This window comes from Arthrobacter sp. NPDC055138, assembly GCF_053607305.1.
Genome location: NZ_JBSGTH010000001.1, coordinates 155,389 through 270,174, shown reverse-complemented (window position 1 = coordinate 270,174; position 114,786 = coordinate 155,389). Strand labels below are relative to the sequence as shown.

102 protein-coding genes, 3 tRNA genes and 1 pseudogene (1 of these 106 only partly in view) are annotated in these 114,786 nt (G+C 65.7%); 49 read left to right on the top strand and 57 right to left on the bottom strand.

Features of this window, described 5'->3' with window-relative positions; all coding sequences use genetic code 11:
- Together ACWF5H_RS01300 and ACWF5H_RS01295 are read left to right on the top strand one after the other, a co-directional pair.
- Positions 1–1,206, top strand: the 3' portion of a protein-coding gene (locus ACWF5H_RS01300; RefSeq protein ID WP_452035307.1) for an acetyl-CoA hydrolase/transferase family protein. The gene continues 306 nt to the left of window position 1, outside the view; 1,206 of the gene's 1,512 nt are visible here — the last part of the coding sequence; its start codon lies beyond the left edge, outside the window; its stop codon occupies positions 1,204–1,206.
- 185 nt (positions 1,207–1,391) lie between these two features.
- Positions 1,392–2,582, top strand: a complete 1,191-nt coding sequence (locus ACWF5H_RS01295) for a diguanylate cyclase (RefSeq protein WP_452034312.1) — start codon at positions 1,392–1,394, stop codon at positions 2,580–2,582.
- A gap of 30 nt (positions 2,583–2,612) precedes the next feature.
- Here the strand turns inward: ACWF5H_RS01295 and ACWF5H_RS01290 are convergent, their stop codons facing one another.
- Together ACWF5H_RS01290 and ACWF5H_RS01285 are read right to left on the bottom strand one after the other, a co-directional pair.
- On the bottom strand, positions 2,613–3,434 hold the full coding sequence (locus ACWF5H_RS01290) for an oxidoreductase (protein ID WP_452034311.1): 822 nt from the start codon (positions 3,432–3,434) through the stop codon (positions 2,613–2,615).
- 12 nt (positions 3,435–3,446) lie between these two features.
- Positions 3,447–4,526 carry a hypothetical protein gene (locus tag ACWF5H_RS01285; RefSeq protein WP_452034310.1) on the bottom strand — a complete coding sequence of 360 codons (1,080 nt, stop codon included), beginning with the start codon at positions 4,524–4,526 and terminating at the stop codon, positions 3,447–3,449.
- 288 nt (positions 4,527–4,814) lie between these two features.
- On the opposite strand from ACWF5H_RS01285, the gene ACWF5H_RS01280 reads away from it, so the two are divergent.
- The gene (locus ACWF5H_RS01280; RefSeq protein WP_452034309.1) at positions 4,815–5,570 is read left to right on the top strand and encodes a hypothetical protein; all 756 of its coding nucleotides are present in this window, start codon (positions 4,815–4,817) and stop codon (positions 5,568–5,570) included.
- On the opposite strand, the gene ACWF5H_RS01275 is transcribed toward ACWF5H_RS01280, so the two are convergent.
- The gene (locus ACWF5H_RS01275; RefSeq protein WP_452034308.1) at positions 5,521–7,995 is read right to left on the bottom strand and encodes a hypothetical protein; all 2,475 of its coding nucleotides are present in this window, start codon (positions 7,993–7,995) and stop codon (positions 5,521–5,523) included. The two genes, ACWF5H_RS01280 and ACWF5H_RS01275, sit on opposite strands and share 50 nt — an antisense overlap.
- A 7-nt stretch (positions 7,996–8,002) precedes the next feature.
- On the bottom strand, positions 8,003–8,755 hold the full coding sequence (locus ACWF5H_RS01270; RefSeq protein WP_452034307.1) for a peptidoglycan-binding protein: 753 nt from the start codon (positions 8,753–8,755) through the stop codon (positions 8,003–8,005).
- Between the two features lie 410 nt (positions 8,756–9,165).
- Between ACWF5H_RS01270 and ACWF5H_RS01265 the strand changes: the two genes are divergently transcribed.
- Positions 9,166–9,759, top strand: coding sequence for a hypothetical protein (locus tag ACWF5H_RS01265; RefSeq protein ID WP_452034306.1), 594 nt, complete (start codon positions 9,166–9,168; stop codon positions 9,757–9,759).
- Between the two features lie 9 nt (positions 9,760–9,768).
- Here the strand turns inward: ACWF5H_RS01265 and dnaB are convergent, their stop codons facing one another.
- Positions 9,769–11,136: a replicative DNA helicase gene (gene dnaB, locus ACWF5H_RS01260; protein WP_353917371.1), complete on the bottom strand. Its 1,368-nt coding sequence runs from the start codon at positions 11,134–11,136 to the stop codon at positions 9,769–9,771.
- 488 nt (positions 11,137–11,624) lie between these two features.
- On the opposite strand from dnaB, the gene ACWF5H_RS01255 reads away from it, so the two are divergent.
- On the top strand, positions 11,625–12,335 hold the full coding sequence (locus ACWF5H_RS01255) for a hypothetical protein (protein ID WP_452034305.1): 711 nt from the start codon (positions 11,625–11,627) through the stop codon (positions 12,333–12,335).
- Positions 12,336–12,402: 67 nt separating this feature from the next.
- On the top strand, positions 12,403–12,834 hold the full coding sequence (locus ACWF5H_RS01250; protein WP_452034303.1) for a DUF1801 domain-containing protein: 432 nt from the start codon (positions 12,403–12,405) through the stop codon (positions 12,832–12,834).
- A gap of 69 nt (positions 12,835–12,903) precedes the next feature.
- Here ACWF5H_RS01250 and ACWF5H_RS01245 read toward each other — a convergent pair whose 3' ends face one another.
- From ACWF5H_RS01245 to ACWF5H_RS01200, 10 genes are all read right to left on the bottom strand, one after another.
- Positions 12,904–13,743 carry a PhzF family phenazine biosynthesis protein gene (locus ACWF5H_RS01245; RefSeq protein WP_452034302.1) on the bottom strand — a complete coding sequence of 280 codons (840 nt, stop codon included), beginning with the start codon at positions 13,741–13,743 and terminating at the stop codon, positions 12,904–12,906.
- A gap of 87 nt (positions 13,744–13,830) precedes the next feature.
- Positions 13,831–14,280, bottom strand: coding sequence for a 50S ribosomal protein L9 (rplI, locus tag ACWF5H_RS01240; RefSeq protein ID WP_127514034.1), 450 nt, complete (start codon positions 14,278–14,280; stop codon positions 13,831–13,833).
- A 27-nt stretch (positions 14,281–14,307) separates the two neighbouring features.
- Complete coding sequence (rpsR, locus tag ACWF5H_RS01235) at positions 14,308–14,547, bottom strand: 30S ribosomal protein S18 (protein WP_136787674.1); 240 nt, start codon at positions 14,545–14,547, stop codon at positions 14,308–14,310.
- A 59-nt stretch (positions 14,548–14,606) separates the two neighbouring features.
- Positions 14,607–15,185, bottom strand: coding sequence for a single-stranded DNA-binding protein (locus ACWF5H_RS01230; protein ID WP_364648890.1), 579 nt, complete (start codon positions 15,183–15,185; stop codon positions 14,607–14,609).
- A gap of 95 nt (positions 15,186–15,280) precedes the next feature.
- Complete coding sequence (rpsF, locus tag ACWF5H_RS01225; RefSeq protein ID WP_127514040.1) at positions 15,281–15,586, bottom strand: 30S ribosomal protein S6; 306 nt, start codon at positions 15,584–15,586, stop codon at positions 15,281–15,283.
- Between the two features lie 273 nt (positions 15,587–15,859).
- Entirely contained in the window at positions 15,860–16,579 is a 720-nt protein-coding gene (locus tag ACWF5H_RS01220) for a response regulator (RefSeq protein WP_452034300.1), read from the bottom strand.
- A complete protein-coding gene (locus tag ACWF5H_RS01215; RefSeq protein WP_452034299.1) occupies positions 16,572–17,840 on the bottom strand; it encodes a sensor histidine kinase in 1,269 nt (422 codons plus the stop codon). Before ACWF5H_RS01215 ends, ACWF5H_RS01220 begins: the two co-directional genes overlap by 8 nt.
- A 21-nt stretch (positions 17,841–17,861) precedes the next feature.
- Positions 17,862–18,710 (bottom strand): ABC transporter permease, encoded by an 849-nt coding sequence (locus ACWF5H_RS01210; protein WP_452034298.1) that lies wholly within the window; start codon positions 18,708–18,710, stop codon positions 17,862–17,864.
- A gap of 2 nt (positions 18,711–18,712) precedes the next feature.
- Positions 18,713–19,699, bottom strand: a complete 987-nt coding sequence (locus tag ACWF5H_RS01205) for an ABC transporter ATP-binding protein (RefSeq protein ID WP_452034297.1) — start codon at positions 19,697–19,699, stop codon at positions 18,713–18,715.
- Positions 19,700–19,925: 226 nt separating this feature from the next.
- Entirely contained in the window at positions 19,926–20,585 is a 660-nt protein-coding gene (locus ACWF5H_RS01200) for a GntR family transcriptional regulator (protein WP_452034296.1), read from the bottom strand.
- A gap of 101 nt (positions 20,586–20,686) precedes the next feature.
- Between ACWF5H_RS01200 and ACWF5H_RS01195 the strand changes: the two genes are divergently transcribed.
- Both ACWF5H_RS01195 and ACWF5H_RS01190 read left to right on the top strand, forming a co-directional pair.
- Entirely contained in the window at positions 20,687–22,000 is a 1,314-nt protein-coding gene (locus tag ACWF5H_RS01195; RefSeq protein WP_452034295.1) for an MFS transporter, read from the top strand.
- 23 nt (positions 22,001–22,023) lie between these two features.
- Positions 22,024–23,229 carry an alpha-hydroxy acid oxidase gene (locus ACWF5H_RS01190; protein WP_452034294.1) on the top strand — a complete coding sequence of 402 codons (1,206 nt, stop codon included), beginning with the start codon at positions 22,024–22,026 and terminating at the stop codon, positions 23,227–23,229.
- Positions 23,230–23,294: 65 nt separating this feature from the next.
- On the opposite strand, the gene ACWF5H_RS01185 is transcribed toward ACWF5H_RS01190, so the two are convergent.
- Together ACWF5H_RS01185 and ACWF5H_RS01180 are read right to left on the bottom strand one after the other, a co-directional pair.
- Positions 23,295–23,954 (bottom strand): nucleoside/nucleotide kinase family protein, encoded by a 660-nt coding sequence (locus tag ACWF5H_RS01185; RefSeq protein WP_452034293.1) that lies wholly within the window; start codon positions 23,952–23,954, stop codon positions 23,295–23,297.
- Positions 23,951–24,202, bottom strand: a complete 252-nt coding sequence (locus tag ACWF5H_RS01180; protein WP_452034292.1) for a hypothetical protein — start codon at positions 24,200–24,202, stop codon at positions 23,951–23,953. Before ACWF5H_RS01180 ends, ACWF5H_RS01185 begins: the two co-directional genes overlap by 4 nt.
- A 203-nt stretch (positions 24,203–24,405) precedes the next feature.
- Between ACWF5H_RS01180 and ACWF5H_RS01175 the strand changes: the two genes are divergently transcribed.
- A complete protein-coding gene (locus tag ACWF5H_RS01175; RefSeq protein ID WP_452034291.1) occupies positions 24,406–25,017 on the top strand; it encodes a hypothetical protein in 612 nt (203 codons plus the stop codon).
- 45 nt (positions 25,018–25,062) lie between these two features.
- On the opposite strand, the gene ACWF5H_RS01170 is transcribed toward ACWF5H_RS01175, so the two are convergent.
- The 3 genes from ACWF5H_RS01170 to ACWF5H_RS01160 all read right to left on the bottom strand — a co-directional run bounded on the left by ACWF5H_RS01170 (position 25,063) and on the right by ACWF5H_RS01160 (position 28,948).
- Positions 25,063–25,881: a class I SAM-dependent methyltransferase gene (locus tag ACWF5H_RS01170; protein WP_364648859.1), complete on the bottom strand. Its 819-nt coding sequence runs from the start codon at positions 25,879–25,881 to the stop codon at positions 25,063–25,065.
- 129 nt (positions 25,882–26,010) lie between these two features.
- Positions 26,011–27,168: an MFS transporter gene (locus tag ACWF5H_RS01165; protein ID WP_452035305.1), complete on the bottom strand. Its 1,158-nt coding sequence runs from the start codon at positions 27,166–27,168 to the stop codon at positions 26,011–26,013.
- Between the two features lie 97 nt (positions 27,169–27,265).
- Positions 27,266–28,948: an ABC-F family ATP-binding cassette domain-containing protein gene (locus ACWF5H_RS01160; protein ID WP_452034289.1), complete on the bottom strand. Its 1,683-nt coding sequence runs from the start codon at positions 28,946–28,948 to the stop codon at positions 27,266–27,268.
- A gap of 386 nt (positions 28,949–29,334) precedes the next feature.
- Between ACWF5H_RS01160 and ACWF5H_RS01155 the strand changes: the two genes are divergently transcribed.
- On the top strand, positions 29,335–30,261 hold the full coding sequence (locus tag ACWF5H_RS01155) for a ketopantoate reductase family protein (RefSeq protein WP_452034287.1): 927 nt from the start codon (positions 29,335–29,337) through the stop codon (positions 30,259–30,261).
- Between the two features lie 27 nt (positions 30,262–30,288).
- On the opposite strand, the gene ACWF5H_RS01150 is transcribed toward ACWF5H_RS01155, so the two are convergent.
- The 7 genes from ACWF5H_RS01150 to ACWF5H_RS01120 all read right to left on the bottom strand — a co-directional run bounded on the left by ACWF5H_RS01150 (position 30,289) and on the right by ACWF5H_RS01120 (position 39,212).
- Positions 30,289–31,404 (bottom strand): zinc-binding dehydrogenase, encoded by a 1,116-nt coding sequence (locus ACWF5H_RS01150; RefSeq protein WP_452034285.1) that lies wholly within the window; start codon positions 31,402–31,404, stop codon positions 30,289–30,291.
- 79 nt (positions 31,405–31,483) lie between these two features.
- A complete protein-coding gene (locus ACWF5H_RS01145; RefSeq protein WP_452034283.1) occupies positions 31,484–34,354 on the bottom strand; it encodes an AAA family ATPase in 2,871 nt (956 codons plus the stop codon).
- A gap of 39 nt (positions 34,355–34,393) precedes the next feature.
- Entirely contained in the window at positions 34,394–35,218 is an 825-nt protein-coding gene (locus tag ACWF5H_RS01140; RefSeq protein WP_452034281.1) for a fumarylacetoacetate hydrolase family protein, read from the bottom strand.
- Between the two features lie 106 nt (positions 35,219–35,324).
- Positions 35,325–36,320 carry a cation diffusion facilitator family transporter gene (locus ACWF5H_RS01135; protein WP_452034279.1) on the bottom strand — a complete coding sequence of 332 codons (996 nt, stop codon included), beginning with the start codon at positions 36,318–36,320 and terminating at the stop codon, positions 35,325–35,327.
- Positions 36,317–36,799 carry a transporter substrate-binding domain-containing protein gene (locus tag ACWF5H_RS01130; RefSeq protein WP_452034277.1) on the bottom strand — a complete coding sequence of 161 codons (483 nt, stop codon included), beginning with the start codon at positions 36,797–36,799 and terminating at the stop codon, positions 36,317–36,319. Before ACWF5H_RS01130 ends, ACWF5H_RS01135 begins: the two co-directional genes overlap by 4 nt.
- Positions 36,800–37,026: 227 nt before the next feature.
- The gene (locus ACWF5H_RS01125) at positions 37,027–37,686 is read right to left on the bottom strand and encodes a response regulator (protein WP_452034276.1); all 660 of its coding nucleotides are present in this window, start codon (positions 37,684–37,686) and stop codon (positions 37,027–37,029) included.
- Positions 37,683–39,212, bottom strand: coding sequence for a histidine kinase (locus ACWF5H_RS01120; protein WP_452034274.1), 1,530 nt, complete (start codon positions 39,210–39,212; stop codon positions 37,683–37,685). Before ACWF5H_RS01120 ends, ACWF5H_RS01125 begins: the two co-directional genes overlap by 4 nt.
- A 175-nt stretch (positions 39,213–39,387) precedes the next feature.
- Between ACWF5H_RS01120 and ACWF5H_RS01115 the strand changes: the two genes are divergently transcribed.
- From ACWF5H_RS01115 to ACWF5H_RS01105, 3 genes are all read left to right on the top strand, one after another.
- Entirely contained in the window at positions 39,388–40,494 is a 1,107-nt protein-coding gene (locus ACWF5H_RS01115) for an ABC transporter permease (protein ID WP_452035303.1), read from the top strand.
- 125 nt (positions 40,495–40,619) lie between these two features.
- Entirely contained in the window at positions 40,620–41,318 is a 699-nt protein-coding gene (locus tag ACWF5H_RS01110; protein ID WP_452034272.1) for an ABC transporter ATP-binding protein, read from the top strand.
- Positions 41,319–41,547: 229 nt separating this feature from the next.
- On the top strand, positions 41,548–43,350 hold the full coding sequence (locus ACWF5H_RS01105) for a DUF222 domain-containing protein (RefSeq protein WP_452034270.1): 1,803 nt from the start codon (positions 41,548–41,550) through the stop codon (positions 43,348–43,350).
- Positions 43,351–43,499: 149 nt separating this feature from the next.
- On the opposite strand, the gene ACWF5H_RS01100 is transcribed toward ACWF5H_RS01105, so the two are convergent.
- The 3 genes from ACWF5H_RS01100 to ACWF5H_RS01090 are packed head-to-tail and all read right to left on the bottom strand — an operon-like array spanning position 43,500 to position 47,588.
- Positions 43,500–44,519: a PHP domain-containing protein gene (locus ACWF5H_RS01100; RefSeq protein ID WP_452034268.1), complete on the bottom strand. Its 1,020-nt coding sequence runs from the start codon at positions 44,517–44,519 to the stop codon at positions 43,500–43,502.
- 40 nt (positions 44,520–44,559) lie between these two features.
- Positions 44,560–45,999 carry a phytoene desaturase family protein gene (locus tag ACWF5H_RS01095; RefSeq protein WP_452034266.1) on the bottom strand — a complete coding sequence of 480 codons (1,440 nt, stop codon included), beginning with the start codon at positions 45,997–45,999 and terminating at the stop codon, positions 44,560–44,562.
- A complete protein-coding gene (locus ACWF5H_RS01090; RefSeq protein ID WP_452034264.1) occupies positions 45,996–47,588 on the bottom strand; it encodes a glycosyltransferase family 87 protein in 1,593 nt (530 codons plus the stop codon). Before ACWF5H_RS01090 ends, ACWF5H_RS01095 begins: the two co-directional genes overlap by 4 nt.
- A 140-nt stretch (positions 47,589–47,728) precedes the next feature.
- Here ACWF5H_RS01090 and ACWF5H_RS01085 point away from each other — a divergent pair.
- The 10 genes and pseudogenes from ACWF5H_RS01085 to ACWF5H_RS01040 form a co-directional block, all read left to right on the top strand.
- A pseudogene (locus ACWF5H_RS01085) lies at positions 47,729–48,781 on the top strand (cytidylyltransferase domain-containing protein); the annotation flags it as partial.
- Between the two features lie 174 nt (positions 48,782–48,955).
- On the top strand, positions 48,956–49,873 hold the full coding sequence (locus tag ACWF5H_RS01080) for an N-acetylneuraminate synthase family protein (RefSeq protein ID WP_452035301.1): 918 nt from the start codon (positions 48,956–48,958) through the stop codon (positions 49,871–49,873).
- 9 nt (positions 49,874–49,882) lie between these two features.
- On the top strand, positions 49,883–50,854 hold the full coding sequence (locus ACWF5H_RS01075) for a glycosyltransferase family 2 protein (protein ID WP_452034262.1): 972 nt from the start codon (positions 49,883–49,885) through the stop codon (positions 50,852–50,854).
- On the top strand, positions 50,851–52,206 hold the full coding sequence (locus ACWF5H_RS01070; RefSeq protein ID WP_452034261.1) for a polysialyltransferase family glycosyltransferase: 1,356 nt from the start codon (positions 50,851–50,853) through the stop codon (positions 52,204–52,206). The genes ACWF5H_RS01075 and ACWF5H_RS01070 overlap by 4 nt, the downstream gene beginning before the upstream one ends.
- 10 nt (positions 52,207–52,216) lie before the next feature.
- A complete protein-coding gene (locus ACWF5H_RS01065) occupies positions 52,217–53,329 on the top strand; it encodes a hypothetical protein (RefSeq protein ID WP_452034259.1) in 1,113 nt (370 codons plus the stop codon).
- A complete protein-coding gene (locus ACWF5H_RS01060) occupies positions 53,326–54,573 on the top strand; it encodes a DUF6716 putative glycosyltransferase (protein ID WP_452034258.1) in 1,248 nt (415 codons plus the stop codon). The genes ACWF5H_RS01065 and ACWF5H_RS01060 overlap by 4 nt, the downstream gene beginning before the upstream one ends.
- A 69-nt stretch (positions 54,574–54,642) precedes the next feature.
- Positions 54,643–55,074: a hypothetical protein gene (locus ACWF5H_RS01055; RefSeq protein ID WP_452034256.1), complete on the top strand. Its 432-nt coding sequence runs from the start codon at positions 54,643–54,645 to the stop codon at positions 55,072–55,074.
- Positions 55,075–55,155: 81 nt separating this feature from the next.
- Entirely contained in the window at positions 55,156–55,833 is a 678-nt protein-coding gene (locus ACWF5H_RS01050) for a DUF6766 family protein (protein WP_452034254.1), read from the top strand.
- Positions 55,834–55,968: 135 nt separating this feature from the next.
- Complete coding sequence (locus ACWF5H_RS01045) at positions 55,969–57,054, top strand: inositol-3-phosphate synthase (RefSeq protein WP_452034253.1); 1,086 nt, start codon at positions 55,969–55,971, stop codon at positions 57,052–57,054.
- Positions 57,055–57,142: 88 nt separating this feature from the next.
- Positions 57,143–58,243, top strand: a complete 1,101-nt coding sequence (locus ACWF5H_RS01040; RefSeq protein WP_452034251.1) for an acyltransferase — start codon at positions 57,143–57,145, stop codon at positions 58,241–58,243.
- Between the two features lie 50 nt (positions 58,244–58,293).
- Here the strand turns inward: ACWF5H_RS01040 and ACWF5H_RS01035 are convergent, their stop codons facing one another.
- From ACWF5H_RS01035 to ACWF5H_RS01015, 5 genes are all read right to left on the bottom strand, one after another.
- Positions 58,294–59,982, bottom strand: coding sequence for a formate--tetrahydrofolate ligase (locus tag ACWF5H_RS01035; RefSeq protein ID WP_452034250.1), 1,689 nt, complete (start codon positions 59,980–59,982; stop codon positions 58,294–58,296).
- A 200-nt stretch (positions 59,983–60,182) separates the two neighbouring features.
- On the bottom strand, positions 60,183–60,443 hold the full coding sequence (locus ACWF5H_RS01030; protein ID WP_241914112.1) for a GlsB/YeaQ/YmgE family stress response membrane protein: 261 nt from the start codon (positions 60,441–60,443) through the stop codon (positions 60,183–60,185).
- A gap of 313 nt (positions 60,444–60,756) precedes the next feature.
- Positions 60,757–61,293, bottom strand: coding sequence for a hypothetical protein (locus tag ACWF5H_RS01025; protein ID WP_452034249.1), 537 nt, complete (start codon positions 61,291–61,293; stop codon positions 60,757–60,759).
- Positions 61,294–61,715: 422 nt separating this feature from the next.
- The gene (locus tag ACWF5H_RS01020; RefSeq protein ID WP_452035299.1) at positions 61,716–62,348 is read right to left on the bottom strand and encodes a histidine phosphatase family protein; all 633 of its coding nucleotides are present in this window, start codon (positions 62,346–62,348) and stop codon (positions 61,716–61,718) included.
- Positions 62,349–62,386: 38 nt separating this feature from the next.
- Positions 62,387–63,823 carry a CCA tRNA nucleotidyltransferase gene (locus ACWF5H_RS01015; RefSeq protein WP_452034248.1) on the bottom strand — a complete coding sequence of 479 codons (1,437 nt, stop codon included), beginning with the start codon at positions 63,821–63,823 and terminating at the stop codon, positions 62,387–62,389.
- A gap of 174 nt (positions 63,824–63,997) precedes the next feature.
- On the opposite strand from ACWF5H_RS01015, the gene ACWF5H_RS01010 reads away from it, so the two are divergent.
- From ACWF5H_RS01010 to ACWF5H_RS00985, 6 genes are all read left to right on the top strand, one after another.
- Entirely contained in the window at positions 63,998–64,522 is a 525-nt protein-coding gene (locus ACWF5H_RS01010) for an NUDIX hydrolase (protein ID WP_241914109.1), read from the top strand.
- A gap of 56 nt (positions 64,523–64,578) precedes the next feature.
- Positions 64,579–66,273, top strand: coding sequence for a murein biosynthesis integral membrane protein MurJ (gene murJ / locus ACWF5H_RS01005; protein ID WP_364652447.1), 1,695 nt, complete (start codon positions 64,579–64,581; stop codon positions 66,271–66,273).
- 89 nt (positions 66,274–66,362) lie between these two features.
- Positions 66,363–67,883, top strand: a complete 1,521-nt coding sequence (locus tag ACWF5H_RS01000) for an ABC transporter substrate-binding protein (RefSeq protein WP_452034246.1) — start codon at positions 66,363–66,365, stop codon at positions 67,881–67,883.
- 138 nt (positions 67,884–68,021) lie between these two features.
- Positions 68,022–69,005, top strand: a complete 984-nt coding sequence (gene trxB / locus ACWF5H_RS00995; protein ID WP_452034244.1) for a thioredoxin-disulfide reductase — start codon at positions 68,022–68,024, stop codon at positions 69,003–69,005.
- Positions 69,006–69,031: 26 nt separating this feature from the next.
- A complete protein-coding gene (gene trxA / locus ACWF5H_RS00990; protein ID WP_364652444.1) occupies positions 69,032–69,358 on the top strand; it encodes a thioredoxin in 327 nt (108 codons plus the stop codon).
- 4 nt (positions 69,359–69,362) lie between these two features.
- Positions 69,363–70,550 carry a peptidoglycan-binding protein gene (locus tag ACWF5H_RS00985; protein ID WP_452034242.1) on the top strand — a complete coding sequence of 396 codons (1,188 nt, stop codon included), beginning with the start codon at positions 69,363–69,365 and terminating at the stop codon, positions 70,548–70,550.
- Between the two features lie 2,478 nt (positions 70,551–73,028).
- Here ACWF5H_RS00985 and ACWF5H_RS00980 read toward each other — a convergent pair.
- The 8 genes from ACWF5H_RS00980 to rpmH form a co-directional block, all read right to left on the bottom strand.
- Positions 73,029–74,315, bottom strand: a complete 1,287-nt coding sequence (locus tag ACWF5H_RS00980) for a ParB/RepB/Spo0J family partition protein (protein ID WP_452034241.1) — start codon at positions 74,313–74,315, stop codon at positions 73,029–73,031.
- An 80-nt stretch (positions 74,316–74,395) separates the two neighbouring features.
- Entirely contained in the window at positions 74,396–75,478 is a 1,083-nt protein-coding gene (locus ACWF5H_RS00975; protein ID WP_452034239.1) for a ParA family protein, read from the bottom strand.
- A 106-nt stretch (positions 75,479–75,584) separates the two neighbouring features.
- On the bottom strand, positions 75,585–76,220 hold the full coding sequence (gene rsmG, locus ACWF5H_RS00970) for a 16S rRNA (guanine(527)-N(7))-methyltransferase RsmG (protein WP_452035297.1): 636 nt from the start codon (positions 76,218–76,220) through the stop codon (positions 75,585–75,587).
- 40 nt (positions 76,221–76,260) lie between these two features.
- The gene (locus ACWF5H_RS00965; protein ID WP_364651835.1) at positions 76,261–76,827 is read right to left on the bottom strand and encodes a Jag family protein; all 567 of its coding nucleotides are present in this window, start codon (positions 76,825–76,827) and stop codon (positions 76,261–76,263) included.
- A complete protein-coding gene (yidC, locus tag ACWF5H_RS00960) occupies positions 76,824–77,789 on the bottom strand; it encodes a membrane protein insertase YidC (protein ID WP_452034237.1) in 966 nt (321 codons plus the stop codon). Before yidC ends, ACWF5H_RS00965 begins: the two co-directional genes overlap by 4 nt.
- A 14-nt stretch (positions 77,790–77,803) precedes the next feature.
- A complete protein-coding gene (gene yidD, locus ACWF5H_RS00955) occupies positions 77,804–78,202 on the bottom strand; it encodes a membrane protein insertion efficiency factor YidD (RefSeq protein ID WP_452034236.1) in 399 nt (132 codons plus the stop codon).
- The gene (gene rnpA, locus ACWF5H_RS00950) at positions 78,199–78,594 is read right to left on the bottom strand and encodes a ribonuclease P protein component (RefSeq protein ID WP_364651831.1); all 396 of its coding nucleotides are present in this window, start codon (positions 78,592–78,594) and stop codon (positions 78,199–78,201) included. Before rnpA ends, yidD begins: the two co-directional genes overlap by 4 nt.
- Before the next feature lie 72 nt (positions 78,595–78,666).
- On the bottom strand, positions 78,667–78,804 hold the full coding sequence (gene rpmH, locus ACWF5H_RS00945) for a 50S ribosomal protein L34 (protein WP_127513203.1): 138 nt from the start codon (positions 78,802–78,804) through the stop codon (positions 78,667–78,669).
- Positions 78,805–79,230: 426 nt separating this feature from the next.
- Between rpmH and dnaA the strand changes: the two genes are divergently transcribed.
- The 12 genes from dnaA (at position 79,231) to ACWF5H_RS00885 (ending at position 92,147) form a co-directional block, all read left to right on the top strand.
- Complete coding sequence (gene dnaA / locus ACWF5H_RS00940) at positions 79,231–80,646, top strand: chromosomal replication initiator protein DnaA (RefSeq protein ID WP_452034235.1); 1,416 nt, start codon at positions 79,231–79,233, stop codon at positions 80,644–80,646.
- 510 nt (positions 80,647–81,156) lie between these two features.
- Complete coding sequence (gene dnaN / locus ACWF5H_RS00935) at positions 81,157–82,281, top strand: DNA polymerase III subunit beta (RefSeq protein ID WP_452034234.1); 1,125 nt, start codon at positions 81,157–81,159, stop codon at positions 82,279–82,281.
- 44 nt (positions 82,282–82,325) lie between these two features.
- On the top strand, positions 82,326–83,237 hold the full coding sequence (gene gnd / locus ACWF5H_RS00930; RefSeq protein ID WP_452034233.1) for a phosphogluconate dehydrogenase (NAD(+)-dependent, decarboxylating): 912 nt from the start codon (positions 82,326–82,328) through the stop codon (positions 83,235–83,237).
- A 10-nt stretch (positions 83,238–83,247) separates the two neighbouring features.
- Positions 83,248–84,444 carry a DNA replication/repair protein RecF gene (gene recF / locus ACWF5H_RS00925; RefSeq protein WP_452034232.1) on the top strand — a complete coding sequence of 399 codons (1,197 nt, stop codon included), beginning with the start codon at positions 83,248–83,250 and terminating at the stop codon, positions 84,442–84,444.
- Between the two features lie 34 nt (positions 84,445–84,478).
- Positions 84,479–85,060: a DUF721 domain-containing protein gene (locus ACWF5H_RS00920; RefSeq protein ID WP_452034231.1), complete on the top strand. Its 582-nt coding sequence runs from the start codon at positions 84,479–84,481 to the stop codon at positions 85,058–85,060.
- Between the two features lie 271 nt (positions 85,061–85,331).
- Positions 85,332–87,398 carry a DNA topoisomerase (ATP-hydrolyzing) subunit B gene (gene gyrB, locus ACWF5H_RS00915; protein ID WP_452034230.1) on the top strand — a complete coding sequence of 689 codons (2,067 nt, stop codon included), beginning with the start codon at positions 85,332–85,334 and terminating at the stop codon, positions 87,396–87,398.
- An 80-nt stretch (positions 87,399–87,478) separates the two neighbouring features.
- Positions 87,479–90,175 carry a DNA gyrase subunit A gene (gyrA, locus tag ACWF5H_RS00910; protein WP_452034228.1) on the top strand — a complete coding sequence of 899 codons (2,697 nt, stop codon included), beginning with the start codon at positions 87,479–87,481 and terminating at the stop codon, positions 90,173–90,175.
- Positions 90,172–90,735: a DUF3566 domain-containing protein gene (locus ACWF5H_RS00905; RefSeq protein ID WP_127513197.1), complete on the top strand. Its 564-nt coding sequence runs from the start codon at positions 90,172–90,174 to the stop codon at positions 90,733–90,735. Before gyrA ends, ACWF5H_RS00905 begins: the two co-directional genes overlap by 4 nt.
- A 60-nt stretch (positions 90,736–90,795) precedes the next feature.
- Positions 90,796–90,869, top strand: a tRNA-Ile gene (locus tag ACWF5H_RS00900).
- A gap of 36 nt (positions 90,870–90,905) precedes the next feature.
- The gene (locus ACWF5H_RS00895; RefSeq protein ID WP_353915299.1) at positions 90,906–91,022 is read left to right on the top strand and encodes a DLW-39 family protein; all 117 of its coding nucleotides are present in this window, start codon (positions 90,906–90,908) and stop codon (positions 91,020–91,022) included.
- Positions 91,023–91,060: 38 nt separating this feature from the next.
- Positions 91,061–91,133: transfer RNA gene (locus tag ACWF5H_RS00890), tRNA-Ala, on the top strand.
- A gap of 108 nt (positions 91,134–91,241) precedes the next feature.
- Positions 91,242–92,147: a DMT family transporter gene (locus ACWF5H_RS00885; protein WP_452035295.1), complete on the top strand. Its 906-nt coding sequence runs from the start codon at positions 91,242–91,244 to the stop codon at positions 92,145–92,147.
- A gap of 4 nt (positions 92,148–92,151) precedes the next feature.
- Here ACWF5H_RS00885 and ACWF5H_RS00880 read toward each other — a convergent pair whose 3' ends face one another.
- Both ACWF5H_RS00880 and ACWF5H_RS00875 read right to left on the bottom strand, forming a co-directional pair.
- Positions 92,152–92,991: a glycosyltransferase gene (locus ACWF5H_RS00880; RefSeq protein ID WP_452034227.1), complete on the bottom strand. Its 840-nt coding sequence runs from the start codon at positions 92,989–92,991 to the stop codon at positions 92,152–92,154.
- A gap of 127 nt (positions 92,992–93,118) precedes the next feature.
- A complete protein-coding gene (locus tag ACWF5H_RS00875; protein WP_452034225.1) occupies positions 93,119–94,129 on the bottom strand; it encodes a hypothetical protein in 1,011 nt (336 codons plus the stop codon).
- A gap of 119 nt (positions 94,130–94,248) precedes the next feature.
- Here ACWF5H_RS00875 and ACWF5H_RS00870 point away from each other — a divergent pair, with 119 nt between their 5' ends.
- The 3 genes from ACWF5H_RS00870 to ACWF5H_RS00860 all read left to right on the top strand — a co-directional run bounded on the left by ACWF5H_RS00870 (position 94,249) and on the right by ACWF5H_RS00860 (position 97,492).
- A complete protein-coding gene (locus ACWF5H_RS00870) occupies positions 94,249–94,791 on the top strand; it encodes a peptidylprolyl isomerase (RefSeq protein ID WP_127513194.1) in 543 nt (180 codons plus the stop codon).
- A gap of 63 nt (positions 94,792–94,854) precedes the next feature.
- Positions 94,855–95,712, top strand: a complete 858-nt coding sequence (locus tag ACWF5H_RS00865; protein ID WP_452034224.1) for a rhomboid family intramembrane serine protease — start codon at positions 94,855–94,857, stop codon at positions 95,710–95,712.
- 604 nt (positions 95,713–96,316) lie between these two features.
- Positions 96,317–97,492 (top strand): NAD(P)-dependent malic enzyme, encoded by a 1,176-nt coding sequence (locus tag ACWF5H_RS00860; protein WP_364651811.1) that lies wholly within the window; start codon positions 96,317–96,319, stop codon positions 97,490–97,492.
- A 98-nt stretch (positions 97,493–97,590) separates the two neighbouring features.
- On the opposite strand, the gene ACWF5H_RS00855 is transcribed toward ACWF5H_RS00860, so the two are convergent.
- Entirely contained in the window at positions 97,591–98,586 is a 996-nt protein-coding gene (locus ACWF5H_RS00855; RefSeq protein ID WP_452034222.1) for a magnesium and cobalt transport protein CorA, read from the bottom strand.
- Positions 98,587–98,589: 3 nt separating this feature from the next.
- Complete coding sequence (locus ACWF5H_RS00850; RefSeq protein WP_127513190.1) at positions 98,590–98,841, bottom strand: cell division protein CrgA; 252 nt, start codon at positions 98,839–98,841, stop codon at positions 98,590–98,592.
- A 266-nt stretch (positions 98,842–99,107) separates the two neighbouring features.
- Here ACWF5H_RS00850 and ACWF5H_RS00845 point away from each other — a divergent pair, with 266 nt between their 5' ends.
- Positions 99,108–99,752: an aminodeoxychorismate/anthranilate synthase component II gene (locus tag ACWF5H_RS00845; protein ID WP_452034221.1), complete on the top strand. Its 645-nt coding sequence runs from the start codon at positions 99,108–99,110 to the stop codon at positions 99,750–99,752.
- A 47-nt stretch (positions 99,753–99,799) separates the two neighbouring features.
- Here the strand turns inward: ACWF5H_RS00845 and pknB are convergent, their stop codons facing one another.
- From pknB to ACWF5H_RS00810, 7 genes are read right to left on the bottom strand one after another with little or no spacing between them, the layout of a single operon-like run.
- Positions 99,800–101,734 carry a Stk1 family PASTA domain-containing Ser/Thr kinase gene (gene pknB, locus ACWF5H_RS00840; protein ID WP_452034219.1) on the bottom strand — a complete coding sequence of 645 codons (1,935 nt, stop codon included), beginning with the start codon at positions 101,732–101,734 and terminating at the stop codon, positions 99,800–99,802.
- 19 nt (positions 101,735–101,753) lie between these two features.
- Complete coding sequence (locus tag ACWF5H_RS00835; protein WP_452034218.1) at positions 101,754–103,526, bottom strand: protein kinase domain-containing protein; 1,773 nt, start codon at positions 103,524–103,526, stop codon at positions 101,754–101,756.
- Positions 103,523–104,971: a peptidoglycan D,D-transpeptidase FtsI family protein gene (locus tag ACWF5H_RS00830; protein WP_364651802.1), complete on the bottom strand. Its 1,449-nt coding sequence runs from the start codon at positions 104,969–104,971 to the stop codon at positions 103,523–103,525. Before ACWF5H_RS00830 ends, ACWF5H_RS00835 begins: the two co-directional genes overlap by 4 nt.
- Positions 104,968–106,386 (bottom strand): FtsW/RodA/SpoVE family cell cycle protein, encoded by a 1,419-nt coding sequence (locus ACWF5H_RS00825; protein WP_452034217.1) that lies wholly within the window; start codon positions 106,384–106,386, stop codon positions 104,968–104,970. The genes ACWF5H_RS00830 and ACWF5H_RS00825 overlap by 4 nt, the downstream gene beginning before the upstream one ends.
- A gap of 3 nt (positions 106,387–106,389) precedes the next feature.
- Positions 106,390–107,937, bottom strand: coding sequence for a protein phosphatase 2C domain-containing protein (locus ACWF5H_RS00820; RefSeq protein ID WP_452034216.1), 1,548 nt, complete (start codon positions 107,935–107,937; stop codon positions 106,390–106,392).
- Between the two features lie 2 nt (positions 107,938–107,939).
- Complete coding sequence (locus ACWF5H_RS00815; protein ID WP_127513184.1) at positions 107,940–108,419, bottom strand: FHA domain-containing protein FhaB/FipA; 480 nt, start codon at positions 108,417–108,419, stop codon at positions 107,940–107,942.
- Positions 108,419–109,156 (bottom strand): FhaA domain-containing protein, encoded by a 738-nt coding sequence (locus ACWF5H_RS00810; RefSeq protein WP_452034215.1) that lies wholly within the window; start codon positions 109,154–109,156, stop codon positions 108,419–108,421. The genes ACWF5H_RS00815 and ACWF5H_RS00810 overlap by 1 nt, the downstream gene beginning before the upstream one ends.
- A 359-nt stretch (positions 109,157–109,515) precedes the next feature.
- On the opposite strand from ACWF5H_RS00810, the gene ACWF5H_RS00805 reads away from it, so the two are divergent.
- A tRNA-Leu gene (locus tag ACWF5H_RS00805) sits at positions 109,516–109,598 on the top strand.
- Between the two features lie 153 nt (positions 109,599–109,751).
- Here ACWF5H_RS00805 and ACWF5H_RS00800 read toward each other — a convergent pair.
- The 3 genes from ACWF5H_RS00800 to ACWF5H_RS00790 form a co-directional block, all read right to left on the bottom strand.
- The gene (locus ACWF5H_RS00800) at positions 109,752–110,396 is read right to left on the bottom strand and encodes a response regulator (RefSeq protein ID WP_452034214.1); all 645 of its coding nucleotides are present in this window, start codon (positions 110,394–110,396) and stop codon (positions 109,752–109,754) included.
- Positions 110,393–111,775, bottom strand: coding sequence for a sensor histidine kinase (locus ACWF5H_RS00795; protein ID WP_452034212.1), 1,383 nt, complete (start codon positions 111,773–111,775; stop codon positions 110,393–110,395). The genes ACWF5H_RS00800 and ACWF5H_RS00795 overlap by 4 nt, the downstream gene beginning before the upstream one ends.
- 107 nt (positions 111,776–111,882) lie before the next feature.
- Positions 111,883–112,257, bottom strand: coding sequence for a DUF5997 family protein (locus ACWF5H_RS00790; protein ID WP_452034211.1), 375 nt, complete (start codon positions 112,255–112,257; stop codon positions 111,883–111,885).
- 36 nt (positions 112,258–112,293) lie between these two features.
- Between ACWF5H_RS00790 and ACWF5H_RS00785 the strand changes: the two genes are divergently transcribed.
- The 3 genes from ACWF5H_RS00785 to ACWF5H_RS00775 are packed head-to-tail and all read left to right on the top strand — an operon-like array spanning position 112,294 to position 114,769.
- Complete coding sequence (locus tag ACWF5H_RS00785) at positions 112,294–113,097, top strand: LysR family substrate-binding domain-containing protein (protein ID WP_452034209.1); 804 nt, start codon at positions 112,294–112,296, stop codon at positions 113,095–113,097.
- Between the two features lie 51 nt (positions 113,098–113,148).
- Positions 113,149–113,928, top strand: a complete 780-nt coding sequence (locus tag ACWF5H_RS00780; protein WP_452034208.1) for an inositol monophosphatase family protein — start codon at positions 113,149–113,151, stop codon at positions 113,926–113,928.
- 43 nt (positions 113,929–113,971) lie between these two features.
- The gene (locus ACWF5H_RS00775) at positions 113,972–114,769 is read left to right on the top strand and encodes an enoyl-CoA hydratase/isomerase family protein (RefSeq protein WP_452034206.1); all 798 of its coding nucleotides are present in this window, start codon (positions 113,972–113,974) and stop codon (positions 114,767–114,769) included.
- Positions 114,770–114,786: the final 17 nt, after the last annotated feature.

The following is a 114,786-nucleotide window of genomic DNA, read 5'->3' as shown; positions in this document are numbered from 1 at the left end:
AACGCCGGTGAACTGGACTACATAGACATCCACCTCAGCCACGTCGCCCAGCACACCTGGTACGGGTTCTTCGGCGACGTGGACCTCGCCGTCGTCGAGGTGGTCGGCATTCTTGAGGACGGCCGGCTCATTCCGTCGTCCTCAGTCGGCAACAACAAGACCTGGCTGGAACAAGCCGACAAGGTCATTGTGGAGGTCAACAGCGGGCAGCCGGCCGAGCTGGAGGGCATGCACGACGTCTACTACGGCACCGCGCTGCCGCCGAACCGGAAACCGATCCAGCTGCTGCATCCGGACGACCGGATCGGTGAACCGTATCTGCAGGTGGACCCGGACAAGATCGTCGCCATCGTGCAAACGGACGCCCCCGACCGCAACTCCCCGTTCAATCCGCCGGACGAGACCTCGCAGCAAATTGCCGGCCACCTGCTGGACTTTCTGGACCAGGAGGTCCAGCGCGGCCGGCTGACGGACAAGCTGCTGCCGCTGCAGTCCGGCGTCGGGAACATCCCCAATGCGGTGCTCGAAGGCCTGGCCGCCGGCGGCTACCGCGGCCTGTCCGCCTACACCGAGGTCATCCAGGACGGCATGCTGAAGCTGATCAAGGACGGCGTGCTGCGGATGGCGTCGGCCACGTCCTTCTCGCTGAGCCAGCCCGGGGTGAAGGAGTTCAACGACAACGTCGACTACTACCGCGAGCGCATCATCCTGCGCACCCAGGAGATCTCCAACCACCCGGAACTGATCCGTCGGCTGGGCTGCATTGCGCTCAACGGCATGATCGAGGCGGACATCTACGGCAACGTCAACTCCACCCACATCGCCGGCACCAAGGTGATGAACGGCATCGGCGGCTCCGGCGACTTCGCCCGGAACGGCTACCTGTCCGTGTTCATGTCGCCGAGCACGGCCAAGGGCGGGAAGATCTCCAGCATCGTGCCGATGGCCAGCCATGTGGACCACACCGAGCACGACACCATGATCGTGGTGACCGAACACGGCCTGGCCGACCTGCGCGGCCTGGCCCCGAAGCAGCGTGCCCGCAAGATCATCGAAACCTGCGCGCATCCGGACTACCGGCCGATGCTGCAGGACTATTTCGACCGGGCCTGCCGCGACAGCTTCGGCAAGCACACCCCGCACCTGCTGGGTGAGGCATTGTCCTGGCACCAGCGCTTCCTGGAGACCGGCAGCATGCGCCCCTGAGCCCGGTCAGCCGACATGTCTGAGGACCTCCTGGCGTTACGCCAGGAGGTGCCGGTCCGGCAGCTGGTTAAAGGTATGCTTTTCGCCGGATGTCCTCGCACGCCAGTGCCTGTTGCTGCAGCTGACGACGCCATTGAAGCCGCCGACGGTACGCCGGCGATTCCGGCAGACGAGGGGACACGACCTTGCAGCTGGACACCGTAACCCTCAGGGTGGCCTTCGGCGTGATGTCGCTGGCGCTGCTGATGCTGTTTTACCTGGTCACCTACCGCCGGACCCGCGCCGCCTACAGCGCCTGGTGGTGCGCCGCCTTGGTCCTGTTCCTCGTCGGCGCCGCTGCGTACCTGCTGAACGGAACCGCCGCGCAGTGGTGGGCCAACCCGCTGGGAAACGTCCTGGGAGTGTCCGGCGCGTGGAGCGTCTGGGCTGCCGCCCGCTCCCTCCGTTCCCTCAAGCCCGTTCCGTGGCTGCTGATCCCGGCGCTGGCCGTGACTGCCGGCACCGCCGCGATCGACAATCCTGCCGCGAACATCTGGGCCGGCGGTCCTGCCTATCTGGGGTTCGTTGCGTTGTTCCTCGGGCTGTCCTCGGCGGAATTGTTCCTGCTGCGGCGGGCCTCCAAGCGTCTGCGAACCTCGCTCGCCCTGACTTCCGCGCTGGTCGGGTTCTTCTACTTCTGCCGGCTGGTCGCCTTCCTCGCAGTCGGCGCCGATGGTGCAATCTTCCGGAGCGTCTTCGGTTCAGCGCCCACCACGCTGCTCACCCTGACGCTGCTGACGGTGGTTTCCTTCAGCATGGCGGCCTTCAGTGCCGAGCAGACAGCCATGGTTTTGCGCGAGCGTGCGATGCACGACGGACTGACCGGACTGTTGAACCGCAGTGCTTTCCTGGAGCTGGCGGCCGAGAGAATCCGCGCGCTCCACCGGGCCGGGGCGTCCGGAACACTGGTGCTGGCCGACCTGGACCACTTCAAACGGATCAACGACACTCACGGCCATGCCAGCGGCGACGCGGCCCTGCGCGCCTTCGCCGCAGCCTGTATCGGCACGGTACGCTCCACCGACTTTGTGGCCCGCTACGGGGGCGAGGAATTCATCCTCTTGCTGTCCGGGGCAGACGCAGAGCAGGCTGAGGACCTGACCCAACTAATCAGCGCAAACCTGCGCCGAACGGCTTCCCCTGAACTTGTGCTGCCGACCGTCAGCTATGGAATCGCGCCGATCGGGGAACTCGGGGCCGATGCCTTGGCCGACCTCATCGCGGCCGCAGACGCGGCCCTGTATGAGGCAAAGTCCCAAGGCCGGGACCGAGCCGTCCTCGCCGTCGAGCACGGCCACCGGAACGGGCTCCTGCCGGCGCACGACGACACCACCTGACAGGCTCGACGCGCAGAACCCCGGCAGGCCTCAGCGCTGGTACACCCGGGCAAGCACGGCGTCGAAGACCCGGTCCGGCAACAGCCGGCGAGCGCTCATGATGGTGCGCGCACCGCGGCCCACCGGATACCGGCTCCGCGTGCGCCGTGCGGCTGCGACGCGGGCTATCCGCCGGCCAACCACCTCCGGGCGCGTTGCCGTCTGCCCCGCATAGGCCGCGGAAACGGTCCGGGCAACGCTCTCGGCCTGCTGCTCGTAGGCCGTCCCCTCCGAGCTTTGCAGCAGGCTGTCCACCGCGATCGCGCTCCACTCGGTCAGAATGGGCCCGGGCTGGATGATCACCACGTCAATGCCAAACGGCTTGAGCTCCACGCGGAGACTGTCGGACAGGCCTTCCACCGCAAACTTGGCCGCGTGGTACCAGCCCGCGAGCGGCTCGTAGAAGACGCCGCCGATCGATGACACGTTGATGATGCGGCCGCCGCCCTGCGCGCGCATCGCCGGCGCAGCCAGTTGGATGAGCCGCCCCATCCCGAACACGTTCACCTCGAACTGCTGCCGGGCATCGGCGAGCGGCACATCCTCGACCGACCCGTAGGACGCGTAGCCGGCGTTGTTGACCAGCACGTCCAGCCGGCCCCGTTCGGACAGGATCCGCTCCACCCCGCCGACCATCGACGCGTCGTCGGTCAGGTCCATGCCGAGGACACGGACCCCGTGCTCTTCCAGCGGACGCATCCGCTCCAGCCGGCGCGCCGCCGCGTAGACCGTGAAGCCCCGGCGCGCCAGTTCGCGGCAGGTATGTTCGCCTATCCCCGAGGATGCCCCCGTCACCAGTGCCACTTTGTCCATCACGGCTTCCCCTCACTTCTCCAACGCGACGACGACGGCGGTGCTCGCCTCGCGCGGCAGGTTCCGGGCTGCGCCGTCAGGCCCGAAGAGCCGCTGGCAGCCATCGAGTTCTGCTGTCAACGGTGCGCCGACGTCCAGCCCGTCGGCGACCGGCCACAACACCGCGAACTCCGCCGCCTCATCGTCGCATGTGGCATCAATAGCGTCAGCCGCGGCCGCTTTCAAAATGGCATCCTTGGCCGAGCCACCGAGGCTTCCACCACCCGAGAACCTTCCCGACACGATCTTGACGCTTTCTACGTGCGGATCCTGCTCCGCACCAGCAGGAGGACCATCCTCTTCGTTCAGTGCCGGGCCCGTTCGGTACTGGCAAATCCGCAATGTGTCGGCTTCATCCGCACTGGGCAGCAGACCCGGGGAGCCTGCTACGCCCTCGCCATCGTGGGCAGCACCGGGACCGGGCAGATCCCCCATCGGCGGTTCAACGGCAATTCCCGTCAAAGGCGCTATGCTCCATTCCGCCGGGCAGTTCGCCTCCAGCGCCGCCCGCGGTTGGATGAGTTCCAGCTTGTGCTGCGTGGACTCCACCACCTCCATGCCGCCAAGGACCTCGCGGACTCCGGGCTTCGTCTTCCCGCAGGAATTCGTCGGCCATGCCGCGCGCATGGCCTGGCCCTCGACATCCACCAGCCAGAGATCGGGAACCAGTTCCATGTCCGCCGTGCAGGCCTGGTTCGCCCTCGGCTGGTCGCTCGGCTGGGCCAAGGCGTCCACCAGCGCGATCAGGTCCCCGGCAAGGCGCTCCTCCGTGACCGCCGACCACAGACCTTCCTCGTCTTCGAGAGTGGCCAACATGAAGGCGTCGCAACGGATCGCTTCGACCGCAACAAACCCTTCCGGCACCCCGCCGGCAGCGGGCAGCGGCGCCACGCCCGGCTCCCCTTGCTCAACCGCTCGGCCGGCTGCCGTGCAGTCAATGGCATCAACTAACTCGGCCGGTTCGCGCTGTGCCTGGCCGTCATCGCCCGGCAGCTGCCCGCATGCCGTCAGGACGCCCAGCGTCAGCGCTGCCGCACCAGCGACCCTGAACACGCGATCTCCCGTTCGCCACTCCTGCTTCACCGCGCCCCCGATCACCGTTGATGCCGTCAGTGTAGCCAGTCCAGGCGGACGAACAGCCAATGTCGCTTCCGCCCGGACAGCCGTCATCTTAACCGCCGTTGTGGGGATCCGCGCCCCTTGCGGTCTTCTCGACAACTGGTGACGTCCGGAGCACACTGTTGGGATCATGGGGCTTGATGCCGTTGTCTTGTCCGGTCCCGTGTTCCGGCTCCTCTCAGGGCAGTAGACGCGGCCGGCACCGTCAGGAGGTGGATCCCGATGGATCAAGCAGAGGGCGTCGTCCGTCCCACTCCGGAAAGTGAGCCGGACTTGCCCATCCGTTTGCCGTTGCGGCTGGCTGCAATCCTGCTTTTTGCCGGCGTGCTGGTCTCGCTGCTGGCCGGGCTTTTCCACCCTGACAACGCCAGCGCCAACGATCATGCAGCCGCGTTCTCCGAGTATGCGGACAGTGCTGCGTGGACCGGGATCCATCTGGGTCAGTTCGTGGGGATGGCCATTCTGATAGCCGGGCTGCTGGTCCTGTTCGCGGCCCTGGACCTCCATCGCGGCGCCGCAGCCTGGCTGGCGAGGTTTGCCGCCGTCGCCGCCGTGGCAGCGCTGGCGCTTTATGCGGTCCTCCAAGCCGTGGACGGCGTCGCCCTAAAACATGCCGTGGACGCGTGGGCCGCGGCACCGGAGGCGGAGAAGGCTGCCCGCTTCGATGTCGCGGAAGGCATCCGTTGGCTGGAATGGGGGGTCAGGAGCTACCAGAGCCTGCTGCTGGGAACCTCGTTTGTGCTGTTTTCCGTGGCGATCATCTGGAGCGGCAAAGTGTCCAGGTTCGTGGGTTCCTTCCTGGGCCTGACCGGATTTGCCTACCTGGTGCAGAGCTGGGTCATTGGCACCGAAGGTTTTTCCCCGGCCAACGCCGTGCCGACCCTGGCGGGGATAGCGACGAGCATCGTCTGGAGTATCTGGCTTCTGGTCAGCGGGTGGCGGCGTCGGCCCCGGTCGGCACCGGCGTCGGTTCCTTAGCCGGAGCGGGTTCAGGAGTCGGCTCCGGCACGGGTGCGGGCTGCAGAGTGCTGGGCGTTATCGGGGCTGGTTGCGGCTCGCTATCGGTCTCCGTTGGGGGTGGTGTTGCATCCGCTGACGAGTCCGGGTTAGGGCTGCCTGTCTCTGGCGCAACGGTGGTTGATTCGCCCGGCGGTTGAGGCTTCCGGTCCGTGCCCTGCTCGGAGGTCGGCTGAGTATTCGTGTCCACGTCGGTGTCTGCGCCGGCGCGGCTGTCACTCAGCGCGGCGTCCTGCTCGATGACGCCGAGAATTCGCGTCTTGTAGTTGTTGAGCCGGGCTTGGATTTCGCTTAAGGGAATGTCTTCGAGGGACCGCCCGTAGGCTGCTATCTCTTCCCACAGGGTTTCCAATTTGGCCATCCCTGCGTCGCTGAGCGGACCGTCGAGGGTAAGGACAAGCTGGCTGGCTAGAGCGTAGGTGAGGCATTCGATGCAGTTGTAGTTGGCCGCGGCCGAGAGGTTTTGAGGGACCACGACGTCCGCCTGGCCGAGGACCAGGACAACTTGGAAGCCGACGGCGACCGCGGTGCAGCCCCGGCAGGAGGCGAACGCGTACGCCTCGTTCGTGGCCTCTACCGGTCCGCCCTGGGCCCAGACCAGGGCGAAGGCTACGTCATAGACAACGGATCCATCCTCGACGTTGACAGCCAGGGCCTGGTTTCCGTCTTCCTTCGGCGCCAGTGGTCGGTCGAAGGGGAAGACCCAGGCCGGCCGCGTGTCCCCGGCGCCAGTATCAGCATCGGCGCGGACGCCGCCGTCGTTCGTGGGATGTTCGCTGGTATCCGCGGTGGAGGCCCCGCGGGGAACCAGGACCATCGCCAGTTGGGGATTCTCCGGTCCAGGCAGGTCCGTTCCCGACGGCCACGCCGTCACCGCCTCACCGCCGCGGCCCTCGGTAAGCCCTGCTGATGAAACCGGGGCGAAGGATGCTGCCGCATCGAACAAGGTTCCGCGTTCGTAGGGCTGCACCGGGCGGTACGCCCCGTCATCGGGCCACCAGGCCCAGGCCAGGCCGGCGAGGACTGCGACGACGACGGCAATGGCGGTGGCCCGCCGAAGCGGCCGGCCACGGGTTTTCGCCCAGACCGCGGTGCCGAGTTGGCGGGCCATGCGCAGCAGGATGTAGGCGATGCCGAGAATGGGCAATGCGACGGCGGCGATGGCCAGGACACGCACGGCCATGCCAACGAGGTCTCCGTCCGAACTGGCGTCCGCCAGCAGCCTTTGTTGTTCCATCATGCTGGCCCAGGCCGTCCCCACCACGCGGGGAAGCGAGATCACCATCATGAAGAGGCAGAACAGGAGCAGCGGAACCGTGACCAGGACCCACGTGGTCACGACAGCCCTCGCCCAGGGTTTAAGCATCTTTGGTTCGGGGTCCGACCACCGCCAGGGCAGCAGCCCTAGCAGGGTGGGCTTGATCCGTTGAAAAAGGTCGGGGACGCCGGTTGCGTCGGCGAGGATGTGGTAGCCGTCGAAACGGACCAGGGGCAGCAGTTGGCGCACCATTTGCAGTATCTGGGTCACCACAACCAGCAGCAGCGCATCGAAGCCGGTGAGCAGCCAGACGCACATGGTGCCCACCACGACTATGGCGTTGAAGTACAAGCCGCCAAGGTCCGTGCGGATCCGGCCGCCGCGACCCAACCGGTAGGAGTCCGTCACGTCGGTGTAGAAGGCGGGCCAGATGAGGTACAGGCCTACGCCCATGGCGCCCGGGGTGGCGCCGCCGCGGCGGGCCGCGGCGGCGTGGCCGAACTCGTGGAAGCCGGCCGAGAGGATGGTCAGGGCGAAAACCAGCAGCAGCAGGCCGGGGTTGGCGAAGGCTTCGTGCGTTGCCGAGCCCAGACCCTTGACCATGAGCACCCACCAGCACGCCACGAGGAAGGCCGCCGTAATGGGCACGACGATCAACGGGTGGAACAGTGCTGCGAACGGCGCGGTCAGTTTCCGGGTCCGCGCGGGATCCGTGACCGTGTAGCGGAAGCGCATGCCCAGCAGCGGTCTCGCTTTTTTGACCTCGGGTTCTGAGCCGTCCGCGAGCCGCAGCAGCCCCAGCGGCAGCAACTGCTTTTCAATAAAGGTCCGCACATTTCCGGCAGTAATCAGCCGGCCCGACTTAGCACTTGCATGTTCGGCGATTTGGCCGAGGCTGCGACAGCCGTCCACGCCCTCCAGCACCGCGTACAGCAGTGGAGTGAGCTGGAGGGTTTGCCCGTCTGCGCGCCGGGCCAGCGCGGGCGGCTCCCGGTAGCCGGAACCCTGTGCCGTTCCGAGGAGTTGCACGCCGTCGGCCAGCGCCGGAACGTCGATCGAAGGCGTGGCTGATCGGCCGCCTGGCAGCGGGCCGCCAAGGGCTGGCGGCCCGCTCGGACTCGTGGTCATGCGGGGACTATTGTTCGAGGTCGGACTGCTGGCCGGCGTTGGCCTCGGCGGCACCGTCTATCTGTTGGTTGATGATGGCGTCCTGCTGCGACACCGCGGTCGCCTGGCTGTCTATCGAGCCGATGTTTGCGGCAACTGCTGCGTCAATCGGCGCAGCGACGTTCGCGTTCGCGGCCACGGCACCGTTAATCGGGGCGGCAATATCGGCGTCCGCGGCAAGGTCAACGTTGATGTTGAGCAGGTTCCCGTCGAGGCTCGAGCCGAGGCCCTCCGTGACCGATCCAGTGTCGGGCAGTGTGCCGTCCGGCAGCAGCGCCGGATCGGTGGCCTCCTGCCCGGTGATGCCCTGCTGCGGCAGGCCGGAATCGCCCGCCGCCGCGTCCGTGCCGGCAGCCGCGGAGCCAGCGGTTGTCTCTGCACCGTCCACGGTGTCGTTGCCCTGGTCGATGGTGCTGTCCTGTGCAGACTCGGCGGTCGCGTCGGCAGCGATGCCCTGGTCGATGATGACTCCCTGATCGGACAAGGCCTGTGCGGTGGAGCCGTCGGAGAGGATGTTGGCCGAGACGGCAGCATCGATGGGGGCCGCAACGTTGGCGTTCGCTGCTACGGCCAGGTCGATCGGCGCGGCGGCGTCGATGGCCAGATCCAGGTCCGCATTCAAATCCAGAATGGAGGCGACTTCCTTGTCCGGCAGCGCCGTCCCGGATTGGGCTTCAAGTTCCTCCGGCGACAGCGGCGTGGATCCTGTTTCGTTGCTCATCAGAAATCTCCGTTTCCGGCGCAAGGCGCCATCCATTCCGACCAGTGGCCGAAATATGCCGATTCTTGTTAAAGCCGCGCGGCGCCGGGCTTCTGGTGGTCAGAGTTCCTGTTCGCCGCATAGATGAAAAGCATACTGATGAATCCTTCCATCGGGAAGGACCGCTGACTGCCGTGCTTACTAGTGTCCGGGGAAAGCGGTGCGGATCCGGCTGCCCGACGCCGCAGCCTGTCCAGTTGATAGACCCTCGGTAGCGCCGTGACCATGCCATCTGGGTCCGCGGGTTAGGCTTCACCTATCTCGTGATCGGAAGTTATTGCTTCGCAATGTCCGAATACGGCGGAGCTCACAGTTCCGCGGATAGCGTGGGAAAACGTTCATACAAGACGGGCAGGGACACGATGGGCCGTTTGGCCGCACTAACAGTTGCTGCTGTCCTCATGCTGCCTTTAACTGGCTGCGGAAGCGGTCCGAGGCCCGAGGCTTCTGCGACGGATACTCAGGCAAAAGCAACCGCGGCTGTCACCGAACCCGAAGCCTTTCCTGCATCTTCAAGCGCTGCCCCGACTTCCGGTCCCCCGCTGGAGTCTCTGGTCGACGATTTGGGCTTCGTCAGCCTCGAGGACATACCGGTCTTCTACCTTGCGGCGGTCGAGAGCTTTCCCCACGCCCTTCCCGCGGGCACGGACTGGCCTGCAGGTATTCCCAGCGGCTACAGCGACCCTCACGGACGTTATGAAGCCGACTCACTGGGCGAGGGCATAGCGTCCACGTACTGGCGCTGCGCTTGGGAAGGCGAGTTCCTTGACGCCCACGAAGGTAGTGACCGGGGCCGGCAGGCAGCCGCCCTGGCAATGCTCGATATCTGGGTTTCCGATCCCTACTTCGCGGAATACTTCGAAGACCCAGAACAGATCTGGAAAAGCCATGTACTTGACCCTGCCAAAAACGGTGAGCTTCGACGGATGAAGTCCGAGTACCGGAACTGTCCCACGCCGGGCTAACCCCTACTACTAGCCGTGCTCGACGGCCATGTTGGCGAAGCGGGAGTAGTGGCCCTGGAAACCCACCACAATGGTCTTGGTCGGGCCGTTACGATGCTTGGCCACGATCACGTCGGCTTCGCCCGCACGCGGGGATTCCTTGTCGTAGATGTCCTCGCGGTGGAGCAGGATGACCATGTCCGCGTCCTGCTCGATCGAGCCGGATTCACGCAGGTCCGAGACCATCGGCTTCTTGTCGGTACGCTGCTCAGAGCCACGGTTCAGCTGCGACAGCGCGATCACCGGGACTTCGAGTTCCTTGGCCAGCAGCTTGAGCGCACGGGAGAACTCGGAGACTTCCTGCTGGCGCGACTCGACGCGCTTGCCGGAGGACATTAGCTGGAGGTAGTCGAGCACCACCAGCTTCAGGTCATGGCGCTGCTTGAGTCGCCGGCACTTGGCACGGATCTCCATCAGCGACATGTTCGGGCTGTCATCGATAAACAGCGGGGCGTCGTTCATCCGGCCCATGGTGGTGGCGATTTTGCCCCACTGCTCATCCTTGATGGTTCCCTTGCGCAGGTCCTGCAGCCCGATGGTGGCTTCCGCGGAGAGGAGGCGCATGGCGATCTCGTTCCGGCCCATTTCCAGCGAGAAGAAGACCGTGGTCATGTTGTTCTTGATGGCTGCGGAACGGGCAAAATCCAGAGCGAAGGTGGATTTACCGACTGCGGGGCGTGCCGCGATGACGATCATCTGGCCGCCGTGCAGGCCCTGGGTGAGTTCGTCGAGTTCATAGAATCCGGTGGGGACACCGGTCATGCCTTCGCCGCGGTGGCCGGCGGACTCGATTTCATCGACGGTGCCTTCGATGATGTCCTTCAACGGGACATAGTCCTCGGCGGTGCGCCGTTCCGCGACCTTGTAAATCTCCGCCTGCGCCTCGTTGACGATCGCGTCGACTTCGCCGTCGTGTGAGTAGCCCAGCTGGACGATCTTGGTGCCGGCGTCGACGAGGCGGCGGAGCACTGCGCGTTCGCGGACGATCTCCGCATAGAAGCCCGCGTTGGCAGCTGTAGGCACGGACTGGATCAGCGTGTGCAGGTAAGCCGGTCCGCCAATACGGGAGATTTCGCCCCGTTTGGTCAACAGGTCGGAAACGGTGACGGCGTCAGCCGGTTCGCCGCGGCCGTACAGGTCGATGATGGCTTCGTAGATGCTCTCGTGGGCAGGGCGGTAGAAGTCCACGCCCCGGAGCACCTCGACGCAGTCGGCGATGGCATCCTTGGAAAGCATCATGCCGCCCAGCACCGACTGCTCGGCCACGAGGTCCTGCGGCGGCGTGCGTCCGAATTCGGAATCCCGACCTGTTGCCGAATCCGCGTGCGCTAACGACACCGCTGCCTGCTTTCTTTGTTCCTCGAACGGGTACCGAATCCCTTCTTGTCCAGAACTATCAGGCGGTTCGGACATTCGTTCGAACTGCCGGAAGGGCGCGCTGGACTACAGCCCGGGCGTGGACTTCTGAGTGGGATACTCCGCAACGGTAGCCCCCTTCCCCGCTTCCACCAAGCGACTTATCCACCACCCCTGTGGATAAAATGTGGATACGTAGGCGTGTCTTGTGCACAGGCTGTGCGTAGAGCTGTGGATATTAAACTTAACTCACCAGTAACATGCCTCTGACCTGCGCAAACGTTATCCGCGGACTGTGGATTAAAAGAAATTGGTCGTTGATTTTCTCCGGTTTTTCCCTGTTGACAGAACGGAAATTGCAGCGTAGGCAAAAGTTATCCACTGGTTATCCACAGTGTGAATTACACCGGTGTTATACGCCGGAGGCCGCGCCGGGAAGCCGCTTCCAGTGCGGGACGTAGGATTCAAGTATGGAATTTGTGGTGCCGCTGCTGATCGTCGTACTGGTCATCGCGATCGGACTGGTCATCATGCGTCTCGCGGCGAGGAACAAGCCCGGCGCCAGCCGAGTGCGCAGGTCGCCGGGCCCATCCACACCGGCAACGACCAGGGAAGCTGCTGCCGAAGCCAGCGCCCGGCTGAACCAGCAGCAACACACAGCGATCTATGCGCTCATCGCGCAAGGGCAGGCATTCGCCGCCATCCGCGAGTATCGGAATGCCACCGGAGCAGGACTCCGCGAGGCCGCCGGCGCCGTCGCGCAGATGTCGGCGTACCCGCAGCCCTACAAGGCCTCCCCCGATGAGTCCCCGACAGTCCGGCCCGAGGACAAGGCATTGCGGGAGCCAGCGCCGGAGCAGCCGCGGGAGGACACGGAAGCCCAACAGGCGGCCCCCGCACAGGCACCGGACCCGGCAGAGGAGGCTCAGCCGCAGGAGCCCGCCCCAGCCCCGCGGACAGCCCCCAGGGGATACCGCTACCGGGCCATCGTGTCCAAAGGCGACACCATCAGGGAGATCGCCAGCACGCGCCTGAACGATGACGTGTTTGACCGGATCCGCACCGCGGCTCTCGGTGGCGACCGGGAAGACGCCGTGCGCTTGCTCCTGGACCATTCGGAAGCGACCGAGGCGGACGCGCGCGAGTTTGTGGATCTGATTGGACCGGAAGAAGAGTCCTGACCACAGGGCCGGGCGACGCGTTGGCGGATGCTGGCGACCCCTCCGGCTTTCTGCGACACTTCAACCCATGGCCGAGAACAAAACCGCACCGACCGACGTTCCCGTCGAGGAGTTCCTCGCATCAGTGGAACATCCGGTCCGGCGGCAGGACGGCGAAACCGTCGTGGAGTTGATGCGGGAGATCACCGGCCAGGAACCGGTCATGTGGGGGCCGTCGATCATTGGTTTCGGCAGCTACCACTACAAGTACGCAAGCGGACACGAAGGGGACGCTGCCGCCGTCGGCTTCTCCCCCAGGAAGGGGAACCTGGCCCTGTACGGACTGACCTACGCGCCGGAGTCCGCGCCGCTGCTGGAACGTCTGGGCAAGCACAAGACCAGTGTCGCCTGCCTGTACGTCAACAAGCTGGCGGACATCGACCTTGACGTGCTCAGGGAGTTGATTGCGCTTGGCTACCGCACCATCACGACGGCGGATCCGGAAACCTTCCAGAGCTAGCCTGGCGCAGGTTAGCTCCCCGTTGGCGGACGCCGGTCTGTACCGGCCAACTGGTCGCCCGGGCCGGTCTTAGAGGTCGATGGTGCCGGTGATCAACGTCTGCACGTCCCCGCCGATCCAGATCTCGTCCCCGTCCGCATCAACATACAGCCGGGCGTCCCTGCCCAGCGCCGTTCCCTGCCGGACCGTGTAGCTGGCCGGAGCCGCGTCTTCGCCGATCAGCCACTGGGCCAGCGCGGCGTTCAGGCTGCCGGTGGCCGGATCTTCCGTCGGCAGCTCTTCGAAGCCCATCAGTCCGCGGACCTCGAAGTCGATGCCGGTCCCCCCGGGGTGGGCGCCGACCAGGCCGACGCCGAACGGGGACAGCGCCGCATAGTCCGCCACCACGTCCAGAACGGCCTGTGCGTCCCGCAACTGCAGGGCCTGCCAGTGCGGGCCGTTGTCGGCCCACTGGTGCCGCAGCACGTCGCCGCGGGCCAGCCCAAGGGCCGCGCAGATCTTGGCGACATTCTCCTCCGGTAGCGGCCCGGAGCGCCGCCGCGGCGGGGCAGCAAAAGCCAGCCGTCCGCCGTCGTTCTTCACCTTCACCAGGCCTGCGGCGCATTCCTGCACAATCACGCCGTCAGCTTGTGGCTGCCCGCCGTCCGCGAGCCAGACCGCGGCCGTGCCCAGGGTCGGGTGTCCGGCGAAAGGCAGCTCGCCGCTGGGCGTGAAGATCCTGACCCGGTAGTCGGCTTCCGGGCTGTCCGGCGGCAACAAGAAGGTGGTCTCGGACAGGTTGGTCCAGTTGGCGAAGCGCTGCATCTGCTCGCCATCCAGCGTCTCGGCCGCCGAGACCACGGCCAGCGGATTGCCCGTGCACGGTCCCGTAGCGAAGACGTCCACCTGGCTGAACTGATGTGTGCTCATGGGTTACAGCGTACCGGTGCTAATACGCGTTTAAATGCAGCATGCCGGGCCCGCAACGGACCCGGCATGCTGCGTAATCTGAGGCTGTTAGCCTGCTACGACCTTCAGGTCGATGACTGCGGAGACCTCTTCGTGCAGACGCACGGTCGCCTGGTAGTTGCCTACCGACTTGATGTGCTCGGTCAGTTCGACCTTGCGCTTGTCGATGGCGCCGAGGCCGGCGGCCTCAACGGCGGAAGCAACGTCGGCCTGCTTGACCGTGCCGAACAGACGGCCCGATTCCCCGGCCTTGACGGTCAGGGTGACCGGCTTGCCGGACAGCTTGGCTGCGAGCTGCTGTGCGTCTTCCAGGGATGCGATCTCGCGAGCGGCGCGGGCAGCCTTGATGGACTGCACCTGCTTCTCGCCGCCCTTGGTCCAGGTCAGGGCGAAGCCGCGGGGCAGAAGGTAGTTACGGGCGTAACCGTTCTTTACCTCGACGACGTCGCCAGCAGTGCCGAGACCGGTCACTTCGTGGGTCAGAATGAGCTTTGCCATGTCAGTACTCTCTCCTCTTCGCTTCGCTTAGCCGCGGCCAGCGCCGGAGTAGGGCAGCAGGGCAACTTCGCGGGCATTCTTGATAGCCAGTGCGATCTTGCGCTGCTCCTGCACGGTGACACCAGTCACGCGGCGGGCGCGGATCTTTCCGCGGTCAGAGATGAACTTGCGCAGCAAAGCTACGTCCTTGTAGTCGATGACGGTGACGTCAGCGGCCTTCAAGGGGTTGGACTTTGGTTTGGGCTTACGAATTTCAGCCTTAGCCATCGTGGAGCTCCTTTTTCTCGTGGAGCCCGTGGATCTTTTCCACGGGATGGGGTTTGTTGTTAGAAGGGGGGTTCGTTGGAATCCGGACCGTTGCCCCAGCCGCCGGAGTTGCCGCCGGCCGGTGCTCCCCAAGGATCATCCTGGGGTGCGGGCTGCTGGCCGGACTGCTGTCCACCCCAACCGCCCTGGTTCTGGTTTCCGCCGAAGCCGCCGCCGCCAAAGCCACCTTGGCCGCCTTGACCGCCGCCGAAGCCGCCCTGCCCGCCGCCGGAGCGCTGGGTACGGGTGACCTTGGCAGAGGCGTAGCGCAGCGAGGGGCCGATCTCGTCGACCTCAAGCTCCATGACGGTACGCTTTTCGCCTTCTTTGGTTTCGTACGAACGGGACTTCAGCCGGCCCTGGACGATCACGCGCATGCCCTTGGTCAGGGTCTCTGCGACGTTCTCGGCAGCTTCGCGCCACACCGACGCGCGGAGGAACAGGGTTTCCCCGTCCTTCCACTCGTTGGACTGGCGGTCGAAGGTCCGCGGCGTGGATGCAACGGTGAAGTTCGCTACCGCGGACCCGGACGGAGTGAACCGCAGCTCGGGATCGTTGGTGAGATTACCGACGAGCGTGATAACGGTTTCGCCTGCCATGTTGCCTCCTGATGTCCTAGTCCCGCTTGCCTAGTGGTGCGCGGGATTGTCTTCGTCAATGCCGGTCCCGGAAAGGACGCGGCGATCACAGCTGATTACTCAGCGGAGATCTTCTGCTCCTCCGGGCGGGTGATCTTGGTGCGCAGGATGGTCTCGTTCAGACCAAGCTGGCGGTCAAGCTCAGCAGCAGTGGCGGGAGTGGCGGTGAAGTTGACCACCGCGTAGATGCCTTCGGACTTCTTCTTGATGTCGTAGGCGAGCCGGCGGCGTCCCCAGATGTCCACCTTGTCGATGGTTCCACCATCGTTGCGGACAACGTTGAGGAACTTGTCGAGCGAGGACTCTACGGTACGCTCTTCGACCTCGGGGTCGATGATTACCATCAGTTCATAAGCACGCATTGTGAACCCACCTCCTTCGGGCTAAGCGGTCACGGTCTTTCCGTAACAGGAGGTTCTGTTGCGTTGCCTGCCTGCCACCGCACAGCGATACTCAGAGTGTTTTGGCTATTGTCACAAGGATTACCGGCTGGTGCTGACAGCACAGACTTATCAATGCTACCGGACAGCGGACCGGGCGCGTAAATCCGCGCCTCCGACCCGTCCTCCACAGCCCCCGGGCTCCGGCCGGGGAACCGGCCGGGGAACCGGCCGGGGGCCGAGGAACCGGCCCGCTCAGTAATCCAGCCCCTGGCTGGGCACCACCAGGCCGGTCTCGTACGCGTAGACCACGGCCTGCACCCGGTCACGCAGGTGCAGTTTGGCGAGGATCCGCCGCACGTGCGTCTTCACGGTCGCCTCCGAGAGGAAGAACCGGTGCGCGATTTCAGCGTTGGACAGGCCCTCCGCAATGGTTTCCAGCACTTCGAGTTCCCGCGGCGTCAGGTCATCCAGCAACGGGTCGCGCTGCGGCGGGGCCGCCGGGCTGCCGGTCGGGGCCAGGCCGCGCACGTACGTCTCCAGCAGGCGCGCCGTCACCCGCGGCGCCACCACGGCGTCACCGGAGGAGACCAGCCGCACCGCCTGGACAAGTTCTGCCGGGGCCACGTCTTTAAGCAGGAAGGCGCTGGCTCCGGCCTGCAGCCCGGCGAACGCGTACTCGTCCAGATCGAAGGTGGTCAGGATGATCACCCGGGCCGGCAGCCCGGCGGTGACAATCTGCCGGGTCGCCTCGATCCCGTCCAGCACCGGCATCCGCACGTCCATCAGCACCACGTCAGGCACCAGCTGCCGCGTCAACTCCAGCGCCTCGGCGCCGTCGGACGCCTCCCCCACCACCGCGACGTCGTCCTCGCCTTCGAGGATGAGCTTGAAGCCCATCCGCAGCAGCGGCTGGTCGTCCACCAGCAGGACCTTCACCGGCCCCGCCGGGATGCTGTCGGTGCTCTCAGACACTCTTGTCTTCCTCTCCGGGCCAATACAGGGTTGCTTCCACCATCCAACCACCGCCGGATCGCGGACCGCTGGCAACGCGGCCGTCGTAGATGGCGGCCCGTTCGCGCATGCCGACGAGGCCCTGGCCGGCACCGAGCGAATCGGGCGTGCCAACCTGCCGGCCGTCGTCGGACACCGTGATGTGCACGGCGTCGCCGTCGCGGATCAACGCCACGTCCACCCGGGACACTCCCTTGGCGTAGCGCAGCACGTTGGTCAGCGACTCCTGCACAATCCGGAACACGGTGAGCCGGAAATTCTGGTCGTCCGGCAGCGGCGGCCCGGCCATCACCGTGCGCAGCGGCAGGCCCGCCGCGCGGAAGCCGTCCAGCAGTCCGGTGAGCTGATCGCCGGACGGGGCCGGCGCCAGCGGGGCCGTTTCCACGCCGTTCTCGGTGCGCAGCACGCCGAGCACCCGGCGCATGTCCGCCAGCGCCGTGCGGCCCGTCGCCGAGAGCTGGTCCAGGACCTGGCCGGCGCGCTCCGGATCCTTGCGGACCACGACGGCGGCGCCGTCCGAGAGCGCGATCATCACCGAGAGCGAGTGCGCCACCACGTCATGCATCTCCCGCGCAATGCGGGTGCGTTCGTTCGCCGACGCCAGCTTGGTGTTGTCCGCCGCCCAGCGCTGCAGCTCGGCGTCGTGCATCCGGTCCCTGCGCACGGTGACGCCAATGCCAGCGGCGATGACGTTCGCCAGGACCAGCACTAGCCCGGTGATCAGGCCGACAAATGCCGGGACCTCCCCGCTGGCGATCTGCTTGGCGATCTCCGGCGGCATCCGGACCGCCATGACCACCATCATCGGCACGACGGCAAGCACCGCCGCCCCGATGGCGCGCACCGCGGGCTGGGTGGTTGCCACCGTGTAGACGGCGAACCACATGGCGAAGGAGCCGCTGCCGGTGCTGGTCAGCAGCACAATCAGCATGTCCACCACCGCAATGGCCGCCAGCACCAGCAGCGGGTAACGGCGGCGCCACACCAGCGCCGTGCCGCCGGCCAACAGGAGCACCAGCGGCGACCACTCGCCGTCGGCCGCGGTCATCACGGCATTCGGCAGCCCGAACAGCAGATGGATGCCGATCAGCACCCAGTCCATCGCCACCGGGTGGCTATGGAAATAGCGCCGGATTGGGCCCCGGCGCTTGGAAGAAATTTCGGTGAAGGAGACGGCGGCCGTTCGTTCCGCCGCCTCCCTCACCGAAGGCTTGTCAGTCATGCATCGAGCCTAGCTGCGCGCTTAGACGTCCCGGGCCTTGGTGGTCACCGCCGCGCCGGCCAGCAGCACCGCGGCCCAGGCCGCCATGACCAGGCCGCCCTGCCACTGGGTCAGGTCGCCGTCGGCGGTTTCCAGCATCACCATTTGCCGTCCCGCGTTGGAGGGCAGGTAGGGCATGACGCCGTCCTGTACCCAGTCGAAGGGGATGATCTGGGCGACGATCGGCAGCACCAGCAGCAGCACCACCAGGGTGACAATCCCGCCGGCACTGTTGCGCAGGAGGGATCCGAGCGCCAGGCCCATCACGGCCACCACGGCCAGGTACACGCCGGAGAGCAGCATGGACTGCACCAGATGGTCCACGTCCAGCCCGAATTCCAGGCCGTAATTGGCCAGGATCGGCTGCAGCAGGAAGTAGGTGATGAAGCTGGAGACAATTCCGACGACGGCGGCGACCACCGCGACCACAAGGGCCTTGGCAAACAGCGGCGACAGGCGCGACGGCACCGCCGTCATGGTGGAGCGGATCATGCCGGTGGAGTACTCGGAGGCGATCAGCAGCACGCCCAGCGAACCGATGATCAGCTGGCCGAAGTCAAGGCCGCCGCTGGTCATCAGGTAGAGGATGGAGACGTCCATCCCCGCCGCGGCAGGGTCCTGGCCGGCGGCTTCCATCTGCTCCATGCCGGTGGCAATGCCCCAGCCGCCGAGCAGGCCGATGCCCACCATCACCAGGATGGTAGTGGCCAGCAGCACCCAGGTGGAACGCAGGGTGGTGAACTTGATCCACTCGCTGTTCAGCGTCCGGGGGAAGCTCACGCCCGGGCCGGCGACGCGCCCGGTTTGCGGAGTCAGGGTTGCAGCGCTCATGGTCAGTTTCCTTCCTGGCTGGCGCCGGCGGCGACAGCAGCGTGCCGTCCGGACTCTGCGGGCCCGGCCTGGTCATGTACATCGGCCACCGGGCCGGAATGGTATTCGACTTCGTCCTTGGTCAGGTCCATGTAGGCCTCCTCCAGGGATGCCTGCAGCGGGGTCAGTTCGTAGACCAGGACCTGCTGGGCGAGCGCTGTTTCCGCGATGGCGCGGGCCGCGACGCCGCTGACTTCCAGCAGTTCCGGTTCGCGTGCCTCGACGCTGACGCCTTCGCCGGCCAGCGCCCGGGTGAGGACGTCGGGCCGGTCGGTGCGCACCCGCACCCGCTGGGCGCGGTTGCTGAGGATGTCGTCGATGGGCGCATCGGCGATGATCCGGCCGCGGCCGATCACGATCAGATGGTCCGCCGTCAGCGACATTTCGCTCATCAAGTGGGAGGACAGGAACACCGTCCGGCCCTCGGCCGCGAGCGCCTTGACCAGGTTGCGCACCCAGAGCACGCCTTCCGGGTCCAGCCCGTTGACCGGCTCGTCCAGGATGATGGTCTGCGGATCGCCCAGCAGCGCGGCCGCCATGCCCAGCCGCTGGCCCATGCCCAGCGAGAAGCCGCCGACGCGCTTCTTGGCCACGGCGCCGAGGCCGGTCAGCTCGATCACATCGTGCACCCGCTTGGTGGGGATGCTGTGCGTGGCGGCCATCGCCCGCAGGTGGTTGTAGGCCGTGCGGGAGGTGTGCACCGCCTTCGCGTCCAGCAGGGCGCCGACTTCGCGCAGCGGTGCGCGGTGCTTGGCGTAGTGCTTGCCATTGACCAGCACATCGCCGGAGGTGGGACGGTCCAGTCCCATGATCATCCGCATGGTGGTGGACTTGCCTGCGCCGTTCGGACCCAGGAAGCCGGTGACCCGGCCGGGCTGCACAGTGAAGGAGATGCCCTGCACTGCCGGTTTGTTTCCGTAGACCTTGACCAGGCCCTGTGCCTCGATCATCTGAACCGTCCTTTGTATGTGGGGTGGCGCCCATTCCCGGGGGCACTAGCTACGTTACGGATTGCTGGTCACCCGCACACCGCACGCAAGGATGATCTTGGCGACCGGCTGGATCATCCCTCTGGATGACGCTACGGGGTTTGGTTGTGCCCGCTCTACTGGGGGAAGCCCTGAGCTGTCCCGGACCGATCCCGGGCGCTGCTGTCTTCTGGAAGAGGTGCCGGCCCTAAGCCCAGAGGTCGCTCGGCCGTTCGAACTGACGGGCCATTGCGGAGCGGACGTTGCGCAGGTGGCTTCGCATGGCCTCGGCTGCGCCTGCGGCGTCGGCAGCGGCCACTGCCGTGTAGATGGCCTCGTGTTCAATCAGTTCCTGGTCCGCAGCCAAGTGGGCGTGAAGGCCGGGCAGCACGCGGTAGGCGCGGGAGGTTTCATCGAGGCAGCGGGCCAAAAAATCGTCGAGCCTGCGGTTCCGCGCACCCCGTGCCAGGGCGCGATGGAACGAGTAGGCGTGCTCCATGCTCGCGAGCGGCTCTGCCACGGCCTTCTCACGCTGCTTGTCTAGAAGTTCCCGCAGCTTAGTCAGCAGGTCGTGGTCTGCGTAGGCGGCGGCGCTCGCGCACGCATGCGGCTCGAGGAGCATGCGGAGGTCGAGGACCTCGGCGACGTCGTGCGAGCTCATCGTCACGACGAGGTAACCCTTCTTAGGGAGCACGGTCAGGAGGCCTTCGGTGGTGAGCAGGCGCAGCGCCTCCCGCACCGGAGTCTTGGAGACACCAAACTCCTCGGCAAGCCTGGGCTCCACGACGAGGGAACCCGGCGCCAGGTCGCCGGCGAGGATCTGACTGCGCAACGCGCCGGCAACCCTGTCGGTCATCGAGTCAGCCATGATTCCTCCGTTCGCCCAGCTTGTGAATCGTATCACAAGATGCTAGAAATATATTTCACATATTCCTGTCTCACACCATCTTCCGCCCTCCAGGAGGAACCTTGGCCAACGCCGCCGTTGCCATCAGTCCTACGAGGCTCACCCCGGGCGCCCGACGCGCGCTCCTCGCAGCGACCCTTGGAACACTGATCGAGTGGTACGACTACGCGCTGTACGGCGCGGCAGCCGGCCTCGTCATCGGACCCCTCTTCTTTGCCGGAACCGGCTCCGAGGCATCGCTGGCGGCGTTCGCCACCTTTGCGGTCGGCTTCGTGGCCCGACCGTTGGGCGGGGTGCTGATTGGGCACCTGGGTGACCGGCACGGCCGCCGGCCCGCGATGCTTCTGACGATTCTGCTCATGGGTGCCGCGACGGTGGGCATCGGCCTCCTCCCCACCGCGGCCGCTATCGGGGCTGCTGCCCCGCTCCTGCTGATCCTGTTCCGCCTCCTTCAGGGACTCGGCGCCGGTGCCGAGCTCGCGGGAGCCATGACACTCGTCGCTGAGTTCGCCCCCGCCAAGCGGCGCGGCTTCTTCACCGCCGTCGTGCTGGCAACGCCACCCGCGGGCATCGCCCTCGCCACCGTGGCCTTCCTCTGGGCCTCCTCTGCTGGCGACGCAGCGCTGCTCGATTGGGCCTGGCGCATCCCGTTCCTCGCCTCCGCCGTCCTGTTCTTCGTGGCCCTCTTCATCCGTGCCAAACTCGAGGAGACACCGGAATACCGCCAGGCGAGCGAGCACGCCGACGAGGCGCGCAAGCGCAAGCTGCCCGTGATGGAGCTCCTGCGCAAGGACCCCGTTGCCGTCCTGATCGGCTTCTTCTCCATCACCGGTCACAATGCCCTGAACTACATCATGGCGGTGTTCGCCATCGGTTTGATGGCCTCCCCTGCCGTGGGGATGAGCCGTCCCGAGGCGCTGCTCGCCGTCACGGTCGGTTCCCTCGCGGGCGTCGTGGCAACGCCCGCGGGCGGCTGGCTTGCCGACCGCTTGGGGGCCGGCCGCGTTCTTGCAATCGGCTCTGCCGCCGGCGCGTTGTTCGCGTTCCCGCTGTTCGCCGCCCTGACCAGCGGATCGGTCGCGGTGGCGACGGCCACGATTGCTGTGGGATACGGCGTCGTGATTGCCATGACGAGCGGCGCTCAAGGCGCTTTCCTGACCAATCTGTTCCCGCCGGAACGGCGTTTCTCCGGCGTCGGGCTGGCACGCGAGCTTAACGGTGCGATCGTGGCAGGCCTGAGCCCGCTTATCGCGGGCGCGCTGATCGCGGCGGCACAGGGCAGCACATGGTCGGCGGCGCTGTTCCTTGCCGCATGCTGCGCATCTTCTGTGATCGCCGTACTCTTGGCCCGCGGCCGCGGCACCACCGCCGCCTGATTCCACCCCTTGGAGGTACCCTCATGAAGCGCAAATTCCCCCGCGTGAGCGAACTTCGCCCGCTGCTGAAGTTCGAACTCCCGAGTCTGGACCGCCGGGCCGCACGGCTGGCTCACGCCGCAGATGTGTGGGACCTTCGAACGACCGCGAGGCGCCGCACCCCCACGCCCGCTTTCGACTACGTGGATGGCGCCGCCCAGCGTGAACTCACGGCGAGACGGACACGGGAGGCGTTTGACGCCGTCGAGCTCCTCCCCCGCATTTTGCACGCGACCGAGAAGGTGGACCTCTCGACGTCGATCGCCGGCGGCATTTCCTCGCTGCCGTTCGGAATAGCTCCGACCGGGTTCACGCGGTTCATGCATGCAGAAGGCGAGGACGCCGGCGCGTCCGCTGCCGCCGCGGCGGGCATCCCGTTCTCACTGTCCACCATGGGCACGCGCTCGATCGAGCAGGTAGCCGCAGCCGCTCCCGAGGGCCGGCGCTGGTTCCAGCTGTATCTGTGGAAGGACCGGCAGAAGTCGCTCGACCTGCTGCGCCGCGCGGAGGCTTCAGGCTTCGACACGCTGCTCGTCACCGTCGACACACCGGTCGCCGGTCAGCGGCTGAGGGATGCCCGCAACGGCATGGTGATTCCGCCCAGGCTGACCATCAAAACCGTGCTCGATGCCTCCTACCGGCCCGAGTGGTGGTTCAACTTCCTCACCACCGACCCGCTGACGTTCGCGTCGCTGTCCGGGACCAGCCAAGACCTTCCGACGCTGATCAACTCAATGTTCGATCCGTCGCTCTCGATGGCCGACCTTGAATGGATCCGCTCGGTGTGGGCCGGGAAACTGTTAGTCAAGGGCGTGCTGACGGCCGAGGACACACGCCGCGCGCTCGACGCCGGAGCAGACGGCCTCATCGTCTCGAACCACGGTGGGCGACAGCTTGACCGCGCGCCGGTCTCGCTCCGCGCACTGCCCGAGGTGCGGGCCGAAGCCGGGGACGGGGTGGAGATCATCCTCGACTCGGGGATCATGTCCGGGGCGGACATCGTCGCGGCGCTATGCGCCGGAGCGGACTTCACCCTTATTGGGCGCGCCTACCTTTACGGGCTCATGGCCGGCGGGCGCGAAGGCGTTGACCGCGTGATCGAACTGCTGGCGAAGGAGATCGAGGTGACGATGCAGCTTGTTGGTGCAGCGACCATCGAGGACCTGGGGCCGCACCTGCTGCGCACATGACCTGAGCCAGAGCGCATCGCCTAGATAGTCTCGGCGCCGTGCGCAGGCCCACGTACCTCTTTGAGCTAGGCAGCGCCGACGACTTCTTCCAAGGTGACGATGAGGTCTGCGTCGGCCCGGGTTGCGCGGATCAGTTGGGCGTTCCTTTCATCGACGGTTCTCACCCAGGCTTTCGCCTCCGCGGGGCTCTTGCCGAAGTCGATATGCCGCTGGATGAGGCGCTGGATGCGCTTGCCGTCGTCCTGTTCGCAGTACCAGACCTCGGTGCACTGGCCGCGCACTTTACGCCACTCGGGGCTGTCGAGGAGTAGATAGTTCCCTTCGGTCAGGATGGTGGTGGCGGACGGGAAGACGGGGATGACGCCGGCCATGGGTTGTTCGAGGGTCCGGTCGAATCCCGGCGCGTAGACCACGGCATCCCGCTCCGAACGCAGCCGTTGAAGCAGCGTGGCGTAGCCGTGCACATCGAAGGTCTCCGGTGCGCCCTTTCGATCAAGGAGACCAAGGCGGATCAGCTCCTGGTCCGAGAGGTGGAACCCGTCCATCGGGACGTGGGCGAACTCCTGGACTTCGGGTTCCGGACTGTCCTTGTTCAATTCCTTGAAGAGGCTTTCCACCAGGGTGGTCTTGCCGGCGCCTGGCGCGCCGACCACGCCGACAACAACGGGCGCCTCGTTGGAGGCTTTCCAATGCCTGACACGTGCGACCAGCTCTTCCAGGTTCATAGGGCCACCGGTGCGGCGTGCCAGTTTTGGCCGGTCGTGCCGGAGGCGAGGATGACCCGGCCCTCGCCGTCGGTCCACTGATTCCGCGAGACGGCCAGATTGTTGGACAGTCTGCGTACGACGGCAGAGGAGGAGCTTTTGTAGGTGATGGGGTCACTGTAGTTGATGGCAGCCAAGGCGTGGAAGAACGATGGGAAGCCTACCTGTCCCACCCAGCCGGATCGCGCTCCTTGCGCACCTGAGCTCATGCCGATAGCGTCTCCACACCATGAATCTGCCGCCCGCCCCCGACCCCTCCGGCGCCGCCGACTTGCCGGACAGGAGCCTCACGCGCCCGGAGAGCCGTGCCCCCTTGGTCAGCCACCCCGCGGGCGGGGAAGGCGATACCGGCACGGTAACCAGACCGTTCCGCGCGGGTGTCAGGTCGCTCCTGGCCGTACCCGAAACGGTGATGTTGATCCCGGTGGAGGCGCTCTTTCTTGGTTTTCTGGGAGCGGCGGCCCTAACGAATTCGTGGAACGAGGCCTTGGTTCCGGCCTTGTTGGCCGTGGCCGCACTGGTCCCCTCCGCGTTGGAGCGGGGCATCGAGGCCAGGTTCCCCGCGTGGTTGCACGGCTGCTATCTGGGGTTCCTGATTGCGGGACCGTTCGCCGGCACCCGGTTGGGGCTCTATGCGTTCAGGCCCGATTGGGACAAGGTCATCCATGTGTTCTCGGGGTTGCTCGTAGGGTGCGCCATCACGTTCGCCCTCGGTATCGTCGGCCGCAGGAAACACCTTGATCTTCCGCCCTTTCTGATTGTGTCCGGGGTGGTGGCCTCTGGCGGTTTCGTCGCCGGCGCATGGGAAATCGCCGAGTTCACCAGCGACGGACTCCTAGGCATGCACGCACAAAATGCCAGCCTTCAGGACACGATGACGGACATCATCTGCGGAGTTCTCGGGGCGATAGCCGTGGCGGTCGTGGTGGGAATCCACTTCCGCGGCCACCCGGTTCCCCCGATCAGTTCTTTGCTTCGAAACCGCGACTTCAGCCCCTCTGGGCCGCGTCAGGAGCGGCCTTAGCCCTTCGAGCCGTATGCTACTCGCCCACCCGTTGCTCCAGCACGCTTACCTCTTGCGGGCTGTGAACAGCAGGTATTCCCATTCCATCGTGCCGCCGCCGAGATCGTTCCGGCGAGCCAGTTCCACAAGTGCCTGATCGAGGGCCTGCACCCGGTCCGGATCCTCTGCGATGTTCCGGTATGTGTTGATCGTGGGGCCATAGCAGGCCTTGAAAAAGTCGCGGAATTCCTCAGCGGTATCGAACCTGTCGACCGTCAGCTTTTCGCGGCGGGCCACGACGTCGGTGGCCCGGTCGCCAAGCAAGTCCTCCACGTGCTGCTGGCTGCCCCAGAGGGGCGGCGGCTGCGCACCCGGGGGCGGCGGGGGTGCATAGGGCTTCATGGTCGAAAACATCTGGCCGATAAAGCCTTCCGGGGTCCAGTTGGAAAGGGCGATCGCACCTCCGCTCCGCAGCACCCGGACCAGTTCGTCGGCACTGGCTTGGTGGTTGGGAGCGAACATGATCCCCACGCAGGAGATCGCGGCGTCGAAGGAACCGTCGCTGAACGGAAGGTCCTCGGCGTCCGCCTCCTGCCAGTCCACGGAAACCCCTGCCTGTTGGGCCAATCTGCGCCCCTGCTCGAACAGTTCGGGAGTGAGATCCGCGGCGGTGACCCGCGCCCCAGCCTGCGCGGCCGGAATGGTCGCGTTGCCGGACCCAGCCGCAATATCCAGAACGCGGTCGCCCTGCTTGATGCCACTTGCCTGGACCAGGGCGGGTCCCAGCGCGGAGACCACCTCCGTGGCGACGGCGGGATAGTCGCCCAGTGCCCACATGGCCCGGTGCTTTGCCTTGATCTCCGAATTAGCCGATGGATTACTCATGACCTTGCCTCCTGCTGTTGAAGGCCCCCATTGGTGGTTCTACAAGGATCGGTGCGAGCCCGATTAATTTCCAGTGGCAGCCGTTCTTGGCGTCTGTTCGAAGCGACATCTCTGTGTGCGCGCCGCGCTCTAATTTCGCCGGTGCCGCTGCTCGCGGGCGGCGGGCGCGGTGAGCAGCGAGGCCACCATCAGGACGGCGACGGCGAGCAGGGCGTTGCGGATGCCGACGTGTTCGCCGAGGAAACCGAGGAACGGCGGGCCGGCCAGGAAGGCCACGTAGCCCAGGGTGGAGACGACCGAGACGCGCTCGGCGGCGCGGACGGGATCGTCCGCCGCCGCGGACATGCCCATCGGGAAGCCCAGGGCGGCGCCGGCTCCCCAGAGCACCGCGCCGGCGAAGGCCAGCGGCAGGTTCGGCGCGAAGACAAAGACCAGCAGGCCGGCCAGCGCGGCGCCCAGGCTGATCCGCAGCACGGCCACCCGGCCCCAGCGGTCGATGAAACGGCCGCCGGCAAAGCGCAGCAGCGTCATGGCGGCCACAAAGACGCCGAACATCACTGCGCCCAGGGCTTCGGTGGCGCCGAGCCCGACGACGGTGGCCTGCGCGATCCAGTCGTTGGCGGCACCTTCGGTCAGGGCGGCGCCGAGGACGACGACTCCGATCAGCACGGTCCGCGGTTCGCGCCAGGCGGCAAACCGCCCACGGTGAGCACTGCCGTCGTGCTCCTCATGGCGCGGCAGATGGGGCAGGAAGGCGCGCGGCACCAGCCAGGTGGCGACCGCGACGACCGCGGCCAGCACCGCCAGATGGGCGGAGAGCGAGACGCCGAGCACGGAGAGCCAAGCGCCGAGCATCGCCCCGGCGAAGGCGCCGAGGCTGAAGGCGGCATGGAACTGCGGCATGATGGTGCGCAGCAGCTTCCGCTCCACGTCGGCGCCTTCGATGTTCTGCGCCACGTCCCACCAGGCCACGCCGATGCCGTAGCAGAACAGCGCGGCGGCAGCGCCCGGAACCGTTCCGAGGGCGAGCGTCGCGGCGAGGCCTGCAGCGCTGATGGCTGCGATCAGGCCGCCGGCTCGGACGGTGTTGGCCGTGCCGATCCGGGCCGCAATGGGTCCGGCCAGCGGCAGCGAAATGACCGAGCCCAAACCGAGTGCCAGCAACAGGGCGCCAATTTGGCCGGCGCTGATGTCCAACGCTGCAGCGGCCGCGGGAATCCTAGCTGCCCAACTGGCAAAGACCAGTCCGTTCAGCGCGAAGATGGCGAAGGTGGCGTACTTCGCCATCGTCGCTTGGCGGGGCGGACCGCTGGAAGGGCGGCCGGCGGCCGTCTTGCCCGTTTGCCCTTCCGGCTCAGCGTTCCCGGACACCGCGTTCCCGGGGTCAGCGTTCCCGGACAACACGATCCTCGTCCCAGACCGGGGTGTCGCTTTCGTAGACCTTGCCATCGGACCCGAAGACCAGGAACCGGTCGAAGCTGCGCGCAAACCAGCGGTCGTGGGTCACCGCCAGCACCGTGCCCTCGAACGCGTCAATGGCCCGCTCCAGTGCCTCGGCGGAATGCAGGTCCAGGTTGTCGGTGGGCTCGTCGAGCAGCAGCAGGGTGGCGCCGGACAGTTCCAGCAGCAGGATCTGCAGCCGGGCCTGCTGGCCGCCGGAGAGCGAGTCGTACAACTGCTCCGCCTGCCGGGCCAGGCCGTAGCGGTCCAGCACGGCGGCTGCCGCTTCGCGGCCCAGGCCGGAGCGGTGGTCGTCGCCGCGGTGCAGGATGTCCACCAGGGACTTGCCCAGCAGGTCAGGCCGCACGTGGGTCTGGGCGAAGAACCCGGGCCGGATCCTGGCGCCAAGCTTGACCGTGCCGGTGTGCGGCACCTCGGCGATCTGCACCTCTGAGACCGGCAGGTGTTCCTTTTCCGGATCGGTGCCGCCGCTGGCCAGCAGGCGCAGGAAGTGGGACTTGCCGGAGCCGTTGGAGCCGAGCACGCCGACCCGGTCGCCGAACCAGATCTCGGTGCTGAACGGCTTCATCAGCCCGGAGAGCTCCAGCTTGCTGGCCACCACCGCCCGTTTGGCCGTGCGCCCGCCCTTGAGCCGCATCTGCACGTTCTGCTCGATCGGCACCGCCTCGGGCGGACCCGCCTCGAGGAACTTTTGCAGCCGGGTGGTTGCGGCGTGGTAGCGGTTGGCCATGTCCGAGCGGAAGGCCGCCTTGTTCTTGTACATGTTCACCAGCTCTTTGAGCTTGGCGTGCTCCTCGTCCCAGCGTTTGCGCAGCTCCTCGAAGCGGGCGTTCCGGTCGTCGCGGGCCTGCAGGTAGCTTTCGAAGCCGCCGCCGTGGACCCAGGCGGTGGCACCGAGGGCGCCCGGCTCCAGGGTGACGATCCGGGTGGCCGCGTTGGCCAGCAGCTCACGGTCGTGGCTGACGAACAGCACCGACTTCCGCGACTCGCGCAGCTTCTCCTCCAGCCAGCGCTTGCCGGGAACGTCCAGGTAGTTGTCCGGCTCGTCCAGCAGCAGCAGTTCGTCCGGTCCGGAGAAGAGTGCCTCCAGCACCAGGCGCTTCTGCTCGCCGCCGGACAGGGTGGATGCGTTGCGGTACTGTGCCCGGTCGAAGGGCACGCCCAGCGAGGCCATCGTGACCTCGTCCCAGACCGTCTCCTGCTCGTAGCCGCCGGCATCGCCCCAGTCCGCGATCGCCTGGGCGTAGCGCATCTGGGTGGGCTCGTCGTCGTGTTCCATCATGGCCAGCTCCGCCTCGTCCACGGCGCGCGCGGCGGCGGCCAGGGCCGGCGGCGCGGCGCCGACCAGCAGGTCCCGGACGGTGGTCTGGTCACGGACCTGGCCGACAAACTGGCGCATGATGCCCATGCTGCCCGAGCGGGCCACGGCGCCGTCGTCCGGGGAAACGTCCCCTGCGATGATCCGCAGCAGGGTGGTCTTGCCGGTTCCGTTGGGTCCGATCAGGGCCGTTTTGGCGCCGTCGCCGACCTTGAAGCCGACGCCGTTGAGCAACTGGCGGCCGTCGGAGAGGAAATAGTCAATGTTGGAGACGTCGAGATGGGCCACTGAACCAGTCTGTCATGGCCCGGGCATACGAAATGGCTCAAAGTCAGGCCTCCCCATTAGCCAACTCACTTCGAGCCATTTCGTGTGCGGTATCTGGATCCACCGCCCGAAGGCAGGTCCCCCAACTCGGATCCCAATACCGCCGCCTCCGGTTGGTCTCCCGTCCGGTTGCTGACACCTTCAATCATGGTCGAGGACCCGCGCGGATTCCAGATCAATCCACCCTAGTTAGAAAACCCTAGGGTGCTGCGGTCCTTACCGGAGCGCCGCCGGCAGCAGGCGAGGTCTTGGGCGAGGTTTTGCGAGGAAGCGGCACGGCAGCATGTGCGCCACAATGGTCACGAACCCTGATCGGCATCGTCAGCGCGCATCACGCAAGGAGCCCCATGAGAATCCTGATTGCCGGAACCGGAGCGACCGGCGGCAGCTTCGGCGCCCGCCTCATCGAAGCCGGACGTGAGGTGACTTTCCTCGTCCGCCCGCGCCGCGCGGAACAACTCGCACGCGATGGCCTGACCCTGGATGCGCCAGACGGCCGCCGCACTCTGCAGGCGAAGACAGCCACGGCGATCGCACCCGGCGACCACTACGACCTGCTCATCGTTGCCGTCAAGGCTCCCGCCCTGGCCGACGTGCTCAACACCGCGGCCCCCGCTATTGGACCGGCGACGATGATCCTGCCGATGCTCAACGGCATGGACCACCTCGATGCCCTTCAGGCGGCATACCCCGGCCAGGTCCTGGGCGGCCTCGTTAAGATCGTCGCAACCCTCGACGAGGTGGGCACGGTCCTGCAGATGACCCCGCTGTGCACAATGACGGTCGGCACCCTTGACGGTTCGACGTTGAAGGCAGAGATTCCACAGGCGCTCGACGTTCCCGGCATCGAGCTCACCGTTGATGATGACGTGCTGACGCGACTGTGGGAGAAATGGGCATTCATCGCTTCCGCCGGCGTCATCACCTGCCTCTTCCGCGGCACTATCGGGGATATCCTCGCCGCCGGCGGCGAGGAGCACATCCTCCGGGCCATCGCCGAGACGGAAGAGGTCGCCCGGAGCGCCGGCCACGCCGTCAGCGCCGCAGGCCACGCCCAAAGCATTGGTCTGCTCACCGAAGCGGGCTCGTCTTTCACGTCGTCGCTCTATCGGGACCTCCAGCACGGTGACCCGGTGGAGGCCGAGCACATTCTGGGAGGCCTCGCCGCCCGCGCTAGGAAGCTCCGGGTCGCAACACCTTTGCTCGACGCTACGCTGCTCCAACTGCGCACCCACCACCGCGCCTTGGAGCGGACTATGCAGTCACCTCAATGAGGGAAGGCGTTCGGCTGCCTTCCGCTCTCAGGCCTTGAAGAGCATCCGGACAACCTGCCCTTGCGCCAGGGCTTCGAGGCCTTCGTTGATCTGGTCCAGCGGGTAGGTGTCCGTGTGCAGCAGTTCGACGGGAAGCCGGCCCTCGCGCCAGTACCCGAGGTAGCGGGGAATGTCGCGCCTCGGAATCGCGTCGCCCATGTAGGAGCCGAGGAGGCGCTTGCCCATGCCGGCGAATTGCAGGGCCGGCACGCTGAGTTCCTGCGAGGGGTGGGGGAGGCCGACGGCGACGACGGCGCCTCCCCGATTGGTGACTTCCAGGCAGCCGGCCAGCACGCGGGCGGAGCCGGCGGCTTCGATGGCAATGTCGACCCCGCCGCCAGCCGCCTTTGCTGCCAGCGCGGCGGCTTCTTCCGGCGTCCCCGCCGCGGTAGCACCGGCCTCCAATGCCACGGCATGCTTGGCAGTATTTGGATCGATCGCAATGACATCCGCGGCCCCTGAAATCCTGGCTGCCATGACCGATGCCAGTCCCACGGCCCCCAGCCCAAAAACTGCCACCGTCTGCCCGGCTTCTACCTGCGCCGTGTTGATCACCGCGCCCATGCCGGTCAGGACGGCACACCCGAACATGGCCGCCACCTCGTCCGGGATGTCCTCCTCGACCACCACCACCGACTCCCGCGCGACCACCGCGTGATCCGAGAACGCAGAGACGCCCAGGTGGTGGTTGATCCTGCCGCCGTCGGCAGAACGCAGCAGCGCCTGGCCGTGCAGCAGGTCGCCGCTGCCGTTCGCCTCGGCGGCGCGGTCGCACAGGGCTGGCCGGCCGGCCAGACAGGTGCGGCACTGCCCGCAACTGGGAACGAAAACCAACACCACATGGTCGCCGATCCGCACGTCGTCCACGCCTTCCCCGAGGCTGGCGATGCGGCCAACGGCTTCATGCCCAAGTGCCATCGGCAAGGGGCGCGCCCGGCTGCCGTCGACCACGGAAAGGTCCGAGTGGCAGAGGCTGGAATAGGTGATGTCGACGCCGACCTCGCCGCGCCTTGGCATCGGCGTGTCCAGATCTTCGATGACCAGCGGCCTGGATTCGCTGTACGGACGGGGCAGGCCCGCCTCGTGCAGTACGGAAACTCGCATGTGCCCTCCTTGAGCTGGTGGTTGTCTGGTGGCGTTGTCGGTTGCGCGTCCCGCCGGCCACTTGTCGGCTGGGCTGTACTTAGTCCTGCGGGTCCATCACGGTGGGCAGGGCCTTGCGTGAGCTGATTTCCAGCTTCGCGAAGGAGCGGGACAGGTGCCACTCCACAGCCTTGATGGTGATGAACAGTTCGGCGGCGATCTTGCGGTTGGTGAGTCCTTTAGCCGCCAGCGCGCAGACCCGGTACTCGGCCGGCGTCAGCCGGTCCGCCTTGTTCTCCGCGATCAGCGGCAGGTGGGAGTCCTGCTGGGCCAGCAGGCGCGTCATGCGGCGCGATACCGCGGCGGCGCCGATCCGGTTGGCCAGCACCAAGGACTTCCGCGCGGCGGCCAGCGCCTCGGTGCGGAACACCTGCAGGTCGTCGGCCTGTGCGGACTGCAGGCAGGTCTCCGCCAGATCCGCCAAGGCAAGCGCCAGCTGGTACCGGCCTTCGTGCGCCTCCAGCAGCGCGATGGCCTCCCGCAGCATGACCACGGCGGTCCGGCCGGGCTGGGCCAGCGCGGCGAGCCGCAGTACCGTGCCGATCAGCCGGGGAGCGCCGAAGGACCGGACCTCCTGCAGCAGCTCGGCGGCCACCGCGGCGGCGTATTCGGTCTGCCCGGCGCGCGCGGCGGATTCGATGGTGCTGCGCGTCCACAGACTCAACGTGGGACCCAGGCCTGCGTCAAGGTCCATCGCCGCGGAGAAGAACTCCAGGGCCTCCTGGTGCTCACCATGCCCGGCGGTCACCACTCCGTACAGCTGCAGGGCCATGGCCTGTACCAGCGGCACGCGTTCTTCCTCCAGCGGCACCCTCTTCAACAGGGCGTCGGCGGCGGCCAGATCGTCCCGGGCAATGTAGATCTCGGCCAGCGTCACGCAGGCCACTTCCAGGTACGTTCGCCAGCCGGCATCCGCCGCCTGCATGGCGGTTTCCAGGTCCATTTGGGCCAGCCGCAGCCGTCCCCGGTTGAGGTGGATGGCTCCGCGACAGTAGCTCAGCGTGGCGTTGGCCATCGGCGACGAATTGGCCCGTGCCTCGGCGATTGCCGCATCCAGCAGCTCCAACGCGGCGGCATCCTGTTCCGAGCCGTTGAGTGCACCCGTTGCATAGTTGATGATGTTGGATTCCGCGCCGACCTCCGCGAGGAGCTTTCCGCCGGCATAACCGCGCAGCGCCAGTTCACCGCTGCGCTTGGCATCCGCTCCGGTCACGCTCAGCCGCAGGGCCTCCTGGATGAGCAGCATGCGGTCGCTGGGGCCGTCCTCGGCCGGGTCCTGGGCCAGGATGTCCGCCAATTCCTGGCCGAATTGCGACGCAAACTGCAACTGCTGGAAGCCCGCCCCGGTAGCCTGCGCAATGACGCGGCGCCGCAACTCGGTGTCCGGTTCGGCGTCCTTCCCCAGTTCCTCCAGCGCCTGGCTGTAGCAGCGCGAACTTTCCTCCACCCGGTTGATGGCGTACTGGGCCTCGGCAAAATCCATCAACAGCTCTACCCGGGCCCGCGTTCCCTCGGTCATCGCCAGTGCCCGGCGCCCGAACTCCGCGGCTTCTTTGATCCGGTCGGCCGCCTGGTAGGCCAGCGCGGCTTCAATCAGGACTCTCCGCTGCAGTTCGGCGGGCAGCCGGTCTTCGGCCATCGCCCGCCCGACCAACCGGACAGCGAGTTCCCAGGAGCCGGAGCGGCGGGCGCCGCCGGCGGCATCAAGCAGGATTTCGGCCGCAGCGGGATCAGCGCCTGGCGAGGTGGCCAGCAAATGTCCCGCCACTACGGCTGCCTCGCTCCCGTGTGCCCTCAACGTGGCGGCCGCCAGGCCGTGCAGCTCGGCCCGGCGTTCCGGCTCCAGTGAGGCGAGCACTGCCTCGGCCACCAGCGCATGCTGGATCCGCGGCCGGGGGCGCACCGAACTCAGAAAACGCGCCGCGGCCAGCCGTTTCAGTACCGGGGCGACGGCGTCGGTGGGCAGCCCGGTCATCCGCGCCAGAAGCTGCTGGCTGGCGTCCTCCCCCAGCACGACGACGGCGTCCAGCACCATCCGCTCCTCCGCCGAGAGCCCGCCGAGGCGGTCTTCCAACACAGCTGCCTCGGCGCTGGCCCTGCCGGTACCAACTTCCAGGCCGCGCTCCAGGATCTCCTGGACGTAGAACGGCATTCCTCCCGCCGCCGCATGGATGCGTGCCGCCTCCGCGGGATCCAGCGCGGGCATCCGATGGGCAGCCCATTCCGCCACCGCCCGGTGGTCCAGCGGTTCCAACGGCCAGTGCACCCGCCCGTCGGGGCGGGTGGCGCCGGGACCGGTGGTGGCGGGGCGAGGCGCACCGCGCCGGGCGCCGCCGTCGTGCCCATCCAGCAGCAGAGCGTCCGTCCGGATTCCGTCACCGCGTTCGGCGCCCTGGCCGGTGCGCACCCCGCGCACGATCAGCAGCGGGGCGCCGGTCAGCAGCACCCCCATGTCCGAGAGCGACTGCAGCGAGAGTTCATCCAGCCACTGCGCGTCGTCCACCAAGGCGATCACCGGGGCCTCCTGAGCCAGCGAGCGCAAAACCCAGGACGCGGAATAGGTCAGCGCATCCTTGTGCAGCGGACCGCCGGCGGAGGTCAGGAACGAGTGCAGCACCCTGCCCTGCCCGTCGAACGGCGGACCGTGGTCCGGCATCTGCTGGGCCAGCGGCGCGAACCACTGCCAGAACATGGAACCGGGCAGTGACCGGCGGGCGGCGCCGGCGGCGCGCAGCAGCTTCCAGCCGCGCGCGGAGGCATCCGCGCACAGCGTTTCCAGCATCGTGGTTTTGCCGATTCCGGACGGACCGCTGACCGTCAGTTCAATGCTGTGGCCGGCTTCCACAGCTGTGGCGAGGTCGCGCCATTGCGCCACCTCATCCTCACGCCCGTACAGCCGGGTTTGTGTCACGCTTTGATCCTAAGCCGCGGCTCCGGCAAATGCGACGTTTCAGCTATGTTCTTCGGGCACGCAGTGGTTGCGCAGCTCGCCGATCCCCTCGATCCGGGTGACCATTTCCGCACCGGCGGGGATCCATTCGCGCGGCTTCCGGGCCAGTCCCACGCCGGCGGGCGTCCCGGTGGCCAGCAGATCGCCGGGCTCCAGGGTCATGAACTCGCTGACATAGGAAACCAGCTTGGCGCAGGAGAAAATCAGGTCCGAGGTGTTGCCCGACTGCTTGGTGACGCCGTCCAGTTCGCATTCCACCGCCAGTCCGGCTTCCGGATCCAGCTCATCCGCGGTGACGACGACGGGGCCCACCGGCGTCATCCGGTCCCAGTTCTTGCCCTGGAACCACTCCGAGGTGCGGCCCTGCCAGTCGCGTACAGAGACGTCGTTCATCACCGTGTAGCCGGCGATCGCCGCGCGGGCGCCGGCCTCGTCGGCCTGCCGGACCCGGGAACCGATCACCACGGTCAGTTCGGCCTCCCAGTCGATCTTGCTGCTGGCGGCCGGCAGCACCACATCGTCGGCCGGGCCAACCAGCGCGTTGGCGTACTTGGTGAAGATGGTGGGGTACTTCGGGACGTCCTGCCCCACTTCTTCGGCATGCGCGTAGTAGTTCAGGCCCGCGCACAGGATTTTGCCCGGGCGCAGGATCGGCATCTCCAGCTCCGAATGCTGGGGCGCCGCGCCCGGTTCGCCGGCGAGGGTGCGCCAGTCGTCGCGCTGCAGCAGCTCGCCCACGTCCTTGGCCGGCAGGTAGACCGTGCTCCCGCCGTCCTGCCGGAAGGCCTGCGTGGTGCCGTTCCGCCGTACTGTTCCCAGACGCATCTGTACCTCCTCGCGGCAGCCGTGCACCGCCGTCGTTAGCTCTTGGCAGCAAGGAAGCCGCCCCTTTGCACGATATACGGTGCAGCGGGCCCACCCCACCGCAAGGTCAAAGGTTTCGCTCGGACTGGCGCTCCGACGCTCCGCCCGCTTCCTCGGGCAGTTCTGAGACCGGCACCAGGACAATGTCCTGGATCATCCAGTGCAGGTCGATGCAACCGTCCCGGGCGTCTTCGAGGACCTTGACCGACGGGAGGTGGCCGTCGCGGGGAACGACGAAAGCTTCAGCGTGCAGCACGTGGCCCTGGTCCCGGACGCGGGCGCCGGATTCTTCAACCCATTCCAACTGGCGAAGGTAATCCTCGATGCGCTCGATCAGCGGATGGGGCTCCGCGTCATCGTAAGTGGTGGCCCGGGTGTCCATCAGGTCGGTGACGGAACCGCGCATGTTCTTGTATCCGTCGCGAAGGATGCCGCCGGCGATGAACAGTGCCGCAGCGGCATCGGCCCACCACAAACCGATCCCGATCCCGGCGACCCCGACGATGGAGCCGACCGCTGTCATCCAGTCCGCCTTGTTCATGTCCGCATCGGCATACAGGACCTTGTCGTGCAGTTGCTCGGCGAGTTTTTCCTTGGCGCGGCCGAGCAGTACCGGCGGCACGGCTGTCACTGCCATCACGGCCATCATGAGCCAGCCGAGCCAGATGGTGTGGCCCAACAATTGGACCGAGCCGATCGGCGGGTGCTCCCCTTTCAGCAGGCCGATGCCGGAATCGATCACCAGGAAGGCGCCCATGGTGCACAGAGCCACCGCTGCGACTAAGTGTGCGATCCCGGTCGACCGGTGGTAGCCATAGGGGAACTTTTGGGTGGGCGGCCTGTTGATGATCTTCATTGCCAGCAGGAACGCAATGGGTGGCGCGAAGGAGAGCATGTCTTCAATCCAGGCCGCCTTCATCGCCTGCGAATTGCCCATCACCAGAAAGACCAGAGTGACCGAGACGGCCAGGACGGCGAGGGTAATCCACTGGAGTTTGATGGCGCGCCGCAGGGCGTTTTCCTGTTGGTCGGGCAACTCGGTGCGGCCAAACCTGGTGTTCATCCCTGTTCCTTCCGGTCGAGAAGAAACTTTTCCAGCTCTTGCAGGAAGGCGTTTTCGCCCATCCGGGCAGCCATGACGTATTCCTCCTTGTCTCCGTCGGGGGCCCGGCCCTCGGCGTACGGCTGGGTCAGGGCGGCCTTGTCCGACCACGGCGACTTCTTCGTAAGACCGCCGATGACCAGGTCAAGTTCGCCGCGTTCCAGTTGCCCCATCAGCGACTCCTCGCCGGCGGCTGTCCACTCGATCGTTGCTCCGCGGCCGGCGGCGAATTGCCGTACCAGGTCTGCCTCCCGGCCCGCGGGGTCCTGCCCCGTGTGGACTGCCGTCCAAGGCGGGTTGTGCGAGACGCCCACTCTGAGGGTCCCGTTGCTGATCCGGTCCAGCGTTCCTTCCGGATCCGCAGGCAGCTGTAGGCCACAGGAACACATCAGCAGCATGACCAGCACCGCCAAGGCCGCCTTCGAAAAATTGTTCAGCATACTTAGCACCATAGCCAAGTTGTGGATTCTTGCCGGGCGTACCGAGGCTTCGCTCGGGACCGTCCGACGGCGGTGCGCCCACGACGCGTTGATTTCGTTGGGAACGACTCGCCGGACGGGCGGCGAGGCGGCCTGGGTGTTCGCGAAGGGCGATCACCCGCGGCGGGCGGACCGCCGGGGGCCGGATCACTGCCTGGCGGCGGCGGGACTGACCGGCAGCCGCCGCTTCACGGCGTTCGGATGATCCGCCGTTTCCCTGCCTCGGCGATCGCGGCCGTCCGGTTCTCCACGCCGAGCTTCGCGTAGATGTGGACCAGGTGGGTCTTGACCGTTGCCTCGGAGATGAACAACTGCCGGGCAATGGCGCGGTTGCCCATCCCGGTGGCCAGCAGCTCCAGCAGTTCCACCTCGCGCGCGCTCAGGGCCGGCTGCGGGCTGCGGATCCTACCCATCAGGCGGGCGGCAACCTCCGGCGCCAGCGCGGTGCGGCCGGCCGCGGCCGCCAGCACCGCCTCGCGGATCTGCTCCGGCGGGGCGTCCTTGAGCATGTAGCCGCTGGCGCCGGCCTCCACCGCCGCCAGGATGTCCGCGTCGGTGTCATAGGTGGTCAGGATCAGCACCGGCGGCACCGTCTTCCCCTCGGCGGCGCGCCCAGCGATCCGGGCCGTGGCGGCCACGCCGTCCATCCCGGTTCCCATTTGCAGGTCCATCAGGACCAGATCCACCGGTTCGCGCAGGGCGTCCAGCCGGTCCAGTTCGCGCAGGGCGGCCGCGCCGTCCGACGCCTCGGCGGAAACCGAGATGCCGTCGAAGTCCGCCAGCATGGCGCGAAGGCCGGCGCGGACCACCGGATGGTCATCCACCAGCAGGACACTGATCCCGTTCACGGCCGCTCCTCCCGGCCTGAGACGGGCAGCGGCAGGCGGACAGCCACCACGGTGCCCTCCCCCGGGGCCGATTCAACCGCCATTGTCCCGCCGAGCGCGGCGGCACGCTCCGCGAGCGAGCGCAGCCCGAACCCGGTGCCGTCCTCCCGCGGACCGGCGGCCGAGGGGTCGAAGCCGGCCCCGTCGTCGTAAATATCCACGGTGACCGCGTCCGCCAAAAAACCCAAAGTAACGACGGCGGTGCTGGCCCCCGCGTGTTCCAGCACGTTGGCCAAGCTCGCCTGGCAGGCCCGCAGCAGCAGCACCTCGCAGGCCGACGGCAGCGGGACCGGCCCGCCGTCCAGCGCAAAGCGGCAGCGCAGCGGGCGGCCGGACCCGGCGGCCTGGCTTTCCGTCGCCGCGCACAACCGCTGCAGGCTGGGCACCAGCGCGCTGGCAATACCGCCGGGCTGCGGGCTGGGTTGCGGGTTGGGTTGCGCGCCGGGTTGAGTGTCGGGACGCGCGTCGGGTCGAGTGTCGGGCTGCGGGCCGGGCTGCGCGTCGAGCTCCGGGCCGGGTTGCAGGCCGGGCTGGGCGTCGGAACGGACGTCGAGCTGCTGGGGGTCGAGCTGGGGAGAGGACAGGCCACGGACAAACCGCCGGGCCTCCGCCAGGTTGTCGGCCGCGGTGGACTGCACCAGCCGGATCCGTTCCGCCGCGGTCTCCGGCTGCCCCGCGTCCAGCGCGCTGGCGGCACCGCGGGACAGCAGCACAATGCTGGAGAGGCCCTGGGCCAGCGTGTCGTGGATTTCGCTGGCCAGCCGGCCGCGCTCGGCCAGCACGCCGGCTTCATGCTGGGACCTGGCCAGTTCCGCGCGGGTCCGGTGCAGTTCCGCCAGGGCCAGGCGCTGGTTCCGCGCATCCAGATAGAGCGCCCGGTAGGCCATGCCCATGAACACCGCGAAGACCGCCCCGACCATCGGTCCAATCAGCATGGCCGCTTCCAGACTGCCGGCGTGCCACCACTGGGAGGCGATCACCAGGCCGGTGAGGACGGCGACGGCGACCACGGCATGTGCGGTGCGCAGGATGTGCAGGTGGAGGAAAAAGAGCGGGAAGGCCAGCCAGACGAAGTTCCCGCTCAGCAGCACCAGGCAGGCCCACAGCAGCGTGACCAAGGCCAGCCACCACGGGGCATAACGCTCGAGGTCCCGGCCGGTTCCTGCAGCGCTGCGGCGTTTCTCCCAGACCGTGCCGGCCACGTACACCCCCGCCAGCAGCACGCCCAGGGCGGCGGCCAGATAACTCGCCGGACTGGCCGGATCGGCGGCCAGCGTCGCGACGATCGCGATGCCGAGCAGGCCGGCAAAGCCAACGTGCAGGCCCACGCGCAGGATCCGGAGTACCAGTTGGCCGGCTGGGGCGGCTTCCTCCCGCAGCGCCTCCGCTGCGGTCGCCTCCGCCGTGGTGGCCTCCGCCGTTCCGGTGCGGCCGTTCCCGTTCCGCGCTGCGCCGGTTCGGTCTTGCGGACGGGGCTGGGCAGGCATGGTCCTCAGCGTACCGAGGTTCAAAACCGCGGGCATCAACCGATCGGTTGACCGGCAGCTCAACCGACCGCCGGCCGCGGATCAACCACCCACTCGATGTGCGCGCACGCCCTGCGCGGGACGCTGGAACAAGCCCGGAAAACGGGGCACTCAAGCAATGAAAGTAGGACCAATCGTGTTCCTGGCACTTCGGGATATCCGGTTCGCAAAGGGCCGCTTCCTCCTCATGGGCACCGTAGTGGCCCTGATTACGTTGCTGCTGGTGATGCTGTCCGGGCTGACCGCCGGGCTGGGAAACCAGTCCGTGTCCGCCATCCGGCAGCTGGGTTCGGACGGCAAAGCCAACGCCGTCGTCTTCGGCTCGGCCGCCGGCAATGACCCCGCCGCGTCGTTCACGGAGTCTCAGATCAGCCACGAGCAGTTGCACGCCTGGCAGCAGGCGCCCGGAGTGGAAGGTGCGGAGGCGCTCGGCATCAGCCAGAGCCGGTTGAGCGCGACCGGCAGCACCAACGTGGCGGTCTTCGGCGTCGAGCCCGGCAGCGCGCTGGCGCCCGCACCCGTGACCGACAACTCCCTGGTGCTGAGCCGGACCGCGGCCGACGACCTGGGCGCGGTAGTGGGCGACACAGTGCAGCTGGCCGGACGGGAGCTGGAGGTCTCGGACGTCGTCGACGACCAGTGGTATTCCCACACGCCGGTGGTGTGGACCTCGCTGGCCAAGTGGCAGCAGGTGGCCCACATCAACGACGCCGGTGCCGCCGACGGCCCGATCGCCACCGCGGTTGCCGCCCGACTTTCCGACGGCGATCCGTCCGGGGCGGCCGCTGCGGCCGCCAACCAGGAAGCCGGCACCATCACCACCTCGGTCACCGGAGCCTTCCAGGCGTTGGGCTCCTACCAGAGCGAAAACGGATCGCTGATGCTGATGCAGGGCTTTCTCTACGGCATTTCCGCCTTGGTGATCGTGGCCTTCCTGACCGTCTGGACCATTCAGCGGACGCGGGACATCGCCGTGCTCAAAGCCATGGGCAGCTCCGACTCCTACCTGCTCCGCGACGCGCTGACGCAGGCACTGGTGGTCCTGGCCGCCGGCGCCGCAGTCGGCGGCGGCGCCGGAGTGCTGGGCGGAGTCTTTGCTTCCCAAGCCGCGCCCTTCCTGCTGACCCCGGCCAGCACCCTGCTGCCGATCGCCGGAATCGTGGTCCTCGGCATGGCCGGTGCCGTGCTGGCGGTCCGCCGGGTGACGCGGGTGGACCCGTTGACGGCACTGGGCGGCAGCTGACAATTCCCGGCCTTCATTCAGGCGCTCCGTAGCGCAACTGCCTGCACGCGCTCCGTAGCGAAACTGCCTGCAACAGCCTCCGCGGCTTTCAGGCCCGGACCCCCACTCCCCGAAGGAACAACCCCATGACACACGCACTCAGTCTCCTCAACGTCACGCTTGATTACCCCGACGGCGACGGCACCACCAAGGCCCTGGACCAGGTGGACCTGCAGGTTCCCGCCGGCACCCTGACGTCGTTGGCCGGTCCGTCCGGTTCCGGGAAGTCCTCCCTGCTGGCGGTCGCCGCCACGCTCATCCGGCCCACCGCCGGCGTCGTGTTGGTGGACGGCGTGGATGCCACGGCCCTGGGCCTGAAGGAGTCGGCCGAACTGCGCCGGCAGAAGGTGGGGATTGTCTTCCAGCAGCCCAACCTGCTGGCCTCGCTGACCGCACTGGAACAACTCCAGATCGGCGCCCACCTGCGCGGCGGGAAACCGCGGGACGCCCGCTCCCGCGGCTTGGAGCTGCTGGACATCGTTGGGCTGTCCGGTGCGGCCCACCGCCGCCCGCACCAGCTCTCCGGCGGGCAGCGCCAGCGGGTCAACATCGCGCGGGCGCTGATGGGCAGCCCGCGGGTACTGCTGGTCGATGAGCCGACGGCGGCGCTGGACCACGAGCGCTCCCAGTCCGTGGTGCGGTTGCTGGTCCAGATCACCCGGGAATTCGACGTTGCCACCGTCATGGTCACCCACGACACCGAGTTCATTCCGCTCACCGATGCCGTGGCCACCATGCGCGACGGCCGGCTCTCGGCGCCACGGAGCACCGTCACCGCCGCGTAGGCCAGCGCTGCGACCTGAGCACTGCGCGACGTGCTGGGCTCCGCACGCCCTGAGACATCGCTGCAACTTGAGGACGGCACACCCTCAGTCAGCGCCGCGCCCTGCGCCGACGTTGACTCCCGGAGCGCAGCGCGGCGACCGAGCGTTTGTGGCTTGCGGCGTCCCACTATCCCTACACAATGGGCTGATTCGCTGGTGGGTCGAATGTGTGTGCGAATAAAATTGGGGTATGGCGCTTGCACCGTTGGACCGCACCGGGGAGATGGAGGAATCTCTCTCCGGAGTGCGCGCCCTGCTGCAGGACGTCGCCGCATGCTTCACCGCCGAATCAGGGTCGCTGAGCAGACGGGAACTGGCCAACACGGTGGCTGCCGTCGAGGACGTTTCGAAAATTGTGGAGTTCCTGCAGGCCGTAGGAGCCCAGGCGGTGGAGCGTGCGGACATCGCCGCGAACGGGGAAACCGCGGCCAGGCCCGGTGCCTTTGCGGACGCGCCTGATGCGGCCGGTGCGGCAGGGTGGGCGGACCCGGCTGCCTCTATCGTCGGTCCCGGAAACAACGCCGGCGGCGCTCTCGACAACGTCGAAAGCCTTGAGTCAGCGGGGTCGGGCGGCGCGGGTCCGAAACAGCAGCAGGGCCGGCGTAAGACCGAGTTCCGGAACAACGCGGAGTATTTGCGCTCCCGGCTGGGGATCGGCATCGTTGAAGCGCGGCGACGGCTGCGGGTCGGAGCCGTGGTGACCGCGCCGGTGCGGTTCGACGGTGAACCGAGCGCTCCGGCGCTGCCGATGCTGGCCGAGGCAATGTCCGCCGGCGAAATCAGCTCAAACGCCGCGGCCCTGGTCACCGATTCAATCGCCCGTGCCCGCCACGCCGCCGATCCCACGGCACTGGAGGCGATGGAAGCGTCGCTGATCCGGCAGGCCGCCGAGACCGATACGGACACGCTGGCGATGGTCGCGAAGACCTGGGAGACAGCTGTCGACCAGGACGGTGCCGAGCCCTCGGACGAGGAACTGCGGTCCCGGCAGGGCATGTTCTACCGCGGACGCCGGCGCGGCTTGCACCAGTTCGTCATCAACACCACCGACGACCAGTACGAAGCCCTCGCGACTGTGATGAACAGCGCCGCGAACCCACGCATCCAATCCGACGCCATCGAAACCGCCGCCAACAGCCCGCACGGCAACGGAACCACGGTCTCCGGCATGATCGGCTTGAGTGGCAACGACGATCCCGCTGGACCCAGCGATGCCCGCGACGCAGGAACCCGGGATGACGGATCTGGCATCCCGGCAGTTGGAAGGGAAGATGCCAGCCACACCGAGACGGGTTCTGCATCGTCCCCTCGCCGGCGAGCAGAAGGTGGCGACCCTGTGGAAGCAGAGTCACCCCGCGGAGCGGTGGACACGGCCGTCGTTGCGGGAATGGATGACTTCACCAGGGCGCAAAAGCTGCTGGCCGGCCTGGTCGGTGCCTGCCGGATCGCCCTGAACACCGATAAGCTCCCGGACTCCGGCGGACACCGCACCCAAGTCATGGTCACTACCGGCTACGAACAGCTGGCCGGATTGCTCTCTGGCGGCGGCAACGCCGTGTTCAACGGCCCGATCTCGGCCAAAACCGCGCGCCGAATGGCCTGCGACGCCGACATCATCCCCGCAATCCTCGGCACCAAAGGCGAAGTCCTGGACCTGGGCCGATCACAACGGTTCTTCAACCGCGCGATCCGCCGGGCACTGCTCATCCGGGACAAAGGCTGCGCCTTCCCGGGATGCACCATGCCCGCGTTCTGGACCGAAGCGCACCACATCGTGCCTTGGTGGGCCGGCGGCCGCACTGACGTCAACAACGGAGTCTGTCTCTGCGGCCTCCACCACGACCTGATCGAGCAAGGCAACTGGGAAATCAACGTCCTCGACGGCATCCCGTGGTTCACCCCGCCCGCCTACATCGACCCCCACCGCAGACTGCTACGAAACACGTACTGGCAAACCCACATCCCACCCCGACCGCTGGCAAGCAGACAATGAAACGTGGACTCGCGTGCGCTCTGGGCAGCGGGACGATTAGCCCGCTGATGCCGGCACGAACGTGGCTGCCGAATCGATGCGGCTCGCCGCCAAGGGGGCATCCGAACCATGTTCCGAATCCGCCCCGGCTAGAAGCGCCGAGAACGGCTTTACCTGCCCTGGCTGCACCACTCCAGGAGGCGCTCCACCGGCCACGTAGTGATGATCCGTTCGGCGGGGACGCCGTTTTTGGCGGCCCGTTCCGCACCATAGTGGAGAAAATCCAGCTGGCCGGGCGCGTGGGCGTCGCTGTCGATGCTGAACAGGCAGCCGGCGTCGAGCGCCAACTGGATCAGTTCATCCGGCGGGTCCTGCCGCTCCGGCCGGGAGTTGATTTCGACGGCGACGCCGTTCTCGGCGCAGGCGGCAAAGATCCGCTCGGCGTCGAATTCGGATTGCGGCCGGGTTCCCCGCGATCCCTTCACCAGCCGCCCGGTGCAGTGGCCCAGCACATTGGTGCGCGGATTGTTGATGGCGCCGAGCATCCGGCGGGTCATGGTGCCCCGGTCCGACCTAAGTTTGGAGTGGACGCTGGCCACCACCACGTCCAGCCGATCCAGCATCTCGGGTGTTTGGTCGAGTTCTCCGCTCTCCAGGATGTCTGCTTCGATGCCCGTCAGGACCCGGATACCGTCGGCCTCGGCATTGATCTGGGCCACCAGGTCAAGCTGCTTGGCCAGGCGCTCCGCGCTCAGGCCGTTGGCAATCTTGAGGTTCGGCGAATGGTCTGTCAGGGCCAGGTAGTCGCGGCCGAGCCAGCGCGCCGCGTCCACCATGTCTGCCGGCGGCGAGCCTCCGTCGGACCAGTCGCTGTGGCTGTGCAGATCACCGCGGAGTGCTTGGTGCAGCTCGCGGCCGCCCTCGGCCAGCGGCTCAGCCGATCGTTCCCGCACCTTCACCAGATAGTCGGGGACCTCGCCGTCGACCGCCTGCTGAATGACGACGAAAGTGCTGGCGCCGATCCCCTTCATGCTCTTCAGCCGGCCGCTGCGTGCCCGTGCGGCCAGCTCGTCGGGGTCCAGTCCGGCAGCCACAGCGGCCGCTTTCCGGAACGCCTGCACTTTGAAGGTAGGCGCCAGTTCGCGCTCCAGCCAGAAGGCTATTTCATTCAGGGCCGCTACGGGATCCATGGGACCATCTTGCCTTCGATCCGCCCCGCGGGCCACGGCTTCAGGGCTGCAGGGGCGGTACAGCCAGTCCATAATGCGTCTGCAGGGCGAGCGCGGCGGCGCGGTAGCCGGCCATCCCGTGCACTCCGGGCCCCGGCGGTGTTCCGGCCGAACACAGGTAGACGCCGTCCAGCGGGGTCTGCCAGGGTTTGGGGCTGAGCACCGGACGTGCAGCGAGCTGCGGCAGGGTGACCGCGCCGGTGCCGAAATCGCCGCCCACGTAGCTGGGGTTGTACGCCGCGTAGTCGGCCGCGGACATGCTCGCCGAGTCCACCACCAGGTCGGTGAACCCCGGCGCGGCCCGTTCCAGCGCGGCCGTGATCACGGGCTCCATGTCCCGGGTGGAGCCGTTCGGCACGTGGCAATAGGCCCACAGCACGTGCCGGCCGGCGGGGGCCCGGGAGGGATCGACCACGGCCGGTTGTGCCGCCAGGATCACCGGGTCATCCGAATGCCGGCCCCGGGCAATGGCCCGCTCGGACGCCGCCATCCGTTGCCGTGTGCCGCCCAGGTGCACGGTGCCGGCCCGGCGCAGTTCCGGGTGCGCCCATGGAACCGGTCCGGACAAGATGAAGTCCACCTTGGCCGCGCCGGGTCCGTACTTGAAGTGCCGCAATGCTCGGGCGTAACGGGCCGGGAGCCGGCCGCCGGCCAACCGAAGAAGTTCCGTGGGCGAAGTGTCCAGCATGACCACCCGGGCATCGGTCAGTTCGGCCAGCGATGCCACCCGGTGCTCGGTCTCCACCCGGCCACCGTGGGCCCGCAGGTCCCGGACCATGGCGTCGATGATGGCCTGCGATCCGCCCGCAGGAAAGGGGAATCCCACGGCATGCGCCAGCGCGCCGAGCATCAGTCCGGCCCCTGCGGACGATAGGCGCCGCACGCCGCCCGGGGTGTGCGCAGCCACTCCGGTCAGCAGTGCGGGTGCGAACTGTTCCTTAAAACGCAGGTTCCAGGCGGGCGAGCCCTGCTCCAGGGTCCGGATTCCGTACCGGAAGGCCGTCACCGGATGGGCAGGCACGCGGAGCAGCTGGTCCATGGTGAACTCCATCAGGGCGTCGGTCCGCGCCACGAGCGGCCCCATCAGCTGCCGGTACGCGGCGCCGTCGGCGCCCAGTCCGTCAACGGTCCGTTCCAGATCGCGGTAGGCCACCGCCGCGGCTGCCCCGTCGATCACGTGGCCGTAGGAGACCTCGGGCGCCAGCAGTTGGATCCGCCGGTCGAGCCCGAATTCGCGGAAGAACTGGGAGGCAGCGGCCATCGGATGCACAGCCGAGCAGACGTCGTGCCAGTGACCGGGCTCCATCAGCTCCAGGGTCCGCGCGCCGCCGCCGGGCGTGGGGGCCGTTTCGAACACCGTGACGTCGAGGCCTGCACGCGCCATGATCACGGCCGCGGCCAACCCATTCGGCCCGGCGCCGACTACCGCTACGTCCGTCACGATTGATCTTCCCCTTCCGGCTCTCTGTTCAACCTTGTGCCCTCGGCGTCCCCGCTGGCAATGCCCGGCCACCGGGACGACGGCCGCAGCTGGTCTATGCCGTGCGCAGAATATTCGACTGCGGCGCCCCCTGCGCCGGGTGCCGGTTCCGCCCGAGCCGCGGGCACGCGGCCCGGCAGCGGGAGGGCGAACTTGTCCGCAGCGCCGTCAAACTCACCGCCCTGGGGATCATCGGTGTCCACGCGCCGGACCGGATCATGCTCAGGCAGCCAAATGGCCCGGACCACCTTTCCCATGATGTATGCCGTTGCGGCGATGTGCGCCAGGACTGCCAGCACGTAATAGGGCGCATCCAGGTTCCGCACTGCTTCGCCGCCGCTGGTGACCTGGCCCAGGTGCATCCATATGGCCCACCAGTGCAGCAGCTCGAAGAACTGCCAGATCAGGAAGTCCCGCCATCGCGGATGGGCCAGCGCCACCAGCGGCACCAGCCAGACCACGAACTGCGGCGAATACACCTTGTTGGTCAGCACGAACGCGGCCACCACCAGGAACACCAGCGACGCCATCCGCGGGCGGCGCGGCGCGGCCAGGGCCAGCACAGCGATTCCTGCGCAGGCCGCCGCGAACAGCATGAAGGATGCGGTGTTGATGAACTCCGGGGTGAGGACGGGCAGCTGCTGGCGCTGCGCCGTCAGGTTGTAGGCATACCAGATGGACGAATACCCGGCCTCGCGCTGCCGGCTGTAGTCCAGGAAATGGAACCAGCCGCCGAAGTCCCGCAGCATGAACGGCAGGTTGGCCGCCAGCCAGACCCCAGCCGCGGCGGCGGTGGACGCGACCAGCGGGCGGTAGCGCCCGGTGCGGATGGCCAGCAGCAGGATGGCTCCGAGGATCAGCACCGGATACAGCTTCAGCGCCGCGCCGAGGCCAAGGAACACGCCGGCCAGGACCGGCCGGCGCCGCGCGAAGGCAAGCATCGCCAGGGCCGCCAGCATGGCGGCCCACAGGTCCCAGTTGATTGTCCCCGCCAGCACGATTGCCGGTGCCAGCGCCACCATGGCTGCGTCCCAGGGCCGCCGGTGGCTCATGCGCGCCGTGGCGATCACCGTGACCAACCAGGCCACGGCCGCCAGCGTGGCGTTGATGTCGAAATAGGCCAGGGCCCGGCCCGCAGACACGCCCTCGCCCGGCACCAGCCACGCCGTCGCCCCGGCGAGCAGCCCCAGCAGGACCGGGTATTCAAACGAACTGCCCGCGCTGATGAACGGCACCACGCCCTCGGCCAGCCCGCGGGTTTCGAACAGCACCGGCCAGTCTGAATAGCAGCCCATGTAGAAGTAGTCCGGCAGCTCCCACCCGGCCAGCCGGCAGGGCGTCTTGACCAGGACAGAGAGCAGCGCGGCGAACGTGGTCAAGGTGATCAGCACGCGCTCAACGGTGAAGAAGCCGGGCGAGACGAGGCCCGGGGCACTGTGCCGGCCCAGGGGTCCGCCCACCAGTTCGGTGAACTGCCTGAGGAACGGGTCGTTGCGGCTGGGCACCACAATGCGCAGCGGTCTGCGGCGCGAAGAGCGGGGCCAGGGCATGCTCCCAGCGTACTGGCGGCCGCACTCTCGGCCACAGCTGCGGAACCGTAGGGCGGGTTGGGTGAAACGTCCGCTGTTGCTCGCCTTCCCGTAACCTTGGGCACCCCGGGCCGTTACCGGCTCTTCCTACCGTGATTCCAATGAGTTACACCGACCCCCAGGAAGTACTGGTCGTCATCCCGGCCCGCGGCGGCTCCAAAGGGATCCCGTTCAAGAACCTGAAGCCCGTGGCCGGCCGCAGCCTGGTGGCCCGCGCCGTCGACAGCGCGCTGGCGGCCCCGGCGGTGACCGACGTCGTGGTCAGCACCGACCATCCGGACATTGCCGCGGAAGCCGAACGCTGCGGCGCCCGCGTGGTCATGCGCCCGGCGGACCTCTCCGGCGACACCGCCAGCAGCGAGTCCGCGGTGCTCCACGTGCTCGCATCGCTGCCCCGGCCGCCGGCGGTCACGGTCCTGATGCAGTGCACCTCGCCGTTCATCGATCCGGGCCAACTGAACGAAGCCGTGCTGGACGTGCTGGAGGGCCGCGCCGACGTTGCCTTCTCCGTCACCGAGAGCCACGCGTTCCATTGGATGCACGACGGCGGCGGTGCCGTCACCGCCGTCGGGCACAGCGCCGACGTGCGCCCCCGCCGGCAGGACCGCACGCCCCAGTACCGGGAAACCGGAGCCTTCTACGCCATGCGTACCGAGGGTTTCCTGGCCCGTCAGCACCGCTTCTTCGGCCAGCTGAAGCTGCAGGAAGTGCCCGCCGAGCACGCCGTCGAAATCGACTCGCTGGAAGATCTGGCCGTGGTCCGCGCGCTGGCCGACCAGGCATCCACGCCGCTGGCCGCCGGCCTGGACGTGGATGCCCTGGTGATGGACTTCGACGGCGTCCACACCGACGACCACGCCTTCGTGAATGCCGATGGCGAGGAATTTGTCCGCGTGAGCCGCGAAGACGGCATGGGAATCTCCCGGCTGCGCAGCACCGGAATTCCCCAACTGATTCTGTCCACCGAGCGGAACAAGGTGGTCAGTGCCCGGGCGCTCAAACTCGGCATCGACGTCCTACAGGACGTCGCGGACAAGGCCGGAGCCGTCCGCAGCTGGATGGCCGCCCACCGGCTGGATCCCGACCGGGTTGCCTACGTGGGCAACGACGTCAACGATCTGCCCGCCATGGGCGTCGTTGGTTGGCCGGTGGCTGTGGGCGATGCCCGCGCCGAGGTCAAAGCTGCAGCACGGACTGTGCTCCAGCGCCATGGCGGCGAAGGCGCAGTCCGCGAGGTCTGCGAACTCATCCTCGCTGCCCGAAGCGGTGCCGACGACCAACGCGGCCGCCAACTACAAGCCACAGCAACAACAGAAAGAGTGCAGCTCATGACTACTGAAGCTACCGTTTCGAACACCGTTCCCGCCGGTGCGCCGGCTCCCGTCGCTATCGGTGACGTGCAGGTCGGTGCCGGGCAGCCGGTCTACGTGATCGGCGAGATCGGGATCAACCACAACGGCGACATCGAGATCGCCAAGCAGTTGATCGACGTCGCGGCCGAGGCCGGTGCGAATGCGGTGAAGTTCCAGAAGCGCACGCCGGAGATTTCCACCCCTGCGGATATGCGGGACAAGATGCGCTCGACCCCGTGGGGCGAGATGACTTACCTGGATTACCGGTACCGGGTGGAGTTCGATATGCCGATCTACCAGAAGCTGATCTCGCACGCCGCCGACCGCGGGCTGCACTGCTTCGCCTCGCCGTGGGATGTTCCCTCGGTCGCGTTCATGGAAGAGGCCGGCGCGCTGACCCACAAGGTCGCCTCCGCCTCGGTCACCGACCTGGAGCTGCTGGCCGCGCTGCGCGAGACCGGCAAGCCGGTGATCCTCTCCACCGGGATGTCCACGATCGAGCAGATCGACAAGGCCGTGGAGACGCTGGGCACGGAGAAGCTGATCCTGATGCACGCGACCTCCACCTACCCGCTGCCGCCGGAAGAGGCGAACCTGCGGATGATCAGCACGCTGCAGGAGCGCTACCAGGTGCCGGTGGGTTACTCCGGGCACGAGCGGGGCCTGCAGATCTCGCTCGCCGCGGTCGCTTTGGGCGCGGTCACGGTGGAGCGGCACATCACGCTGGATAGGACCATGTGGGGCTCGGACCAGGCGTCCTCGCTGGAGCCGAAGGGCTTCGAGGCGCTGATCCGCGACATCCGGATCCTCGAAGATGCCATGGGCGACGGCGTCAAGCGTGTCTTCCCGGGCGAGCTGGCACCGCTGTCCCGGCTGCGCCGGGTGGACGGCTAAGCACCCGCCATGAACCAGCCATTACTGAGCGTCATCATTCCGGCGAAAGACCAGGCACCTTTCATCCGCGACGCGATGACCAGCCTGACCCGCCAGTTCGATGATCCCTCGGTGATGGAAATCATCGTCATCGATGACGGTTCCACCGACGGGACAGGGGAGCTGGCCGCCGCCTTTACCGGCAGGCTCCCCGGCCTGCAGATTAACCGCAACGACACGGCCTGGGGCCTGGCCGCGGCGCGCAACCAGGGTCTGGACGCTGCCACGGGAAGGTACATCACCTTTTTCGATCCGGACGACTGGTACGCCCCCGGGCATCTGTCCCGGATTACCGAAGAAATCCGGCAGCTGGGCGTGGACTTCCTCCGGGTCGACCACATCCGCCACACCAACGGAGTCCGGACCGTCCACCGGGCCCCGCAAGCGGTGCGCGGCGTCGCCCTCGATCCGCGCAACGACATCGGGCCTTCGGACGATTCGACCATGGTCGACTACCCGTTTGCGCCCTTCGGCATCTTCGACGGCGCGCTCAAAGAGGCCGGCCTGCTGCACTTCCTCGACGGCCTGCATACCGCCGAAGACCGTCCCTGGATCTGGCGCCTGCATCTGCAGGCAGCTTCCTATGCGGTCTCGGACCAACTGGGCGCGTTCTATCGCCGCGGCGTCGCGACGTCGCTGAGCCAGGTCTTCGACCGCCGGCAGCTGGATTTCCTGCGCAGCTACGCCGAAGTCTTCCGGTTGGTGGCGGAAGACCGCGAGGCAGACCGCTTTCGGCCCAAAGCCATCCGGCAGTTCCTGGCCATCGCGTGCCACCACCTCGATCGGTCGGATTCCATGACCCGGCCCGTCCGCCAGGAGCTGACGTCCGGCCTGCGCGCTGCCGTGGCCGGCCTTCCGGCCCACGCGGTCGCGGCCGGGTTGCAGTCGCTGGGCGACCGCCGGTGCAAGACACTGGAATCAGCAATCGGAGCAGTGAAGTGAAAGAGCTTTTTGTCGTCTCAACGCTGTACCAATGCATCTCGCTGGCAGCGGCCATCGACGACGCCGCCTTGCCGCAGACGGACAATGAACGCATTCTGGTGCTGACCAACAACGCGATGATTCCGGAAATCAGCGTTCCGTTCCACGAGTCCCCGGGGTTCACCGAGGCGGCCGGCCGATTTGACCGCGTCGTGGACCTGAGCAGCCTGCTCTGGCCCCGCCGGCCCGGCCAGTTCAATCCCCGCGAGCAAGACCTTGACCTGTGGCAGAGACTGCTGCGTTCGGAATGGGAACTGGGCGGCGACCCGGTGCACCTCTACGTCGAATCCATCCAGGTGGACCCCGCGATCGCGTTGGCGCGTATCTTCGCCAGCGCCCGGGTATCCGTGCATTCGGACGGCCTGATGAGCTACGGCCCCACCCGGAATCCCGTACCGTTGGCCGTGGCCCAGCGGCTGGATTCCCTGCTGTACGTTGACCTAGTTCCGGGCCTGCGCCCGCAGTTGCTGCGCGAACACGGTCCGAAACTGGTTCCGGTGGATCCGGCTGCGCTGCGCCGGGCCATGGAACAACTGGACCGGTCCTTGCCGCCGCTTGCCCTTCCGGCAGCCCGGCACGGGGATGCCGGCACCGGAACGGCCCTGTTGCTGGGCCAGTACCTGGCCGACCTGGGGATCCTCTCGGACGAGGAAGAAGTCACGCTTCATCGCCGGATGATCGAAACGGCCAAAGCCCGGGGAATCCGGCACTGCGTATTCAAACCCCACCCCGGCGCCGGGCCGGGAGCCGTCCGTGCCATCGAGGCCTCGGCGCGGGAACTTGGGATGCAGCTGGACATCCTGGAATCCTCTGCCCCGGCCGAAGTGGTCATGCAGCGGCTTGAGCCGCAATTGGTGGTGAGCTGCTTCTCCACCGCCCTGATGACAGCCAAATACCTGTTCAACTTCGACGCCGCAGCCGTCGGGACGGCGCTGCTGTTGGAGCGGCTGAGTCCGTACGAAAACAGCAACCGGGTGCCGGTCACCATCATCGACGCCGTGCTGGAACGGGACGTCCAGGCGCCGGTCCACGAAGGCGCGGACACTCCGGCCGCTCGGCGACTGCAGCCGCTAGTCGAGGCGGTCTCCTATTGCATGCAGTCGGATACGCTGGCGTTGGCCCGCCCCGGCGCGGAAACTTACCTGCTCAGCATCAAGGACGGACCCGAGATGCGCTACTTCAAGCGGCGGCGGCTGACCAAGCTGCAGCTGCCGGGCGGCCTGCCCCCTGCAGTCGGCGCGCGCCCGCTAGCGAAGGTCGAACGGATGGGCCGGCGTGCCGTCCGCAAACTCAAATCGGCTGTCGCTTCGTGAGGCGGAAGTGATGACACAGACAGCGATCACAGCAGCGTTCCTCCCCCAGATGGGCCCGGTAGTGGACCGCAGGCTGGCCCACCCGAAGCCCGGATCCGTCGCCAGGCCGGGGCACCGGAGCGAACTGGCCCGTCCGCGCTTCGGCCGCGCCGCCGTCTGGGCCGAGTCGCCGTTGCAGTTGCTCAGCGCCGTCGAGGCCCACGGAGCCGGCCTGCTGGGACAGGAAACCCTGATCCACCCGCGCAGCGACGCCGTCGGCATGGACAGCACGCTGAAGTCGCTGATGGCACAGGTACCGAGCGGCGTGCGGTTCACACCGCCGTCGTCCGCGCTGCCCGCCGTCCGCAGCCGGAAGCTGGACCGCTGGGTGACCGGCGACGCCTATTCGGGCAAGGTGCAGACCGAACTCTTGCGCGGCGTGGTCGCTGACGAACTGGTCATTGTGGACGACGGCCTGGCTACGCTGAGCCTACTGAAGAAGCTGGTCAGCGACGGGCCCACGCCGCTGATCCGTCCGCGGGCCGTGCCGACCATGCGGCGTAAGGCGCTGGGCCTGGCCACGTGGTGGACCCTGCGCAGGATGGCGAGCCAGGGCCGGCTGCTGGTGTTCACCGCTTTGTCTGTGCCCGACGCCGTGGAGAAGAAGTTCAGGGCCCTCGGCGGCCATCTGGAACGGCACCGGTTTGAGTGGCTGGGCACCCAGCCGGTCACCGAGACCATCCACGAACCAACCATCGTGGTGGGCTCGGCCATGCCCGCCGACAAGCTGATCCGGCCCGAGCCGTACAAGGACTGGGTGCGGTCGCTGACCGAGGAGGGACCGGTTGCCTATTTCCCGCACCGCCGGGAACAGCCGGACCTGCTCAACGAATTGGACGCCCACCCGATGATCCGCGTCAAGCAGCACACGATTCCGGTGGAAATGCGCCTGCGCGGCCTGCGGCCCGGGCAGGTTGTCCGTGCGCTGCCCTCCACGGTTTTGGCCTCCTTGCGCCTGATCCTGACCCCGTCCGGCGTTCCGCTGAAAGGACAGCCGGTACCGGACGACTGGTGGTTGCCGGAGACAACGGAAGAACTGCGCCGGCACCTGAGCAGTTCGCTGCGCGATGGAGGCAAGCGATGACACTGGGACCGCACAGCACGGCCGAGTCCGCAGTCGGCGGGAACACTCCGGTCCGCCCGTTCCGCGTGTTGGCGGTCGCCGACAGCGATTCGTACCTGAAGTTTGCCTGCGCCACGCTGGAATCCCTCGGCGAGGGCTGGGAGCGCGAAGTGCTGCTGGTCCGCTCCCCCATCCTGCCCACGCTGGAACAGATCCAGGCAGCCACCCCCGGGACATTCCTGGCCGGCAAGGCGCCCCGGGTGATCCCCGCGTCGGCGCTGAAGAGCGCCTTGGCGGGCGCCGACGTCGTGCTGGCAGCGGCCACTGGACCCGTGGTGGAAGAAGTCTTCACGCAGGCCTCCCGGCTGCCGCGCCGGCCGGCGCTGCTGTCAGCACTGCCCGGCGTCGCTTTCCCGGCCACCCGCAAGGCGCTGCACTACCGCGCCCTCGGCGACGCCTTCGTCACGCACAGTCATGCCGAATGCCGCGCGTTCAGCGATCTGGCCGATGCCATGAGGCTGCCGCAGCGGATCCTGGTTTCGCGGCTGCCGTTCCTGGCCTCGCCGGGCCGTCCGGAACCGCAGCAGATCCCGCTGCGTTCGGTGGTTTTCGCTCCGCAGGCCAAGGTTCCGGTGGAGCGAGACCAGCGCGTGGCCATCCTGCAGGCCTTGGCGGCCTTGGCGCGTCGGCGGCCGGAACTGTCGGTGCGGGTGAAGTTGCGGGCCTGGGCCGGCGAGCCTCAGACCCACCTGGAGCAGCACCCCTTCGACCAGCTCTGGGCGGATCTGGTGGCGGCCCGCGCCGTCGGCGGGCACGAGCTGGAGTTCTGCACCGGTCCCATGTCCGCTCAGCTCACGCCGGCCGCGGCCATGGTCACGGTCAGCTCCACGGCCGCCCTGGAGGCGCTCGACGCCGGCCTGCCGGTGCTGATCCTGGACGACTTCGGCCTCACCGAGCAGATGCTGAACAAGGTCTTCGAGGGTTCCGGGCTGGTGGGGAGTCTGGACGATCTGGTGGCCGGCCGGTTCCGCCACCCCGACCACGGATGGCTGCGGGACAACTACTTCCATGCCCCAACAGTGCCGTTGGACGAGCTGCTGGTGAACTTCGCCGAACGGGCCCGGGCCGGGAAACTGGTGACGGATCCGGAACGGCTGGCCGCGGTGCAGCGCCGCAAGATGCGCTCGAAGCTGCGCACCGTGCTGCCCTCGCCGGCTTTGAAGCTGGTGCGGCGGCTGCGCAATGCCCGCCGGCTGCCTGCCTGATCGACAAGCACTCAGCAGGGCACCGTTTGGAACCTTTGCTGTCCGGGTACTGACCGGGCAGGAGGAAAAATGCATACGAGTCGTTTCAGCCAGCGGCTGCGGCGCCTTCCGCCGCTGGCAGCTCTCCTGGCGCTGGCCTTTGGAGCCGCCGGATGTGCATCGTTGAACCCGGGCAGTGAGGATGCCGCTGCCGCAGCAAGCGGGTTCCTGGCCGCGGTCCAAGCCGGCGACGGGGCCGCGGCGTGTGCCTTCCTGGCCCCGGTTGCGGTTGAAGAGATTGAGGGCGACGAACCCAGCAGCTGCTCGGGGAAGATCCTGCAGCTGCATCTTCCCGCTGCCGGAAAGGTGACCGGGAGCCAGGCGTACGGGCGGAACGCCCAGGTGGTGCTGGACACGGACACCATGTTCTTGACCCGGTCGGGCGACCGCTGGAAGGTCCTCGGCGCGGGCTGCACCTTCCGGGGCGAACGCCCGTACGACTGCGAAGTGGACGGGAGCTGAGATGCGCTGGTCCTTCTGGATCCTGCTGGGAGTCATCACCGCCGGGCTGATTTACATGACGGCCATCGGGGTGATGGCCCGATGAAACACAACCCGCTGCTCACCAACGGCTTGAGCACGTGTTTCGGCCTGCTGTTCGGCGCCTCGCTGGTCGGCCAGGCGTTCTCCGGGCTTGCCGCCTTCAATGAGGAGCAGATCGCCTCCGGTCTGGAAACCATCTCGTTCTGGCAGTACGTGGCATCGTCCAGCTTTGCGGTGGACGTTTCCGAAAACTGGCAGTCCGAATACCTCCAGTTCCTGCTGCTGATCCTGATCAGCATTTGGTTGGTGCAAAAAGGCTCACCCGAGTCGAAGGAGTTGGACAAGCGGGGCAAGGAGTCGGACAAGGAACAGCTCCTGGCCCGGTTCGCACGGCCGGATTCACCCAAGTGGGCCAAGGCGGGCGGCTGGCGTGCCAAAGTCTTCTCGAACTCGCTGGGCCTGGTCATGGGCGCCATCTTCGTGGCGTCGTGGTTGGTGCAGTCGATCAGCGGTTTCAGTGCCTTCGCCGAGAGTCAGATCGGCAACCTGCAGGATCCGGGCAGCTGGGGTGAATATGTGGGCTCCCCGGAGTTCTGGAACCGGACCCTGCAGAACTGGCAATCCGAATTCCTGGCCGTTTGGTCCATGGTGATCTTGTCCGTCTACCTGCGCCAGCGAGGTTCGCCCGAATCCAAGCCGGTGGGACAGCCGCACGATTCCACCGGGGTGAGCGGGTAGCCCCCGGCCGCTGCGGAAAGAGCGCCGCCGTCTCGGGAATGCCCCGACCCCCGGGTGTGTTGAAACACGGCGTAGACTGGATAGGCTGCCCGCCATCGGCGTGGCGGCCAGACAGAAGTGTTTCGAAGGAGAACCGTGGCAGAGAACCCCATCCGGGTAGCGATCGTCGGTGTTGGAAACTGTGCGGCCTCGCTGGTCCAGGGCGTCCACTACTACCGTGGCGCCGACCCGAGCGCAACGATCCCCGGACTCATGCACGTCGCGTTCGGCGCCTATCACGTCGACGACGTGCAGTTCGTCGCGGCGTTTGATGTGGACGGCAAGAAGGTTGGCCTGGACCTGGCCGACGCGATCGGTGCCAGCGAGAACAACACCATCAAGATTGCCGACGTCCCGCCCACCGGCGTGAAGGTACAGCGCGGCCACACGCTGGATGGCCTGGGCAAGTACTACCGCGAGACCATCGTGGAGTCGGACGACGAGCCCGTTGACATGGTTGCCGCGCTGCGCGAGGCCAAGGTTGACGTCATGGTCTGCTACCTGCCGGTCGGCTCCGAGCAGGCAGCCAAGTTCTACGCCCAGAGCGCCATTGACGCCGGCGTGGCCTTCGTCAACGCGCTTCCGGTCTTCATCGCCGGGACCAAGGAATGGGCGGACAAGTTCACCGCCGCCGGCGTTCCGATTGTCGGCGACGACATCAAGAGCCAGATCGGTGCCACCATCACGCACCGCGTGATGGCCAAACTGTTCGAAGACCGCGGCGTGGTCCTGGACCGGACCTACCAGCTCAACGTCGGCGGCAACATGGACTTCAAGAACATGCTCGAGCGCGAGCGTCTGGAGTCCAAGAAGATCTCCAAGACCCAGGCCGTCACCTCGAATACCTCTGCCGTTCTCGGCGACGACGACGTGCACATCGGCCCCTCCGACTACGTGTCCTGGCTGGATGACCGCAAGTGGGCGTTCGTTCGGCTGGAGGGCCGCAACTTCGGCGACGCCCCGGTCTCGCTGGAGTACAAGCTCGAAGTCTGGGACTCGCCGAACTCGGCGGGCGTGATCATTGATGCGATCCGTGCGGCCAAGATCGCTCTGGACCGCGGCGTGGGCGGACCGATCCTGTCCGCGTCGAGCTACTTCATGAAGTCCCCGCCGGAACAGTACGACGACGAGACAGCCCGCGAAAAGGTCGAAGCCTTCATCCGCGGCGAGTCCGACAACTAAGACGCACACCAGTTAAGGGGCCGGTCCGCCACGGACCGGCCCCTTAATCTTTGCCCGGGCGGCAACGGTGCCCGGGTAGATTGGGTCCATGGCCGTACCCTCCCCGTCCCCCTCCGGGCAGCTTGACGGAGCGGCCACCCGCCCGCGCCGCAACTATGCCCTGGACATCCTGCGCATCGTCAGCATTGTGGGAGTGGTGGCCATCCACTCCTTCGGCGAGTTGGCCGGCGACGACGACGCACGCTCGCAGCCCGATTGGCTGCCGGCAGCGATCATCGATATCGCCTTCATCTGGGTTGTGCCGGTTTTCGTCGCCATCTCCGGTGCCCTGGTGCTGGCTCCGCGGGCGCATACCGAGGGAGCCAAGGCCTTTTACCGGAAGCGCGCGCTGCGGCTGCTGCCAGCCCTGGTGGTGTGGCATCTGGTCTACATCTTCATAGGCAATTACCTGATCCTGGGCCGCGAACTGGATCCGCGCGAGGTGCTGGTGTCAGTCTTCGACACCCAGGTGTATCCGCACCTCTACTTCCTGTGGCTGATCCTGGGCCTGTACCTGGTGGCGCCGCCGCTGGCCGGGTACCTGAACCGGGTTCCGCTGCAGCGCGCCGCGGCCGCGACCTGCGCCGTGCTGGTGCTGACCCTGGCGCTGTTCAGCGTGCAGGCGGCCAGCATCCAGTTCGAGTGGGGCTGGGAGTATCCGTGGAACATCCTGACCCAGTGGTTCCCCTACCTCGGATACTTCATGGCGGGCTGGGTCATCACGCAACTGCGCGTCCCCCGCGGTGCCGCCATGGCGGCAGGAGGTGCCGCCGTCGTACTCTCCGTCTTCAATATCTGGCACTGGATCAATAAAGATTCCACCCCGCTGCTCAACACCATCACGCCGTCGAGCTATGTGGGGCTGGCCGTGACCACGGCAGCCCTCTGCATCTTCACCGCCACGTACCATCTGCTGGCCGGGTGGCAGCCGGCCAGCTGGCTGGGACGGACGCTGATCCAGCTCTCGAACGCCTCCTTCGGGGTGTTCCTCTGCCATTACCTGTTCCTGACCTGGCTGACGTTCCACGTCTTCCCCGACCAGGAGCCCACGCTGGCGCTGGTGTCGCTGAAGTTCTTCATAGCCACCGTCGGCTCCTTCGCCCTGACCTTGCTGGCGCTGCGGACTCCGGTGCTGAACCGCGTGTTCTGAACGCAGCACCCCCGGCCGGGACCGGCCAGCGGGGTGCTGCGTTCGTGGCTTTAGAAGAGTCCGGTGATGACGCCGTCGTCGTCCACGTCCATCCGGCCTGCCGCCGGTTCCTTCGGCAGTCCCGGCATGGTCATGACGTCGCCCGTCAGCGCCACGATGAAGCCGGCGCCGGTCTTGGGGATCAGGTCGCGCACCGTGATGCTGAAACCGCTGGGCGCCCCCAGGATCGAGGGGTCATCGGTGAAGGAGTACTGCGTCTTGGCCATGCAGACCGGCAGTTTGCCCCAGCCGTTCGCCTCGATCTCGGCCAGCCGCTTGCGGGCCGGAGGGGTGAACTCCACATGGTCCGCCCCGTAGATTTGCTGGGCGATGGTCTCGATCTTTTTCTCCACCGTCAGGTCCAGGTCGTACAGCGGTGAGAAGGACTGTTGCTGCTGCAGCACCTGCGCCACCTTCTCGGCCAGCGCGTCGCCGCCGGTTCCGCCGCCGCCCTGGGCCCAGACATCGGCCACCGCGGCTTCAATGCCCTTCTGCCGGCACCAATCCAGCACCCAGTCCAGTTCCTCGGGGCTGTCGGTGGTGAACTTGTTAATGGCCACCACCGGTGTGAGGCCGAACTTAGCGGCGTTGTCCACGTGGCGTTCGAGGTTGGCGATGCCGGCCTGGACTGCTTCGAGGTTCGGCTCCTTGAGTTGGTCCTTGGGGATTCCGCCATGCATCTTCAGGGAGCGGATGGTTGCCAACACCACGATGGCCGACGGCGCGAAGCCCCCGACCCGGGCCTTGATGTCCATGAACTTCTCCGCGCCCAGATCCGAGCCGAACCCGGCCTCCGTGACCACCACGTCCGCGAGCCGGCGGGCGGTCTGGGTGGCGAGCAGCGAATTGCAACCGTGCGCGATGTTGGCGAACGGGCCGCCGTGCACGAACGCGGGCGTGCCGGCGATGGTCTGCACCAAGTTGGGCTTGATGGCATCCTTAAGCAGCATGGCCAGGGCGCCCTGTACGCCCAGGTCCGCCACGGTCACGGGTCTGCGATCGTAGGTGTAGCCGACGGTAATGCGCGACAGCCGGGCCTTCAGGTCCGCCGGGCCGGACGAGAGGCAGAAGACGGCCATCACCTCCGAGGCCACCGTGATGTCGAACCCTGCTTCACGCGGCACGCCCTGGGTTGGGCCACCGAGCCCGATCACCACCTGGCGCAACGCCCGGTCGTTCATGTCCAGGACCCGCCGGAACGTCAGCCGCCTGGGGTCGATGCCCAGCGCGTTGCCTTGGTAGATGTGGTTGTCCACAAGCGCCATCAACGCGTTGTTGGCCGAGGTAATGGCGTGGAAGTCCCCGGTGAAGTGCAGGTTGATGTCGTCCATCGGGAGCACCTGCGAATAGCCTCCGCCGGTGGCGCCGCCCTTCATGCCCAAAATCGGGCCTAGCGAGGGTTCTCGAATGGCCACCATGGTCTTGTGGCCGGCCTTGGCCAGCGCATCTGCCAGTCCCACCGTCAGCGTCGATTTGCCCTCACCCGCCGGAGTCGGCGACATCGCCGTCACCAGAACCACCTGGCCGCGGGGTTCCTCGAAGCCCGCGCCGAGCTTGGCCGGGTCGATCTTCGCCTTGTAGCTGCCGTAAAGTTCCACAGCCTCCGCCGGTATCCCCACCGCCTCGGCAATCTCGGCTATGGGCCGCAAGGTAGCGCGGCGGGCAATCTCCAGATCGGTCAGCGGAGCCGGTTCAGACATCTTCGTCCTTCTTCCCTCGCATGGCTAGGTGCGCAGCAGTGCTGCCACAGCCAACGTATCAGCCACCAACGCCGCCGTCACCGGTCCGTGCCGGACCAAAATTCGAGGGGCTGCTGCAACGTTTTCATCCCGCTCAACACAGAAATGGCCTGCCGCGCGATTGCGCGGCAGGCCACCTGCGTGTTTTGGTGTTTTAGCCGTTAGCGGCGGACCGCCCGACGACCGGACAGGCTCTCCGCCACACCGATCAGGAGCACCGCTGCGACGACCGCGACGATGAATCCAAGGACGTTCAGCTCGAAGATGTCACCGGTGCCCAGCAGGTTGGCGATGACACCGCCGATGATCGCTCCGACAATGCCAAGCAGCAGCGTGGCCAGAAGCCCCAAGTTCTGCTTACCGGGCTTGATAAGGCGAGCAAGCGCTCCGATAACGAGCCCCGCGATAATAAAACCGATCATGTTGCCTCCTCAGGTTGCGATACATCTACGATAAGCATACTTAGTGATCCAAGGCAAAACGTTCCATCCGCGTGGCCAGTGCAGTCCCGGGCCGGGTGCGCCGCCAACCGCGCACACAAGATAAGAATCACGGCCCGCGGCGGCGCGGAAGCCGAGCAGTCGCCTGCCCTGTTAAAGGCGGAAGCCCGCGCCGGGTAGCAACCCGGGCGCGGGCCTCACCTACATCGGGTCCAATGTGATTCATCGGATCCTCCTCGCGAATGTGTCCCCTACAGGACGGCGTATTTAGTTTGAACTTGCTTGGCTGGGAACTTCAGCGGATGAGCTGCTGGAGCGACAGCAAATCGTCGCGTATTTGTTCCAAGCGCTGATCATCAACACGCACGTTCTGTATTCGTTTCCACAGCGAGACGCTTTGGCGGAGCTTGCGGATCATGGCATTCACCTCCTGCCTGTCCAGGAAATTCGGCATCGCCGCAGCTGCGGCTTGTTCTGGCGCGGGCCGGACGGAGTCGGCGGCATCGGAGGCACCTTTGGCAACACTGCCTCCGGGACCGTTGGCTGTATCAAGGGAGCGCAAGCTTCCGGCGCTGATCAGCTGGCCGTGGCCGCGCTGCCCCTCGTCGGACGAGCGCGGTTCGGACGGACGGATGGATCGATCGGGTGCAGGCGATAGAGCTGCATCCAGCGGTTTCATGAGGGTTTCCTCTCGGGAATGGATGGGAATTCGGGCAGGAAGAATCGCGGAATCCACGGGAATATCGGACGCGGGCGCGGATCCCTTGGCGGTCGTTAAAGAACCGGCCGGGGCGGCCACAAGGGCAGCGGGAGTTGCGGTAAGGGTGCTCATTAGCGAAGTCCTCAAAGAGAAGATGAGGCCTCCGCGCGGGAGAGCTAGAGAAATGCGGCGATTGAGGAAAAACGGCGGTTCATGACATGAACCGCCCAATCAGCGAAGTTCTAGTGCGCAGGAATGGCGGAGGCGGGTCGTCGGAGCGCGGCGAAGGAGTTAAACACTCCGCCCGGCGTCTTGGTCATCATCACAGATCCCACCTCCCTTTCTTAATAGCGCCAATAGAAACCGTCCGGATCCAACTCTCCTGATTGAGAAAGTTCAATCGGACGTTTTTAAGCTACCCGATTACCCCTGCTTCTGCCTAGCCAGTTCGCGGGACTTGTTGGTGTTTTCGTCTAGCCACCGGCGTGTCCTTATCAACACGCCGAAGAACGACGGCTGCGATTCCCTCTCGAATCCGCTCCGCCAGGATCTGGCTAGAGGTTCCAGCCGGCGATCGCGGGCGTCTTCTTGTCCCAGCCCAACCGGCAGACGGCGGCAGTCTCCAGAACGAAATGGCGGCCCTCGACCGGTTCCATCCCGAGCCACCGGGCGGCCAGCACGCGGAGGAAGTGTCCATGCGCCACCAGCAGCACCTGCCGCGGTTCAGACGCTTCGGACGACGGCATGCCGGGGCCGGGCGGGAGCCCAGCGGAGGCGCCGCCGGATGCCCCTTCGCCGAAAGCCGCGCCGTCTCCGCCCTCTAGGACTTTCTCGATGACATGGTCGGCCCGGTCCGCCACCTGTTGCAGCGACTCGCCGCCGCGGACGCCGTGGGTCCAGATCAGGTAGGAGGGGTCCACTGCCCGGATAGCGGAACTCTGCAGTCCTTCGTAGTCCCCGTAGTCCCACTCGTGTGCCTCCGGCACCACTTCCGCTTCCGGATAGCCGGCCAGTTCGGCGGTCCGGCGCGCACGGGCCAAGGGCGACGTCAGGACGGTGCGGAAACGGACTCCGGCCAGCTTGGCGGCGGCGTCGCGGGCCTGCTGGACGCCGGTCGGCGTGAGCTCCAGATCCGTCAGCCCGGTGTAGCGGTGGGCCCGCGACCACTCGGTTTCGCCATGGCGCATCAGCCACAGCACCGGGAAGTCATGCGGACCTGCCGTGGTCACGGCCGGTCCGCGTCTCCGCGCGGCGCTGGCACGCCTTGGTCGACCTCCGGGGCGAATTCCGGCTGGTCCCGCCACCAGGCCAGCAGTTTGGCTTCTGCCTCTTCCGGGGCCGCCGGCCCGTTCTCCAGGCGTTCTTCCAACAAGAACCTGTAGGCGCGGCCGACCAACGGCCCGGGCTTGATGCCCAGCAGCGCCATGATCCGGGCGCCGTCCAGGTCCGGCCTCACCGCATCGAGCTGCTCCTGCTCCTGCAACGTGGCGATCCGCTGCTCCAGGTCGTCATAGGCAAAAGCCAGCTGCTCCGCCTTGCGCTTATTCCGCGTGGTGACATCGGAGCGGGTCAGCCGATGCAGCCGCTCCAGCAGCGGCCCGGCGTCGTTGACGTAACGGCGCACGGCCGAATCAGTCCAGCCGGCCTCGCCATAGCCGTAGAAACGCATGTGCAGTTCCACCAGCCGGGACACGGCCTTGATGGTGTCGTTGTCGAAGCGCAGCTTCTTCATCCGCTTGGCAGTGAGCTTGGAGCCCACCATGTCGTGGTGGCGGAAGCTGACCGCACCGGAAGGTTCGAAGCGGCGGGTGGCCGGCTTGCCGACGTCGTGCATCAGGGCGGCGAACCGCAGGACGAAGTCCGGTCCCGGCAGCGCGCCGTCGTCGTCCGTCTCCAGGCTGCAGGCCTGCTCCAGCACGGTGAGCGAGTGCTGGTAGACGTCCTTGTGCCGGTGATGCTCATCGATCTCCAGCCGCAGCGCGGCAACTTCCGGCAGCACAAAGTCAGCCAACCCGGTGTCCACCAGCAGGTCCACACCGGTGCGCGGGTCCTTGCCGTTGACCAGCTTGACCAGCTCGTCGCGGACGCGTTCGGCGGAGATGATCTCGATCCGGCCGGCCATGTCCTTCATCGCCGCCGACACCTCGGGCGCCACGGTGACCCCCAGCTGAGAGGCGAACCGCGCCGCGCGCATCATCCGCAGGGGATCATCGGAGAACGACGACGACGGCGCGCCCGGCGTGCGCAGCAGGCCGGCGTGCAGGTCCTTCACGCCGCCGTACGGGTCCACCAGTTCCAGCGAGGGCAGCCGCAGCGCCATGGCGTTCATGGTGAAATCGCGGCGGAACAGGTCGTCCTCCAAGGACGTTCCGAACGCCACCACGGGCTTGCGGGAATCCGGGTCGTAGGCCTCCGCCCGGTAGGTGGTCACCTCGATGGTGTGCTGTCCCTTGCGCAGGCCGATGGTGCCGAAGTCGCGGCCGATCTCCCAGAACGTGTCCGCCCATTTTTTGACGACGGCGATGGTGGCGTCCGGATCGGCGTCGGTGGTGAAATCGAGGTCCGGGGAGATCCGGCCCAGGAACAGGTCGCGCACGGGTCCGCCGACCAGCGAGAGTTCGTGGCCCGCGTCCGCGAAAAGCTCTCCCAGTTCAATCACCACGGCCGGCAACGCCAGGGACGGGGCATTAGAGCCGGAAGCGGAAGGGAACTGCGAACCAAAAAGGTGAACCATAGTGACTTAAGCGTGCCAGATGCCGGGCACGATGTTTAACAATGTCCCGGCGGCTCGGCGTCGACATCCTCGGGTCCCGACAAAAATCGTTAGAGTGGACGCATGGCACACCCGGTTCCGAGCGCCCCGAAGCGCACCCCGCTGACAGCGTCAGTGGGCAGCGCCGCGCCCGGACACCATTCACTGCCCACCGTGGAGGAAATTTCGGCCGGCGGCGTGGTGGTGGATACCTCCACCAGCGACCTGAACGTGGCAATCATCGCCCGCTTCAACCGCGGCGGCCGGCTCGAGTGGTGCCTGCCCAAGGGCCACCCGGAGGGCCGGGAAACCAATGAAGAGGCCGCGGTCCGCGAAGTTGAAGAAGAAACGGGAATCAAGGGTCGCGTGCTGGCCACGCTCGGCAGCATCGACTACTGGTTCACCGTCAGCGGCCACCGCGTCCACAAGACCGTGCATCACTTCCTGCTCGAGGCCACCGGCGGCCTGCTGACCATCGAGAACGACCCGGATCATGAGGCAGTCGATGTGGCATGGGTGCCATTGGCGGACCTCGGCCGGAAGCTGTCCTTCCCGAACGAGCGCCGGATCGTAGACCTGGCCCGCGAAGTCCTGCCCGGCCACGTCTGAGGCCGTCTGCCGAATGCGGCCCTGCGGCCGTTTTTCAGGTGAGATCATAGAGGACGATGTCCGAGACCAAGATCCCCGCCGAAAACCCCGTGCAGCACAGCACGGCCAAGTCCAGTGCCATCATGGCGGCCGGAACCATGGTGTCCCGGGTGCTGGGCTTCGTCCGGACCGCCCTGCTCGCCGTCGCCATCGGTGCCAACACGACGATGGGCGACATCTTCGAGAAGGCCAACACCATCCCGAACATCATCTACCTGCTGCTGGCGGGCGGGGTGTTCAATGTGGTGCTGGTTCCGCAGATCATCAAAGCCAGCCGGAAGAGCGATGGCGGCGCCGACTTTGTCAGCCGCCTGCTCAGCCTGACGCTGCTGGTGCTGGCCGGGATTGCGCTGCTGGCAACACTCCTTGCCGGGCCGATCATCTCCGTCCTGACCCGCGACTGGACACCGGTCATGCTGGAGCTTGGCACCGTGTTCGCCATCTGGTGCCTGCCGCAGATTTTCTTCTACGGCCTGTATGCAGTGGTGGGCCAGGTGCTCAACGCCCACGGGCGATTCGGCTGGTATATGTGGGCTCCTGCCCTGAACAACGTGGTGGCCATCGGCACCCTGGGACTCTACATAGCACTGTTCGGCCGCTACCTGCCCGGCAGGGGTGATCCGGAACTTTGGACCGGCGCGCAGACCGCGGTGCTGGCCGGCGGCACCACGCTGGGCATCGTGCTGCAGGCCCTCATCCTGCTGTGGCCGCTGGGGCGGCTGGGGCTGGGCCTGAAGCTCAAGCTCGGCTGGCGCGGTATGGGCTTCGCCGCCACCGGCAAGGTGGCGCTGTGGAGCCTGGCTACCATGGTCATCGCCAACACTGCCTATCTCTTCTATGGGTCCATCGCTTCCAGTGCCACCGCTGCCCGCGCTGAGCTGGCCGGATCCGGCGCATCGGTCCCCGGCGAGTACGCGCTGAACACGGCCCAGCTGATCGCCATGCTGCCGCATTCGGTGTTCGTCCTTTCCGTGGCCACGGTGCTGTTCAACAGGCTCTCCCACCAACAATCGGCCGGCGCGGTGGACGACGTCCGCAGCACGGTGAGTTCCGGCCTGCGCACCATCGGCGTCGCCTCCGTCTTTGGTTCCGCCGCGGTGGTGGTGCTGGCCGGCCCGCTGGCCCGCCTCTTTGCGGGATCCGGGCCCACCGCTGCGGCCTCCGCCGCGTCGATGGGCCAGGTCCTTGCCATCGTGGCGGCGGGCATGCCCTTCATGAGCATCTACTTCTTCCTGGGACGAGTGTTCTACGCGGAGGAAGACGCCAAGACACCGCTGATCATGCAGGCCATCTGTTCCGGCGCCTCGGTAGTGCTGGCCATGCTGATCGCCTGGCTGGTGGACCCCACCATGGTGGTCTACGCGCTGGCGCTGCTGTTTGCTGTGTTCCACGTGGTCTCTGCCGTGCTGGCACATCACTTCGCCCGGCGCCGTCTGGGAGATTACGGCGCGGGGCGGGTCGTGGACACCTACATCCGCCTCGGCTACGCGGCACTGGGCTCCGGATTGGTGGGCGCGGCAGTGCTGTGGTTGTTCGGGGGTTACGCTCCTGGCGGATTCGCCTGGCAGTCCATTGCCGCCGCGATGGTGACCATCGCCGTCGTCGGACTGGTGATGGCCGCCGTTTACCTGCTGCTGCTGCGTGCCCTGCGCGTTCAGGAACTGCAGGACTTCCTGGCGCCGATCATGAATCGGTTGCCCGGACGCGCCTGACGGAAACGGGAATCGGCTCCGGCACCGGCTAGCATGGAAATCAAATTATCTAGTCAGGGGCGCCAGTCCAGGACAGCCGGGAGGAACTAGTGCCGCAGCCAGTTGATGTGGGCATGCTGCTTGGTGGCCGTTACAAGGTCACAGCCCAAGTGCTTGCCTCCGCCGAACACGATTTGGTCCTCGACGGCGTGGACCAGGTGCTCAACCGGCCGGTCAGCATCCTGGTATCTGCACCGGAAAATGCCAGCCAAGTCGCCATGAGCGCCCGCGAAATCGCCACCGGCGAGCGGGCCAGCAACGTCCAGATCCTGGACCTTGGCAACGCCGACGGGGTCACCTATCTGGTCACCAACGAGGCACAGGCCGCCGACCTGCTGGACTTGGTCATTCAGCGGGACGGCCCGTATGTGGAGCCCTTCTTCACCGACACCCTCGGTTCCGAAATCTTCGGCCAGGTGCGCTCCACCGAACCGGAGCCGTACGAGGACGAGTACGAGGAGTACGAGGACGAGCCTCGGCAAAGCCTTCGCGACCGGCTGAACAAGCTAGACCTGCCCAAGCTGGGCAAGAACGCGCCGGAAGGAACCGCCAAAGCCCGGTTCGGCCGGCAGCCGGAAGGCTCGGCCTCTGGCGCCGGAGCCGCCGCCGGAGCCGCCGCAGCGGCTGCCTCGGCCGGCGCACACGTGCCGCCGCCGCCGTCCGCGCCGCCCGCACCTGCGTCCGCCAGCCCGGCGACGGCACCTGTCTCGCGGCAGGTTCCGGCCTCCCGGCCGGCAGCCGCCCAGCCGGCCGCCGAGAAGCCCAGGGTCAGTCTGTGGCCGGAGGACGACGGCGATGAGGCCGAGGCCCGCTCCGCCGCCATGTTCCCCGCGGCAGCCCGCACGAGCAATCAGCCCGAGGCTGGCGATTACGAATACGACGAGTACGACGACGAGGAACGCAACAGCCCGAGATCGTCCAAGTTGCTGGTGGGCGGATTGCTGGCCGTGTTGTTGGTCGTCGCGATCGTCGTGGCGGTCAGCCAGTTGAATCTCTTCCGTGGCGGCCCCGTCGCCAATGGGTCGGAGGCCGGAAATGAAACTGGCGCGGCTTCCAGTCCGGCGGAAACCGGTGCGGAAGAAGAATCGGCTCCCGCCGCCGAAGTTGTCGAGCCGGTCATCGCCGACCTCACCCGGCAGGTCCCGGACATGCAGGAACTGGACGCTGAGAACGATGGCAAGCTGTCCGAAGCCGTCGACGGCAACCCAGCTACCTACTGGGCCAGCTTCCAGTACGTGTCGGACAAGTTCGGCGGCTACGCCAAGAACATGGCGCTTGTTGTCGAACTGGAGGACCCGTCGAGCATCAGCTCGGTGGTGCTGACTCAACTCAGCGGTACCGGCGGAAACTTCTCCGTGCTCTTGAATGACGAGCCAACCTTGGACGGCGCCAACCAGGTAGCCCAGGGAAGCTTCACCGCGCAGAAGACCACCATTCCGGTGCCCGAACAGGATGGCGCTGCGCCCAAGGCCCAGTATGTCCTGATCAACTTCACGCAGCTGCCCAAGCTCTCCAACCCCATGGGCGGCCCGCCCTACGGGATCCGCATGGCAGAGATCGAGGTCTCCTAGCCGCTGCGGGCGGGCCGTGCCGCCCGGGCACGGAATAAGCCGGCGACACGCGCCGTTGAGACAAGTGTTGGCCCTGCTGTCCGCTCAAGGCGGCCGGGCCAGGTTTACACCAATACCAGAGGAAGAGGTTCGCAGGCAGTGAGCACAGAAACCACACCGTCCGTCCGCGACGTCATCATCGTTGGGTCCGGTCCGGCCGGCTACACGGCAGCTGTTTACACTGCGCGAGCCAATCTCAATCCCCTGCTCATCGCCAGCTCTGTTGAGGCAGGCGGCGAGCTGATGAACACCACCGACGTGGAAAACTACCCTGGTTTCCCCGGTGGAATCCTGGGCCCGGAACTGATGGAGAACTTCCAGAAGCAGGCCGAGCGGTTCGGGACCGAGATCCTGTTCGAAGACGTCACAAACCTCGAGCTCGAAGGCGACGTCAAGAAGGTCACCATCGGATCCGGCGAAACCTTTCTGGCGCGTTCGGTGATCATTTCCACCGGCTCTGCATACCGTGAACTGGGACTTCCCGACGAAAAGCGCCTCGCCGGACACGGCGTCAGCTGGTGCGCAACCTGCGACGGTTTCTTCTTCAAGGGCCAGGACATCGCAGTGATTGGCGGAGGCGACTCTGCCATGGAGGAAGCCCTCTTCCTCACCAAGTTCGCGGACTCCGTCACGGTTGTCCATCGCCGCGACACCCTGCGTGCCTCCAAAATCATGCAGGAACGCGCCTTGGCGCACGAGAAGATTAAGTTCGTCTGGAACGCGGAAGTCGTCGGGCTGGAGGGCGAGAACAAGGTCTCCGCACTGAAGCTTAAGAACACGGTTGATGGTTCTGAGTCGGTGCTGCCGGTGACAGGCGTTTTCGTCGCCATTGGCAATGATCCCCGGGTCTCCCTTGTCCAAGATCAGTTGGAACTGACGCCCGAGGGCACCATTGCGGTTCAAGGCCGGTCCTCCAAGACCTCACTGCCCGGAGTTTTCGCAGCCGGCGACGTCATTGACCCGACCTACCGCCAAGCCATCACCGCCTCGGGCAGCGGCTGCGCCGCCGCTATCGATGTGGAACACTACCTGGCCGACCTCGCTAGCAGCCAGGCCGGCATCGCCGAGCCCGCAACCGTCTGAAACCGGTTCGAGAAAGAGAGAACAGCATGAGCAACGCAAAAGATGTCACCGACGCTACTTTCGAAGCGGATGTCCTGAAGTCCTCCAAGCCCGTGATTGTAGACTTCTGGGCAGAGTGGTGCGGCCCTTGTCGCATGCTCTCGCCCATCCTCGATGACATAGCTGCCGAACACTCCGGCAAGGTCGAAGTAGTCAAGCTCAACGTGGATGACAATCCCGCGACCGCAGCGCAGTACGGCATCACGTCCATCCCCGCTGTCTACGTCTTCAAGGACGGCGCGGTGGCCGCGACTTCCATTGGAGCGAAGCCGAAGCAGGTCATCGAGCAGGAATTCGCTGAGTTCCTCAACTAGCGAGATGGAAAACGACGCGACAGACCAGAGTCTGCGCCGTTCAGACATCAGTCGGCGCGTAGTAGCCCTCCGTGAAGGGTTGCTACGCGCTGGCGTTTCTATGGCGTATCTTGCCCCGGATCAGGTAAACAACCCCAATGTGTTTGATGACCATGTGGATGCTGCAGTCCGCACGTTCCAGCAGCAGCGGGGTTTGATGGTCGACGGCGTCGCAGGCCCTGAGACGGAAAGAGCATTGGCCGAGGCCCAGTTTAAACTCGGTGCCCGCCGGCTTGAGCATGACCCGGCGCGCTCAGTGCTTCGAGGAGACGACGTCACGGAGTTGCAGCGCCAGCTTTCTTTTCTCGGGTTCTACTATGGGCACATTGATGGCGAATACGGTCAACGAACCCATCTGGCCGTCCGTGAACTGCAACTGAACCTTGGCCTCGAAGCGACCGGCGTCGCGGACGGACAACTGATTTCAGCGATGGAGCGCATCAACCGGACAATCAGTCCGAGCCAAGCGTTTTCCCTCCGCGACTACGAACGCCTCAGCCAAGCATCAGCAAACTTGCGCGGCCGCACCATCGCCATTGCGCCTGGTTCTGGAATGGACGCAGAAGCAACAGTCGCCGACGCTTCCTCAGGTCAGCCTCTCACAGAGAAATCCGTCGCCAGTGACGTATCCAGCCGTGTAGGGAAGATCCTCACGGAACTTGGGGCGAGTGTTGAGATCATCGATCAACAGCCTGTGGATGGGAGCGACGTCCGAGCTGATCTGATCAAAGCCACGTCCCCTAGCCTGAGCATCGCCATCCACTGTGATTGGTTGCCCCAACCTGCGGCTAACGGTGTTAGCGCCTTCTTCTGGGGCCGCCCTGAATCCGGCGAGGTGCGCTCTCCTATCGGCCATCGTGCTGCGGAATTGATCCTGAAGGAGGTCGTCGCTCGTACAGGATCCACCTCCTTGGGGCTTCACGGCCGCAGCTGGGACATTCTCCGTCTACCCAGCACGCCGTCTGTTCAGCTGGATATCGGTTATTTGAGCAGTCCGCTCGATTCTTCCCGGCTTGCCGATCCGATCTACCGCCAAATCCTGGCGGACTCCATCGTGATCGCGATCCAGCGCCTCTACCTCTTAGAAGAGGACGATGAGCCGACGGGGACGCTCGCGTTGGATGACGTTCTCCGCTTCAATCCTCCGTTCTAGATCATCAACTCCTAGTCCGTTTCACGTGAAACATACTAGGGCGACCTTTCTCCCCGTTTTTATGACTGCTAGTTGGTCGTGCCCGGATTCTTCCGGCCGGCGGCATATACCGCAGCAATGTCCGTGTTCGGATGTAGCGCGACTTGGCCGGGCGGCCACTCCATCTCTCTATCGCCAAACCCTGCATTAGCAAACTTGATCTGCAGCGTGAGGGTTCCTTGTTCCCGTTCCCTCTCTCGGAGAGCGTCATTTCTTTAACTGCAGCGCGGCGTAACCGGCATCCAGTCGTTTCACGTGAAACATCCGCAGCGCTGCCGTTGCCCATATCCCCGCGGCACACTTCTCTGTGGCGTGGAAGCTCTTATCGACCCTTGATGCCGATCCTGCCTGGCGGCGACTGTCCGCCTCCAACTGCTCAGCGCGGAACCTGCTCACTTCGACGTAGGACCCATACCAAGCGGTATCAGTACCACATACGGGCCTCTACCCCTGGGTCGATACCTCCGCACAGCAGAGACTGCCATTCTCAACCTGATATGACTCAGCTTAGAAGATGTTCTGGTTTGCGTGTCACTCAATGGCGGTGGTACCGCGCTCCTTTCGTCGTGCGCGTGCCAGCCTGTTCATCCATTTGGTGGCAGGTCGGTCTGTCCTACACGTTCATTCGCCAAACCTGAAGTGACATTGGAGGCGTTTCACGTGAAACAGGGCGGCTCTGTGGCCACTCGCTCACAGTTGACACCAACCCACACATAATCCGTCAACTTCCGATCCGATTCTGAGGCCGCAAAATCTGTCAAGCTGCATCAGCTCCCCGTCCTGAACAAGAAGCAAGCCAGATGCACTGCCACTCTTCTACGTCGGCGTAGATAGTACCTATTCCGGTCCTTTCCCTACCCTTCCAGGTGGAGCACAGTCTGGCCAGTCCGATCCAGCCCTGCCCAGGCAAAGACCTTTCGCGCACGGGGTAGAGTCAGTCCCGCAGTTGATCGGAACGTCCCCTCGCCTGAACCTCGCCGCTTTTCCAGATCCAGGTCTAAGCCCCCCGTGGAACGAGCTGTTCAGTGGCCTTCGGTCCAGAAGTCCTGTTTCACGTGAAACTCGACTCGTTTCACTAACAATATTTCCAGGCGACTGTTCTTACGTGCACTCAGTTCGATGAATGTCATTCGTCGCTATGGAGCTATCAATGCCTGCCGGCCCGATATGCCACAGCGTCATACTGCTTCATCGAGGCAGACACTGAGAGCTCGTCATCTGATGCCCAGGTGGAGCACCGCCATTCAGGCACAGTTTCACGTGAAACATCTGGTAGATATCGGCTGGTTAATCGATACCCTGATCAATACCGGCGAAAGAATGAGGTACTACCATTCGGCCGCTTTGGGCTTCTTGCGGTTTCTGGTTGTTCCCCCGAGCGTCCTCCAGCTTATCGGTAGGGTAAAGGCTCCTGCACACAGCCTGGCCATAACGGCCCGTTTTGCCAGGGTGCGGTGGGCTGAACATGCCAGCCTCATGCGTAGGGCGCTACCGCAGGGCACCGGTCCTCGATGAGTGCGCGAGAGGGTCATGCATGAACATGGTCTCAACTAACGGTGTTCGACGCTGCCATCAAATTCATCCGGTCACCCGCAAGCAGGGCCGAAGACGGCGCAATGGAGGCGCGTCCATTGATTCAATCGGTATGTTCCACGTGAAACACTCCGGCCGACATCACCAGTTCGAGCTCGGGGGCACTGCTACTTGAAATCAACGGTTAAATCTTGGCGAGGGTCAGTCTCAGTCCTGTCCTCCTGAGCCGCGAGACCGTGCGTGAGCACTCGTCGAGCAACACTTCACACCCATGGGGACCACAAACAAGCACTGCAAGCGGTCCCTGACCATTCCCGCAGCGTAGAGGTCGGACGGGCAAGACTTGCCCACGCTAGTCAGTCGGTCATCAGAGTTTCACGTGAAACACCGGCGATCACCGCCATCGGCCCAGAGGCAGCCACATACGGTCTGCTGACGCAATTGTCCTTCCGCTCGCACGTCGACAGCAGCTCCTTATAGGTGAGGCCAGAAGCTTTGCCGCGGATATATCAGCCGGCACCAGCAACACGGCCTCGCTTCCCATCGACTGCCAATCCTGGCACCGCCATCACTGTTTGAGCCGACTGCCACGTGACGTCACATTGTTCCCAAACTCGTTCAAGTGTATTCCGGCTTGTACGGCCCCTAAGACGTCGGTCGGGGTCACACGTGCAACGGGCCGGCATCCATAGCCCTGGGCTCACAGCCGTCTGGAACGCCGAGTCGCAGCCATACGTCGCCGTATAGTCGGGTGCTGCACACGTACGAACCGGCGCCTATCCACCTTCCCTTTTTCGGGGGGAACAGGAGCGCCACGTGATTCACTCGAATCACGCAATTTGAGTGTCAACAACAAAAGGACCCGTCCACACTGGACGGGTCCTCCGTTTCACGTGAAACATGCGGCTATGGGGCCGCGGGGTTCAAGACATCCATGATGCGGTTCAAATCATCTACGCTCGCGAACTCGATGCTAACTCGTCCCTTCTTGGCACCTAGGGTGATCTTCACGCTGGTATCCAGGCGATCAGAGAGCGAGTTTGCAAGGTAATCAAGACGCTCGTGACGGGCACCCTCGCGGGGCTTTGCTTCCCGCTTCGGCCGCCGTAGCCCATCGCTCAGGGAGACGATCTCCTCCGTTGCGCGGACGGACAGACCCTCCGCAACAATACGCTGAGCCAACTTCTCCATTTCTGCAGGATCCGTCAGAGCCAGGAGAGCGCGCGCGTGGCCCGCACTGAGGACACCGGCCGCTACGCGTCGCTGGACGAGTGGAGGTAGTTTCATCAACCGCAAAGTGTTGGAGACCTGCGGTCGGGAACGGCCGATACGGTCCGCCAGTTCGTCGTGTGTGCAGCCGAAGTCGTCGAGCAACTGTTGGTAAGCCGCGGCCTCTTCCAGCGGATTGAGTTGGCTTCTGTGCAGGTTCTCGAGCAGTGCGTCCCGCAGAAGGTCGTCATCTGCCGTCGACCTAATGATGGCGGGAATAGTCTCCAGGCCCGCAGCCTTGGTGGCCCGCCAGCGGCGCTCACCCATCACCAGCTCGTACTGTGCCTCGACGTCGTCAGCCGGACGGACAACAATCGGCTGCAGGACACCGATCTCACGGATCGAATGGACCAGCTCGGCCATGTCTTCTTCATCGAAAACGGTGCGCGGCTGTTTACGGTTCGGCTGAATTGCCGAGACCAGAACCTCGGCAAAGGTTGCCCCAGGAACTTCGACTAGTTCCGGTCCTGCTGTTTCACGTGAAACTTCCGCGCCGGTGGGCAGCTTCTGCTCTTCACTCGCATCATCAGCCTGCTTATTTCCCGGGGAGTTGGACTTGTTAGTATCCGTCGCGGGAAGCGGGCCTCCCTTGAGTGGAGAGGGTGTTGAGGGTTCGCTCTTGGCCGCCCTCTTCGCCGCCGGCTTTTTGGTTCCGTTCGGCGTCGTTCTCCGGGGCGCCCGCAAGACCTCGGCAACCTGGGCAGCACTCGAGCCGGAAACTGTCTCCGAATCAGTAGTGGTAAGGATCGCCGCGTCAGCGTCCTCCCGTCTAGAGGACGCTGGGAAGAAAACGTCTACAGGTCGCTGAGTTCGTTTCTTGGCTTGGGACCCTTGCCCCTCGGCTGGTTCAGGCATTTCGCTCACGGGGGTGCTGGGAATCAGTGCGCCCAAGCCTCGCCCTAAGCCACGGCGTTTTTCACTCATTTGGACCCTCTTCCGTCATGCGCCGAGCTGTCGCGCACTACCTCGTTTAAGGCGTAATTCTACCGTTACAGATCGAATTCTCAGTTACTGCCGCGCTCAGCGATTTCAGCTGCTGCCTCTTGATACGACAGGGCTCCACTGGAGGATGGGTCATACGTGATAACCGTCTGCTGATAGCTCGGAGCTTCGGAGATGCGGACGGACCGGGGAACGACTGCGCTGAGAACCTCGTTGGGGAAATGCTCCCTGACCTCGGCTGCTACCTGGGCGGCAAGGTTCGTCCGGCCGTCGTACATGGTCAGCAGGATGGTAGATACGACCAAGCCAGCATTGAGATGTTTCTGAATCATCTCAATGTTTTTCAGAAGCTGACTCAACCCTTCCAGTGCGTAGTACTCACATTGAATGGGGATGAGGACCTCTTGGGCCGCAACAAACGCGTTGACGGTCAGGAGCCCAAGGCTGGGTGGGCAGTCGATAAAAACGTAGTCCAGCCGGGGCAGCCCGGCTGACTCTCGCTCCTGTGCGTAGACTTCGATGGCACGTCGTAGGCGCTGTTCTCGCGCCACCAGCGAGACCAGCTCAATTTCCGCGCCGGCCAGGTGGATGGTCGCGGGTGCAACAATCAGGTGGTTGATATCCGGGCATTGAGCGATCACCTCGCCCAACGGCATGTCGTTGATGAGGACGTCGTAGATGCTATCGACTTCCGCATGATGCTCGACACCGAGAGCCGTCGACGCGTTCCCTTGGGGGTCGATGTCGATGACAAGAACGTTCAGCCCAGCGATAGCCAGAGCAGCCGCAATATTGACCGTTGTGGTGGTCTTACCTACGCCGCCCTTCTGATTACTTACCGTCAAGACCCTGGTCTGAGTCGGACGAGGAAGTTCTTTGGACTTCAATCGTTCACGCCTGCGGTTTTCGCTCGCCAATTCGTGAGCGAGAGGTGTGCTTTCGTCGATCGAATCCATAACGTTTGGAACCGTAGCCTCTATCTTGACGTCGGAATTGGCCAGTTCGGCCTCATAAGCGCGGGTGGTTTCACGTGAAACAAGAGCGGTTCCCGAGCCCGTGACAACCAGATCGGGTTGATGGTGCGCGTCAGGAGAAGCTGACCCATCGGCTTTGGCCCCGGTCACTCCCGAAACCATATCGCTCATCGCCATTTTCGATTTGCCCGCTTTCACTTTCCCGGCACCGACCCCTCCTAGCCTATCGTTGCACGGCCGGAATCAAGGGCGATCCGGGGGCGTGTGGACCAACAGGTTACGGGGCAACGAGGATTCTGACGACCGTCGTCGGCTCTTCCAAGAGTCCATCTCCGACGGTCAGGATCTCTGTTTCGCGACCGCCCAGCTTACGAATGACCTTCTTGGCCTTTTCCACCTCTTCGGCGGCGCTGCGCCCCTTGATGGCGAGCATCTCGCCACTACCGTGGAGCAGCGGGATGGACAGCCGAGCCAGCTTGTCCAAAGCAGATACTGCCCGGGAAGTCACAACGTCCGCCGTGACTTCGTCCGCCGCGAGCTCTGCCCGTGTACGTACGACGGTGACGTTGTCGAGTCCCAGGTCGTCGACCACTTCATTGAGCCAGACTACCCGGCGCTCCAATGGCTCGATCAGCGTCAGGTGTAGGTCCGGTCGGGCCAGTGCCAGGGTCAGGCCCGGCAGGCCGGCACCGCTACCAACATCGGCGACCGCGGCGTCGGAGCCAATCAGGTTCGCTACAACGGCGCAGTTCAGCACATGCCGGTTCCACAACCGCGGGACCTCGCGTGGTCCCAGCAGTCCCCGTTCGATGCCTGACGTGGCCAAATGAGCGACATACCGCTCCGCCAGATCCAGTCGTTCACCAAAAACAGCTTGAGCAGCCTTCGACTCGGCCACCGTCATCTCTACTATGGACATCCCTATGCCCTACCAAACCCGGCAGTAAACAAGGTCAGGACTCCACCGAAACCACAATGTGGCGGTTGGAACCCTCGCCCTCCGATTCGCTGACCAGCCCGAGGTCAGCGATGGCGTCATGGACGATTTTGCGCTCGTACGCGCTCATCGGCTCCAGCGCCACATCGTGCCCGGTCTCCTTGGCCTCGGCGACCGCATCCTCTGCGATCTTGAGCAGTTCCTTGCTGCGGCCTTCACGGTAGCCGGTGATGTCCAGCACCAACCGCGAGCGGCTGCCCGTCGAGGTCAGAACCGACAACCGGGCCAGTTCCTGCAAGGCTTCAAGCACTTCGCCGTCGGTCCCTACGAGAGACTTGAGGGCGTCATTGTCCTCGTCTTCGGACACGATGGAAATGTACGTGCGACCGTTGCGTACCTCAATGTCGATGTCTCCGTCGATATCAGCGATGTCGAGAAGTTCCTCGAGGTAGTCCGCAGCTACATCTCCCTCTTCATCCAAGCGCTTGGCAGAGTTCGAAACGGCTACTTCCTCCTGCTCGTCTGCAGCAGCTGCTTCGCCGGAAAGTTCTTCAGTCACTTCGGATACGCTTTCGCTGCTCATTTTCTCTTCCTGTTCTTACGCTGTGGCTGATTGCGCTGGCCCTTCGGTTCACCGGGGGCCTCGACAGCAGGCTCCTCTGTCTTCCGTTCACCCAGCAGGGGAACCATCGGCAAGCCCTTCTTCGCGCGCCGATCTGCCAGTTCGCGGGCGGCCTGCGAACCAGGTGTGGGCATGCGACGGATGACAAAGAACTGCTGAGCCATGGTCCAGATGTTGGTGGTGGTCCAGTAGATCAGCACACCGATGGGGAAGTTGATGCCGCCGATGCCGAAGACGAGCGGCAGGATGTACAGCATCATCTGCTGCTGCTTCATGAACGGGGACTGCATGGCTTCGGCAGACATGTTCTTGGCCATGATCTGCTTTTGCGTGATGAACTGCGATGCCGTCATCGCCAGGATCATGATGATCGACAGGACGACAACCGCGCTCTGGTGCTCGCCGCCGCCGCCGTGAAGGAGCGACGCAGATAGCGGGGCGCCGAAAATCGACGATGCATCGAACTGCCGGATGAGTTCGGGGGAAAGCGCCCCAATACCTTCACCGTTCTGGCTGGCTTGGGAGGCGGTGCTGAGCACCCGGAACAGTGCGAAGAAGAATGGCATCTGGACCAGCATGGGCAAGCATGCGGAGAACGGGTTGGTTCCGTGCTTCTTGTACAGAGCCATCTGCTCCTGCGTCATCGCCTGACGCGAAAGCTGATCGGTTTTTCCCTTGTACTTCTGCTGCAGCTTGCGCAGGTCAGGTTGCAAGGCCTGCATTCCGCGCTGGGCCTTGATCTGCTTCACGAAGACCGGAATAAGGGCGGCACGGATCACCAGTACGAGCCCGATGATCGAAAAGGTCCATGTCCAGCCGTTGGCCGGATCCAACCCCAACCAGGACAGGCCGGCGTGGAATGCCCACAGGATCCACGACACTACCCAAGTGAAAGGCAGCAGGATCGTGCTCAGGAAGTCCATTGTCTATTTACTCCTCAAGCCGCTTCGCGGCCTTCATCGTCGGCCGGAATGACTGGGTGATTGAGTTCGATTATCCGGGGGATTCTGGCAGGGTTTTCCTGCAGCCACAGGTCAAAGGCGGGAGACGCCGGAACATGGTCTACGCCACCGGGATTCCAGGGATGGCATCGGCACAACCGTCGCGCGGCCAGCCAGCTGCCCTTGGCGGCACCATGAACGGTCACAGCCTCAAGGGCATACGCAGAACAGGACGGAAAAAAGCGGCACACTTGGCCGTACAGCGGCGAAATGGTCTTGCGGTAGACCGCCAAAGCGCCAATCAATCCGGCCTGCGGGATCGTCTGGATCCTCTTCGCGGCGATGGGGCGGGAGGGAGCCTGTAGGCGCTGGGCAGTGGAACTCATGCCGCTCATCCCTTCTCCTCGGGCGCAACGCGCGCGGGCGCGGTGTGCGTTGCAGTCAACTTGATCACGGCCGTTTTGAACGCCTTCCGGTAATCATGTTCCAACGCGTCGAAGTCCGCACTGGGCGCTGCCGGAAGAGCCCGCACGACAACTGCGAGTCCTTGGGCATACTGACTGTCCCTTAGACTAGCCGCTGCGAGTTCCCGCAGTCTCCTCTTAACGCGGTTGCGGATGACGGCGTTCCCCACAGCCTTCGAGACAATGAAGCCGAAAGCTGTCGGTTGGTCCGGATTAACCGCTGCCGCATATAACACCAAGTTCCGGCGCCCTGATCGGACGCCGGAACGTACAGTTGTTGAGAAGTCCGCCGATGCGCGAATCCTGTGCTGGCTGGAAAGCATGGCGCTACGCAGCCGGCCGAAACGCGTTGCTGCGGGAACGGACCCTCACAGCCGAATCGACAAACTGGCTATTTAGGCCGACAGTTCGGTACGGCCCTTGCTGCGGCGTGCAGCCAGGATGGCGCGGCCGGCGCGAGTGCGCATGCGAAGGCGGAAGCCGTGCTTCTTGGCACGACGGCGGTTATTCGGCTGAAAAGTCCGCTTGCTCACGGTGGTTACTCCAAGACGATCGACAGATGCGGTTGGACCCGTTGCAACAGGGGGAAGAACAGGTCGACGCTCTAATATAGGGGCCCACTCCGGATCCAGGACGCTGGGCGTGCAGGGATATCAAAGTAGACATGAAGGACTAGTCAACGTTAGGCGATGGCAGTAAGAACCGTCAAACCCGCGGCGCCGACGCCCGGGCGTTTCCGTGGATAACACCTGTGGACAACTCTAGCTCGAACGCGGTTCGCACCGTCCCAAGGACTCGGGGCAAGGCATCCACAGCCCCCTGCATCCCGGCTGTTATCAAGCAGAATCATGCTCTACGCTTGCAGGAGCCCCTTATCCACTGTCTGTGAATAAGTCTGTGGATTTCGGGCGCGCTGTCGGCAGAGGCCGAAGCAAGTTGAGCTTCTGAGGGGTATCTAGGTGGACACGGACCAAATTAATGACGTCGGAAGTTCTTGGCGCAAAGTGGTCCGCACGCTGGAACAGGACGATCGGGTCTCGCCGAGGCAGCGCGGTTTCATCGTTTTGGCCCAGGCGAAAGGGCTGATCGGTACAACGTTGCTGGTTGCCCTCCCTAACGAACTGACCCGCGAAGTCTTCCAGTCGCAGCAGCTCAAGGATCCGCTGCACGACGCGCTGTTCGAAGTTTTCAAGGACGACATCCTGTGCGCTTTCAGCGTCGACACTGATCTGGCCCCGCACGCGGAGCCGGAACCCGAACAAGAGCCTCGGCCGGCTCCATCGGTGGTGCGGAACGAGGCACCGCCTCAGCCGCCCAAGGAGAGCGCCTCCCAGGAACTGGGGCGCCTCAACCCCAAGTACATTTTCGATACCTTCGTCATTGGCTCATCCAACCGCTTTGCACACGCGGCTGCGGTAGCGGTGGCCGAAGCGCCGGCCAAGGCATACAACCCGCTGTTCATTTACGGCGACTCCGGGCTTGGAAAAACCCACCTTCTTCACGCCATCGGCCACTACGCCCGCCATCTCTATAACGGCATCCGTGTCCGCTACGTCAATTCCGAGGAATTCACCAACGACTTCATCAACTCCATCCGCGACGATGAAGGCGCCAGCTTCAAGCAGTTGTACCGCAACGTCGACATCCTGCTGATCGATGACATCCAGTTCCTGGCCAACAAGGATGCGACGCAGGAAGAGTTCTTCCATACGTTCAATGCTCTGCACAACCACAGCAAGCAAGTAGTGATCACTTCGGACCTGCCGCCGAAACAGCTCTCCGGTTTCGAAGAACGGATGCGGTCGCGCTTCGAATGGGGGCTGCTGACGGACATTCAGCCGCCGGAGCTGGAGACCCGTATCGCGATTCTGCGTAAGAAGGCCATCAGCGAGGGGCTCTCAGTACCCGACGAGGTCCTCGAATACATCGCCTCCAAGATCTCCACCAACATCCGCGAGCTTGAAGGCGCCCTCATCCGCGTCACCGCTTTCGCCAGCCTGAACCAACAGGCAGTAGACATGGGTCTTGCCGAGATAGTCCTCAAAGACCTCATCACCGACGAGGGCGCACAGGAAATCACATCGGCCACGATCCTTGGCCAGACTGCTGCTTACTTCAAGCTCAGCATGGAGGAGCTGACCAGTAAGTCCCGTACCCGGACGCTGGTGACGGCCCGCCAGATCGCCATGTACCTGTGCCGCGAGCTGACCGATATGTCCTTGCCGAAAATCGGCCAGGAGCTTGGCGGACGCGACCACACCACGGTCATCCACGCCGACCGGAAGATCCGTGAACTGATGGCCGAACGCCGCGCCATCTACAACCAGGTAACCGAGCTGACCAACCGCATTAAGCAGCAGCAGCGCGAAAGTTAGCCTCGCCGGCGGCTTCTGGCCCTGAACTACACCGGTGAAATTAACAGGTGTGGATAAGGCTGTGGATAGTTAAGTGGACAACCCCGGTGCTTAAGAGGACAACTGCCGGGGTGCCTGTGGACACGCGAAATCACAAGGATTTTCCTCCACAGCGGCCCAACACCAACTGCGAACACCCTGCACATCTTGTGAACAGGCAACTTCCGCGCAACGGCAAGCGACGCCGAGGTTTTCCACAGTATCCACAGCCGTTATTAACACTACGAATCCCATTATTTGAAGTTCTTTCAAATAACATTTGACCCTGTCCCGGTTTCCCGACACCCTGCAGAACAGCTCGTCCGAACCTCCAAACGCTGCCGGTGCGCATTGACCGTTGCTGCGGCTAAGCTTGCACAGAGAATTGTTGCCATCTGCTTCAGCCCGGTGCCGTAGTCCAAGCGTTTACACACCAGGCCAGAAGCAGGCGGCCTTCCCCAGCATGTTCGTTGTGAAAGGCGGCTTACTTCAGTGAAGTTCAGAGTTGATCGGGATGTTCTGGCGGAAGCCGTGACATGGACAGCCCGTTCCCTGTCACCTCGTCCGCCGGTACCCGTTCTGTCGGGGCTGCTCATTCGTGCTGAAGGCGGCATGGTGAGTCTCGCCAGTTTCGATTACGAGATCTCGGCACGTCTTCAGATTCCGGCGGATGTCACTGCTGAGGGAACCATCCTGGTATCCGGACGCCTCTTGGCCGATATCTGCCGCAGCCTGCCCTCCGCCCCGGTGGACATCGAAACCGATGGCTCAAAGGTCGCGTTGACGTGCCGCAACAGCCGGTTCAACCTGGCCACCATGCCCGAGGGCGATTATCCGGAACTCCCGGCGTTGCCTGATGTCAGCGGAGTCGTGGACGGGGAGGCCTTCGCCCAAGCCGTCAGCCAGGTGATCATTGCCGCGAGCCGTGACGACACCCTGCCCATCCTGACCGGTGTCCGGATGGAAATCGAAGGCGATCTGATCACCTTGCTGTCCACCGACCGCTACCGGCTGGCCCTTCGCGAACTCAACTGGCGCCCCACCACCCCGGGCATTTCCACCAGCGCATTGGTCAAAGCCAAAACGCTGAGCGAGGTTGCCAAGACGCTTGGCGGTTCCGGCGATCTCAACATTGCCCTGTCCGACAACAGCGAACTGATCGGCTTTGAAAGCGGCGGCCGCCGGACCACGTCGCTGCTGGTGGACGGTGACTATCCCAAGATCCGTTCGTTGTTCCCGGACAACACGCCGATCCACGCAACGGTGGAGACCACCACCCTGATCGAAGCCGTCCGCCGCGTTTCGCTGGTGGCCGAGCGCAACACCCCGGTCCGTTTGGCCTTCACTGACGGTCTCTTGACGTTGGACGCCGGAACCGGCGAAGACGCCCAGGCCTCCGAGGCGATCGAGGCTGCGCTGACGGGCGACGAGATCACCGTCGCCTTCAACCCGCACTACCTGTCCGAAGGTCTCAGCGCGTTCGACAGCAAATATGTCCGGTTTTCCTTCACCACGCCGCCGAAGCCGGCGGTCATCTCCGCCCAAGACGACCTCGAGGGCGAAGACAAGGAAGATTACCGCTACCTGCTGATGCCGGTGAGGTTGCCCAACCAGTAACCGGAACCCCAACCGCCCAATGACGAGAGGAAAGAGTGAGCAGCATGCACATCGGACTGATCGGCTTGGGACGGATGGGTTTCAACATGCGGCAGCGGCTTCGGGACGGCGGCATTGAGGTCACCGGGTTCGACCGCAACCCCGAGGTCAGCGACACCGCGACCGTCGATGACTTGATCCAGTCGCTGCCCAGCCCACGCACCGTGTGGGTGATGGTCCCCTCCGGTCCGGTTACTGCCGAGGTCATCACGGAACTGGCGGGCAAGCTCTCCGCCGGGGACCTGGTGATCGACGGCGGAAACTCCAAGTTCACCGCGGACCGGGATCACGAAGCACTGCTGGCCGGACGACAGATCGGCTTCCTCGATGTCGGCGTGTCGGGCGGCGTGTGGGGCCTGGCGAACGGCTACGGGCTGATGGCCGGAGGTCGTGCCGAGCTGGTCGAGGCAGCGATGCCGCTCTTCGACGCCTTGAGGCCGGAAGGTCCGCGGGAGGAAAGCTTCGTCCATGTGGGCGACGTCGGTGCCGGGCATTACGCCAAAATGGTGCACAACGGGATCGAATACGGGCTGATGCAGGCGTACGCCGAAGGGTACGAACTGCTGGAAGCCAAGGACATCATCAAAGACGTCCCGGGGACCTTCCGGGCATGGCAAAAGGGGACGGTGGTCCGGTCCTGGCTGCTGGACCTGATGGTGAAAGCCCTCGAAGAGGACCCCGGTCTGAGCCAGATCAGCGGGTACGTCGAGGATTCCGGCGAAGGCCGGTGGACGGTGGAAGAAGCCATCGCGCATGCTGTTCCCGCACCGGCCATCACTGCCGCATTGTTTGCCCGCTTCGCGTCACGCGAAGATGATGCCCCCGCCATGAAGATGGTGGCCGCGCTGCGCAATCAGTTCGGCGGCCATCCCGTCAAAAAGCCCGGACATCCCAACCCCGGCACCGAACCGAAGTAGCAGTACCGCATTGTTTGTTGAATTCCTTTCGCTGACCGACTTCCGCACCTACCCGCAGCTCGATATCGCCCTGAAGCCGGGCGTTACCGTGTTCGTTGGTTCCAACGGGGTCGGCAAAACCAATATCGTCGAGGCCATCGGCTATTTGGCGTCGCTTTCATCGCATCGGGTCAGCAACGACGCACCGCTGATCAGGTTCGACAGCCAGCGTTCCTTGGTGCGCGCCCGGGTGGACCGCGGCGGCCGCAGCATCTCGCTGGAATTGGAGATCACCGCCGGCAAGGCCAACAGGGCGCGCATCAACCGGGGTGCTCCGGTGCGTGCCCGCGACATTTTGGGCCACCTGCGAACGGTGCTCTTTGCCCCCGAAGACCTGGCACTGGTCAAGGGCGATCCTTCCAACCGGCGACGCTTTCTGGACGAGCTTCTGGCCAGCCTGGTTCCGCACCACGCGGCAACGCGCAGCGATTTTGACCGTGTGCTCAAGCAGCGCAATGCGTTGCTCAAGTCGGCCCGCGCCAGCGGCCGGTTCACCGCGGCCCATGAATCGACGCTGGAGGTGTGGGACCAGCACATGGCAGAGGCCGGCGCCGCGCTGCTCAAGGCCAGACTGGAGCTGGTGGACCTCCTGCAGCCGCATCTGAACGCGGCCTACGCAGCATTGACGGATGGCTCCAAACAGGCTGCCGCCGTGTACCGTTCCACCATCCATAGCCAGTTATCCGATGATGGCGAGGTGGAGAACGACGGCGGGGCCGGGCTTCCGCCGTTGGCAAGCCTGAGCGCGGCCGAGCTGGCAGAGCTGTACCTTGCGGCCTTCAAACAGCAACGCAAGCGGGAAGTTGAACGCGGGATCTCGCTGGTTGGTCCGCACCGTGACGAGCTCGAACTGATGCTGGGTCAGGCGCCGGCCAAGGGGTACGCCTCGCACGGCGAAACCTGGTCGCTGGCGCTGGCCCTGCGGCTGGCGTCCTATTACGTGTTTTGCGAAGACGATCCTGCCCCCGGCGCGGCTCCGGTGCTGATCCTGGACGATGTTTTTGCCGAACTGGACAACCAGCGCCGGTCAAAACTGGCGGGCATCGTTGCCAGCGCGGAGCAAGTGATCGTTACTGCCGCCGTGGCCGAAGACATCCCCGAAGCCCTGAGCGGCGAACAGTTCAAGGTGGTTCCGGGGGGCGTGGCCAGTGGCCAGGAAACCGTCTGAGCCCCGGCCGAACCCGCAGGAACAGGCGGACGTGGTGGGACAAACCGGCCTGCCGGATGGAGCGGGGCGTTCACAGCCTTCCAACCCGCCGGCAGCGGAGCCACAGGGCGCCGGCGCGGAGGAAGATCTGGATGCGGCCAAAGCGGTCCTCAACAGGGTTCGCCTGGCAGCAGCGGCCCGCGGCGACGTGCGCACCCGGGCTAACAGCCGCCGTCGTCAGTCCCGAGGAAACCGGCCGGCTGCCGCGCCGCAGGATTTCGGCCGCGACCCGCAAGGGCTGGGCCGCGTGTTCGACCGGTTCGTCGCAGAACGCGGCTGGAACTCCCCCGTGGCCGTCGGATCGGTAATTTCGCGGTGGGATGAATTGGTCGGGGCGGACATTGCCGCCCACTGCCGGCCCGAAAGCTTCGAGGACACGACGGTGCAGGTGCGCTGCGATTCCACCGCGTGGGCCACGCAGTTGAGGCTGATGAACGCTGCGTTGCTGAAGCGGTTCGGCGAAAAGCTGGGCCCCGGCGTCGTCACTAAAATCCAGGTCCTTGCGCCCGCCGCGCCCAACTGGCGCAAGGGCAAACGGACCGTCAGCGGCCGCGGGCCCCGGGATACGTACGGCTGATTCCGGTCCTCGAAGCGTGCAATCCCGCCGCATCCGGGACGCGCCTGCGTAAACGGCATGCAGAGCGCTGCGGGGGCCTCCGGACATATACGGTCCCATCAAGCACCCGGCGGGCGCGTTAAATGCCGGTTTCCGTGCCGCTTAGAGCCATGTTCGTGCAGGTTTCACCGCCCTGACACGGTAGAATTGACTGGGCGGCGCCCGTCCTCACTGTGGAAGGGCGCCGACACACGAGTCCATCCGGACGGAACACAAGGAGTCAACGGCAACTGTGGCAGAGGACAACGAGCTGGAAAACACCGGCGCAGAACCCGCAACGGCAGAGGGCAACGACGGCACGCATTACGACGCCAGCGACATCACCGTCCTCGAAGGTCTGGAAGCCGTTCGCAAGCGGCCGGGCATGTACATCGGTTCCACCGGCCCGCGTGGTCTGCACCATTTGGTCTACGAAGTCGTGGACAACTCCGTTGATGAAGCGCTTGCGGGTTACTGCGACACGATCGATGTGACGCTGCTGGCCGACGGCGGCGTCCGGGTAGTGGACAACGGCCGCGGCATCCCCGTCGACATGCATCCGACCGAAGGCAAGCCGACGGTACAGGTGGTCATGACCATCCTGCACGCCGGCGGCAAGTTCGGCGGCGGCGGGTACGCGGTCTCCGGCGGCCTGCACGGCGTCGGCATCTCCGTGGTCAACGCCTTGTCCGCCCGGGTGGAAACCGAGATTCGCCGCCAAGGCTATGTCTGGCAGCAGTCGTTCGCCAACGGCGGCATGCCGGTGGGCGACCTGCGCCGCGGCGAGGAGACCACCGAGACCGGTACGTCGCAGACATTCTGGGCCGACCCGGAAATCTTCGAATCCACCGAGTACGACTTCGAGACGCTGCGCGCCCGGTTCCAGCAGATGGCCTTCCTGAACAAGGGCCTGAAAATCATCCTGACCGACGAGCGCCGTCCGGAAAACCACGCTCCGGACAGCGAAGACGTGGATCTGGACTCCGCAGGTTCCGAGGTCGAGACCACGGCCGAGCACCGCCAGGTCGTCTACAAGTACGACAACGGTCTGCTGGACTACGTCACCCACCTGAACTCCTCCAAGAAGGTGGAAGTCATCCACCCCGAGGTCATCGCCTTCGAGACCGAGGACACGGAGCGCAAGCTCTCGGTGGAGATCGCGATGCAGTGGACCACCTCCTACTCGGAGAGCGTCCACACCTACGCGAACACCATCAACACGCATGAAGGCGGCACGCACGAAGAAGGCTTCCGCGCCGCGATGACGTCCCTGATCAACCGCTACGCGCGGGAAAAGAACCTGATCAAGGAGAAGGAAGACAACCTCACCGGCGATGACATCCGCGAGGGCCTGACCGCCGTCGTCTCGATGAAGCTGGGCGAGCCCCAGTTTGAGGGCCAGACCAAGACCAAGCTGGGCAACTCCGAGGCCAAGGGCTTTGTGCAGCGTGTTGTCACGGACGGACTCGGCGACTGGCTGGAACGCAATCCGGGCCCGGCCCGCGATGTGATCCGCAAGTCCATCCAGGCCTCGCAGGCCCGGCTGGCCGCGCGGAAGGCACGCGAATCCACCCGACGCAAGGGACTGCTGGAATCCGGCGGCATGCCGGGCAAGCTCAAGGACTGCTCGTCCCGCGACCCATCCAAGTCGGAAATTTACATTGTGGAGGGTGATTCGGCCGGTGGCTCTGCCGTCCGCGGCCGGAACCCGGAAACCCAGGCCATCCTGCCCCTGCGCGGCAAGATCCTGAATGTGGAGCGGGCCAGGCTGGACCGGGCACTGGGCAACGCCGAAGTCCAGTCCATGATCACCGCCTTCGGCGCCGGCATCGGCGAGGACTTCGACGTCGAGAAGGCCCGGTACCACAAGATTGTCCTGATGGCCGATGCCGACGTGGACGGCCAGCACATCACCACCCTGCTGCTGACATTGTTGTTCCGGTACATGCGTCCGTTGATCGAGAACGGCTACGTGTACCTGGCGCAGCCGCCGCTGTACCGAATCAAGTGGTCCAACCATGCGCACGACTATGTGTTCAGCGACCGTGAGCGGGACGAAACCGTGCGCCGCGGCCTGGCGAACAACCAGCGGCTGCCCAAGGAAAACGGCATCCAGCGGTACAAGGGCCTGGGCGAGATGGACTACACCGAACTGTGGGACACCACCATGGACCCCGAACGCCGCACACTGCTGCAGGTGACCATGGAGGACGCCGCCGCTGCGGACCAGACCTTCTCGGTGCTGATGGGCGAGGACGTCGAATCCCGGCGCTCCTTCATCCAGCAGAACGCCAAGGACGTCCGCTTCCTCGATATCTAGCGTGTCCCCCATGGACCGGCCACCGGCCGGCCGATGGGCTGCGGACCGCGACCAGGCTTTGACGTAAAGGAACTGAAACGATGAGCGACGAAGAGACGCCGGACCTGCCGGAAGGCATTGGCGAAGAGCCGATCGAGGGCGAAATCCTCACGGACCGGGTGGAGCAGGTGGACCTGCAGACCGAAATGCAGCGGTCCTACCTGGACTATGCCATGGCGGTTATCGTGGGCCGCGCGCTGCCGGACGTCCGGGACGGTCTCAAGCCGGTGCACCGGCGCGTCATCTACGCGATGTTCGACGGCGGCTACCGGCCGGAGCGCTCCTTCAACAAGTGCGCGCGCGTGGTGGGCGAGGTCATGGGCCAGTACCACCCGCACGGCGACATGGCCATCTACGATGCCCTGGTCCGCCTGATCCAGGACTGGACCATGCGGTACCCGCTGGCGCTGGGTCAGGGCAACTTCGGCTCGCCCGGCAACGACGGCGCTGCCGCCCCGCGGTACACCGAGACCAAGATGGCGCCGCTGGCGCTGGAAATGGTCCGCGACATCGACGAAGACACCGTCGATTTCCAGGACAACTATGACGGCAAGAACCAGGAACCCACTGTTCTGCCGGCACGCTTCCCCAACCTGCTGGTTAACGGTTCCTCGGGCATCGCCGTCGGCATGGCCACCAACATCCCGCCGCACAACCTGCGCGAAGTGGCCTCCGGCGTCCAGTGGTACCTGGAAAACCCCACCGCCAGCCGCGAGGAACTGCTCGAGGCCCTGATCCAGCGGATCAAGGGACCGGACTTCCCCACCAGTGCGCAGATCCTGGGTCACAAGGGCATCGAAGACGCCTACCGCACGGGCCGCGGCTCGATCACCATGCGTGCCGTAGTCAACGTCGAGGAAATCCAGGGCCGGACCTGCCTGGTGGTCACCGAACTTCCCTACCAGGCGAACCCGGACAACCTGGCGATGAAGATCGCCGAACTGGCCAAGGACGGCAAGGTCGCCGGCATCGCTGACCTGCGCGACGAGACGTCGGGCCGTACCGGCCAGCGCCTGGTGATCGTGCTCAAGCGCGACGCCGTGGCCAAGGTGGTGCTGAACAACCTCTACAAGCACACCTCGCTGCAGGAAAACTTCGCGGCCAACATGCTGGCAATTGTCGACGGCGTGCCGCGCACCCTGACCCTCGATGCCTTCATCCGGCATTGGGTCAGCCACCAGTTGGAAGTCATCGTCCGCCGCACCCGCTTCCGGCTGAATAAGGCCGAGGAGGAAGCACACATCCTGCGCGGCCTGCTCAAGGCCATGGACGCCCTGGACGAAGTCATCGCCCTGATCCGGGCCTCGTCCACCACCGAAGAGGCCCGCGACGGCCTGATGCGGCTGCTGGAGATCGACGAGGCGCAGGCCCGGGCCATTCTTGACATGCAGCTCCGCCGCCTGGCCGCACTGGAACGGCAGAAGATCCAGGACCGCCACGCGGAACTGGAACGCATGATCGAAGAGTTCAACCGCATCCTGGCCTCCGAAGTCCTACAGCGCAATATTGTCAGCGAGGAACTGGCTGCGATCACGGAGAAGTACGGCGACGACCGGCGGACCCAGATCATGATGGGCTACGACGGCGACATGAGCGTGGAAGACCTCATTCCCGAAGAGGAGATGGTGGTCACCATCACCCGCGGCGGCTACGTCAAACGCACCCGCAGCGACAACTACCGCTCGCAGCAGCGCGGCGGCAAGGGGATCCGCGGTGCCCAACTGCGCGGTGACGACGTCGTCGAGCACTTCTTCGTCACCACGACGCACCACTGGCTGCTGTTCTTCACCAACCTGGGCCGGGTCTACCGGGCCAAGACCTACGAGCTGGCCGAGGCGGGACGCGACGCCAAGGGCCAGCACGTGGCCAACCTGCTGGCGTTCCAGCCGGATGAGCACATTGCCCAGGTGATGGACCTGAAGGACTACCAGCAGGCGCCCTACCTGGTACTGGCCACCAAACGCGGCCTGATCAAGAAGACCCGGCTGGAAGACTACGACACCAACCGTTCCGCCGGCGTCATCGCGATCAACCTGCGCGAAGGCGACGAGCTCGTTTCGGCGCGTCTCGTCGCCGAAACCGACGACATGATGCTGGTTTCCCGCCGCGGCCAGTCCCTGCGCTTCACCGCTACGGACGAAGCCCTGCGGCCGATGGGCCGCGCAACCTCGGGCGTGACCGGGATGAAGTTCCGCGAGGACGACGAGCTGTTGGTGGCAGGCGTGGTGCGCGACGACTCCTACGTCTTCATCGTCACCGAGGGCGGCTTCGCCAAGCGGACCTTGGCCGACGAATACCGTGTCCAGGGCCGCGGTGGCCTGGGTATCAAGGTGGGCAAGTACCAAGAGGAACGCGGGCATCTGGTCGGCGCGCTGATTGTCCAGGAAGAGGACGAGGTGCTGGTGGTGATGGAAAGCGGCAAGGTGGTCCGCTCGTCCGTCGCCGGCGTTCCGGCCCGCGGCCGCGACACCATGGGCGTCATTTTCGCCAAGCCGGACAAGAAGGACCGCATCATCGCCGTGGCCCGGAACTCCGAACGAGGCCTGGGCGGCGAGGAAGACACCGAGAATCCGGACGCTCCGGAAGCTCCCGAAACCGACACCGCAATCGACGCCGAAACTGGTGCCGGAACCGACGCCGAAACTGCGCCGCAGGCCAACGATGAAGTACCGTTGGACGCAGACATGACGCAGTCCGCAGCCGAATCACCGGCGCCGGAAAACGGAGGTATCGAGTGAGTACACCTAAAACGCCACGGCCGGGCACCCGCCCGCAGCCGGCCAACGCGCCTCGGGCTGGTACTACTCGTGGCGGCACGCCCGCCCGACCCGCGCAGCGTCCGGCCAGTAGCGGGCAGCGGCCTGCCAATGGCCAGCAGCGCCCCGCCGGGCAGTCCGGCAGCGCCGGCCTGGTCCGGCCGGCGCCGAAGGCCAAGGTCCGCCGTGCCCGCCTGCTGGTCAGCAAGGTCGACCCGTGGTCGGTCCTGAAGATGGCCTTCCTGCTCTCCGTTGCGCTGGGCATCGTCACCGTCGTGGCTTCGATCGTGCTCTGGACAACGCTGGACATCACCGGCATCTTCGACCGCGTCAACGGTCTCCTGTCGGAAATCGCCGGCACAGAGAGCGGCGGCTTCGACCTGCGTTCCTATGCCTCCCTGGGACAGGTGGCGTCATTCGCCACCATCATCGCGGTGGTCAACGTGGTCCTGCTGACCGCGCTGGCCATGTTGTCCGCGGTGCTCTACAACATCTCGGCCACCCTGGTGGGCGGCATCGGGGTCACGCTGACGGACGACTGAGCCGATTTGAAGTTCCGGCCCGGCGTACTGTAAAGTCGTATCTCGGCCCGCAAGGGCAGGGGGCGTATAGCTCAGGCGGTTAGAGCGCTTCGCTGATAACGAAGAGGTCCCAGGTTCAAGTCCTGGTACGCCCACGGATTTACCAATCCCACCGATTTCGGGAGGACACCGTGAAGAAGTTGCTGCTGTTGGCAGCCGCGGCTGCGGGCGTGTTCGCCTACAAGAAGTGGCAGGAATCCGAAGCGGAGAAATCCGCATGGAGTAAGGCGACCGACAAGGTCGACTGACTCCGTCTCGGCCGGACAGGTACCGGCCGAACCCTTCCGGGGGCATGGCGCAATTGGTAGCGCACCTGCTTTGCAAGCAGGGGGTTAGGGGTTCGAGTCCCCTTGCCTCCACCGGATAATGAGGCCCCGATCTGCGGATCGGGGCCTCATTGCATTTCGCACCGCTCTTTCGCCGGCGCATGGCGCGTGACCGCACCGCATCGCCCCTACGCTGAAGGGGTGATCATTTTCCTGGCCACGCTGGCCGTTCTCGGCATTTCAGCCTCCGGCCCCATCATGGCGGCCACTGCTGCGCCGGCCCTCGCCATCGCGTTCTGGCGGAACATGCTCGGAGCCGTGGTGATGGGCGTCCCGTCCGCCATCGGCCGCCGCCGCGAGTTCCGGCAACTAACGACGTCGGACGTTGGCTATAGCGCGCTGGCGGCGGTTGCGCTGGCGCTCCACTTTGCCTGCTTCATCACCGCGCTGCAGTTGACCTCCGTGGCGGCGGCGACCGCCCTGGTCTGCCTGCAGTCGGCATGGATCGTGCTTTTCAACAGGCTGCGCGGAATCAAGGCCTCGCGGCTGATCCTGTCCGGCGTCGGTCTCGCCTTCGTCGGGGTGCTGGTGATTTCCGGATTCGACCTGCAGCTCTCCGACGAGGCGCTCCTGGGCGACCTGCTTGCCCTGGTCGGTGGCGCTATGGCTGGAATTTACACGATGGCCGGAGGCCGGGTCCGGCGTCGGCTGTCCACCGGGCCGTACACCACCATCTGCTACGGTCTGTGCGCAGTGATCCTGCTGATCATGGCGCTGTCCTTCGGCCAGCCGTTGGTGGGGTTTCCGGCTGAGGCCTGGGTGGGGATCCTTGGCGTCACCGTTGTCGCGCAACTGCTGGGCCACTCGGTCTTTAACCATCTGCTGGCCGTTCTGAGCCCGCTGGTGGTGTCCATGTTCATCCTGCTGGAAATTCCCGGGGCGGCGCTTCTGGCAGCCATATTTCTGGGTGAGAGCCTGCCGTGGGGCACGTACATTGGGCTGGCCCTTATCCTGGCCGGCCTGGCCGCCGTCGTCCTCTCGCAGAATCGGCCCAGATTGGTTGCACCGGCGACCGCCCCGGAACCCACCGGTCCCGCGCCGGAATAGCCGGCTATAGCCCGCCGCGGGGGACGCGCAGCTGGGTTCGGGCTTGGTGGACCCGGCGCAGCAGCTTGGCCGGATAGTACACGGTCATGAAGATCAGCATCGGCACCCGAAGCACGCGGCGGTGGATCTTGTGGGCGCTGTACGTCCGCTCGAAGCGCGTGACGTAGTACCGGTAGTCCTTGGGCGAATCTTCCAAACGCCGGGCCGACATACCGCTGATCATTTCCGGCACGTACTGGATCCTGAGTGCGTGATCGGCTAAGTGCACGGAAATATCGATGTCCTCGTGCAGTTGGTCCTCTTCGTCGAGGCACACATGCTGGCTGATGATGTCCCAGGCTCCGCGCCGGATGGCCATATTGGATCCGAAGAGGAAGTGGTATTGCTTCTTGGCCAGCTTCAGGACAAAGCGGCGCATGCGGTCGTCTGCCTGCAGTCCGAAGCGGCGCATCGGCATGTCGTAGTACAGCACCGGACCGGTGCATGCCATGACTTCCGGGTCGGCGAAGGCCCGCTGCACCTGCTCGACCCAGTCGGGTTCCAGCACCGAATCCGCGTCAATCCTGCCCAAGATTTCCCCGCTGGCATGGTTGAAGCCGAAGTTGCGGGTGGGAATCAGGCCCTGCTCGGCATCTTGCCGGAGCAGGATCAGTGGAACGTCCGGATACTCGTCCTGCATGTTGCGGACCAGCTCCGCCGTCCCATCGGTGGATTTGTTGTCCACCACGATGATCTCCGACGGAGCCACCGACTGGCACAGCGCGGCGTAGATGCACTGGCGGATGACGGACTCTTCATTGAAAGCCGGAATGATGATAGAAACCCCTGGCGCGGCACTCTTCACGGCATGAATCTATCAGCCCTGTTCACTGCGGGCGGGGAGGCCCGGACCGTGCCTCGTCGGGCCGGAAACGGCGAATGGGAGCCCCCAATCCGGGAGCTCCCATTCGTTTGCTTAGGTTCGCTAGGATCTACTCCTTAACGTCCTTCTCTTCCGCCTTGTCTGCTGCTTCGGCGGCCTTCTGACCGGCCGACCGCGCCGAGCGGGAGGTGCCGTTGCCGGTGCCCTTGGCGCCGCCGGCCGCCGAACCCGATTGGCCCGTGGCAGTCGTGCCCGTTGCAGCATCTGTACCCGCGGTGTCCACAGCATGCTTGGCAGGTGCCGCAGCAGGAGTGGTTCCGGTCGTAGTCGCTGCAGTTGTTGGTGCCGCCTTGGAGGCGGTCGGTCCCGGCACCGGGGAGGCAGCCGGGGTGGTGGGCTGGACCGGTGTCTTCCACGGATCCTCGACGGGCCGGGCAGCGCGCCAGGCGGCCACCGCTGCCACGGCTGCGGCGGCGAGAATGCCGACGATCAGCCAACCCTTGCCGCCTCGGCCCTTATGCTGCTGCTTCAACTCCTTGGCGGCGGCCAGCTTGGCGCTCCCGGCAGCCGCCTTCTGGGCCTTGTTCAGCTTCTTGGCGGCCTGCTTGGCGCTTTCGGCGGCCGCCTTCTGGGCTCTCTTCAGGGCTCGTTTGGATCCGCCTGCCTTCTTCACAGCGGCCTGGACGGAGACGGGTACGGCCGTCTTGTCCAAGGTCCTGGCGACCTGGTCCGCGGTTGCGCCGAGCCGGGCGGAGACGGTCGGTATGTACTCGCCGACCACCTTGTCACGGGCATGCGTGATGGCGGGGGTCGCACGGTCAAGGGTGACCTGGATCCGCGGTGCCGCCTCGTCCATGGCCTGGGCAATCTTGGGTGCCAAGCTGTCCAACCCGCCCTGGATGCGCGGCGTCACTGTGGCCACGCCGTGGGAGAGGTCCTTGGCTGCGGTTCCAATACCTTTTTCGATCCGCGGGACGGCCCAGTTCAAAGCGGCTTCCACCTTGGGAGAGGCCCAGTCCTTCGCCGTTTCTACGGCGACCAAAACGTTGCCTTCTGCTTCGCGGGCTACTCGATCGGATTTCTTCACAACTACCTCCCGGAAATGGTGACGGTCGCTCATCAGCCTACTTCGTGTGGTTGGACACGGCTATGCCGGCAAAGGAATACGCAGGATTTTCACTCACCGCGGAACCGGCCACTGGCGGGCTCCGGCGCAAAACGGCGTGGAAGAATGGTGCCATGACTGCTATTGCAACCGCTAAGGCCACTATCCACACCAACCACGGCGACATCGTGGTGAATCTGTTCGGCAACCATGCCCCGAAGACCGTGAAGAACTTCGTGGGACTGGCCACCGGCGAGATCACTTGGAAGCACCCGCAAACCGGTGAAGAGACCAACGCTCCCCTCTACGACGGCGTCATCTTCCACCGCATCATCAAGGACTTCATGCTCCAGGGCGGAGACCCGCTGGGCCAGGGCATCGGCGGCCCGGGTTACCAGTTCGACGACGAGATCAACCCGGACCTTGACTTCAACGAGCCCTACAAGCTGGCCATGGCCAACGCAGGCATCCAGGGCGGCCGCGGCACCAACGGGTCGCAGTTCTTCATCACCACCGTTCCCACCACCTGGCTCCAGGGCAAGCACACGATCTTTGGCGACGTCACCGACGAGGCCTCGCGCGCCGTCGTCGATTCCCTCAATGCCGTGGCCACGGACATGCGTGACAAGCCGCTGGAAGATGTGGTCATCAAGAACATCACCGTAGAGCAGCTCTAAGTTTGCCTACCGTCCCCGCCCGGAGCACCGGGCGGGGACCAATGTCCCAGCAGGAGCGCCTCCATGTCCTACGGAATGCCGGCCGAACCGCCGCAGACCGATGTCCCAGTCTGCCCGCGGCATCCAGACCGCGTCTCCTATGTGCGCTGCCAGCGCTGCGGACGTCCGGCGTGCCCGGAGTGCCAGCGCACGGCTTCGGTAGGCATCCAGTGCGTCGATTGCGTCAGGGAAACCTCCCGGAGCACGCCGGCGGTCCGTACCGTCTACGGCGGAGCCGCGACGATGGGCCGGCCGGTGGTGACGCTGACCCTGATCGGCATCTGCGCCGTGGCTTATCTGCTGCAGTGGGTTATCCCGGGCTTCACCGAGCAGTTCTTGTATGCGCCGCTGTACACCCTTCCGAACCCGTACCTGCCGGCGGAACCGTGGCGAATGATCACCTCGGCTTTCCTGCATTCGCCGAACTTCCTGCTGCACATCGCCTTCAACCTCTACGCCCTGTGGATTCTGGGCCGGCACCTGGAGCCGCTGCTGGGGCGCCTGCGGTTCCTGGCGCTGTACCTGTTGTCCGGCTTCGGCGGATCGGTCGGCGTGCTTCTGCTGTCGGCGCCCAATGTTCCAGTGGTCGGCGCCTCCGGAGCGATCTTTGGACTCTTCGGCGCCTTGTTCATAGTGCAGCGGCAGCGTGGCGGCGAAGTGAGGTCGCTATTGGTGCTGATCGGCATTAACGCCGTGCTGGGGTTTGTGGTGGCCGGCATAGCCTGGCAGGCGCATCTGGGCGGCCTGCTGGTCGGAGCGCTGTCAGCAGTGGTCCTGGCCTACGCCCCCAGGGGGAAGAACCGGAACGTTGTGCAGTTCGCCGGACTCACAGCCATCTTCCTGGTCCTGGTAGCAGTGACGGCGCTGAAGGCCTTCGGCTGAGCAGTCCGGGTCCGCCAGAGGCGGGCAGGCACCGCGGCCACCCACGGATGCAGTGCCTGCCCGCCTTATTTTGTCCCCATCCTGTGGGTGCAACTGTGGAAAATTTCGATCTTCTGATCGTGGATAAACGTTTTTATCCACAGGCGTTGTCCACAGTGAGGATAAGTTACACACATGTAGTTCCACAGGTGTGGATAACGCGAATCCGGCGATGGAAGGGCAAAGCCGGGAATAATCCCCAAAGTTATACACCCTTGTGGATAACTTCGGTCTACACCTGTGAAAACGTGGACAACCTAGGCAGCATCCCCAGCAGGTTCGCATGCAATACCCCGCAGGGGCGACACAATCGGCGGGCAAAAGACACAAGCGGGCGTGCCAACCCGGCCGTCGGGTAATCTTAAAGATCCGGTCCCTGGCTCGACCAGCCAAGGGCTGCGCGGCCGTCCCGAACCCAGCTGACAGTCGAATCGAAGGTGCCGCGCCCCACGCGTTTTGCACGGCCTGCCGGGTCTCCTCGAGGACCTGCTCCTGTCAGCCTGTGCCCGGCCTGGCCACCCATGCGCCCTTCCGTGATGGGAAGGATCAACAGAAGGAAACACACGTGACTACCGAAACCGGCAACTCCGCACGAATCGATCTCACCAGCGAGGAAATCTTCAGCGCCCACGAGGGTGGCAAGCTGCAGATCGGCCTCACAGCCCCGCTGGAGACCAAGCGCGACCTTTCCATCGCCTACACCCCGGGAGTAGCCCAGGTCAGCCGTGCGATCAATACGGATCCTGAACTGGCACAGAAGTACACGTGGGCCTCACGTCTGGTGGCCGTCGTCTCCGACGGTACTGCGGTCCTGGGGCTGGGCAACATCGGTGCGGCCGCATCGCTGCCGGTGATGGAAGGAAAGGCCGCCCTCTTCAAGCAGTTCGCGGGGCTGGACTCGATTCCGCTGGTCCTGGAGACCACTGACGTCGACGAGATCATCGAGACCTTGGTACGGCTGCGTTCGAGCTTCGGTGCCGTGAACCTTGAGGACATTTCCGCGCCGCGCTGCTTCGAACTGGAAGCGCGGTTGATCGAAGCACTGGACATGCCGGTCATGCATGACGACCAGCACGGCACCGCCGTCGTCGCTCTGGCCGCCCTGACCAATGCCGCCAAGGTGGTCAATCGCGAGCTGTCCTCGCTCAAGGTGGTCATCTCCGGAGCGGGCGCCGCCGGCATCGCCGTCGCCGAGATCCTGCTGGCTGCCGGCATTGCGGATGTAACGCTGCTGGACTCACGCGGCATCATCCACAGCGACCGCGGCGACCTGACCGACATCAAGGCCGCCTACGCGGCCCGCACTAATCCACGCGGCACCACCGGCGGCAGCGCCCAAGCACTCGATGGAGCCGACGTTTTCATCGGCGTCTCCAGCGGCACGATCCCGGAAGAGACGCTGGAGAAGATGTCCGACGACGCCATCATCTTTGCGCTGTCCAACCCCGACCCGGAAGTGCACCCGGAGACCGCGGCCAAGTTCGCCAAGGTAGTAGCCACCGGCCGCAGCGACTTCCCCAACCAGATCAACAACGTGCTGGCCTTCCCGGGCATCTTCCGCGGCGCTCTGGATGCCGGTGCCCGCCGGATCACGTCCGCCATGAAGGTAGCAGCGGCCGACGCCATTGCCGGCATCGTCGGGGATGACCTTGCCGCGGACTACATCATTCCCAGCCCGCTGGATTCGCGGGTCGCTCCGGCGGTTACAGCCGCCGTGATGTCCGCCGTCGTTGAAGGCTGACCGCCCCAGTCGGTAGTTCGCCGCAGCCCTAACCGGCCAGGAGCCCGTTCCCGCATCCGGGAGCGGGCTCCACGCCTCTGGACCCGGTCAGCGGCCGGTCAGAGCCATTTGTTGTGTCTGAAGAACCAGTACAGTCCGAAGGCGGTCAGGACCATCAGGAACAAGGCGAAGGGGTAGCCCAGCGGCCAGTGAAGTTCGGGCATCGCCTTGAAGTTCATCCCATAGATCGCGGCCACCAGGGTCGGCGCGAAGAGAATGGCCGCCCAGGAGGAGATCCGCTTGACCTGCTCGTTTTGGGCGACGCTGGTTTCCGTGAGTTTCTGGGCCTGCAGCGTCGAGCTGAGGCTCAAGGCATTCTGCAGGACGGCCCGGAAGGCATTGACGCGCTCGTTCAGCCGGATCACGTGGTCCTGGACGTCGCGCAGTCCGCGGGCCACTTCCAGGTCCAGCGCGTGGTCCTCCGGGCCGCGGTGCAGGATGGAGATGATCCCCTCCAGCGGTTGGATGGCACGCTGGAACTCGATGACTTCGCGCAGCAGCTCGTAAATCCGCCGCGAAACGTTGGGGTCACCGCCGAAGAGTTGGTCCTCGATTTCGTCGACGTCATTCTCCAGGCCCAGCACCACCGGTTCGTACTCATCCACAACCTGGTCCACGATTGCGTAGAGCGCAGCCTGCGGGCCGGCGGCCAACAGTTCGGGTGCGGCTTCCATCCGATGCCGTACGCGCGACAGATCCGGCGATTCGGCGTGCCGGACGGTGATCAGGAAGTTCTGCCCCATGAAGGTGTGCAGTTCTCCGAACTCCACCTTCTCCGTCTCGTCGATGTAGCGGGCGGGCCGGAGCACGGCGAACAGCGTGCTGCCGTAGCGTTCCAGTTTGGCGCGTTGATGGCCGCGCAGGGCGTCTTCTACCGCCAGATAATGCAGATCGAACTCGGCGGCAACGGTGGCCAGTTCGGGCTCGCTTGGCCGGTAGAGGCCGATCCACACCATACCTCCGTACCGGCGCAGTTCGCTGAACGTCTGCTCCAGGCTTTCCGGGGTGGCGGCACGTACGCCGTCCACGTAGATGCCGTTATCGACCAGCACCACTGCCTACGAACGCCACCTGGTCGTCATCAGGAATCCGGCGATGGCGATGCCGAAACCAATCATGATGTTCCACGACCCTGCGGCGGGCAGCGGCCAGGCTCCCTGGGTGATGTAGAAAACGATGATCCACAGCAGGCCGATGATCATGAGGCCGAACATGACCGGCTTGAACCAGACAGCATTGGGCTGGTTGCCCTTGGCGGTCAACTCTTCGGGACGCCGTTCGGTCCTCTTGCGGCGCTTCGACTCGGGCACAGATCCTCCGGGGCATCAGGGGCGGTTAGCGTGGCCGGACCGGCTGCAGGCTCCCTTGCGAGTCCGCCGCCGCCGGGCCGTCTAGCTGTTTAGTCTAGCCAATCTGTGTGACGTTCGCCGCCGCGCATTTGCCGGGACCGCTGCCGCGGGCAGATCATAGTGGAGTGCTGCTGGTTGGCGCAGGGCTCCCGTCTCCGGATCGGGGCCGGCCGCCGGCTCCACCCGTCTCCCGTCCGCAATGACTCCACGATTGGCCCGATCGTCACATGAGCAAGTCCCCGCGCATCCTCGTCATCGATAACTATGACAGTTTTGTCTACACCCTGGTCGCCTACCTGCAGCAGCTGGGTGCGGAAACCACAGTGGTGCGGAACGACGACGTCACGCTGGATGAGGCGGTGGAACTGGCGGGGGCCCGCGACGGCGTCCTGGTCTCCCCCGGCCCCGGAACGCCGGCGGAAGCCGGCATCTGCATCGAGCTGATCCGCTGGTGCGGCCGGGAGGCGAAGCCGATGTTCGGTGTGTGCCTCGGTCATCAGGCGCTGGCCGAGGCCTATGGGGCCACCGTGACCCACGCTCCCGAACTGATGCACGGCAAGACGTCCGAGGTCACCCACCGCAACCAGAACGCCTTCGAGGGCGTGCCGAACCCGTTCACCGCCACCCGCTACCATTCGCTGGCAGCGGTGCGCAGCACCATCCCGGCCGAGCTCGAGATCACCGCGGAGACCGACAGCGGCGTGGTCATGGGCCTGGCCCACCGCAGCGCACCGCTGTGGGGGGTGCAGTTCCATCCCGAATCGGTGTTGACCGAAGGCGGCTACTTGATGCTGGGCAACTGGCTGGAATCGCTGGGCGCCGAGGGAACCGCTGAACTAGCGGCCACGCTCAGCCCGCTGATCTCCCACTGACCAGCCCGGCGCCGAAGACAGTCTCCGGCCGTCCCGGCGCCGCGCCGTTAGTCGTTGCCGCGGCCGTTCCCGGTGTCCGAGTTGTTCCCGTCCCCGCTGTCGCCGTCCCCGTCATTGCCGCGGTCATTGCCCTGATCCGATCCCTTGTCGGTTTCCGGCTCGGGCGAGGCAGGTTCGACCGCGACCGTGAGGACAATCTCGGTGCCTTGTTCGACGTTGGCGCCGGCCTTGACGCTTTGCCCGACGACGGTGCCTGCCTTGACCACTTCGTTCTCGACCTCTTCCACCCGGTAGGGCAGGGCGACGGCGGCATCATCGAGCATGGCTCCCGCGTCTTCGACGGTTTCGTCCACCATGTTGGGAACGCTGACCAATCCGTTCGACACGATCAGGTCCACGTTGGAACCGGTCTTCACCTTCTTGCCGGGAGCGGGCTTTGTGGTGACCACGTTGCCCCGCGGAAGGGTGGCACTGTTCGCCGGTTCGCTGTCCCCCGGCTCCAGACCCAGTTGCCGGAGCTTGTCCCGGACTTCGGCTTCAGTCCGGCCGGCCAGATTGTCGGGGATGGTGGTGAATTCGTTGCCTTGTGAGATGTAAACCAACACCTGGCTGCCCGGTTCCACCTGCTCACCGACTCCGGGGTTGGTGCGGGTCACCATCCCCTTCTCGACGTCGTTGCTGTACTCCAGTTCCACACGTGGCCTGAGGTCGCCCTCCCAAATGGCATTGGTGGCCGCATTTTCATCCAAACCTGCCACCGCAGGAACGGCAACGGTTTCCGGAGCGGCGTTCTGCACCAGCACGTTGTAGAGGTAATAGCCCCCGCCCACCAGCACCAGCAGGAGAGCGATCAACAGCGTCACAGTCCAGGCTCGGCGCTTTGCCCGGCGTTCGGGTTCGATGTCGTATTCATTGCCCACGGCCAGCGCGGCGGGCATCTGCTCACGGTCATAGGAGGCAGTGTGGGGAGCGCTGTCGTCCTCGAGCGTGTAATCCGAGGGGGACAGCGCCGAAGTCTGCTCAGACACCGCGTGCGCCTGCTGCGTGATCAGTTCAGTGGCCGGGGCCTGGGCCGGGAACGCTTCGGTTGCGGCACCTGCCGCCTGGTGGAGGACACCGTTCAAGGCCGCGCGCAGCGCTTCGGCAAATGCCGCGGCGGTCTGGTACCGGTCGGCTTTGTCCTTCTGCAGCGCATGCTCCAGCACGGAATCAAGCGCCGGTGTCACCTCCGGATTGAAGCGGCTGGCCGGTTCGGGAAGCTCACGGACATGCTGGTAAGCCACCGAGACCGGGCTGTCGCCGATAAAGGGGGGCCTGCCGGCAAGCATTTCGTAGAGCAGGCAGCCTGCCGAGTACAGGTCGCTGCGGGCGTCAACGGTTTCGCCGCGGGCCTGCTCCGGAGACAAGTACTGGGCGGTTCCCAGCACAGCCTGGGTCTGCGTCATCGTTGCTGCCGAGTCGGCCAGCGCCCGGGCAATGCCGAAGTCCATGACCTTGACGCTGCCGTCCGGCGTGACCATCACATTGGCGGGCTTGATGTCCCGGTGCACAATGCCCGAGCGGTGGCTGTATTCGAGCGCAGCAAGGATGCCGAGCGTGTAGCCGACCGAGTCATCTATGCCCAGCTCGTGGCCCCTGATGAACTCACGCAGCGTCCGGCCTTGGACGTACTCCATCACAATGAACGGGACCTTGACGTCGTGCGCCGCTCCCCCGGGCAAATCCATGTCGCCGGTGTCGTAGACGGCAACGATCGCCGGGTGGTTCAGACCGGCTACTGCCTGGGCTTCCCGCCGGAAGCGGGACTGCAACATCGGGTCGCGGGCAAGGTCGGCGCGCAGTTGCTTGATCGCCACCGAGCGACCCAAGCGGATGTCGCGGCCCAACAGCACGTCGGCCATGCCGCCGCGACCGATGAGTTCACCAACCTCGTAGCGGCCAGCCAGTATGCGCGGCGAGTCCACTGGTTGTCTTCCTTCCATCAGACCGACCGGGATCCGCTCATGGCTGACCAGCCTTATCGGGACCGGTCGTCGGCGGTGCCTTGGCCGCGGGTGTCTCGCTCTGGGTCGGTTCGGGCGTTTGCTCTGGTTGCTCGGGCCCACTGGAGAGGACGTAATTAACGACGGTTCCTGGCTGAACCTCGCCCGAATCCGGTGAGAGGCTGATGACGTTCCCGGCGGGTACGGTGTCGCTCGGCTCTTCGCCAGCCGGCTGCGGGACCAGGCCGAGGCCGATCAGGGCTTCGCGCACCTGCTGCTCGGACTGACCGGCCAGGCCGCCGGGAATGGTTACCTTCCCGGGGCCCGTGGAATACGTGACGGTGATCGCTTTGCCGACTTCCACCGTGCCGGTCGGCGAGATGTCAATGACGGTGTTTTCGGATTCGCTGCTTTCCACCGGGTCGGGGACCACTTGGTAACCCATGTTTTCGAGTTCCGAGCGGACGTCGCTGAACGGCCGGCCCAAGAACGAATTGGCCGACAGCTGGTTGGTCTCCACCGTCGGTGTTTCGCTTGGTGTCTCGCTCTGTGTCTCGGTCGGCGGGGCAGAAGTTGTCTTCGTGGACGACCGTGATGCTGAGCTGGAGGCGGACGAGGACGACTCGGCACCGCCGGTGGGCGTCAGCATGGGCAGCAGAATCGCTCCGGCCACGGCGAAAAGGACAAGCAGGATCAGGCCAATCAGTGGCCAGGTCCACGGGCTGCGCTTCTTCTGCTGGCGGCGCGGCGTCTCCTCCGGTTCGTCGCTGTCAAGATCCTCGTCGGTCCAGTTCCGTTCGGCGCCAAGGCCGGCGGCTTCGGCGCCGGCCACGGCCGGCAGCTGGGAGGTTCCGGCGCTGACCGCTTGGGTGGGAGCGGTTCCGGTGGTCGGCACCGGGGCGGTCATCAAACCGGTGCGGTCGTCCCCCTCGAACAGCAGCATGCCGGGAACGGCGGCCTCGGCGGCGCGGATGTCGCCGGCGCGGATGGCGTCGGCCGCCTCCGCAAGCTTTTCGGCGGTGGCGGGACGGTCGGCCGGGTCCTTGGCCAGCATCGACATCAGCAGTGCGCGGATCGGCCGCGGAAGCGACTCCGGCAGCGGCGGAGGAGTGTCGTTGACCTGGGCCAAGGCGATGGCGATCTGCGACTCACCGGAGAACGGCCGGGAACCGGAAAGGCACTCGTAACCGATTACACCCAGAGAATAGATATCGCTCTGCCCGGTGGCTGTTTGTCCGGTTGCCTGTTCGGGGGCGAGATACTGGGCGGTGCCCATGACCTGTCCGGTAGCGGTCAACGGAACCTGGTCCGCGAGCCGGGCAATGCCGAAATCGGTGATTTTCACCCGTCCCTCGGGCGTGATCAGCAGATTGCCGGGCTTGACGTCGCGGTGCACCAGTCCCTGGGCGTGGGCAACGGCAAGCGCCTTGGCCGTCTGGGTGATGATTGACAGCGTCCGGTCCGGCGAGAGCACCCGTTCCCGCTCGATGATGGCTGAGAGTGGGTGGCCCGGCACCAGTTCCATCACCAGATAGGCGGATCCGGCCTCTTCGCCGTAATCGAAGACGTTGGCGATGCCGATATGGTTCAGCAGCGCCGTGTGTCGGGCCTCGGCGCGAAAGCGGTTGAGGAAGCCCGGGTCCCCGGTGTACTCCTCCTTGAGGATCTTGATGGCGACGATGCGGCCCAGGACCTGGTCCTGTGCCTTCCAGACTTCACCCATGCCGCCGATGGCGATACGTTCAGTGAGCTGGTACCTGCCGCCTAATGTGATACCCGAGGTAGGTCTCACTTATTTAACACCGCCTCTAGGAGTTGCTTAGCACTTGTACTTGCGAGAGAAGAACCGGTAGCCACATCGACGTCTTCGAAGACCACTGATACGACAGCTTTGGGGTCGTCCGCCGGTGCGAAGCCGGTGAACCAGGAGTTGTTGCCTTCTTCGCCGGCCATAAGTTCCGCCGTGCCGGTCTTGCCAGCTACTTCCACGCCAGGGATCGCCGCGCGCCCGCCGATACCGCGGTCCACTACGTTGACCATCCAGTCCTGGATCAGCTTGGCGTTGTCGGCGGAAAGGGAACGCTGAAGCTCTTCGGGCTTCGGGCTGTCCATGACCCGCAGGTCGGGCGCACGGACCGTGCGGACCAGATTCGGCTTCATCAGCACGCCGTCGTTCGCAATGGCGGCAGACGTCATTGCCACCTGCAGCGGCGTCACGCGCACGTCGTACTGCCCGATGGCCGACTGGGCGAGCAGGTCATCGCTCATGCCGGTGGGGAACCGGCTGGCAGTGACGTGGGTGGGGATCTGGTAGGACTCGCCGTAGCCGAACTTAGCCGTCTGCTCCGCGATCGCGTCTTCACCCAGATCCATGGCGATCTGAGCGAACGGAGTGTTGCAGGACTGCTCCAGGGCAAAGGAGAAATCGGCGGTGGTTCGGGCGGCGCAGCCGCCGTTGACGTAGTTCGGCAGCTCAACGTTGGTGCCCGGAAGCTTCAGCGTGGGAGGGTTGTCCAGCTTGCTGTCGGCGTCGTACTTTCCGGACTCCAGCGCGGCTGCCGCTACCACCAGCTTGAAGACGGACCCGGGTGCCAGCAGGCTCTCGTTGGCCGCGTTGATGAACGGCGACAGGCCAGGCACCTCCTCCAGCCCCGCCATGTTCTGCGTAACCTCTTCGGTGTTGTGGCCGGCGAGCTCGTTCGGGTCGAAGCTGGGCTTGGACACCATCGCGAGGATGTTGCCGGTGTCCGGCTCCATCACGACGATTGAGCCCTTCACGCCGTCGGGCATCAGGTCCCAGGCCAGCTGCTGCAATTCGGCGTCCAGGGTCAGCTCCACTGACGCGCCTTCAACCTGGCCCCCCGAGAACATCTGCATGATCTGTTCGTAGAAGAACTCGTCGCCCGAGCCGGAGAGTTGGTCGTTCATCGCCGACTCCATCTGCGTGGAGGCATAAACCAGTGAGTAGAAGCCGGTGATCGGCGCATAGAGCTCGGGTTCGTTGTAGACCCGCTGGTAGGCAAACTCGTCGTCTGACGGAACCGACTCGGCGATGGGGTCGCCGTCCACCAGAATGGCGCCGCGGTTCTTGTCGAAGTCCTTATAGATCGTCCGGCTGTTCCAGGGGTTCGCGTTGAGGTTCTCGGCCTCAAAGAACTGCACCACCGTGAGCGATCCGAAGAGCAGCGCGAACATCGCGAGGGCGACGATCCAAGTATTGCGGATGGCCTGGTTCATGGCTGGATCACCTCCGTGGATCCGGTGTTCCGTTCGTCGGACTTGCTGCGGCGCCCCGGCCGGTCAGCCGGGGGACGGCTGCCGTTTGCCGGGCCGGTCATGGTGGGGCGGCGTGCCGCGTCGGAAATGAGCAGCAGCAGGGCAACGATCAGCCAGTTGGCCAGCAGCGAGGAGCCGCCGGCCGCTAGGAACGGTGTGGTCAGGCCGGTCAGCGGGATGAGCCGGGTGACGCCGCCGATCACTACGAAGCACTGCAGCGCCAACGTAAAGGAGAGCCCGGTGGCCAGCAGCTTGCCGAAGGCGTCGCGGCTGCCCAGGGCAGCGCGGATGCCGCGGCTGATCAGGAGGACATAGAGCATCACAATGGCGGAGAGACCGATCAGCCCGAGCTCTTCGCCGAGCGCGGCAATGATCATGTCGCTGTTGGCGAAGGTCACCAGGTCGGGGCGGCCCTGGCCGAGGCCGGTCCCGGTGAGCGCGCCGCTTGCCAGCCCGAACAGGCCTTGGACAATCTGGTGGCTGCCGCCGATCGCGTTGTAGACCTCCGGGTCGAAGGCCTTGATCCAGCTGTTGATGCGGTTGGTGACATGCGGGAAGAGCTGGAAAGCCACGAAGCCGCCCACGGCGATCATGAGCAGGCCGATGATGACCCAGCTGACCCGGCTGGTGGCCACGTAGATCATCGCCATGAACAGGCCGAAGAACAGGATGGAGGAACCCAAGTCACGCTGGAAGACCAGCACGCCGATGCTGACCAGCCAGGCTGCCAGCATGGGTCCCATATCCTGCCAGCGCGGCAGCTGCAGCGGACCGATTTTGCGGCCGGCCAGCAGGATGAGGTCCCGGTTGGTGGATAGATACCCGGCGAAGAATATAGCGAGCGTGATCTTGGCTATTTCGCCCGGCTGGAAGGTGGCGAATCCCAGATTGACCCAGATCCTGGCGCCGTTGACCTCCATGCCGACGAAGGGCAACAGCGGAAAGATGAGCAGGGCAGCGCTGGCGATCAGGGAAAGGTAAGTGAAGCGGCGCAGGACGCGATGGTCGCGCAACAGCCAGATCACAGCCACGACGACGGCGATGGCCACGCCGGTCCAGAACAGTTGGCGGGTTGCCGCGGAGTCGCCGGTGGCAATGTCCAGCCTATGGATCATCGCCAAGCCGATGCCGTTCAAGGCGGTCACGATCGGAAGTATTACCGGATCGGCATATTTGGCGCGGAGACGCAGCACCACATGCACCACGAGGACCAGCACGATCAGGGTGATGCCTTGAGTGAAGAAATCGCTGTCGAAGGCTCGGTCCTGGTCCAGTCCCACCAACATGTTGGCGCCGATGCCGACCACCAGCGCCAGCAGGAGCAGGAGGAGTTCGGTGTTGCGCCGCGAACGGGGCGCCGTCTGGATGTTACTCATGGCTTATCCACCTACACATTCCGGCGGCAGGGCGGCTCCCGGACTGGCAGCCGGACTCGGCGCGGCGCTCGGAGCGACGCTGGGCCGGTCCGTCGGTACGGCACTGGGGCTGGGACCCGGTTCGGGGCAGTTCCGCTGGCTGCTGATCCGCAGCTGCTCCACAATTTGCTCGGCATGCACCAGGTCCCGCGCGGAGATGCTCGAATTCAGCCGCTGCTGTTGATAGACGGGCAGGCTCTCCAGCGGGATGTTGTAGACCGTGTCCACATGCGATAGGTCAATCGGCCCGAAGTTCTGCGAGACGCCGTTGAAAATGGCCACCCGGCCCTCGGACGAGCCGACGAAGTACTGCGTCTGGGTCCACAGGTAGCCGAACCACAGCACGGCTACCAGCAGCAGCGACATGACGGTCAGGAACGCGGGGATCAGCCACGGCCTGCGGACCGGTGCGGAGGCTTCGACCTCGGATGCCTCGGGTTCCTCCGGGGCCTTATGGGTCAACAGCGCCGCGGCGCGCCGTTTGTTGGAATGGGCCGTGACGATCGGGATCTGTCCGGTTTCCGTGGCCAGGGCCGCCGCACCCACCAGCACGTGCGGCCGAGTTCCCAGCTCGCGCCGGATGGCGTCGGCGCGGATCGCCTCGTGTGGTTCCGCGGGTTCGCCCGGTACCTCGTCGCCAGCCGGGATGGCAGGGGCATCGTCCGAAGTGGCGCTCGTACCGGCCGCCGGCGCAGCGGGGGCAGGGGAGGCACCGCCGTCGTCGGCCGCCCCTGACTCCAGCGGGCGTTCCGGGGCGAGGTTCAGGGACGCGGTGTCGGTGGCCGCGGCCGGAGCCTCGGCCACTTCGATCATCACAATGGTCACGTTGTCCGGAGAACCGCCGTCGAGCGTGAGCTCCACGAGTTGGTCCACGGCGTCCTGCAGTGTGGCGGCGTTGCGCACCACGGACTCCACCACGCGGTCCGGCACTACCGCATTAAGCCCATCGGAGCAGAGCAGCCATTTCTCCCCCGGTTCGGCGTCGTGGCTGGCCAGATCGAGCTCTGGGCTGGCATCGACGTCGCCCAAGACGCGCATGAGCACATTGCGGTGCGGATGGATTTCGGCTTCTTCGGGGCGCAGCCGGCCCTCATCGATGAGCCGCTGGACGAAGGTGTGGTCAATGCTGACCTGCTCAAAGATGCCGTTCTTCAGCCGGTACGCCCGGGAGTCGCCGATGTGCGCGAATTCGAGCTTGTCGTCGTGCAGCAGCAGGGCCGTCACGGTGGTGCCCATGCCGGCCAGCTTGGGATCGGTCTGCACCAGCTCCGAGAGGATGGAATTGGCGGTCTGGATCTCGTCGGCCAGCACGGTGGCCGGCTCCTGGTGGTCCGCGCGGTCCAGATGGACCAGATCCAGCACGGTGGAAGCAGACGCTACGTCGCCGCCGGCATGGCCGCCCATGCCGTCGGCCACGACGGCAAGAAAACGGCCGGCGTAGGCGGAATCGTCGTTCTTGGAACGCGTCATGCCCACGTCAGACCGCGCTGCATAGCGCAGAACCAGAGCCACGGTCAGGGCCTCAACTCAATGACCGTCTTGCCGATCCGGATGGGAACGCCCGGGTCAACGGGCAGGGCGCGGGTCAGCTGGTTTTCGGCCAGATAAGTGCCGTTGGTGGAACCTAGGTCCTCGATGAACCAGCGGCTGCCCTGCGGAAAGAGGCGGGCATGGCGGCCGGAGGCGTAGTCGTCCTCCAGCACGAGCGTGGCTTCCTGGGCGCGCCCCAGCAAGATGGGGCTGGCGGCCAGCTCCAGCGAGTGACCGGCCAGCGGGCCTTCGGTGACCACCAGCCGGCGCGGAGCGGCCCTGGGTGCCGGGGCGGCTTCGGCCAGATCAGGATTCTTGCGCACTTCCCGCGCGGTGGGGCTGCCGGTACGGCTGCGCTTGCCGATCTGGAGGTCGCGGCGCAGGGCCGAGACGATGCTGATGATCATGATCCAGAGCAGGATCAGGAAACCGAACCGCAGAGCGGTGACAACAAGCTCCCCCATTAGGCCGCGCCGCCCCGTGTTGGCAGCAGGCGGAAGGTGATGCGGGTTCGGCCCATGGTGATGACGGATCCGTCCGTGAGGTCGGTCTGGCCAACGATCTTTTGGCCGTTGACGTAGCTGCCGTTGGTCGAGCCAAGGTCCACGGCCAGTGCGGAGCCGCCCTCGGTGCGGATCTCCAGATGGCGGCGGGAGACTCCGGTGTCGTCGACCATGATGTCGGCCTCGGCGGAACGGCCCAGCACAATAGAGGGCGCGTTGAGCGAGTACCGCTGGCCATTGATTTCGAGCACGGCCTGCAGCTGGGTGGGCTGCCGCGACGGTGCCGCGGGTGTGCTGCGTTGTGCCGGGCGCTGCTGGTGGCCGTCGGACTTCACCACCGTGGCCTGGACTTCGAATTCGCCGCCCTTGAGGGCGCCGTCTTTCGCGAAGGAAACGCGGACCGGGCCTTGCAGTGTGTACTTCTGGCTGTTCACGTGCCGGATCACCACGTCGCAGAGTTCTTCGGCCAGGGTTGCGCCCCATTGTTCTGCCATGGCGTAGTCGGAGTCGCCCAGCCTGACCTCGAAGACGTTCGGTGCCAGGGTGCGGCCCTGGGCCAAGGTGATGGAACCATTGTCCAGCTCACGGCGCAGGCGGCTGGCAATCTCCACCGGCTGCACCTGGCCTTTGCCGCCCACGGAGAAGGCGCCACGGACCATCTTTTCGATGCCGCGTTCCATGCTGTCCAGAATTCCCATCGGGCCGCCTCCTCCCTGTTGTCGTCCTGCATGCCTGCCTGCACGAAGCGGGCAGGGCACACCGGTCTGGCGATTCTTCCATTCGATACTACTTGTGCGTGTCCCAAAAGGCCCTATTCAGTAACGATTGCCCAAGGCGCGGCGGCGCGGCAACGTGGTGAACCTCACCAAAGGAAAGTGCGACGACGGCGGGTCCCGGCGGCGGCTCAGGCCCTCGGATCCGCGTGCCCGTGCGGCAAAGTGGGGGCTGGAACCCCCGATTGGGAATTTGGTCCTGTTTCACGCTACTATTGATCTCGCTGTTCTTGAGGAATGCGAACCGGGAAAAACGGTTCGACCCAACGGAACAGGCGAACTGCGCGCGAGTGGCGGAACGGCAGACGCGCTGGCTTCAGGTGCCAGTGTCCGAAAGGGCGTGGGGGTTCAAATCCCCCCTCGCGCACGCAGAGCAAGAGCCCCGGTCTTCGGACCGGGGCTCTTGCCGTTAACGCCCGCGTTGGACGACGCGGTTCGCTGTGCCGGACGGGGCTGATGCACCTATCCCCTGCTCGCGCGAGCGGCTAGTGTGCAAGCTGCACAGGGATTGAACCGCGGCCTAGGCCTGCAGGTACTTAAGCACGGCCAGCACGCGGCGATGGTCCCCGGGCGCCGCCGCTAGGCCCAGCTTGCCGAAGATGGCGGTGATGTTCTTTTCCACCGCGCCGGCGGACAAGAAGAGCCGTTCGGCGATCGCCACGTTGGTCCGGCCTTCGGCCATCAGCTCCAGCACTTGGCCTTCGCGCGGTGTGAGGGTATCCAGCCCCCGATGCCGCGTGGAGGATCGCATCAGCTGGGCGACCACCTCGGGATCCAGCACGGTTTCCCCAGCTCGGATCCGTTCCAACGAGTCCAGGAACGAGGACACTTCGGCGACCCGGTCCTTGAGCAGGTAGCCCACGCCGGCCGGGCGGTCGGCGAACAACCGGGCGGCGTAGCGGGTCTCCACGTATTGGGAGAAGACCAGGACGCCCACGGCCGGATGCGTCCGCCGAAGCTCCAGTGCTGCGCGGATGCCCTCATCGGTGTGCGTCGGCGGCATCCGGATGTCCACGATGGCCACGTCAGGGACCTCGGCCGCTACCGCCTCCAGCAGCGCCGCCGCATCGCTGACCGCAGCGGTGATGTGGTGGCCGCGGCCAGCCAGCAATTCGGCCAGGCCGGCGCGCAGGATGGCCGAGTCTTCGGCGATGGCGATCCTCACGGGCGCTCCGGATCCAACGGCAGGTCGATGGTGACGTTGGTTGGTCCGCCGGCCGGTGATTCGATCCGCAGCGTGCCGTCCACGGCGGCAACCCGCTCGGCGAGCCCGGCCAGGCCGGAGCGGTTTCCGCTGGGTGCCGGCCGGGAGAGTGCCGCGCCGCCGCGCCCGTCGTCGCCCACCTGCAGCTGAAGGCGGTTGCCAGCGGTGCGCACACTGATCCGGATCTGCCCGGCCCGGGCATGCTTGACCGCATTGGTCACCAATTCCATGGCGCAGAAGTATGCGGTGGCTTCCACGGCGGGTGCCGGGCGTGCGCCGATGTTGAGCACCAGCGATGTCCGCACGGGAGATTGCGCTGCCAGGGTCTCGAGGGCGGGGGCCAGTCCGTCGTTGAGGACGGGCGGATGGATGCCGCGGGCCAGGTCGCGCAGGTCCACCAAGGCGTCCTTGGCGGTGCCGTGCGCGCTCTCCAGCAGATGCGCCACCTCCGGCGCTGTGTCCTGGCCGGACAAGCGGTCACGGGCATCGCCCAGTTTCATGGCGATGGCCACCAGCTGCGCCTGCGTGCCATCGTGCAGGTCGCGTTCGATCTGCCGCAGCCTGGCATCGGAGTCTTCCACGGTGCGGTTGCGCGAATGCTCCACGTCCCGCAGCCGCAGGCTCGCCGCGGTGGGACCCAGTAGGCCGGCAGCCAAGACGGCCTGCAGCCGGGCGAAGCCGTGGTTCAACGCGGGCCACAGCAGCCAGAGGAATAAGGCGCCGATGGCCGCCAGCAGCAATTGCCGGGGCGGAGTGTCAAGGTAGTAATCCATGCCCAGCTGTGCGCCGCGGTGCCAGCTGCCGTCCGCGGCCTGCTGCAACGGCAGGTAGCGGTACCAGAACCAGTGCGTCAGTGCGCCGAGACCGGTGGCAAGGAAGGTAACGCTCACGCAGAAAGCCGTCACCGAAACCACTAACGACACCGCTTGGTGGGCGATGGCCCGCCAGCCGGCGGAATCTGCCAGGCCGCTGCGGATGAAGCCGAAGAAGCCGCGTTTCGGCCGGAACGGTACCGGCTCCGCCACGTGCTGCTGCAGCAGCGATGCCGCCAGTGACCGCTGCACGGTTCCCCAGTAGCGGGCCGCCGCAATCAGGGCCGCCGCCACCACCAGGCCGACGACCGTTACCGCCAGCGACGCTCCCAGCGAGACCGTGGCCACCGCGTAGGCAAAGCCGAAGGGCGCCAGCAGCAGAGCGGCGAAGTGGTAGAGGAACTCCCGCCAAGTCTGGCGCTGGAAGAGACCGGTTAGGAAGTGGTACGGTGCGGGGCTTTCAACCCGGCGGGTGCCAGCGGGTTCCGGCACGTGGAGGGCGGCATTCGAAGCCGCAATGTTCGTCATGAGTACAGCTTGCTACCTCGGTGCGGCCGGCAGAAGCAGGCGGGCCCCCGCTTCTTGCGGGGGTTAACCCCCGCATGGCGCGGTCGGAGTGCTTTTCCTCGGCCCGGTCAGGCCTGCTTGCCGGCTTCCCTTACGCGCTGCTCTTCCGCGCGCACGGCCGCGAAAGAAGCGCGCTCGGCAACCAGCCACTGGGGCGGGTCCTGCAGCAGCGCGGTGATTTCCGCCGTCGTCAGCGCTTCAGTAATGCCGCCGCGGGCCAGGCCGGAGATGGAGACGTTGAGCTTGCGGGCCACCTCGGGCCGCGGATGCGGGCCGTTGCGGCGCAGGTCGGCCAGCCAATGCGGCGGATCCGTCTGCAGCTTGTTGAACTCCTCGCGCGAAATCAGGCTGTCCTGGAACTCCTGCGGGGCCGCGGGCAGGTAAATGCCCAGTTTCTTGGCGGCCGTGGCCGGTTTCATGGACTGGGACGTTTTCGCGCTCATGAGCCCAGCCTATCCGCCCTGCGCTACGGTGATGAAGTGCAGGATGCAGACCACGAGCCGAAATCGCCGGCCCCGCCCGGACTCAAGGTTGGCTACGTCCCGGGGGTGACGCCGGGGAAGTGGACGCGCCGTTGGTCGGAGCGGCTGCCGGACGTCCCGCTGACCGCGTTCCAATGCGCGCAGGAGGAACAGACCACCATCCTGCGCGACGGCCGGGCAGACCTGAGCTTTGTGCGGTTGCCGGTGGACCGCGAGGGCCTGAGCGTCATCCCGCTGTATGCCGAACTGCCGGTGGTGGTTGCGCCGAAGGAACACGAGATCGCCCTGTACGACGACGAGGTGCCCTACCAGGAGATCGCGGGCGAGAACTTCCTGGACCCGGCGGAAATGGGCGGCGCCAAGACCGGCATCGAGGTGGTGGCCTCAGGTGCAGGGCTGATGATCCTGCCCATGTCCGTGGCCCGGCTCTACAACCGCAAGGACGTGGTCTACCGGACGGTCACCGACCAGCCCGAAACGCAGATTGGCATTGCTTGGCTGGCCGACCGGACGGACGCCGCCATCGAGGAGTTCATCGGGATTGTCCGGGGCCGCACGGCGCGCAGTTCCCGCCAGCCATCGGTGCAGGAACAGCAGGGGAACACCAAGGGCAAAAAGGCTGCCCAGAACGACGGCGGAGCCTCCGGCGCGGCGAAGGGCGCCAACGCGGGGAAGGGTTCCGGCTCGCGGCGCGAACGCACCTCCGGACCGGCGGCGGGCAAGCAATCCGGCCAGGGCAAGGGCAGGCCCGGCGGGGGACGGACGCCCAAGGGCCGCGGGCCGCGGCGCGGACGCCGGTAGCATCCGCCCGCGGCGTGCCGGGTTCACGGTTGCGTTGGCTAGGCTTCAGCTATGACCGTGAGCAGCCCTGACCATCTGGACGATACCGATCTTGCGGCCTGGCTGGTGCGCGCCGCTGGCACCCTGGCCAATGGCATGCGATCCGGGGTGACCACTTTCGAGGAGAAGACCAGCATCTCCGACGTGGTCACCGCTGCCGATCACGCCGCGGAGAAGCTGGTGGTGGACACGCTGCGGGAGCTCCGGCCGGACGACTCCATCCTGGGCGAGGAAGGCTCCAACCATCTGGGGGCCTCGGGCCGGACCTGGGTGATCGACCCGGTGGACGGGACCTACAACTTCTTGACCGGCGGCCACTACTGGTGCTCGGCGCTGGCTCTGACCGACGACGCCGGATCCCGGCTGGGGGCCGTCTACCACCCGGCCGAGGACGTGCTGTGGCTGGGCGGCCGGGACCTGCCCACGGTCCGGAACGGCTTGCCGGTGGGGGAAATCGTCAGCGCACCCTTGGCGGACAGCTGCGCGGCGGCGTACCTGCACCACACGTACCTGCGGGACGAGGCCGCGGGTGAACCCTATTTGCGCACGCTGCTGGGTTCGGCCACCTACCGCAGCTGGGGGTCGGCCTCCTGCGAGCTTGCCGCAACCTCCGCCGGGCTGTTCGGGGTCTGGTACCAGCAGGGGCTGCCGGACTGGGACTGGCTGCCTGGCCAGGCCTTGGTGGAAGCGGCAGGCGGGACCACCGCCGTCGTGGAGGTCGGTGGCTACCGCTGGTCGGTGGCGGGCGGCCGGCAGCAGGTGGCCGAGGCGGTCACCCTGTTGCAGGGGTGACCGCCACCGGTTTCCGTGCCGCCCGGCGTGGCATAGTGGGGCTGTGGAAAAGACCTATGAAACCCTCCAGCTGGAATGCCTCGGCGAATTGGCCACGATTGTCATCAACCGCCCCGCCTCGCTCAACGCGCTGAACACCCAGGTGGTGGCCGACCTGGCGCAGTTCGTTGCCGACATCCGGTCGCCCGAAGGCCAGGAAGTCCGCAGCATCCTGATCACCGGCGCCGGCGAGAAGGCGTTCGCAGCCGGCGCCGATATCCGCGAACTGGCATCGATGGGACCCGACGAAGCAGAGGCGCACAGCGCGGCCATGCAGGATCTGACCCGCGTGCTCGAGACCCTGGACCTGCCCGTGATCGCCTGCGTCAACGGGTTCGCTTTGGGCGGGGGCCTGGAACTGGCGCTGGCCTGCGACTTTATCTACGCCACGCAGAACGCCAAGTTCGGCCTGCCGGAAGTCGGGCTGGGCCTCATTCCGGGCTTTGGCGGAACGGTGCGGCTGCCGCAGCGGGTCGGCCCCGGGAGGGCCAAGGAGTTGATCTACACCGGCCGCAGCATCGGCGCCGATGAGGCGCTGCGGATCGGTCTGGCCAACGCCGTTTTTGCCACCAAGGACGACATGCTGGACGCCGCGGCCGCTACCTGCCGGGAGATTTCCGCGAAGTCCCCGGCCGCCGTCGCCAATGCCAAGCGGACGGTCGATGCGGCGCTCGGCCTTCCCACTGCCGAGGGACTCCGGCTGGAGCGCCGGGCCTTCGGCGAGGCCTTCACCACGGAGGATTCGCGGATCGGCCGGGAGGCCTTCCTGGACAAGGCGGCGCCCGCCTTTACCGGGCGTTAAAGGCGGGCGCGGGCTGG

Excerpts from the sequence above, each read along its gene's own strand:
- ACWF5H_RS01290 (WP_452034311.1), bottom strand. The coding sequence starts at position 3,434 with ATGGACAAAGTGGCACTGGTGACGGGGGCATCCTCGGGGATAGGCGAA.
- ACWF5H_RS01280 (WP_452034309.1), top strand. The coding sequence starts at position 4,815 with ATGGATCAAGCAGAGGGCGTCGTCCGTCCCACTCCGGAAAGTGAGCCG.
- ACWF5H_RS01275 (WP_452034308.1), bottom strand. The coding sequence starts at position 7,995 with ATGACCACGAGTCCGAGCGGGCCGCCAGCCCTTGGCGGCCCGCTGCCA.
- ACWF5H_RS01270 (WP_452034307.1), bottom strand. The coding sequence starts at position 8,755 with ATGAGCAACGAAACAGGATCCACGCCGCTGTCGCCGGAGGAACTTGAA.
- ACWF5H_RS01255 (WP_452034305.1), top strand. The coding sequence starts at position 11,625 with ATGGAATTTGTGGTGCCGCTGCTGATCGTCGTACTGGTCATCGCGATC.
- ACWF5H_RS01250 (WP_452034303.1), top strand. The coding sequence starts at position 12,403 with ATGGCCGAGAACAAAACCGCACCGACCGACGTTCCCGTCGAGGAGTTC.
- ACWF5H_RS01245 (WP_452034302.1), bottom strand. The coding sequence starts at position 13,743 with ATGAGCACACATCAGTTCAGCCAGGTGGACGTCTTCGCTACGGGACCG.
- rplI (WP_127514034.1), bottom strand. The coding sequence starts at position 14,280 with ATGGCAAAGCTCATTCTGACCCACGAAGTGACCGGTCTCGGCACTGCT.
- rpsR (WP_136787674.1), bottom strand. The coding sequence starts at position 14,547 with ATGGCTAAGGCTGAAATTCGTAAGCCCAAACCAAAGTCCAACCCCTTG.
- ACWF5H_RS01230 (WP_364648890.1), bottom strand. The coding sequence starts at position 15,185 with ATGGCAGGCGAAACCGTTATCACGCTCGTCGGTAATCTCACCAACGAT.
- rpsF (WP_127514040.1), bottom strand. The coding sequence starts at position 15,586 with ATGCGTGCTTATGAACTGATGGTAATCATCGACCCCGAGGTCGAAGAG.
- ACWF5H_RS01215 (WP_452034299.1), bottom strand. The coding sequence starts at position 17,840 with ATGACTGACAAGCCTTCGGTGAGGGAGGCGGCGGAACGAACGGCCGCC.
- ACWF5H_RS01210 (WP_452034298.1), bottom strand. The coding sequence starts at position 18,710 with ATGAGCGCTGCAACCCTGACTCCGCAAACCGGGCGCGTCGCCGGCCCG.
- ACWF5H_RS01205 (WP_452034297.1), bottom strand. The coding sequence starts at position 19,699 with ATGATCGAGGCACAGGGCCTGGTCAAGGTCTACGGAAACAAACCGGCA.
- ACWF5H_RS01200 (WP_452034296.1), bottom strand. The coding sequence starts at position 20,585 with ATGGCTGACTCGATGACCGACAGGGTTGCCGGCGCGTTGCGCAGTCAG.
- ACWF5H_RS01190 (WP_452034294.1), top strand. The coding sequence starts at position 22,024 with ATGAAGCGCAAATTCCCCCGCGTGAGCGAACTTCGCCCGCTGCTGAAG.
- ACWF5H_RS01185 (WP_452034293.1), bottom strand. The coding sequence starts at position 23,954 with ATGAACCTGGAAGAGCTGGTCGCACGTGTCAGGCATTGGAAAGCCTCC.
- ACWF5H_RS01180 (WP_452034292.1), bottom strand. The coding sequence starts at position 24,202 with ATGAGCTCAGGTGCGCAAGGAGCGCGATCCGGCTGGGTGGGACAGGTA.
- ACWF5H_RS01175 (WP_452034291.1), top strand. The coding sequence starts at position 24,406 with ATGTTGATCCCGGTGGAGGCGCTCTTTCTTGGTTTTCTGGGAGCGGCG.
- ACWF5H_RS01170 (WP_364648859.1), bottom strand. The coding sequence starts at position 25,881 with ATGAGTAATCCATCGGCTAATTCGGAGATCAAGGCAAAGCACCGGGCC.
- ACWF5H_RS01165 (WP_452035305.1), bottom strand. The coding sequence starts at position 27,168 with ATGGCGAAGTACGCCACCTTCGCCATCTTCGCGCTGAACGGACTGGTC.
- ACWF5H_RS01155 (WP_452034287.1), top strand. The coding sequence starts at position 29,335 with ATGAGAATCCTGATTGCCGGAACCGGAGCGACCGGCGGCAGCTTCGGC.
- ACWF5H_RS01150 (WP_452034285.1), bottom strand. The coding sequence starts at position 31,404 with ATGCGAGTTTCCGTACTGCACGAGGCGGGCCTGCCCCGTCCGTACAGC.
- ACWF5H_RS01140 (WP_452034281.1), bottom strand. The coding sequence starts at position 35,218 with ATGCGTCTGGGAACAGTACGGCGGAACGGCACCACGCAGGCCTTCCGG.
- ACWF5H_RS01135 (WP_452034279.1), bottom strand. The coding sequence starts at position 36,320 with ATGAACACCAGGTTTGGCCGCACCGAGTTGCCCGACCAACAGGAAAAC.
- ACWF5H_RS01130 (WP_452034277.1), bottom strand. The coding sequence starts at position 36,799 with ATGCTGAACAATTTTTCGAAGGCGGCCTTGGCGGTGCTGGTCATGCTG.
- ACWF5H_RS01120 (WP_452034274.1), bottom strand. The coding sequence starts at position 39,212 with ATGCCTGCCCAGCCCCGTCCGCAAGACCGAACCGGCGCAGCGCGGAAC.
- ACWF5H_RS01110 (WP_452034272.1), top strand. The coding sequence starts at position 40,620 with ATGACACACGCACTCAGTCTCCTCAACGTCACGCTTGATTACCCCGAC.
- ACWF5H_RS01105 (WP_452034270.1), top strand. The coding sequence starts at position 41,548 with ATGGCGCTTGCACCGTTGGACCGCACCGGGGAGATGGAGGAATCTCTC.
- ACWF5H_RS01100 (WP_452034268.1), bottom strand. The coding sequence starts at position 44,519 with ATGGATCCCGTAGCGGCCCTGAATGAAATAGCCTTCTGGCTGGAGCGC.
- ACWF5H_RS01090 (WP_452034264.1), bottom strand. The coding sequence starts at position 47,588 with ATGCCCTGGCCCCGCTCTTCGCGCCGCAGACCGCTGCGCATTGTGGTG.
- ACWF5H_RS01080 (WP_452035301.1), top strand. The coding sequence starts at position 48,956 with ATGACTACTGAAGCTACCGTTTCGAACACCGTTCCCGCCGGTGCGCCG.
- ACWF5H_RS01075 (WP_452034262.1), top strand. The coding sequence starts at position 49,883 with ATGAACCAGCCATTACTGAGCGTCATCATTCCGGCGAAAGACCAGGCA.
- ACWF5H_RS01065 (WP_452034259.1), top strand. The coding sequence starts at position 52,217 with ATGACACAGACAGCGATCACAGCAGCGTTCCTCCCCCAGATGGGCCCG.
- ACWF5H_RS01060 (WP_452034258.1), top strand. The coding sequence starts at position 53,326 with ATGACACTGGGACCGCACAGCACGGCCGAGTCCGCAGTCGGCGGGAAC.
- ACWF5H_RS01055 (WP_452034256.1), top strand. The coding sequence starts at position 54,643 with ATGCATACGAGTCGTTTCAGCCAGCGGCTGCGGCGCCTTCCGCCGCTG.
- ACWF5H_RS01050 (WP_452034254.1), top strand. The coding sequence starts at position 55,156 with ATGAAACACAACCCGCTGCTCACCAACGGCTTGAGCACGTGTTTCGGC.
- ACWF5H_RS01040 (WP_452034251.1), top strand. The coding sequence starts at position 57,143 with ATGGCCGTACCCTCCCCGTCCCCCTCCGGGCAGCTTGACGGAGCGGCC.
- ACWF5H_RS01035 (WP_452034250.1), bottom strand. The coding sequence starts at position 59,982 with ATGTCTGAACCGGCTCCGCTGACCGATCTGGAGATTGCCCGCCGCGCT.
- ACWF5H_RS01030 (WP_241914112.1), bottom strand. The coding sequence starts at position 60,443 with ATGATCGGTTTTATTATCGCGGGGCTCGTTATCGGAGCGCTTGCTCGC.
- ACWF5H_RS01025 (WP_452034249.1), bottom strand. The coding sequence starts at position 61,293 with ATGAGCACCCTTACCGCAACTCCCGCTGCCCTTGTGGCCGCCCCGGCC.
- ACWF5H_RS01020 (WP_452035299.1), bottom strand. The coding sequence starts at position 62,348 with ATGCGCCATGGCGAAACCGAGTGGTCGCGGGCCCACCGCTACACCGGG.
- ACWF5H_RS01010 (WP_241914109.1), top strand. The coding sequence starts at position 63,998 with ATGGCACACCCGGTTCCGAGCGCCCCGAAGCGCACCCCGCTGACAGCG.
- murJ (WP_364652447.1), top strand. The coding sequence starts at position 64,579 with ATGTCCGAGACCAAGATCCCCGCCGAAAACCCCGTGCAGCACAGCACG.
- trxA (WP_364652444.1), top strand. The coding sequence starts at position 69,032 with ATGAGCAACGCAAAAGATGTCACCGACGCTACTTTCGAAGCGGATGTC.
- ACWF5H_RS00985 (WP_452034242.1), top strand. The coding sequence starts at position 69,363 with ATGGAAAACGACGCGACAGACCAGAGTCTGCGCCGTTCAGACATCAGT.
- ACWF5H_RS00980 (WP_452034241.1), bottom strand. The coding sequence starts at position 74,315 with ATGAGTGAAAAACGCCGTGGCTTAGGGCGAGGCTTGGGCGCACTGATT.
- ACWF5H_RS00975 (WP_452034239.1), bottom strand. The coding sequence starts at position 75,478 with ATGAGCGATATGGTTTCGGGAGTGACCGGGGCCAAAGCCGATGGGTCA.
- ACWF5H_RS00965 (WP_364651835.1), bottom strand. The coding sequence starts at position 76,827 with ATGAGCAGCGAAAGCGTATCCGAAGTGACTGAAGAACTTTCCGGCGAA.
- yidC (WP_452034237.1), bottom strand. The coding sequence starts at position 77,789 with ATGGACTTCCTGAGCACGATCCTGCTGCCTTTCACTTGGGTAGTGTCG.
- yidD (WP_452034236.1), bottom strand. The coding sequence starts at position 78,202 with ATGAGCGGCATGAGTTCCACTGCCCAGCGCCTACAGGCTCCCTCCCGC.
- rnpA (WP_364651831.1), bottom strand. The coding sequence starts at position 78,594 with ATGCTTTCCAGCCAGCACAGGATTCGCGCATCGGCGGACTTCTCAACA.
- gnd (WP_452034233.1), top strand. The coding sequence starts at position 82,326 with ATGCACATCGGACTGATCGGCTTGGGACGGATGGGTTTCAACATGCGG.
- gyrA (WP_452034228.1), top strand. The coding sequence starts at position 87,479 with ATGAGCGACGAAGAGACGCCGGACCTGCCGGAAGGCATTGGCGAAGAG.
- ACWF5H_RS00875 (WP_452034225.1), bottom strand. The coding sequence starts at position 94,129 with ATGAGCGACCGTCACCATTTCCGGGAGGTAGTTGTGAAGAAATCCGAT.
- ACWF5H_RS00870 (WP_127513194.1), top strand. The coding sequence starts at position 94,249 with ATGACTGCTATTGCAACCGCTAAGGCCACTATCCACACCAACCACGGC.
- ACWF5H_RS00865 (WP_452034224.1), top strand. The coding sequence starts at position 94,855 with ATGTCCTACGGAATGCCGGCCGAACCGCCGCAGACCGATGTCCCAGTC.
- ACWF5H_RS00845 (WP_452034221.1), top strand. The coding sequence starts at position 99,108 with ATGAGCAAGTCCCCGCGCATCCTCGTCATCGATAACTATGACAGTTTT.
- pknB (WP_452034219.1), bottom strand. The coding sequence starts at position 101,734 with ATGGAAGGAAGACAACCAGTGGACTCGCCGCGCATACTGGCTGGCCGC.
- ACWF5H_RS00830 (WP_364651802.1), bottom strand. The coding sequence starts at position 104,971 with ATGAACCAGGCCATCCGCAATACTTGGATCGTCGCCCTCGCGATGTTC.
- ACWF5H_RS00825 (WP_452034217.1), bottom strand. The coding sequence starts at position 106,386 with ATGAGTAACATCCAGACGGCGCCCCGTTCGCGGCGCAACACCGAACTC.
- ACWF5H_RS00815 (WP_127513184.1), bottom strand. The coding sequence starts at position 108,419 with ATGGGGGAGCTTGTTGTCACCGCTCTGCGGTTCGGTTTCCTGATCCTG.
- ACWF5H_RS00810 (WP_452034215.1), bottom strand. The coding sequence starts at position 109,156 with ATGGGAATTCTGGACAGCATGGAACGCGGCATCGAAAAGATGGTCCGT.
- ACWF5H_RS00795 (WP_452034212.1), bottom strand. The coding sequence starts at position 111,775 with ATGACGAACATTGCGGCTTCGAATGCCGCCCTCCACGTGCCGGAACCC.
- ACWF5H_RS00790 (WP_452034211.1), bottom strand. The coding sequence starts at position 112,257 with ATGAGCGCGAAAACGTCCCAGTCCATGAAACCGGCCACGGCCGCCAAG.
- ACWF5H_RS00780 (WP_452034208.1), top strand. The coding sequence starts at position 113,149 with ATGACCGTGAGCAGCCCTGACCATCTGGACGATACCGATCTTGCGGCC.